This is a genomic window from Streptomyces sp. NPDC057854 (assembly GCF_042797055.1).
GTDB lineage: Bacteria > Actinomycetota > Actinomycetes > Streptomycetales > Streptomycetaceae > Streptomyces.
Map to the genome: position 1 here is coordinate 108511 of NZ_JBHVMF010000001.1, position 115343 is coordinate 223853.

Annotated in this window: 92 protein-coding genes (2 of these 92 only partly in view); 40 read left to right on the forward strand and 52 right to left on the reverse strand. The window is 74.7% G+C overall.

Translation table 11 applies throughout. The features are described 5' to 3' along the window. The 9 genes from ACFVQZ_RS00550 to ACFVQZ_RS00590 form a co-directional block, all read left to right on the forward strand. Positions 1-198: the end of a cytochrome P450 gene (locus tag ACFVQZ_RS00550; RefSeq protein ID WP_383618512.1), read on the forward strand. The gene continues 1128 nt to the left of window position 1, outside the view; only the last 198 of its 1326 coding nucleotides appear in the window; its start codon lies off the left edge, out of view; the stop codon is at positions 196-198. A 41-nt stretch (positions 199-239) separates the two neighbouring features. Then, complete coding sequence (locus tag ACFVQZ_RS00555; RefSeq protein ID WP_383618513.1) at positions 240-800, forward strand: NUDIX domain-containing protein; 561 nt, start codon at positions 240-242, stop codon at positions 798-800. Further along, the gene (locus tag ACFVQZ_RS00560) at positions 797-2449 is read left to right on the forward strand and encodes a prenyltransferase/squalene oxidase repeat-containing protein (protein ID WP_383618515.1); all 1653 of its coding nucleotides are present in this window, start codon (positions 797-799) and stop codon (positions 2447-2449) included. The genes ACFVQZ_RS00555 and ACFVQZ_RS00560 overlap by 4 nt, the downstream gene beginning before the upstream one ends. Next, positions 2446-2676, forward strand: coding sequence for a phosphopantetheine-binding protein (locus tag ACFVQZ_RS00565; RefSeq protein ID WP_030495403.1), 231 nt, complete (start codon positions 2446-2448; stop codon positions 2674-2676). Before ACFVQZ_RS00560 ends, ACFVQZ_RS00565 begins: the two co-directional genes overlap by 4 nt. Continuing rightward, positions 2673-3923 carry a beta-ketoacyl-[acyl-carrier-protein] synthase family protein gene (locus ACFVQZ_RS00570; protein ID WP_383618516.1) on the forward strand — a complete coding sequence of 417 codons (1251 nt, stop codon included), beginning with the start codon at positions 2673-2675 and terminating at the stop codon, positions 3921-3923. Before ACFVQZ_RS00565 ends, ACFVQZ_RS00570 begins: the two co-directional genes overlap by 4 nt. A 126-nt stretch (positions 3924-4049) precedes the next feature. Beyond that, complete coding sequence (locus ACFVQZ_RS00575) at positions 4050-4589, forward strand: SMI1/KNR4 family protein (RefSeq protein WP_383618517.1); 540 nt, start codon at positions 4050-4052, stop codon at positions 4587-4589. A 97-nt stretch (positions 4590-4686) separates the two neighbouring features. Beyond that, a complete protein-coding gene (locus tag ACFVQZ_RS00580; protein ID WP_383618518.1) occupies positions 4687-5904 on the forward strand; it encodes a T4 RnlA family RNA ligase in 1218 nt (405 codons plus the stop codon). Positions 5905-5906: 2 nt separating this feature from the next. Beyond that, complete coding sequence (locus ACFVQZ_RS00585; protein WP_383618519.1) at positions 5907-6821, forward strand: AAA family ATPase; 915 nt, start codon at positions 5907-5909, stop codon at positions 6819-6821. 80 nt (positions 6822-6901) lie between these two features. Beyond that, positions 6902-7639 (forward strand): VOC family protein, encoded by a 738-nt coding sequence (locus ACFVQZ_RS00590; protein WP_383618520.1) that lies wholly within the window; start codon positions 6902-6904, stop codon positions 7637-7639. 101 nt (positions 7640-7740) lie between these two features. Here ACFVQZ_RS00590 and ACFVQZ_RS00595 read toward each other — a convergent pair whose 3' ends face one another. Continuing rightward, positions 7741-8580, reverse strand: coding sequence for a hypothetical protein (locus ACFVQZ_RS00595; protein ID WP_383618521.1), 840 nt, complete (start codon positions 8578-8580; stop codon positions 7741-7743). Positions 8581-8705: 125 nt separating this feature from the next. Continuing rightward, the gene (locus ACFVQZ_RS00600) at positions 8706-9284 is read right to left on the reverse strand and encodes a TetR/AcrR family transcriptional regulator (RefSeq protein WP_383618522.1); all 579 of its coding nucleotides are present in this window, start codon (positions 9282-9284) and stop codon (positions 8706-8708) included. Positions 9285-9426: 142 nt separating this feature from the next. On the opposite strand from ACFVQZ_RS00600, the gene ACFVQZ_RS00605 reads away from it, so the two are divergent. From ACFVQZ_RS00605 to ACFVQZ_RS00615, 3 genes are all read left to right on the forward strand, one after another. Next, positions 9427-10236, forward strand: a complete 810-nt coding sequence (locus tag ACFVQZ_RS00605) for an SDR family NAD(P)-dependent oxidoreductase (RefSeq protein ID WP_383618523.1) — start codon at positions 9427-9429, stop codon at positions 10234-10236. A 50-nt stretch (positions 10237-10286) separates the two neighbouring features. Next, positions 10287-12476 (forward strand): hypothetical protein, encoded by a 2190-nt coding sequence (locus tag ACFVQZ_RS00610; protein WP_383618524.1) that lies wholly within the window; start codon positions 10287-10289, stop codon positions 12474-12476. A gap of 248 nt (positions 12477-12724) precedes the next feature. After that, on the forward strand, positions 12725-13387 hold the full coding sequence (locus tag ACFVQZ_RS00615; RefSeq protein WP_383618526.1) for a deoxynucleoside kinase: 663 nt from the start codon (positions 12725-12727) through the stop codon (positions 13385-13387). Between the two features lie 72 nt (positions 13388-13459). On the opposite strand, the gene ACFVQZ_RS00620 is transcribed toward ACFVQZ_RS00615, so the two are convergent. Next, positions 13460-13945 carry an SRPBCC family protein gene (locus ACFVQZ_RS00620; protein ID WP_107645450.1) on the reverse strand — a complete coding sequence of 162 codons (486 nt, stop codon included), beginning with the start codon at positions 13943-13945 and terminating at the stop codon, positions 13460-13462. 247 nt (positions 13946-14192) lie between these two features. Here ACFVQZ_RS00620 and ACFVQZ_RS00625 point away from each other — a divergent pair, with 247 nt between their 5' ends. Both ACFVQZ_RS00625 and ACFVQZ_RS00630 read left to right on the forward strand, forming a co-directional pair. Beyond that, entirely contained in the window at positions 14193-15434 is a 1242-nt protein-coding gene (locus ACFVQZ_RS00625) for a GAF domain-containing protein (protein ID WP_383618527.1), read from the forward strand. 103 nt (positions 15435-15537) lie between these two features. After that, a complete protein-coding gene (locus tag ACFVQZ_RS00630; RefSeq protein ID WP_030495390.1) occupies positions 15538-17061 on the forward strand; it encodes an aldehyde dehydrogenase family protein in 1524 nt (507 codons plus the stop codon). Positions 17062-17110: 49 nt separating this feature from the next. Here ACFVQZ_RS00630 and ACFVQZ_RS00635 read toward each other — a convergent pair whose 3' ends face one another. From ACFVQZ_RS00635 to ACFVQZ_RS00655, 5 genes are read right to left on the reverse strand one after another with little or no spacing between them, the layout of a single operon-like run. After that, positions 17111-18475, reverse strand: a complete 1365-nt coding sequence (locus ACFVQZ_RS00635; protein ID WP_383618529.1) for a M20/M25/M40 family metallo-hydrolase — start codon at positions 18473-18475, stop codon at positions 17111-17113. Continuing rightward, complete coding sequence (locus ACFVQZ_RS00640) at positions 18472-20088, reverse strand: phytoene desaturase family protein (RefSeq protein WP_383618530.1); 1617 nt, start codon at positions 20086-20088, stop codon at positions 18472-18474. The genes ACFVQZ_RS00635 and ACFVQZ_RS00640 overlap by 4 nt, the downstream gene beginning before the upstream one ends. Before the next feature lie 20 nt (positions 20089-20108). Next, a complete protein-coding gene (locus ACFVQZ_RS00645; RefSeq protein WP_383618532.1) occupies positions 20109-20567 on the reverse strand; it encodes an SRPBCC family protein in 459 nt (152 codons plus the stop codon). A gap of 2 nt (positions 20568-20569) precedes the next feature. Next, positions 20570-21502 carry an SDR family oxidoreductase gene (locus tag ACFVQZ_RS00650; RefSeq protein ID WP_383618533.1) on the reverse strand — a complete coding sequence of 311 codons (933 nt, stop codon included), beginning with the start codon at positions 21500-21502 and terminating at the stop codon, positions 20570-20572. Between the two features lie 53 nt (positions 21503-21555). Beyond that, on the reverse strand, positions 21556-21960 hold the full coding sequence (locus ACFVQZ_RS00655) for a hypothetical protein (RefSeq protein WP_383618534.1): 405 nt from the start codon (positions 21958-21960) through the stop codon (positions 21556-21558). 99 nt (positions 21961-22059) lie between these two features. Here ACFVQZ_RS00655 and ACFVQZ_RS00660 point away from each other — a divergent pair, with 99 nt between their 5' ends. Continuing rightward, positions 22060-23031, forward strand: a complete 972-nt coding sequence (locus ACFVQZ_RS00660; protein ID WP_383618535.1) for a GlxA family transcriptional regulator — start codon at positions 22060-22062, stop codon at positions 23029-23031. 17 nt (positions 23032-23048) lie between these two features. Here ACFVQZ_RS00660 and ACFVQZ_RS00665 read toward each other — a convergent pair whose 3' ends face one another. The 3 genes from ACFVQZ_RS00665 to ACFVQZ_RS00675 form a co-directional block, all read right to left on the reverse strand. Further along, complete coding sequence (locus ACFVQZ_RS00665) at positions 23049-23498, reverse strand: DUF523 domain-containing protein (RefSeq protein ID WP_383618537.1); 450 nt, start codon at positions 23496-23498, stop codon at positions 23049-23051. A 26-nt stretch (positions 23499-23524) separates the two neighbouring features. Next, positions 23525-24100 (reverse strand): DUF2165 domain-containing protein, encoded by a 576-nt coding sequence (locus tag ACFVQZ_RS00670; RefSeq protein ID WP_383618539.1) that lies wholly within the window; start codon positions 24098-24100, stop codon positions 23525-23527. 133 nt (positions 24101-24233) lie between these two features. Next, positions 24234-25754 (reverse strand): catalase, encoded by a 1521-nt coding sequence (locus ACFVQZ_RS00675; RefSeq protein ID WP_383618540.1) that lies wholly within the window; start codon positions 25752-25754, stop codon positions 24234-24236. Positions 25755-26034: 280 nt separating this feature from the next. On the opposite strand from ACFVQZ_RS00675, the gene ACFVQZ_RS00680 reads away from it, so the two are divergent. The 3 genes from ACFVQZ_RS00680 (at position 26035) to ACFVQZ_RS00690 (ending at position 28994) form a co-directional block, all read left to right on the forward strand. Next, positions 26035-27135, forward strand: a complete 1101-nt coding sequence (locus ACFVQZ_RS00680; protein WP_030495380.1) for a glutamate--cysteine ligase — start codon at positions 26035-26037, stop codon at positions 27133-27135. Between the two features lie 111 nt (positions 27136-27246). Next, positions 27247-27465 (forward strand): hypothetical protein, encoded by a 219-nt coding sequence (locus ACFVQZ_RS00685; RefSeq protein WP_383618541.1) that lies wholly within the window; start codon positions 27247-27249, stop codon positions 27463-27465. A gap of 59 nt (positions 27466-27524) precedes the next feature. Next, on the forward strand, positions 27525-28994 hold the full coding sequence (locus tag ACFVQZ_RS00690; RefSeq protein WP_383618542.1) for an aminotransferase class I/II-fold pyridoxal phosphate-dependent enzyme: 1470 nt from the start codon (positions 27525-27527) through the stop codon (positions 28992-28994). A gap of 69 nt (positions 28995-29063) precedes the next feature. Here the strand turns inward: ACFVQZ_RS00690 and ACFVQZ_RS00695 are convergent, their stop codons facing one another. From ACFVQZ_RS00695 to ACFVQZ_RS00715, 5 genes are all read right to left on the reverse strand, one after another. Continuing rightward, complete coding sequence (locus ACFVQZ_RS00695) at positions 29064-30542, reverse strand: SulP family inorganic anion transporter (RefSeq protein ID WP_383618543.1); 1479 nt, start codon at positions 30540-30542, stop codon at positions 29064-29066. Continuing rightward, complete coding sequence (locus ACFVQZ_RS00700; RefSeq protein ID WP_383618544.1) at positions 30539-31120, reverse strand: carbonic anhydrase; 582 nt, start codon at positions 31118-31120, stop codon at positions 30539-30541. The genes ACFVQZ_RS00695 and ACFVQZ_RS00700 overlap by 4 nt, the downstream gene beginning before the upstream one ends. 79 nt (positions 31121-31199) lie before the next feature. Next, complete coding sequence (locus tag ACFVQZ_RS00705) at positions 31200-31607, reverse strand: hypothetical protein (RefSeq protein ID WP_321192847.1); 408 nt, start codon at positions 31605-31607, stop codon at positions 31200-31202. 260 nt (positions 31608-31867) lie between these two features. Further along, a complete protein-coding gene (locus ACFVQZ_RS00710) occupies positions 31868-32518 on the reverse strand; it encodes a fasciclin domain-containing protein (RefSeq protein WP_030495374.1) in 651 nt (216 codons plus the stop codon). Positions 32519-32621: 103 nt separating this feature from the next. Continuing rightward, positions 32622-34316: a molybdopterin-dependent oxidoreductase gene (locus ACFVQZ_RS00715; protein ID WP_383618545.1), complete on the reverse strand. Its 1695-nt coding sequence runs from the start codon at positions 34314-34316 to the stop codon at positions 32622-32624. A 293-nt stretch (positions 34317-34609) separates the two neighbouring features. Between ACFVQZ_RS00715 and sigK the strand changes: the two genes are divergently transcribed. Together sigK and ACFVQZ_RS00725 are read left to right on the forward strand one after the other, a co-directional pair. Then, a complete protein-coding gene (gene sigK, locus ACFVQZ_RS00720; RefSeq protein WP_383619513.1) occupies positions 34610-35203 on the forward strand; it encodes an ECF RNA polymerase sigma factor SigK in 594 nt (197 codons plus the stop codon). Next, positions 35200-35949, forward strand: a complete 750-nt coding sequence (locus ACFVQZ_RS00725) for an anti-sigma factor (protein ID WP_030493255.1) — start codon at positions 35200-35202, stop codon at positions 35947-35949. The genes sigK and ACFVQZ_RS00725 overlap by 4 nt, the downstream gene beginning before the upstream one ends. A 34-nt stretch (positions 35950-35983) precedes the next feature. On the opposite strand, the gene ACFVQZ_RS00730 is transcribed toward ACFVQZ_RS00725, so the two are convergent. From ACFVQZ_RS00730 to ACFVQZ_RS00745, 4 genes are all read right to left on the reverse strand, one after another. Next, complete coding sequence (locus tag ACFVQZ_RS00730; protein WP_383618546.1) at positions 35984-40819, reverse strand: DNA repair ATPase; 4836 nt, start codon at positions 40817-40819, stop codon at positions 35984-35986. Positions 40820-40908: 89 nt separating this feature from the next. Beyond that, a complete protein-coding gene (locus tag ACFVQZ_RS00735; RefSeq protein WP_383618547.1) occupies positions 40909-42921 on the reverse strand; it encodes a flotillin family protein in 2013 nt (670 codons plus the stop codon). A gap of 45 nt (positions 42922-42966) precedes the next feature. Beyond that, entirely contained in the window at positions 42967-43389 is a 423-nt protein-coding gene (locus ACFVQZ_RS00740; RefSeq protein ID WP_051787524.1) for a hypothetical protein, read from the reverse strand. Positions 43390-43559: 170 nt separating this feature from the next. Next, positions 43560-44612, reverse strand: coding sequence for a helix-turn-helix domain-containing protein (locus tag ACFVQZ_RS00745; protein ID WP_030493251.1), 1053 nt, complete (start codon positions 44610-44612; stop codon positions 43560-43562). Positions 44613-44896: 284 nt separating this feature from the next. On the opposite strand from ACFVQZ_RS00745, the gene ACFVQZ_RS00750 reads away from it, so the two are divergent. The 3 genes from ACFVQZ_RS00750 (at position 44897) to ACFVQZ_RS00760 (ending at position 52106) form a co-directional block, all read left to right on the forward strand. Next, positions 44897-46801 carry a potassium channel family protein gene (locus tag ACFVQZ_RS00750; RefSeq protein WP_383618548.1) on the forward strand — a complete coding sequence of 635 codons (1905 nt, stop codon included), beginning with the start codon at positions 44897-44899 and terminating at the stop codon, positions 46799-46801. Between the two features lie 716 nt (positions 46802-47517). After that, positions 47518-49170: a phospholipase A2 gene (locus ACFVQZ_RS00755; protein ID WP_051787521.1), complete on the forward strand. Its 1653-nt coding sequence runs from the start codon at positions 47518-47520 to the stop codon at positions 49168-49170. A 137-nt stretch (positions 49171-49307) separates the two neighbouring features. Next, a complete protein-coding gene (locus tag ACFVQZ_RS00760) occupies positions 49308-52106 on the forward strand; it encodes a S8 family serine peptidase (protein WP_383618549.1) in 2799 nt (932 codons plus the stop codon). Positions 52107-52193: 87 nt separating this feature from the next. On the opposite strand, the gene ACFVQZ_RS00765 is transcribed toward ACFVQZ_RS00760, so the two are convergent. Next, positions 52194-52817: a LysE/ArgO family amino acid transporter gene (locus ACFVQZ_RS00765; protein ID WP_030493247.1), complete on the reverse strand. Its 624-nt coding sequence runs from the start codon at positions 52815-52817 to the stop codon at positions 52194-52196. Between the two features lie 92 nt (positions 52818-52909). Here ACFVQZ_RS00765 and ACFVQZ_RS00770 point away from each other — a divergent pair, with 92 nt between their 5' ends. The 4 genes from ACFVQZ_RS00770 (at position 52910) to ACFVQZ_RS00785 (ending at position 56653) form a co-directional block, all read left to right on the forward strand. Next, a complete protein-coding gene (locus tag ACFVQZ_RS00770) occupies positions 52910-53833 on the forward strand; it encodes a LysR family transcriptional regulator ArgP (RefSeq protein WP_030493246.1) in 924 nt (307 codons plus the stop codon). A 103-nt stretch (positions 53834-53936) separates the two neighbouring features. Then, a complete protein-coding gene (locus ACFVQZ_RS00775; protein WP_030493245.1) occupies positions 53937-55127 on the forward strand; it encodes a hypothetical protein in 1191 nt (396 codons plus the stop codon). Positions 55128-55247: 120 nt separating this feature from the next. Then, the gene (locus ACFVQZ_RS00780) at positions 55248-56057 is read left to right on the forward strand and encodes an SDR family oxidoreductase (protein WP_383618550.1); all 810 of its coding nucleotides are present in this window, start codon (positions 55248-55250) and stop codon (positions 56055-56057) included. A 98-nt stretch (positions 56058-56155) separates the two neighbouring features. Continuing rightward, the gene (locus ACFVQZ_RS00785; RefSeq protein ID WP_383618551.1) at positions 56156-56653 is read left to right on the forward strand and encodes an SgcJ/EcaC family oxidoreductase; all 498 of its coding nucleotides are present in this window, start codon (positions 56156-56158) and stop codon (positions 56651-56653) included. A 20-nt stretch (positions 56654-56673) separates the two neighbouring features. Here ACFVQZ_RS00785 and xdhC read toward each other — a convergent pair whose 3' ends face one another. Genes xdhC through ACFVQZ_RS00800 form a run of 3 tightly spaced genes read right to left on the reverse strand, consistent with a single transcriptional unit; the run spans position 56674 to position 61434 of the window. Beyond that, positions 56674-57558, reverse strand: a complete 885-nt coding sequence (gene xdhC, locus ACFVQZ_RS00790) for a xanthine dehydrogenase accessory protein XdhC (protein ID WP_081958920.1) — start codon at positions 57556-57558, stop codon at positions 56674-56676. Between the two features lies 1 nt (position 57559). After that, positions 57560-59932, reverse strand: coding sequence for a xanthine dehydrogenase molybdopterin binding subunit (gene xdhB / locus ACFVQZ_RS00795; protein WP_036413840.1), 2373 nt, complete (start codon positions 59930-59932; stop codon positions 57560-57562). After that, on the reverse strand, positions 59929-61434 hold the full coding sequence (locus ACFVQZ_RS00800) for a xanthine dehydrogenase small subunit (protein WP_383618552.1): 1506 nt from the start codon (positions 61432-61434) through the stop codon (positions 59929-59931). Before ACFVQZ_RS00800 ends, xdhB begins: the two co-directional genes overlap by 4 nt. 443 nt (positions 61435-61877) lie before the next feature. Here ACFVQZ_RS00800 and ACFVQZ_RS00805 point away from each other — a divergent pair, with 443 nt between their 5' ends. Further along, positions 61878-62948, forward strand: coding sequence for a MerR family transcriptional regulator (locus tag ACFVQZ_RS00805; RefSeq protein ID WP_383618553.1), 1071 nt, complete (start codon positions 61878-61880; stop codon positions 62946-62948). A 24-nt stretch (positions 62949-62972) separates the two neighbouring features. Here the strand turns inward: ACFVQZ_RS00805 and ACFVQZ_RS00810 are convergent, their stop codons facing one another. The 7 genes from ACFVQZ_RS00810 to ACFVQZ_RS00840 all read right to left on the reverse strand — a co-directional run bounded on the left by ACFVQZ_RS00810 (position 62973) and on the right by ACFVQZ_RS00840 (position 71616). Beyond that, entirely contained in the window at positions 62973-63587 is a 615-nt protein-coding gene (locus ACFVQZ_RS00810; protein WP_030493238.1) for a sigma-70 family RNA polymerase sigma factor, read from the reverse strand. A gap of 105 nt (positions 63588-63692) precedes the next feature. After that, positions 63693-65066 carry a cryptochrome/photolyase family protein gene (locus ACFVQZ_RS00815; RefSeq protein ID WP_383618554.1) on the reverse strand — a complete coding sequence of 458 codons (1374 nt, stop codon included), beginning with the start codon at positions 65064-65066 and terminating at the stop codon, positions 63693-63695. A 159-nt stretch (positions 65067-65225) separates the two neighbouring features. Continuing rightward, entirely contained in the window at positions 65226-66755 is a 1530-nt protein-coding gene (locus ACFVQZ_RS00820) for an SDR family oxidoreductase (RefSeq protein WP_383618555.1), read from the reverse strand. Between the two features lie 161 nt (positions 66756-66916). Further along, positions 66917-67219 (reverse strand): hypothetical protein, encoded by a 303-nt coding sequence (locus tag ACFVQZ_RS00825; protein ID WP_383618556.1) that lies wholly within the window; start codon positions 67217-67219, stop codon positions 66917-66919. Between the two features lie 44 nt (positions 67220-67263). Next, entirely contained in the window at positions 67264-67887 is a 624-nt protein-coding gene (locus ACFVQZ_RS00830) for a hypothetical protein (RefSeq protein WP_383618557.1), read from the reverse strand. Between the two features lie 515 nt (positions 67888-68402). After that, positions 68403-69455: a zinc-binding dehydrogenase gene (locus tag ACFVQZ_RS00835; RefSeq protein ID WP_383618558.1), complete on the reverse strand. Its 1053-nt coding sequence runs from the start codon at positions 69453-69455 to the stop codon at positions 68403-68405. Between the two features lie 415 nt (positions 69456-69870). After that, a complete protein-coding gene (locus ACFVQZ_RS00840; protein ID WP_030493233.1) occupies positions 69871-71616 on the reverse strand; it encodes a lysyl oxidase family protein in 1746 nt (581 codons plus the stop codon). Positions 71617-72202: 586 nt separating this feature from the next. Here ACFVQZ_RS00840 and ACFVQZ_RS00845 point away from each other — a divergent pair. Continuing rightward, entirely contained in the window at positions 72203-74095 is a 1893-nt protein-coding gene (locus ACFVQZ_RS00845; protein ID WP_383618559.1) for an ATP-binding cassette domain-containing protein, read from the forward strand. An 88-nt stretch (positions 74096-74183) separates the two neighbouring features. Here ACFVQZ_RS00845 and ACFVQZ_RS00850 read toward each other — a convergent pair whose 3' ends face one another. Next, the gene (locus tag ACFVQZ_RS00850) at positions 74184-75350 is read right to left on the reverse strand and encodes an esterase-like activity of phytase family protein (RefSeq protein WP_383618560.1); all 1167 of its coding nucleotides are present in this window, start codon (positions 75348-75350) and stop codon (positions 74184-74186) included. 222 nt (positions 75351-75572) lie between these two features. Between ACFVQZ_RS00850 and ACFVQZ_RS00855 the strand changes: the two genes are divergently transcribed. The 6 genes from ACFVQZ_RS00855 to ACFVQZ_RS00880 all read left to right on the forward strand — a co-directional run bounded on the left by ACFVQZ_RS00855 (position 75573) and on the right by ACFVQZ_RS00880 (position 87503). Next, entirely contained in the window at positions 75573-82952 is a 7380-nt protein-coding gene (locus ACFVQZ_RS00855) for a DNRLRE domain-containing protein (protein ID WP_383618561.1), read from the forward strand. 87 nt (positions 82953-83039) lie between these two features. Next, positions 83040-83891: a hypothetical protein gene (locus ACFVQZ_RS00860; protein ID WP_383618562.1), complete on the forward strand. Its 852-nt coding sequence runs from the start codon at positions 83040-83042 to the stop codon at positions 83889-83891. A gap of 70 nt (positions 83892-83961) precedes the next feature. Then, positions 83962-85479, forward strand: a complete 1518-nt coding sequence (locus ACFVQZ_RS00865) for a DUF4246 domain-containing protein (protein WP_383618563.1) — start codon at positions 83962-83964, stop codon at positions 85477-85479. Positions 85480-85643: 164 nt separating this feature from the next. Next, on the forward strand, positions 85644-86117 hold the full coding sequence (locus tag ACFVQZ_RS00870) for a MarR family transcriptional regulator (protein WP_030493226.1): 474 nt from the start codon (positions 85644-85646) through the stop codon (positions 86115-86117). Positions 86118-86197: 80 nt separating this feature from the next. Next, positions 86198-87124, forward strand: coding sequence for a pirin family protein (locus ACFVQZ_RS00875; protein WP_383618564.1), 927 nt, complete (start codon positions 86198-86200; stop codon positions 87122-87124). A 34-nt stretch (positions 87125-87158) separates the two neighbouring features. After that, entirely contained in the window at positions 87159-87503 is a 345-nt protein-coding gene (locus ACFVQZ_RS00880; protein WP_030493224.1) for a GNAT family N-acetyltransferase, read from the forward strand. 39 nt (positions 87504-87542) lie between these two features. Here ACFVQZ_RS00880 and ACFVQZ_RS00885 read toward each other — a convergent pair whose 3' ends face one another. After that, complete coding sequence (locus ACFVQZ_RS00885; protein ID WP_383619515.1) at positions 87543-88751, reverse strand: glycosyltransferase; 1209 nt, start codon at positions 88749-88751, stop codon at positions 87543-87545. Positions 88752-88908: 157 nt separating this feature from the next. Between ACFVQZ_RS00885 and ACFVQZ_RS00890 the strand changes: the two genes are divergently transcribed. Then, positions 88909-89793: a potassium channel family protein gene (locus tag ACFVQZ_RS00890; protein WP_383618565.1), complete on the forward strand. Its 885-nt coding sequence runs from the start codon at positions 88909-88911 to the stop codon at positions 89791-89793. Positions 89794-89820: 27 nt separating this feature from the next. On the opposite strand, the gene ACFVQZ_RS00895 is transcribed toward ACFVQZ_RS00890, so the two are convergent. Beyond that, entirely contained in the window at positions 89821-91167 is a 1347-nt protein-coding gene (locus ACFVQZ_RS00895; protein WP_383618566.1) for a DUF5685 family protein, read from the reverse strand. 114 nt (positions 91168-91281) lie between these two features. Next, entirely contained in the window at positions 91282-92304 is a 1023-nt protein-coding gene (locus ACFVQZ_RS00900; RefSeq protein WP_383618567.1) for a LacI family DNA-binding transcriptional regulator, read from the reverse strand. A gap of 150 nt (positions 92305-92454) precedes the next feature. On the opposite strand from ACFVQZ_RS00900, the gene ACFVQZ_RS00905 reads away from it, so the two are divergent. The 4 genes from ACFVQZ_RS00905 to ACFVQZ_RS00920 are packed head-to-tail and all read left to right on the forward strand — an operon-like array spanning position 92455 to position 97929. Beyond that, positions 92455-93762: an extracellular solute-binding protein gene (locus tag ACFVQZ_RS00905; RefSeq protein WP_030493219.1), complete on the forward strand. Its 1308-nt coding sequence runs from the start codon at positions 92455-92457 to the stop codon at positions 93760-93762. 29 nt (positions 93763-93791) lie between these two features. Further along, positions 93792-94739: a carbohydrate ABC transporter permease gene (locus tag ACFVQZ_RS00910; protein WP_383618568.1), complete on the forward strand. Its 948-nt coding sequence runs from the start codon at positions 93792-93794 to the stop codon at positions 94737-94739. Beyond that, entirely contained in the window at positions 94739-95557 is an 819-nt protein-coding gene (locus ACFVQZ_RS00915) for a carbohydrate ABC transporter permease (RefSeq protein WP_383618569.1), read from the forward strand. Before ACFVQZ_RS00910 ends, ACFVQZ_RS00915 begins: the two co-directional genes overlap by 1 nt. 8 nt (positions 95558-95565) lie before the next feature. Beyond that, entirely contained in the window at positions 95566-97929 is a 2364-nt protein-coding gene (locus ACFVQZ_RS00920) for a beta-glucosidase (RefSeq protein WP_383618570.1), read from the forward strand. On the opposite strand, the gene ACFVQZ_RS00925 is transcribed toward ACFVQZ_RS00920, so the two are convergent. The 17 genes from ACFVQZ_RS00925 to ACFVQZ_RS01005 all read right to left on the reverse strand — a co-directional run. Continuing rightward, complete coding sequence (locus tag ACFVQZ_RS00925) at positions 97905-98669, reverse strand: ABC transporter permease (protein WP_383618571.1); 765 nt, start codon at positions 98667-98669, stop codon at positions 97905-97907. The genes ACFVQZ_RS00920 and ACFVQZ_RS00925 overlap by 25 nt on opposite strands. Positions 98670-98789: 120 nt before the next feature. Beyond that, positions 98790-100136, reverse strand: coding sequence for a sialidase family protein (locus ACFVQZ_RS00930; protein ID WP_383618572.1), 1347 nt, complete (start codon positions 100134-100136; stop codon positions 98790-98792). A 113-nt stretch (positions 100137-100249) separates the two neighbouring features. Continuing rightward, on the reverse strand, positions 100250-100789 hold the full coding sequence (locus tag ACFVQZ_RS00935) for an MOSC domain-containing protein (RefSeq protein WP_383618573.1): 540 nt from the start codon (positions 100787-100789) through the stop codon (positions 100250-100252). Between the two features lie 7 nt (positions 100790-100796). Beyond that, positions 100797-101030 carry an acyl carrier protein gene (locus ACFVQZ_RS00940; protein ID WP_383618574.1) on the reverse strand — a complete coding sequence of 78 codons (234 nt, stop codon included), beginning with the start codon at positions 101028-101030 and terminating at the stop codon, positions 100797-100799. 1 nt (position 101031) lies between these two features. Next, positions 101032-102063, reverse strand: a complete 1032-nt coding sequence (locus ACFVQZ_RS00945) for an NAD(P)H-dependent flavin oxidoreductase (protein WP_383618575.1) — start codon at positions 102061-102063, stop codon at positions 101032-101034. Continuing rightward, complete coding sequence (locus ACFVQZ_RS00950; protein WP_383618576.1) at positions 102060-102959, reverse strand: hypothetical protein; 900 nt, start codon at positions 102957-102959, stop codon at positions 102060-102062. Before ACFVQZ_RS00950 ends, ACFVQZ_RS00945 begins: the two co-directional genes overlap by 4 nt. Beyond that, a complete protein-coding gene (locus ACFVQZ_RS00955) occupies positions 102952-103854 on the reverse strand; it encodes a diiron oxygenase (protein ID WP_383618577.1) in 903 nt (300 codons plus the stop codon). The genes ACFVQZ_RS00950 and ACFVQZ_RS00955 overlap by 8 nt, the downstream gene beginning before the upstream one ends. Before the next feature lie 5 nt (positions 103855-103859). Next, positions 103860-104816, reverse strand: coding sequence for an inositol monophosphatase family protein (locus tag ACFVQZ_RS00960; RefSeq protein WP_383618578.1), 957 nt, complete (start codon positions 104814-104816; stop codon positions 103860-103862). Beyond that, positions 104813-106186, reverse strand: coding sequence for an aspartate aminotransferase family protein (locus ACFVQZ_RS00965; RefSeq protein ID WP_383618579.1), 1374 nt, complete (start codon positions 106184-106186; stop codon positions 104813-104815). Before ACFVQZ_RS00965 ends, ACFVQZ_RS00960 begins: the two co-directional genes overlap by 4 nt. 105 nt (positions 106187-106291) lie before the next feature. Further along, positions 106292-106819, reverse strand: coding sequence for a hypothetical protein (locus ACFVQZ_RS00970; RefSeq protein WP_383618580.1), 528 nt, complete (start codon positions 106817-106819; stop codon positions 106292-106294). 208 nt (positions 106820-107027) lie between these two features. Next, positions 107028-108029: a phosphotransferase gene (locus ACFVQZ_RS00975; protein WP_383618581.1), complete on the reverse strand. Its 1002-nt coding sequence runs from the start codon at positions 108027-108029 to the stop codon at positions 107028-107030. Positions 108030-108081: 52 nt separating this feature from the next. Next, entirely contained in the window at positions 108082-109026 is a 945-nt protein-coding gene (locus ACFVQZ_RS00980) for an ROK family protein (protein WP_383618582.1), read from the reverse strand. Next, positions 109023-110153 carry a zinc-binding dehydrogenase gene (locus tag ACFVQZ_RS00985; RefSeq protein ID WP_383618583.1) on the reverse strand — a complete coding sequence of 377 codons (1131 nt, stop codon included), beginning with the start codon at positions 110151-110153 and terminating at the stop codon, positions 109023-109025. The genes ACFVQZ_RS00980 and ACFVQZ_RS00985 overlap by 4 nt, the downstream gene beginning before the upstream one ends. A gap of 287 nt (positions 110154-110440) precedes the next feature. Then, entirely contained in the window at positions 110441-111064 is a 624-nt protein-coding gene (locus ACFVQZ_RS00990) for a DUF998 domain-containing protein (RefSeq protein ID WP_383618584.1), read from the reverse strand. Positions 111065-111185: 121 nt separating this feature from the next. Continuing rightward, positions 111186-113318, reverse strand: coding sequence for a PQQ-dependent sugar dehydrogenase (locus tag ACFVQZ_RS00995; protein WP_383618585.1), 2133 nt, complete (start codon positions 113316-113318; stop codon positions 111186-111188). Positions 113319-113361: 43 nt separating this feature from the next. Then, positions 113362-114525: a sugar phosphate isomerase/epimerase family protein gene (locus tag ACFVQZ_RS01000; protein ID WP_030493212.1), complete on the reverse strand. Its 1164-nt coding sequence runs from the start codon at positions 114523-114525 to the stop codon at positions 113362-113364. A 158-nt stretch (positions 114526-114683) separates the two neighbouring features. Further along, on the reverse strand, positions 114684-115343 hold the 3' portion of the coding sequence (locus tag ACFVQZ_RS01005) for a nucleotide pyrophosphatase/phosphodiesterase family protein (RefSeq protein WP_030493211.1). The gene runs 744 nt beyond the window's last position; 660 of the gene's 1404 nt are visible here — the last part of the coding sequence; the start codon falls outside the window, past its right edge; the stop codon is at positions 114684-114686.

The following is a 115343-nucleotide window of genomic DNA, read 5'->3' on the forward strand; positions in this document are numbered from 1 at the left end:
GGCGCGTACCTGCCGTTCGGCATCGGTCCGCGGGCCTGCCTCGGCACCCGCTTCGCGCTGCGGGAGATGGAGGTGCTGCTCGGCGCGCTCCTGCCCCGCTTCGCGATCGAGGCCGCCGCGCCGGCGGGCGAGCCCGTGTTCGGGCTGAACCTGCGGCCGGACGGCCCGTTCCTCGCCCGCGTCCGCGCCCGCCGGTGAGCCCCCGCACCGCACCGCGCGGACCCGGCGGCGGGGAGCGCGTGGACTTCGTCGACTCCGGCGACCGGGTGGTGGCCCTCGGGGGCCGGGAGGCGCCGGCCCCGGACGGACTGCTGCGCCGGTACGCGGCGACCGTCTGCACCGACGACGCCGGCCGGGTCCTGCTCTACCGGCGCTCCGCCCGGGCCCGCGCCTATCCCGCGCACTACGACGTCCTGATCGGCGGCGCGGTGCGCACCGGCGAGACGTACCGGGCGGCCGCGCTGCGCGAGCTGCGCGAAGAGCTCGGCTACGCGACGGTGCCGGGCCTCACCGAGGCGTACCGGCACCAGGTGGACGACCCGCACGGCGCCGCCTTCCTGGCGGTCCACCGCTGGCGGACGGACCGCGCGCCCCGGCCGGATCCGGACGAGATCGCCTGGTGCGGGTTCGTCCTGCCCGGCGCCGTGCTCGCCGACCGCCACACCCCCCTGGTGCCGGCGGGCGCGGACGCGCTCCGCCGGCTCTTCCCGCACGCGCCGCACCCGCTCCAACCCGCCGAACCGACCCCTGCCTCCGATCCCCCTCCCCCTCCGACCCCCTTCGAGGACTCACCGACATGACCTTCTGCGCGCCGCCCTTAAGCGGTGCTTCCCTCGCCGTCCCCGGTGTCCGCGGCAACTCCCCCGGACCGGACGGCCGGGCTCTCGACCGGGCCCGGGCGCGGCTGGCCGCCCGGCTGACCACGGCGGCCGCCCCCGACGGGCTGCTCCACGCCCCCTGCGGCAGCCGCCTCCTGGAGTCGGCCCTGGCGCTGCGCCTGCTCACGGCGACCGGCGTGGACCCCTCCACCCGGGACCGGCTGGTCCGGCGGCTGAAGACGGGCCTGGACCAGGGCGCGCCCGATCCGTTCCAGGAGGCCGCGGCCCGCGCGGCGCTGGGCGAGTACGCGGACGGGGCCGCCGCCCTGGAGCGGCTGCTCGGCGGATTCGCCCATTTCACCGCCGGTCGCAAGCTGCTGATGTTCCGGACCGTCCTGACCGAGCTCGGCGCCCACCCCCACACGCCCCTCGACGACCCAGCCACGGCCTTCGACGCCCGGGGCCAACAGCGTTGGCTGGTCACGGAGATGGCCGCCCTGAAGGTCCTGCACTGCCGCCGGGCCGGCGTCCCCGGCCTGGTGACGGAGGAGGACTGGCGGACGCTCGCCCCCAGCCTGCGGCCCGGTCCGCCGCCGTACGGCAACCACCTCGCCCGGCTGCTGGCCCTGCTCGCGCTGCGGCACAGCCCCCGGTACGCGGAGGAGGTCCGCGAACGGGCCGGCGAGGTGCGGAGCTGGCTGCGCCCGGACGGCGGGATGCCGTACATCACCGGCCTGGACGTCTTCGCGACGGCCACCGGCGGTCTCGCGCTGACCGGGGCCGGCGCCCCGGCGCACACCCTGATGGTGCTCGCCGAGGCCCTGACGGGCCGGCAGAATCCGGACGGCGGCTGGGGGTTCGACCGGGCCGTCGCGCAGAGCGACGTCGACGACACCGCGTACTGCGTGGAGTTCCTGCGCACGGTGGCGCACCGGACGCGGACCGAACGGCCCGTCCTCGGACGGGCGGTGGCGGCCGGCGAGCGGTATCTGCTCGCCCGCCGCGGCGCGGACGGCGGCCTGCCGACCTTCGAGAAGGGGACGGACTCCGAGGCGGCGATGACCGCTGCCGCCGTGCACGCGCTCGCGCCGCGGCCCGGTCTGGGGCCGGTGGTCGCGGAGGCCGTGCGGTTCCTGCTGGACCGGGAGGCCGCCGGCGGCCCGTACGAGCGGAGCTGGAGCCTCAACGAGAGCAACGTCCTGTTCCGCACCGTCCTCGCCCACGACTCCTTCCGCGCCTCGGCCCCTCGCGGCCATCCCGCGCTCGCGGGTTCCGACCGGGCGCGGGCGCGGGCCGTCGCCCGGCTCGTCTCCACCCAGGGGCCGGACGGCGGCTGGGGCCATGTGCCCGGCGAGCCGGCCGACCCGATCAGCACGGCGTACGCGCTGATCGCGCTGGCACGCACCCCCTCGGCCGCGGCTCCCGCGCGCCGTGCCGTCCGGTACCTGCTGGAGCGCCAGCGGCCGGACGGCGGCTTCGACTCCCGGCCCGACCAGGCGGGCCCGCGCCCGCTGGCGTACCACGTGCCGCTCCTGACGGACGTGTGCGTGCTGCTCGGCCTCAATCACGCGGCTGCCGCCGGGCACCGCTCCGTACGTCCCACCGAACGTCCCACCGAGGAGACCCGATGACCTTCGAGGAACTCACCCTGCTGCTCGCCGAACTCGGCCTGGACATCGAAGGGTTGACCCTGGAGACCGGTCGCGAGGAAGCGGGGCTCGACTCCCTCCTGCTGACCGAGCTGGCGCTGGTGCTCCGCAAGGAGCGGGGCGTCCCCGTGGACGAGGAGGAGCTGTACGCGGCCGTGACGGTCGGCGACATCGAGCGGCTGGTCGCCCGCGCCACGGAGACGGTGTGACGGCGCCGGGCGTCCGGCCCGCGGGCCGGGACACGGGTGCGGGTGCGGGTGCGGGGATCGCCGTCACCGGGATCGGGCTGTTCACCCCGGCGGGCGCGGACACGGCCACGACCTGGGAGGCCGTGTGCGCCGGGAAGCCGGCCGCGGTGCTCGACGAGGCGGGCGGGGTGCCGTTCGTGGCCTGCCGGGCGCCCGAGCCGCCGGTGCCGAGGGGCGCGGTGTCCCGGCGTCCGGACCGTGCCGCGCTGTTCGCGCTGTGCGCGGCGGGTGAGGCGCTCGCCGACGCGGGCCTGACGGAGGCGGCCCGGGACGGCGCCCGGACCGGCGTGGTCGTCGGGACGGGCGCGGGCGGCGCGGAGACGTACGAGCGGGAGCTGGCCGTGCTGCGGGCGGACGGGCCGCGGGACCTGTCGCCGTTCGCGGTGCCCGGCGCGCTGCCGAACGGGGTGGCGGGGCAGCTCGCCGTCGCGTTCGGCCTGCGCGGCCCCTCACTCGCGGTGGCCACCGCCTGCGCGGCCGGCGCGAGCGCGCTCGGGGTCGCCGTGGACCTGCTGGCGGCGGGGCGGTGCGACGTCGTCCTCGCGGGCGGGGCGGAGGCGAGCCTGACCCCCTTCTACGTGGCGGGGTTCGACCGGCTCCGGGCGCTGTCGCACCGCTTCGACGACCCGGCCGGCGCGTCGCGTCCCTTCGACGCGGCCCGGGACGGCTTCGTCATGGGCGAGGGGGCCGGCTTCCTGGTCCTGGAGCGGGCGGCGGACGCGGCGGCGCGGGGGGCGCGGGTGCGGGCGCTGGTCGCCGGGTACGGGGCCGCCTCGGACGCGCACCACGTGGTGGCGCCCCGGCCGGACGGGGCGGGTCTGCGGGCGGCGGTGCGGGAGGCGCTGGCGGAGGCGGGCCGCGTGCCCGCCGACGTCGACCTGGTGAACGCGCACGCCACCGGCACGCCGCTGGGCGACCGGGTGGAGGCGGCCGCCCTGGCCGCGCTGTTCCCGCACCGTCCGCCCGTCACGTCCACCAAGGGGGTGACCGGCCATCTCCTGGGCGCCGCCGGGGCGGTGGAGGCCGCGCTGACGGTGCTGTCAGTGGCGCACGGGACCGTGCCGCCGACCGCGAACCTCGCGGAGGCCGACGAGCACATCACGCTGGACCTCCCGACCACGGAGCGCGCGGCCCGGATCCGTACCGCCGTGTCGACGTCGGTGGGCTTCGGCGGACACAACACCGCCTTGGTCGTCACCGCTCCGTAGCTGCCTCGGTCGCGGGGCGGACCTGCCGTCCGTCCCGCCGGACCCCGTCCGCGGGCCCCGCGCTTGGAGATCGCCGGGGCCTCTGACAGGGTGGCGGTCACGCCGGTCGGGACGAGGGGGTCGCTCATGGAGAAGTCGGTGGTCGCGGAGGTGGCAGAGCTGCTGGGCGAACCGCGCTTCCACTGGACGGACCCGGGTCCGTGGGAGGAGATGGAGCGGGAGTTCGGGATGCGGTTCCCCGACGACTTCCGGGCGGTCGTCGACGCCTACGGCTCGATCCTGGTGAACGACCAGATCCACCTCACCCACCCGGCCCGGCACCTCCTGCACAGCCTCGACTCCCACGTCCGCGACGACCTGGAGATGTGGCGCGAGGAGGACATGGCGGAGTACCTGCCCGACCCGGTGGGCGGAGGGCCCGGCGAGCTCATCCCGGTGGCGTCCTGCGTGACCGGCGAGTCCGTCTTCCTGCGCGTTCCGGACGCGCCGCAGGACCAATGGCGCGTCGTGGTGCAGGAGTTCGACAGCCCGGCGTGGACGCGGTACGAACTGACCTTCCGCGAATGGTTCCTGGCCTATCTCCGGGGCCGCGACGTCACGGTGTGCGTCCGCGACCGCGCGCCCGACGGCCCGTTCTACGCGTTCCTGCCCGGGAGCGAGCGGTGAGCCCGGGCGGGCCGTCCGGCCCCCGGGCGCGCTAATTCGCTGGTCGGGGCCGCCTTCCGCGCTGAAGAATGAGCCTCCTCGCACACGGGAGGGAACCATGAGCCAGGCGTACCTGACGCTCGACGCGCTGCTGCCGCCCCAGGAGCTGGCCGACGCGATCGAAGCCGGGCATGTGACGCGCAAGTCGCACCCCGAGCTGCCGCTGTCGATCTACACGTACACGCGCAGCTGTCAGTACGAGGCCAACTGGACCCGCGTCACGACCCGTTGCCGCGGTCTCGTCGCCGACGACCGCACCGGCCGGATCGTCGCGCTGCCGCTGCCGAAGTTCTTCAACGTCTCCGAGCACGAGACCGGCCGCCCCTACGCGCCCGCCCTGCCGGACGAGCCGTTCGAGGTGTACGAGAAGGTCGACGGCAGCCTCGGCCTGCTCTTCCACTACGAGGGGCGCTGGCGGGTCGCGTCCAAGGGCTCCTTCGTCAGCGTTCAGGCGACGTGGGCGCAGCGCCGGATCGACGCCGCCGACACCGGACGGCTGGTGCCCGGGGTGACGTACCTGATGGAGATCGTCCACCCGCGGAACCGGATCGTCGTGGACTACGGCGAGCGGCGGGACCTCGTGCTGCTGGCCGCGTTCGCGGCCGACGGCGCGGAGATCGGCCTGGCCGAGGCCGCGCCCGCGTGGGAGGGCATCGGGTCGGTCGTGACCGTGCACCCGCCCATGCCGCTCGACACGCTCGTCAAGCTGACCGAGACGAACACGCTGCCGGACGGCGCCCCGGCCACCGGCACCGACGCCGAGGGTTTCGTGCTGCGCTTCGCGTCCGGGGTGCGCGCCAAGGCCAAGCTCGCGGAGTACGTACGCCTCCACAAGGTCCTCACCGGGGTCACCGAGCGCGACATCTGGCGCGGGCACGGCATCCAGCGGTTCGCCGGCACCTCCGCCCAGCGGCTCGCCCAGGGCCTCGGCCTGTCCGTCGCCGAACTCGGGGCCGTACGGTCCCGGGGCGGGCGTCCGCTGGACGCGCTGCTGGAGCAGGTGCCGGACGAGTTCGACGCCTGGGTGCGGTCCGTGATCGCGGGGCTGGAGGAGGCGTTCGCCGCGCGGGAGCGCGCCATCGACGAGGCGTACGCGCGGCTGGCGCCGCTGGCCGCCGACCGGGGCGCGTTCGCCCGCGCCGTCAAGGAGCTGCCCGACCCGGCGCTGCGCGCGGCCCTGTTCCTGCGCCTCGACGACCGCCCCACCGACCTGCACGTCTGGCGGAGCCTCCGTCCGGAGACCGCCGGCCCCTTCACCACCGACGAGGAGAACTGACCGTGCCCGTGGTCCATGTGATGACCGGACTGCCGGCCTCCGGCAAGACGACCGCCGCCCGCGCCCTCCAGGAGCGTGCGGAGGGCCGGATGCGCCGGGTCAACCTCGACGACCTGCGCGGCATGCTCGACCTGCCGGGCGGCGACCGGCGCTCGCGCGCCCACGAGCGGACCGTGCTCGACGTCCAGGACGTCGTCCTGCGCACCGCCGTGGACGACGGCTTCGACGTCGTCGTCGACAACACCCACCTCACGCCGCACATACCGCGCCGGCTGAAGGCGGCGCTGACCGGCCGCGACGCCACCTTCGTCGTGCACGACTTCACCGCCGTGCCGGTCGAGGAGTGCGTCCGCCGCGACGCGGCCCGCGAGCGGCCCGTCGGCGAGGAGATCATCCGCATCCTCGCCGAGAAGCACGCCAAGGCCACCCGCGGCGGGTGGCGGCTCACCGACGACTGGCTCAACGACCGGCCCGCCGTCACCCCGTACGTGCCCGACCCCGCGCTGCCGTCGGCCGTCCTCTGCGACATCGACGGCACGCTCGCCCTGCGCGGCGACCGCGGCCCGTACGACTTCACCCGCTGCGACCTCGACCTGCTCAACGCCCCGGTCCGCGACGCCCTGCGAGCCTTCCGCGGGTCCCACCGGGACCGGATCGTGCTGCTGTCCGGCCGGAGCGAGGACCACCGGGCGCTGACCGAGGCGTGGCTGGAGCGGTACGAGGTGCCGTACGACGAGCTGTGGATGCGGGCGTCCGGCGACGGCCGCTCCGACGACCTGGTCAAGGCGGAGCTCTTCGACGCCCACGTCCGCCACCGCTACGCGGTCCGCGTGTCGCTGGACGACCGGGACCGGGTGGTCGCGGTGTGGCGCCGCATGGGCCTGCCCACCTGGCAGGTCAACTACGGCAACTTCTGAGTCCGCACCCGCCGCCGGCCGGCTCGACGGAAGGATCCCGGGCCGGTCGCGCGGCGGTGCGACCTCGTAGCATCCTGGCCATGGCCACTCGACTCGTGCAGATCACCATGAAGGCCCGGGACGACGCCGCGCTCGGCCGCTTCTGGGCGGCGGCGCTCGGCTGGGGCGTCGACAGCGAAGGCCCGGGCGTGACCAACCTCGAACCCGTCGGCTTCACCTACCCCGATCCCACGGCCGTCTGCGTCGACATCGTCGCCGACCCCGAACCCAAGACGGTCAGGAACCGCGTCCACCTCGACCTGGCCACCACGTCGCCCGCCCACCAGGCGGAGCTGGTCGGCCGCCTGCGGGACCTCGGGGCCACGCTCGCCGACATCGGTCAGGGCGACGTGCCCTGGACGGTCATGGCGGACCCGGAGGGCAACGAGTTCTGCGTGCTGGAACCGCGGCCGGTCTACCGGGACACCGGACCGATCGCCGCCGTGGTCGTCGACGCCGCCGACCCCCGGCGGATGGCCGGTTTCTGGGGCGCGGCGACGGACTGGACGGTGCACGAGGCCACCGACGCCCTCGCGACCCTGCGCTCGGCCCGGGGCGTGGGCCCGTACCTGGAGTTCGTCCGCTCCCCCGCCCCCAAGCGCGTCTGGAACCGCGTCCACCTGGACGTCCGCCCCTACCCCGGCGACGACATGGCCGCGGAGGAGGCCCGCCTGCGCGCCCTCGGGGCCGGCGTCGCCGCCTTCGACCAGTCGGCGCTCCCGTGGACGGTGCTGACGGACCCGGAGGGCAACGAGTTCTGCCTCCTCACTCCCCGCTGAGGACACGCGCGTCCCCAGGTCCGGAGCGGTGCGGGCGCCGGTCCTGGTCCTGGTCCTGGCCGGATCCTCCGACGGCGTGATCGGCACCTCCCCGGCCCGGCCTACCGGCAGGTCACCGTCGGGCCCGGGAGCATGCCGCCCGTGTAGAGGGTCTGGCCGTCCGGGAGCCAGTAGCCGAGTTTCGAGACGACGGTGGAGCACGTGGAGGGGGTGGTGACGCGGACCGTCACCTGCTGGGGGTTGCCGGGCTGGAGGGTGGTGAGGGCGCAGTCCAGGGCGTGCCGGAGGCGGGTGGTGCCGGGGAAGCTGCCGACGAGGGGGTTGACGCAGCGGGGGTCGGCGGTGGAGATGCGGACGCCGGAGTCCTCCTCCTCGCCGATCAGGCCGAAGCGCGCGCTGCCGTCGCCCTCTTCGCTGTCGCGGCGGATCGTGTACGTCAGGGTGGTCGTGGTGCCGCGCTGGAGCGCCGGGCGGTCGACGGTGACGGTGTGGGTGGGGCGCGGCTTCGGGGTGGTCAGGGTCAGGGTGGCGCGGACGGTGCCCTGGAGGTCGACGCCGCCGCTTGGCTCCGAGCGCACGCGGACCGTGGCCGTGAGGTCGTACGTGCCCGGGCCGGGGTACTCGACGGCGCCGGGCAGCGTACCGGCGAGCGTCCCGCCGGCGTGCCGGGCCGTCCAGGTGCCGGTGGTGCGGCAGGTGAGGCCGCTCCCGCAGACGGCCGGGGCCGAGACGGTCATGCGGGGGTGGCCGCCGTCCGCGCACAGGCTGACGGTGACGCTCTCGCCGTCCGCGCCCCGCAGGGTTCCGGCGACCGCGCAGAGGGTTCCGGGTCCCTCGGGCTGCGGGGCCGCCGGCGGACGGCTCCACGCCGGGGCGATCAGTCCCAGGGCCGTCAGCGCCACCGCCGCCGTGGCGCTCCAGACCGTCCGACGTACCGACACCGCTTCCTCCGTGGCGCTCTCCGACCGGGCGGGCCCCGGTCGCCTGCGCCGATGGTGGACCGCCGGACGGGCGGCTTCCGGGACCCACGCCGGGCGGTCACCTCATGGCGTCAACCGGCGGGAGGTCAGGCGCGCGGGCCGGCGCCGTGGAGGAGGGTGTCGACGACGCGGGCGGCCAGGACGTCCGGGTCGGCGCCTTCGGCCGCTTCGGTGAGGGATTCGCCGAGGAGCGCGTAGTAGAAGCGGCGGACCCAGTCGAGATCGGCCGCCGCGTCGACGAGTCCGTCCTGCTGGGCCCGGCGCAGCAGCGCGACGCAGCGTTCGGCGATGTCGCGGTGGAGGGCGGCGGCCTCGCCGTCCTCGTCGCCCTCCGGGAGCCCCAGGGCGAACGCCCAGGCGCTCTTGACCCGGAGGACGTTGGCGGTGATCCGGTGGATGGCCACGAGCGGCGGCGCCGTGTCGGGCCGGCCGTCGTCCACGGCCTGGGCGAGCCGGCGGGCCGCGGAAGCGGCCAGCGCGTCGGTCAGCGCCTGCCGGCTGGCGAAGCGCCGGTGGATCGTCGTCCGGGCCACGCCGGCGACCGCGGCGATCTGCTCCATGGAGGCGTTCGGATCCTCGGCGAGCACCCGCTCGGCCGCTTCCAGGATCGCGCGCACGCTGCGCTCCGCGTCCGCGCGCAACGACCGCGCCCCTGCCTCACCCATCGTGCTCTCCTCCTGGCCGATCCGTCGCGGAAATCTTACATCGGTGATGCGAGAGGGGTTTTAGTTGCATCATTGCTGTTGCATTTCATTCGTTTACTGGTACGGTCCTGCATCATTTGACAACTCATCAAGGAGGCAGCCCGTGCCCAGCACCGCCCTCATCACCGGCGCGTCGTCCGGTCTCGGCGCCGAGTTCGCCGCCCAGCTCGCCGCCCGGGGACACGACGTGGTCCTGGTGGCGCGTTCGGGCGACCGGCTCGCCGCCCTGGCCGAGCGTCTGGTCGCCGAGCACGGCGTCCGCGCCCACGTACTGGTCCAGGACCTCGCCGCACCGGACGCCGCCCGCCGCGTCGCCGACGAGCTCACCGCCCGCGCCCTCCACGTCGACCTGCTCGTCAACAACGCCGGCTTCGGCACCTGCGGCCGCTTCGAGGAGATCCCCGCGGACCGGGACCACGACCAGCTGATGGTCAACGTCGTCGCGCTCGTCGACCTCACCCACGCCCTGCTCCCCGGCATGCTGGAGCGCGGCCGCGGCGCGGTCGTGAACGTCGCCTCCAACGCCGGCTTCCAGCCCTCCCCGTACTTCGCCGTCTACGGCGCCGGCAAGGCGTTCGTCCTGAACTTCGGCCTCGCCCTGCGCCAGGAGTACCGGCGGCGCGGCATCCGGGTCCTCACGCTGTGCCCGGGTCCGGTCGAGACCGCCTTCTTCGACACCATCGGCACCCGCCGGGCGGCCGTCACGGGCTCGATGACCACCCCGGAGCCGCTCGTCCGCGCCGCGCTCCGCGCCCTGGACCGCGACCGGGCCTACGTCGCGCCCGGCCTCGGCAACACCCTCGGCGCCCACCTGACACCGCGTCGCCCCCGCGCCCTGGTCGCGGCCCTCGCCGAGCGCGTCACCCGCAAGGTCCTGGACGGCGCCGCTCCGGCGCCGCAGCCCGTCGCCTGAGCGCCGGGCGGGGTCGGTGTCGGGGGGCCGGGCGGCGGTGTCAGTGCCCCGTGGCAGGGTGGTCCGTGGACGCGCGCGGCGTCCCCGAGAAGCCCCGGAGCAGGGAGACGTACGTGAACGACCCCGGCAGCAGCCAGGCCGGCCGCGGTGTGCGGCGGACGGCGTCGGACCTCGCGCGGATCTCCGCGTGGTGGCGGGGGCTCGGCGGTGACGGGTTCGTCGTGCTGCCGCCGCCGGGGAGGGGGCGGTACACGCAGGGGGACGGGCACGCGGACGCCGCCGAGCTGGTCGCGGAGCGGGGCCTCGCGGGACCGGTCTCGTTCGCGTACTGGCACTGGCAGTCGCACGGGCGGGCGTTCGACCGCTCCGGCGCGCTGACCGGCGAACTGCTGCTGCACTGGGGCGGGGACCACGCGGTCGTGGGCGCCGGGCTCGGGGCGGGGCCGGACGGGTTCCGGGTCGTCGACGGCGGGCCGCGGGGCGCGTTCCGGCTGGACCGGATCACCCTGCGGGACGGCGAGGGGCTGCCGGACCCGGCGGACCCGGACGGCGTGCGCCAGTTCCTCGCCGCGCTCGACGAGCCGGTGCACCACGGCCCCGGCCCGGTCCGGTACCGGCCCTTGTCCCCGGCGGAGGACGCGTGGCTGCGTCAACGGCTCGGCGCCGCGCGGGACCTCACCGCCGCGACCCGGTTCGCGGTGGCGCTGGAGCGGCGCGACGGGCTGACGGCAGACGAGACGGACGGGCTGCTGCGCGCGTGGCGGGAGGAGTACGCGGGGCGCCTCGACCGGTGGACCGGGTGGCGGGAGCTGCTGCGGGCCCTGCTGCGCCACGGCCGCGCGGAGGCGTGGGAGGCCGTCGCGGCCCTCGGCCCCCTCGCGGCGGGCGTCGTGGCGCGGGTGCCGTCCGAGCGGGGGCTCGACGTCGTACGGGCGCAGGCGCTCGCGGGCGCCCCGGCCGCTGTGCCGGCCTGGCTGGAGCTGTACCGGTCGCTGCGCGAGCCGGGCGCCGTGCGGGCGGCGGTCGCCGTCGCGGCGGACCTCGACGCGCACGGGGCGCCGGAGGCCCTGCTGCGCGGGCTGTACGCGGCGCTGACCCGGGAGGCCACGGCCGACTGGCGCCGGGAGACGGGCGCGGACGGCCTGACGGGCGGGTCGTACGCCGGGCTGCTAGCCGTCCGGTTCGCCACCGACGAGCGGCTGCCCCGCGCCCTGCGGGTGCTGGCCGCCCGGACCGCGCTCGACCACGTGGAGCGGGTACGCGAGGCGGCCCTCGACGCCCGCGACGGCGCGCGCTCCGGCGCTCCGGGCCGCACGGACGGCGACGCTCCCGCCACCGTCTCCTTCGTCACCGGCCCGGAGGCCGCCCGCACCGCCCTCGCCGATGTCGAGCGCTACGAGGCGTCCCGGGACGGCCTGCTGTCCGGCACCGGTCCCGACCTGACCGCCTCCGAGGGCGTGCTGAGCCGGACGTGGCACCGGTACCGCACCCTCACCGACGGCGACGCGCGCTGGCTGCGGGAGCGGATCGCGGACCCGGACACCGGCCTGCAAGGGCTCGGGTTCTGCCTCGAACTGCTCCACTCCCACGGGCTCGCCGGTCCCGCCGAGGTCGAGGCGCTGCTGCCGCGCCGCATGAAGGACCTCACGAAGAGGTACCGGACCACGTACACCGAATGGCGCCACCCGCTCGTCACCCTCACCTGCCTCGCCCTCGACCTGGGGCACCCCGCCGCCGGGAAGCTGCTCGCGTGGTGGGACGGCGCCCGACCGGTCTGGAAGGCCGAGCTGCGGCTCCTCACCCACCTCGGCGCGCCCGACGAGGCGAAGGCCGCCGAGCTGTGGGAGTTCGTGACCTCGCCCGCCCACGACGTGGGCCAGCTGATGACCTGGGTGCTGGTCCGGGCCCGGCTCGACGGCGTGCACCCGCTGCTGGTGGCCGACCGGCTGCACGGCGTGCCGGGCATCGCCGAGCACAGGCTCCGCCAGGTCCTCGTCGGCGTCGCCGACCCCCGGCAGCCCCTGTGGCACTACGCCGTCGACACCCACAGCCGCGGGTGGTGGCAGCGCGCCCAGGAGGTCGCCGGACACCCGGACCTCTCCCCCGCCTCCCGCGCGCTCGGCGTGCGCGTGGCGCGGCAGCACGGTCTCGTCCGCCACCCGGACCGGCTCGACCCCGGGCCGACCCGGGCCGAGCGGGCCGCGGCCCTGGAGTGGATACGCCGTCACGACGCCGACTGACCGGCCGCCGGCGCCGGACAGGCGCCAGGGAGGACCGACCCGGCCGGGAGACGTCCGATCGTCATCTAGGATTCATGGCGGCTGTGGGGCTGCGACCCGTCGCTCGCAGCGGCGACCGCGGTACGGCAGGCCCACCGGCCGACAGAAGCGGTCCGGTCCGCGACGGCGTGACCACCGGCGCGCGTCTCCGTGGTACGGGAGGCCGGCTCCCCGTCCACGAAGAAGAAGACCCCAGGGAGAAGTGAGGTATGCCGGTGATCTGCGTCGGTGGCATGATCGGGATCGGCAAGACGAGCGTGGCCGAACTGCTCGCCAGGGAGCTGGGCACCGAGGTCTTCTACGAGAGCGTCGACGACAACCCGATCCTCCCGCTGTTCTACTCGGCGAGCCCCGAGGAGATCCAGGCCAAGCGCTACCCCTTCCTGCTCCAGCTGTACTTCCTCCAGACCCGGTTCGCCGCGATCAAGGAGGCGTACAAGCAGGACGACAGCGTGCTCGACCGGTCCATCTACGAGGACTGGTACTTCGCGAAGGTCAACCACGACCTCGGGCGGATCAGCTCCCTGGAGATGCAGGTCTACGAGGGCCTGCTCGACGAGATGATGAAGGAGATCGAGGGCCTGCCGTACCGCAAGGCCCCTGACCTCATGGTCTACCTGAAGGCCGACTTCGCGACGGTGCTGCACCGCATCGGGCTGCGGGGCCGCGACTTCGAGCAGGACGAGAGCCTGGTCGAGTACTACCGCACGCTGTGGTCCGGCTACGACGACTGGGTGCACCGGCACTACTCGGCCAGCGACGTCCTCGTCGTGGACATGAACCAGACGGACGTGGTGAACAACCCGGACGACGCGGCGCGCGTGGCCCTGGAGGTCAAGAACGCCCTGACGGAGATCGCGGCCCGGCGCTGAGTCCGCCCGCTCCTCCCGCGCGTTCCGGCCGGCCGCCGGGGCCGCGGGAGCCGTTCTCCTCGTGGGGGGCGGTCACTCCTGGGCGGCGGCGGCTCCGGCCTGCCGGAGGGGTGCGGCGCCGGTGCGCTGCTCGCGGACGGCGATGCGGGCGAGCTTCGTGAGCATCATGCCGTTGCGGATCGAGACCAGGTAGTCGACGGGGAGGCCGTGCATGCGCGTGCCCGGGCCGCGGAGGGGGTGCCACTCCAGGAGGAAGAGGGTGTGCTCGCCCCAGGGGATCAGGTTCATGGCGATCCGGGCGGCGCCGAAGGGCTCGGCCTTCGCCTCCAGTTCCAGGCGGCGCTCGGGTTCGCAGACGCGGACCACGCAGGTGTCGTCGAGGGTGACCGGTCCGACGCCGACGCGGACGCGCAGGCGGGCGCCGACGTCGGGCCAGTGCGGATCGGCGGCGAGGATCCGCTGCGTACCGGAGACCCATTCGCCGTAGCGATGGCCGTCGGAGAGCAGGCCCCACACGCGGGACGGCGGGCTGAGGATCAAGCGGCGGTTCCGTGACACGGTGGCTGCCTTCCTTCGTCCGGGGCGGGAGCGCGCGGCGCCGGGCGCCTCGGCCGACGCTAACCGCTGCGGGTCCCGCGGACGCGGACGGCGGGCCGTGTGTCGCCCGGAGTCCGGTGCGGCGGGCACGGGGGCGGCGGCTCCCGGACGGGCGGCATATGCCCTCGCTCCCGGGTTCTTGTCGGCGGCGGGCGGGGCCACGACGATGTGCGCCGGGAAGCCGTACGTCCGCGAGGGGGAGGCCGGGTTGAGCGAGGCGACGACGCGGAGGAACGGGAGGCCCGGGCCGGGCCCGCGGGCCGGGGTGCGGACGCTGGTCGCGGAGTCGTGGCGGCGGTCGGAGCGCGCCCGGGTGGACCGGGACGGGGCGGCGCCGCTGGAGCTGGCTGAGGAGGAGGTGGCGGCGTACCGGGAGGGGCATCCGCTGGCCCCGGCGATGCCGGTGATCCGGGAACTGCTGGGCGCGGACGCCCGGGACGGCGGGCACCTGCTCGCGGTGTGCGACGCGGGCGGGCGGCTGCTGTGGGTGGAGGGCGACCCGGCGACACTGCGGCACGCGCGGCGGATGAACTTCGTGGCCGGCGCGGGCTGGGCCGAGGCCGCGGCGGGGACGAACGCCCCGGGGACGGCGCTCGCCGTCGGGCGGCCGGTGCAGGTGGTGTCGGCGGAGCACTTCCGGCCGCCGGTGCGGGCCTGGACGTGCGTGGCGGCGCCGGTGCGCGACCCGCGCAGCGGACGGCTGCTCGGCGCGGTCGACCTCACCGGCGGCGCTCCCCTCGCCCATCCGCACAGCCTCGGTCTGGTACGGGCGGTGGCGCGGGCCGCGGAGGCGCAGCTGGCGCTGCTGGCCCCGCCCCCGCCGGCCGGGCGGCTCCGGCTGACGGCGCTGGGCCGGGACGAGGCGCTGCTGACGGTGGACGGGCGGCGGCTGGCGCTGAGCCGGCGGCACAGCGAGATCCTGGTGGTGCTCGCCCACCGGCCGGAGGGGATGTCGGGCGGCGAGCTGCTGACGCTGCTGTACGAGGACGGGTCCGTGACGCCGGTGACGTTGCGCGCGGAGTTGTCGCGGCTGCGGGCGGTGCTCGGTCCCGAGGTGCTGTGCTCGCGGCCGTACCGGCTCGCCGTGCCGGTGGACGCGGACTTCGCGGCGGTGGACCGGCGCCTGGCGTCGGGGGCGGTGGCCGCGGCGGCCGGGCAGTACGCGGGCCCGCTGCTGCCGGGGTCGGTCGCGCCGGGGGTGGTCCGGCTGCGGGAGCGGCTGGCGGGGCGGCTGCGGGCCGCGCTGGTGGCGCGGGCGGATCCGCGGCTGCTCGCGGACTGGGCGTACAGCGCGTGGGGCGAGGACGACGTGGAGGTGTGGCGGGCGCTGTGCGCCGCGGTCCCGGCGTCCCAGGTGGCGCCGGTCCGCGCGCGGCTCGACGCGCTGGAGGCGGAACTGTCCTGCGACGCAACGGGGTTGCAACGCCCGGCGGCGCACACTCGGCGGTGAGGGCGCGCCGGCCGGGACGCCGGCCGCCCGCCGTCCGGCCGCCCGTGCACCCCGGCCCGGGGCCCGGCGGTCCGGTTCCGCCTGACCCGCAGGAGGTCTGCCCATGACCCGCTACGCCGCACCCGGTACCGAGGGCGCGCTCATGGCGTACCAGCCGCGCTACGACCACTGGATCGGCGGCGCGTACGTCGCCCCGGCCGGCGGCCGGTACTTCGAGAACCCGAGCCCCGTGGACGGCAGGCCGTTCACCGAGATCGCCCGGGGGTCGGCGGAGGACGTCGAGCGCGCCCTGGACGCGGCGCACGCGGCGGCCCCGGCCTGGGGGCGCACGGCGCCGGCCGAGCGGGCGGGGGTGCTGCTGCGGATCGCCGACCGGATGGAGGCGAACCTGGAGGCGCTGGCGGTCGCGGAGACGTGGGACAACGGCAAGCCGGTCCGGGAGACGCTGGCCGCCGACATCCCGCTCGCCATCGACCACTTCCGGTACTTCGCGGGGGCGCTGCGGGCGCAGGAGGGCGCCCTCAGCCAGATCGACGAGGACACGGTGGCGTACCACTTCCACGAGCCGCTGGGCGTGGTCGCGCAGATCATTCCGTGGAACTTCCCGATCCTGATGGCGGTGTGGAAGCTGGCGCCGGCGCTGGCGGCGGGCAACGCGGTGGTGCTGAAGCCGGCGGAGCAGACGCCGGCGTCCGTGCACTACTGGCTGAGCCTGGTCGCGGACCTGCTGCCGCCGGGGGTGCTGAACGTCGTCAACGGCTTCGGCGAGGAGGCCGGCAAGCCGCTCGCGTCGTCGCCGCGGGTGGCGAAGATCGCCTTCACCGGCGAGACGTCAACGGGCCGTCTGATCATGGAGTACGCCGCCGCGAACCTGAAGCCGGTGACGCTGGAGCTGGGCGGCAAGTCGCCGAACATCTTCTTCGACGACGTGTGGGCGGCGGACGACGACTTCCGGGACAAGGCGCTGGAGGGCTTCACGATGTTCGCCCTCAACCAGGGCGAGGTCTGCACCTGTCCGTCACGGGCGCTGGTGCAGCGGGGCGTCTACGGGGCGTTCATGGAGGCGGCGGTCGCCCGTACGGAGGCGATCGTGGCGGGCCATCCGCTGGACACGGAGACGATGATCGGCGCGCAGGCGTCGGCGGAGCAGCTGAAGAAGATCCTCTCGTACCTGGAGATCGGCCGGCAGGAGGGCGCCAAGATCCTGACGGGTGGTCAGGAAGTGGGCCTCGGCGGCGATCTGGAGGGCGGCTACTACATCCAGCCGACGATCTTCGAGGGCGACAACCGCATGCGGATCTTCCAGGAGGAGATCTTCGGCCCGGTCGTGGCGGTGACGTCCTTCACGGACTTCGACGACGCGATCCGCACCGCGAACGACACCCTGTACGGGCTGGGCGCCGGCGTGTGGACCCGGGACACGAACACCGCCTACCGGGCGGGCCGCGCGATCCAGGCGGGCCGCGTCTGGACCAACTGCTACCACGCGTACCCGGCGCACTCCGCCTTCGGCGGCTACAAGCAGTCGGGCATCGGGCGGGAGACCCACAAGATGATGCTGGAGCACTACCAGCAGACGAAGAACGTCCTCCAGAGCTACAGCCCGAAGAAGCTCGGCTTCTTCTAGGGGCGCGGCTTCCTTTGAGGTGCGCGGACGCGGGCGTCCGACCGGGCTCTCAGCCCGGCGGGCGTCCGCGTGCCGGGAGTTCGTCGAGGAACCGGGCCAGCGTCGCGACGCCGAGGCGGAGCGCGCGGAGCTCGGCCCGTTCGTCGGGGCCGTGCCAGCGGTCTGCGGGGAGTCCCGTGCCGAAGAACAGCACCGGTGCGTCGCAGGCCCGGGCGAGCTGGGCGCCGGGGGCCGCGCCGCCGTTGCCGATGTGGCGGGGCTGGGCGCCGTAGGCGTGGCCGACGGCCCGGGTGAGGGCGGCGAGGGCGGGGGCGTCGGGGGGCGTCCGGTAGGGGTCGGAGTTGGTGGAGGCGATCTCGAGGTCGTAGGTGAAGCCGGGGCGCCGGTGGCGGTCCAGCCACGCGCGGAGCTGGTCGGCGACCTGGTCGGCCCGCTGCTCGGGTACGAGCCGGAACAGCAGGTCGGCGCCGGCCTCGGCGGGGATGAGGCCGAGCGCGGGGGCGTCGGTGCGGCCGGCCGTGAGGCGCGCGACCTCGGCGGAGGGCCGGGTCCACAGGCGCTCGGGGACCGTGCGCCCCGCCTCGCCGGGGGTGCCGAACGTGCCGGTCTCCGCCTGCCAGCCGGCCGGGTCGAACGGGAGGGAGCCGACGCCGTCGCGCAGGTCGCCGGCCGGCGGGACCACGGGGTCGTAGAAGCCGGGCAGGGTGACGCGGCCCGAGGCGTCGATGAGGTGGTCCACGAGGCGGCACAGTTCGACGGCGGCGTTGGCGGCGGCGCCGGAGACGGCACCGCTGTGGAGGTCGCGTTCGGCTCCGCGGACGGTGAGGGTCGCGGTGACGGATCCGCGTACGGCGGCGCACACGGTGGGCTCGTCGAGGGACCAGAGCATCGAGTCGGACACCATGACGACGTCGGCGCCCAGGTCGCCGGCGTGCTCCGCGAGCACGTCGGCCAGGTGGACGGAGCCGATCTCCTCCTCGCCCTCGATGAGGTACTTCACCGTGACGGCGGGGGCGGTGCGCCGCGCGAGGTGGGCGCGCAGGGCCCACAGGTGGGTCATGATCTGGCCCTTGGCGTCCGACGCGCCGCGGCCGTGCAGCCGGCCGTCCCGCAGGAGCGGCGCGAACGGGTCGGTGGCGTGCCACTCGGACGGGTCGACGGCGTGCACGTCGTGGTGGCTGTAGACGAGCAGGACCGGGGCCCCGGGGTCGGCCGCCGGCCAGGACGCGTGGACGGCCGGCAGGCCTTCCGTCTCCCAGACCTCGGCGCGCGGGAAGCCGGTGCGGCGCAGCGCCTCCACCAGCCACCGCGCGGAGCGGCGTACGTCCTGGGCCCGGTCCGGGTCGGAGGAGACGGAGGGGACGCGTACCCACTCCGCCAGTTCGGCCAGGGCGTCGCTTGTCGGGCCGGTCATGGGCGGGCCCCGGGCAGGGAGCGCGGGAGCCGGCGGCGGCGGACGGTCAGCACCGTCGGCAGGTGGCGGCGCAGGGCGGCCCGGGCCGCGTTGGCGCCGGGCGCGCCGTGCACGCCGCCGCCGGGGTGCGCGGACGCCGACGCGAGGAAGAGGCCCTTCACGGGCGTCTCGGGGCGCCCGTTGCCGGGGACGGGCCGGAAGACGAGCTGCTGGTGGAGGGCGGCCGTGCCGCCGTTGAGGGCGCCGCCGCGCAGGTTGGCGTCCAGCGCCTCCATGGCCGGCGGGGCCAGGACCCTCCGCCGCAGGACGCGCGCCCGGAAGCCGGGGGCGTACCGTTCGACGACCTCCTCCATGCGGTCGGCCATCGCTTCGCTCTCGCCGCGGTCCCAGCGGCCCGTGAGCCCCTGTCCGCCCGCGTCGCCCTTGATCCTCTGCGGCAGGTGCGTGTACGCCCAGGCGGACTCGGTGCCCGCCGGGGAGCGGGTCGGGTCGGCCACGGTCATCTGCCCGAGGACGAGGAACGGGTCCTCGGGGACGAGCCCGGTGGCGAGCCGGGCGGCGTAGGCGGTCAGGCCGTCCATGCCGTCGGCCAGGTGCACGGTGCCGGCGGTCGCCGCCTGCCGGGCCGTCCAGGGCACCGGGCCGTCGAGGGCCCAGTCCACCTTGAAGGTGGCGAAGTCCCACTGGAAGCGCCGCAGGTCCTTCAGGAGGCTGCCGGGCAGGTGTTCCTCGCCGACCAGGGAGCCGTACAGGGCGGGTGCCGAGACGTCGGCCAGGACGGCGCGCCGGGCCGGGACGCGTTCGCCGGCGCCGGTGCGGACGCCGACGGCGCGGCCGGCCCGTACGACGACCTCGGCGACCGGCGTGCCGCAGCGGACGACGCCGCCCCCGCGTTCCAGCCGCCGCACCAGCGCGGCCGTCAGCGCGCCGGCGCCGCCGGCGGGGACGGGGAAGCCGTGGTGCTGGGCGAGCATCGACATCAGCCATCCGTAGCCGCCGCTGCCCGCCGCCTCGGGCGGCAGGTCGGCGTGCAGGGCGTTGCCCGCGAGGAGGAGGCCCCCCGGTTCGGCGCGGAACTGCTCCTCGGCCAGGCGGCGTACCGGCAGCAGGAGCCGTCGTACGGTCGCCAGGCCGCCGGCGCGGCGGACGCCGTCCAGCAGCCGGGCGGCGGGGACCACCGGCGGGAAGGGCGTGAACAGGCAGCGGACGACGTCGGGGCCGATCCGGTCCCAGAGCCCGCACAGGTCCCGCCACGCGTCCCCGTCGCCGGGCGCGGACGCGTCCAGGGCCGCGGCGGTGTCGTGCGGCAACCGGTCCAGCACCGCGCACCGGCCGTCGGCCGCCGGGTGCGCGAGCACGCGCGGGGCGTGGCTCCAGGCGAGGCCTTCGCGGTCGAGGCCGAGGGAGGCGATGACGGGCGAGGCGGCGGCGAGGGGGTAGAAGGCGCTGAACAGGTCGCTGACGTAGTCGGGGTGCACGCCGCGGTCGCTGCGGACGGCTCCTCCCGGTTCGGGCTGTGCCTCGAACACCTCTACGCTCCAGCCGGCGTCGAGCAGCAGGTTGGCGGCGACCAGTCCGTTGGGGCCGGCACCGATGACGATCGCGTCGGGCATCGCGTCTCCCTCGTCGGGCCTCAGGTGTGGGCGGGCGCGGCGTCCGCGGCGTACTCCTCGACGACGCCGGCGAGCCGGGTGAGCATGTCGCGGTGGCGCAGCTGGATCAGCGCCTCGATGACCGCGTTGTGCAGGGTGCCGCCGAGGCCCCGCAGCGGGTGCTCGTCCACGATGACCAGGGACTCCTCGCCCCAGGGGCGGACCTCGACGGCCACCCGGGCGGTGCCGACGGGGCCGCTGTCGACCTCCAGTTCCAGTTCGCGCGGGGGTTCCACGCGCCGGACGACCGTCGTGCCGGACGCCGTCCACGGGCCGAGCCGGACGGTGTACGCGAGGGCGGAGCCGAGTGCGGGCCACTGCCCGTGCGCGGGGCGCGACTCGCTCGTGCCGACCACCCAGTCGGCGTAGCGCGAGGGGTCGGCGAGGACGTCCCACACGTGCTGCGGGGCGGCATGGATGAGCCGGTGTCGTACGGCCATGGTCACTCCCTGGGGTGGAGGTGCGAAGGGGGTCGGGCGGACGGGGTGGGGTCCGCGGCGGCTCCGCCGGGGCCGAGGAGGCCCGTGGGCGGCAGGGGCGCCTCGCCCCGGGCCGCGAGGACCCGCCGGGACCGGCGGGTGACGACGGCCGGCAGGACGGCGCGCGCCGCGTGCGCGCCGCGCAGCCACGGCGGGTCGTAGACGTGCGCGGAGCGGTGTTCGATGCCGCGGACCATGGTCCGGACGTAGCGGGCGGGGTCGTGGACGACGGAGACGGGCCAGGGCAGGTGCGACCGCAGCAGGCGGAAGACGGCCGTCTCGTCGGCGGCGCGGATCATGGCGGTGTCGGCCCAGTTCAGATAGGCGACGCCCACGGCGACGCCGCGGTGCGCCACTTCGGCGCGCAGGGCGTGCGCGAACGCCTCCGCGCCGGCCTTGGAGGCGCAGTACGCCGTGAGGAGGGGCGCCGGTACGAGGGCCGCCGTGGACGCGACCTGGAGGTAGTAGCCGCGGGTGCGCAGCAGGTCCGGCAGGAAGCAGCGGGCCGTGAGGGCGCTCCCGACGAGGTTGACGTCGATCGCCCGGCGCCAGACGTCGGGGTCGCAGTCCAGCAGGGGCCCGCCGAGGGCCACGCCCGCGTTGGCCACGACGACGGAGGGGCTGCCGAGGGTGCGCCGGACGGCCCCGGCGGTCCGGGCGAGCGCGTCGGCGTCGGTCACGTCGACCGCCCAGGACCGGGCCTCGCCGGGCAGGTCCGCCGCGACGCGGGCGAGCCGCCGGTCCTCCAGCCCGAGCAGCGCCACCCGGGCGCCCCGCCGGGACAGGGCGCGGGCCAGGCCCTCGCCGAGTCCGCGTGCCGGGCCCGTGACCACGGCGACGCGGCCCGCCAGCGGGCCCGGGTCGTCCGCGTGGTCGCTCCGGCCGTGGCGCGTCATGGCGGGCGTCTGCCCGCCCCGGTCGGCTCGTACACGGCGGAGGTGCGGGGCGGTCAGGCGAGAAGGACGATCGCCAGCGCGCCCGACGCGTCGACGACGCCGCACCACTCCGACCAGGCGCGGGGGACGATCCGGCCGGTGCGGTGGTGGACGAGGTCCCAGAGGGCGTGGGCGAACCAGCCGGCCGCGACGACGTACAGCGCGGTCCTGCCGTCCGTGAGGAGGACGGTCGCCGCCCACGCGCAGAAGACGACGAGGCCGGCGGTCTGGACGGTGAGCGCGCGCCGGTCGCGAAGTTCGCCGCGTACGGCCCCGAAGGCCAGGTAGCACAGCGGCATGACCACGAGGAGGGCGGCGAGGAAGGACGTCGGCGGGAGGCCGTCGGCGAAGGTCGCCACGGCGAGGGCGAGCGCCAGCCAGGCGGGCCAGCGGTGGGCGAGGAGGCGTAGCGTCGTCATGCGGACCAATGTCGGGCACGGGGGCCGCCGCGGTCACCGGTCCGTCCCTGGGATGTCCGCCGCCTTGGGGTGGAGGTCCGTGCGGACTAGGGTCGTGCCATGGGGGATCGCGCGGAACGGGTGGTGGCCATCGTCGGTTTCGAGTCGGCCGAACTCCTCGACATCGCCTGCGTCACGACGGGCCTGGCCCTCGCCAACGCGCTCGGGGACCCCGGGACGCCGTACCGGGTGCGGGTGCTCTCCCCGGGCGGGGCCCCGGTCCGGTGCGGCACCGGGCTCACCCTGGCGGGCGTCGAGTCCCTGGAGCGGGCGCGGGGGCCGCTGGACACGCTCGTCGTCTCGGGCGGTCTCGGCGTCGAGCGGTTCGCCGCCGATCCCCGTCTCGTCGGGCACGTCCGGCGCCTGAGCCGGGAGAGCCGCCGGGTCGCCTCCGTCTGCACGGGCGCGGCCGTGCTCGCCGCGGCGGGGCTGCTGGACGGCCGGCGGGCCACCACCCACTGGCAGTTCGCCCCGTGCCTGGCCGACGGCTATCCGGAGGTACGGGTGGACGCGGCGCCGCTGTGGATCCGGGACGGCAACGTGTACACGTCGGCCGGCATCACCAGCGCGCTGGACCTGACGCTGGCCCTGATCGAGGAGGACCACGGGCCCGAACCGGCGCGCCGGGTGGCCCGGCACCTCGTCGTCCACATGCAACGCCCGGGCGACCAGAGTCAGATGAGCGCGTTCACGGCGGCGGCGCCGCCCCGCGAGGACACCGTGCGCGTCCTCGCCGCCCACATCGCCGCGCACCCGAACGAGGACCTGAGCACGCCGGTCCTCGCCGCCCGCGCCGGGCTGACGTCCCGTCATATCACCCGGCTGTTCACCCGCTGCCTCGGCGAGCCGCCGGGCCGCTACGTGCGGCGGGTGCGCACGGAGACGGCCGCGCAGCTCCTGCTGTCGAGCGCGCTGCCGGTGGCGTCGGTGGCCGTCCGCTGCGGCTTCGGCACCCCGGAGGCGCTGCGCAAGGCGTTCCTGGACCACTACGGGGTCTCCCCGACGGGCTACCGCGAGGGCGCGCGGCGCTGACCGGTCAACCGGCCTGCTCAGGCTCCGGGCGCGGGTCGGACGGTGATGCCGTTCCGTTCGAGCAGGGCCGCCGTGACGCCGTCGCCGTCGGTGAGCCGCCCGCTGAACGAGCCGTCGTACACCGTGCCGCGTCCGCACGAGGGGCTGCGCGGCATCAGCAGGGCCTCCCGGGCTCCGGTGCGCCGGGCCGCGGCGAGCGCCCGCCGGGCGCCGGCGACGAACTCCGCCGTCACGTCGCGGCCGGTGTCCTCGACCACCCGTGCCGTGCCGTCGAGCACGGCGCCCCCGTCGCCGCCGACCAGTTCGGCGGGGCGCCGCGGGGTCGCGAGTCCGCCGGCGGTCTCCGGGCAGAAGGGGACCGCCTCGCGGCCCGCGAGCGCGGCCTCGACCTCCGGGGACGCCTTGTCGCGTCCGTCGAACCGGCAGGGCACTCCGCGCAGACACGCGCTCACCAGTACGGTCTCCATGCCCCAGGCTATCGGCGCCCCGGGCGTCAGCTCCGTCCGGCCCCGTCCCCGCGCAGGCCGGGCAGGTGCGCCACGAGGAGCGCGAAGCCGGCCAGCGCGACGTTGCGGGCCGCGGCGTCCAGGCCGTTCCAGTCGGACGACTGCCACATGGCGAACCACTCGCCGCCGATGGCGACGAAGCCCATCCCGAAGAGCAGCAGCACCATCACCAGTCCCACCGTGCTCGCCGCGCGGGCCCGGTCGTACGCGCCGCGCCGCAGTCCCGCGATCCAGAACCAGGTGGCCGCGAGGAGGACCAGCGCGGCCAGCGTCTCCCAGACGATGATGGCGACGTACGCGGCGTTCTGGAGCGCGGTCGACTCGACCGCCCGCCACATCAGGTCGGGGTCCTTGAAGGTGGTGTCCATGCTCAGGACGTGCTGGACGAACTGCTGGTTGGTGCCGAAGTCGGTGATGTTCCCGAAGGCCACCAGCGTCATGTAGAGCGCGACGGTCGCCGTCAGGGCGGTCGCCGCGACGGCCGGCGCGCCCAGCCGGCGGAGCGTGCCGGCCGGGGCAGGGGCGGCGGGGCCGGTGCCGGCCGGCCCGAGGGACTGTGCCATGGGTGGGTCCTCCTTCGTCGTCGTACGGCCCGCGCCGTGTGTCACGGGCCGTACGACTCCTCCCCACGGACGCGGCGTTCCAGCCGTCGCGCCGCGCACGGGTCCCTCCGGGTCGGCCGCCGCCGGCGGACCGTCAGGCCTTCTCCTGCATCGAGCGGCGGGCGGGGTTCCCCTGCTCGGCGGCCTTCGGGTCCCTCTCGTCGGCCTTGGCCCGCACGCCCTGTTCGATGCGCTCGCCGGTGGCCTTGTCGATGTTCTTCCAGTAGGCGAAGGCACGCTCCAGGACGGGTTCGGTGACGCCGTTGAGGAGGTGGCCGACCACGTTGTCGACGAGGCGGTCGCGGGCGGCGTCGTCCATGACCTCGCGCACGAGGGTGCCGGGCTGGCCCCAGTCGTCGTCCTCCGGGTGCGAGACGTACGCCGCCCGGGTGATCTCGCCGTCCGCCGTCCAGCTGGGCGGCGACCCGTAGCGGGCGGTGTCGGCGGCGGGTCCGCCCTTGGAGTTGGGGGCGTAGACCGGGTCGGTCGTCTTCCGGTAGGCCATCGCCCCGTCCTTGGAGTACGTGTGGACGTCGACGACGGGCGCGTTCACGGGAAGCTGCTGGTAGTTGCCGCCGATGCGGTACCGGTGGGAGTCCGCGTACGAGAACAGGCGGGCCAGCAGCATCCTGTCGGGGCTCGGTCCGATGCCGGGGACGAGGTTGTTCGGCTGGAAGGCGGCCTGCTCGATCTCGGCGTGGTTGTCGGTGGGGTTGCGGTCGAGCGTCATCCGGCCGACGGGGATGAGCGGGTAGTCGCCGTGCGGCCACACCTTGGTGAGGTCGAACGGGTTGAACCGGTACGTCGCCGCTTCCTCGTACGGCATGATCTGCACCTGCAGCGTCCAGGAGGGGAAGTCGCCGTCGCGGATGTGCTCGAAGAGGTCCCGCGTGTGGTAGTCGGTGTCGACGGCGGCCATCTGGTCGGCCTCGTGCTGGGTGAAGAACTCGATGCCCTGGTCGGTCTTGAAGTGGTACTTCACCCAGAACCGCTCGCCGGAGGCGTTGATCCACATGTACGTGTGCGACGTGTAGCCGTTCATGTGGCGCCAGGTGCGCGGGATGCCCCGGTCCCCCATCAGCCAGGTGACCTGGTGGGCGGACTCCGGGGAGAGGGTCCAGAAGTCCCACTGCATGTCGTGGTCGCGCAGGTTGTTGTCCGCGCGGCGCTTCTGGGACCGGATGAAGTGCTGGAACTTCATCGGGTCCTTCACGAAGAAGACCGGCGTGTTGTTGCCGACCATGTCGTAGTTGCCCTCGGACGTGTAGAACTTCAGCGCGAAGCCGCGCGGGTCGCGCCAGGTGTCCGGGCTGCCCCGCTCGCCGGCCACGGTGGAGAACCGCGCGACCAGGTCGGTGCGGGCGCCCGGCTGGAAGAGCGCGGCCCGGGTGTAGCGGCTGACGTCGTGGGTGACCTCGAAGTGGCCGAACGCGCCGCTGCCCTTCGCGTGCGGCTGGCGTTCCGGGATCCGTTCCCGGTTGAACTGCGCCATCTGCTCGATCAGGTAGGCGTCCTGCATCAGGATCGGCCCGCCGGGGCCGAGGGTGAGGGAGTGTTCGTCGCTCTCCGCCGGTGCGCCGGAGTCGGTCGTGGTGGCGGGTCGGGCTTCGGTCATCGGTCGTGTCTGCCTTTCCTCGTGTCGGACGGTGGCGCGTCGCTCGACGGGCACGGGCGGGCGGCACGCGGCGGCACCCCGCCGCTGCGTCCCCGTCCCAGCCTGGACCCGGTCGGCCGACGCCACCACCGGAGAACCGGAACTCACAGCTCCGTTTTCTGGGTCCCGGTCCGTGACCGCGACCGTCCGGGACCGCGGAGAGGGGGGCGTCGGGTGCGGTTCGCGGGGCATACGTGTGGTCGGCGGGCCCGGAGGCGGCCCGTGAGGAACAGGAGCCACCATGCGCACCGTAGGAGTGGAAGAGGAGCTGCTGCTCGTCAGTGAGCGCACCGGGGAGCCGCTCGCGGTGTCCTCGGCGGTCCTGGCGTCCGCGGCGGTCCGCGCGGAGGAAGGGGAGGAGGACGTCTTCGAGAAGGAGCTCCACCAGGAGCAGGTGGAGTTCGCGACCCGGCCGGTGAGCGACATGGGCGAGCTGGCGGAGGAGATCGTCCGGTGCCGGGCGGAGGCGGGGCGGCACGCCGAACGGGCCGGTGCCCGGGTGGCGGCCCTGGCCACCTCTCCCCTGCCGGTGGAGCCGTCCCGGAACCTGGGGGTCCGGTACCACTGGCTGGCGGAGCAGTACGGGCTCACCGTGCAGGAGCAGCTGACCTGCGGCTGTCACGTCCACGTGTCGGTGGAGTCCGACGAGGAGGGCGTCGCCGTCCTGGACCGGATCCGGCCGTGGCTGTACCCGCTCAACGCGATCAGCGGGAACTCGCCGTTCTGGCAGGGCCGGGACAGCGGCTACAGCAGCTACCGCAGCCGGGTCTGGTACCGGTGGCCGTCGGCCGGGCCGGTCGAGCTGTTCGGCAGCGCCGACCGGTACCACGAGGTGGTGGAGCAGATGCTCGGCACCGGGGTGCTGCGCGACCCGGGGATGATCTACTTCGACGCCCGGCTGTCCCACAACTGGCCGACGGTGGAGATCCGGGTCGCCGACGTCTGCCTGGAGCCCGGCACGACCGTGCTGCTGGCCGCGCTCGTCCGCGGCCTGGTCGAGACGGCGGCGCGGGCCTGGCGGGCGGGCGAGCCGCCGGCGCAGGTCCCGGCCGGTCTGCTGCGGCTCGCGTCCTGGCGGTCCGCGCGGTCGGGCCTCGACGGGCCGCTCGTCGACCCCGTCACGCTGCGGGAGCGGCCCGCGGAGGCGGTGCTGGACGCGCTCGTCGCCCACACGGCGGACGCGCTGCGGGACCACGGCGACCTGGACCTCGTACGCGAGGGGCTGGCGGAGCTGCGCGCCCGCGGCGGCGGGGCCCGGCGCCAGCGGCAGCTGCACGCGGACGGCCTCGACCTGGCGGGCGTGGTGCGGGAGTGCGCCCACATCACGACCGGGAAGGCGTGACGGTGCCGGCCGCCGCCGCGCGGCCGTTTCGGCCGGGCGGCCGGGGGCAGGCGCGCCACGTGGGCGTCCGGAGCCGGGCGCCGCTCGCACGGAGAGTGGGAGGAGTACGTCATGGGTGGTGAAGGCCGCGAGAAGGACGCGCCGCGCACGACCCCGTCCGAGGCGGTGGGCGAGAGCGGTGACGCGCAGGCCCGCCGGGAGGCGGAGGAGGCGATGCTCGGCCCGCGCCGAGCGTCGCACACCGACAAGGACCACGACCAGGACCAGGACCACGACGAGGAGTCCGGCGTCCAGGGAACGGCGGGGCCGCGGCGCGAGGTCCCGGACTGAGGGCCGCGGAGCGGACCGGAGGGAACCGGAGGAGCGAGGCCGAGAAACGCGGAGGAACCATGGACCACTCGCGCGCACCCGTGCTGGAGGCGCTGGAGGACTTCCGGCGCCGTGGCGACGTCGTCTTCGGACCGCCCGGGCACAAGCAGGGCAGAGGCACCGATCCCCGGGTGGCCGACGTCGTCGGTCACGACGTCTTCCGGTCGGACGTGCTGATGCTCAACGGTCTGGACGACCGGCGGGAGTCGCAGGGCGTGCTGGAGCGGGCGCAGGAGCTGATGGCCGACGCGGTGGGCGCGGAGCGGGCGTTCTTCTCGACGTGCGGCAGCTCGCTGTCGGTCAAGACGGCGATGCTGGCCGCCGCCGGGCCCGGTGAGAAGCTGCTGCTGTCGCGGAACGCGCACAAGTCGGTGATCGCCGGGGTGGTGGTGAACGGGGTCGAGCCGATCTGGGTGCACCCGAAGTTCGACTCCGAGCGGCACCTGGCGCATCCGCCGGAGCCGGAGGACGTACGCCGGAAGCTGGAGGAGCACCCCGACGCCAAGGGGATGCTGCTGATCACGCCCACCGACTGGGGCACCTGCGCCGACGTCGCGGGCGTGGCGGAGGTGTGCCACGCGTACGACGTGCCGCTGATCGTCGACGAGGCGTGGGGCGCGCATCTGCCGTTCCACCCGGAGCTGCCGGTGTGGGGCATCGACGCGGGCGCCGACCTGGTGGTCACGAGCGTGCACAAGATGGGCGGGGCGATCGAGCAGAGTTCGGTGTTCCACCTCCAGCACGACCGGATCTCCCCCGAGGTGCTGAAGCAGCGCGAGGACCTGCTGGGGACGACGAGCGCGTCCTCGCTGGTGTACGCGACGCTGGACGGCTGGCGGCGGCAGATGGTGGAGCGGGGGCGGGAGCTGCTGGACGCGGCGCTGCACCGGGCGCTCCGGGTGCGGAAGGCCGTCGCCGAGCTGCCCGGGCTGAAGGTGATGGGCCGTGAGGAGGTCACCGGGGCGGGGCTCGCGGCCGACCTGGATCCGCTGAAGCTGGTGGTGGACGTCCGGGGGCTCGGCATCAGCGGCATGCAGGCGGCGGAGTGGCTGCGGGACGAGTGCCGGGTCGACGTGGGCGGCTCCGACACCTGCCGGATCAGCGCGTCGCTCACGTACGCCGACGACGACGCGACGGAGCGGGCCCTGGTCGACGCTCTGCGGGCGCTCGTCGAGGGGGCCGGGTCGATGGGCCGGCGGCCCCAGGTGCGGTTGCCCGAGCCGTCGGCGCTGGAGCTGGAGCAGGCGCGGCTGCCGCGCGACGCGTTCTTCGGGGAGGCCGAGCACGTGCCGGCGAAGGACGCGGTGGGCCGGATCGCGGCGGAGACGATCAGCCCGTATCCGCCGGGGGTGCCGGCGGTGGCGCCGGGCGAGGTCATCACCGAGGAGGTGGTGGCGTACCTGCGCAGCGGCGTGGAGCACGGGCTGCTGATCCCGGACGCGGCCGACCCGTCGCTGGAGACGTTCCGGGTGCTGGCCCGGGGCCGCTGACGCGGCCGCGCGGTGACACCGGGTGCCCGCCCGGGGCGGTGTGGACCGCCCCGGGCGGGCTTCGCCGGCTCAGGCGGCGACGGTGAGTCGCACCGGCTCGGTGCCGGTGGCGCTGTGCCGTTCGGCCCAGTTCTCCAGGGCCGTGCGGCAGGCGTGGTCGAGGTGGTGGACGCGTGACAGGTCCAGTTCGACCGGCCGGTCCTGCGGCAGGGCCTCCAGGCTGTCGAGGATCTTCGGCAGGCGGAGGAAGGTGGCGTTGCCCGCCAGGGTGACCTGGACGGGGCCGGCGCCCTTGTCGACGACCTCCAGCTTCACGTGCGACGCCTCCCACGCGGTCTTGGCGACGGCGAGGGCCAGTCCGATGAGGACACCTTCGAACATGTTGACCACGACGATCGACACGGCCGTGACCACCAGGATCACCGCCTCGCCGCGGTGCCCCCGCCACAGACCGGCGAGCTGGCGGAACGGGATCAGCTTCCAGCCCGCGTGCACGAGGATGCCGGCCAGCGCGGGCAGCGGGATCAGGGCGAGGACGGACGGCAGCACGGCGGCGAACAGCAGCAGCCAGACGCCGTGCATCACCCGGGACGCCTTGGTCCTGGCGCCGGCCTCGACGTTGGCGGAGCTGCGGACGATCACCGCGGTCATGGGCAGCGCGCCGAGCAGGCCGCACACCGTGTTGCCGGTGCCCTGGGCGACCATCTCCTTGTCGTACTGGGTGCGCGGCCCGTCGTGCAGCCGGTCCACGGCCGCGGCGCTGAACAGGCTCTCCGCGGACGCGATCAGCGCGAACGCGATGATCGTGCCCCAGATCGCCGGCTCGGCGAGGGTGCCGAGCGCCTCGGCGCCGGGCGGCTGGACGACGCCGAGCAGGCCCTCCACCTCGACCGTGGCGACGGGCAGGCCGAAGCCGAGCGAGGCGGCCGTCGCCAGGACCACGGCGGCGAGCGCGCCGGGCACGGACCGGACCCGTCGCGGCAGCTTCTTCCACAGCACGATGACGGCGACGGTGCCGGCGCCGATCGCGAGGGAGGCCAGGGCCCCGGTGTTCCCGAGCACGTCGGCGAAAGCCCGGGGCAGTCCCGCGATCTTGCCGAGGCCGGTGTCCGGGGCCGTGAGGCCCGCCGCCGCGTACAGCTGGCCGGCGATGATCACCAGGCCGATGCCGCAGAGCATGCCCTCGACGACGGAGACGGAGATGGCCCGGAACCAGCGGCCGATCCGGAGGAAGCCCATGGCGAGCTGGAGCAGGCCGGCGGCGAGCACGATCACGCCGAGCGTGCCGACGCCGAACTCGCTGACCGCCTCGAAGACGATCACGGTCAGGCCGGCAGCGGGCCCGGACACCTGGAGGCTGCTGCCGGCCATGGAGCCGGTGACGAGGCCGCCCACGATGCCGGTGACGAGGCCGAGTTCGGCCGGGACGCCGGAGGCGACCGCCACGCCGACGCAGAGCGGGACGGCGACGAGGAAGACGACGACGGACGCGAGGAAGTCCTGGCGCAGGTGCGGGAAGCGGCGCGGGCCGCCCGTCGCGGCCTTCACAGCGCCTCGAACGCGTCGGTGTCCGGCCGGTGGGCACGGACGGCGCCGGTGCCCACCTCGTAGTACCAGCCGTGCAGCCGGAGCCGGCCCTCGGACAGCCGCCGCGCGACGCAGGGGTACGAGCGCAGCCGCAGCATCTGGGCCAGGACGTGGTTCTGGACGGCTTCGGCGACGGCCGGGTCGGCCGGGTCGGAGCAGCGGGGTTCGCCGGCCGCGTGCGCGAGCCAGTCGCGGACGGCCGGCACGGCGGTCAGGTCGTCGCCGCGGACCAGGGCGCCGACGGCGCCGCAGTGGGAGTGCCCGCAGACGACGACGTCGCGGACGCCGAGGACCTGGACGGCGTACTCGATGGTGGCGGCCTCGCCGGTGGGGGTGCCGGAGGCGTACGGGGGGACGATGTTGCCCGCGGTGCGCAGCTCGAAGAGGTCGCCGGGGCGGGCGCCGGTGATCAGGGCCGGGACGACCCGGGAGTCGGAGCAGGTGATGAACAGGACGGCCGGGGACTGGCCCGCGGCCAGTCCGGTGAACTCCTCGGGGCGCCGGCCGAACGCGCGGGCGTGGTCGATGAGGGGCTGCATGGCGTGGTGATTCCTCCTGGCGCGCGTGGACGCGCGTCGGGTGTGTGACAGGGGTGTGGGGGGATCTGCTCCGCCCCTGTCAGCAGCGGAACACCTGGAGGGCGGCGCGGGAGGGCGTTCTGGGGTCTCTCGGCGCGGAGGTCCGTGCGGTGCCGGCGGCCGGTTCGCCGGCTCCGGCCTGCGGGGCGTGCTGCGGGACCGCCGCCACGGGCCGGTCGGCGCGCGCGGCGGCGCGGGGGGCGACCGTGCGCGCTCGCTCCCGCGCCTGGGGCGGTCCGGCCGGGTCCTGCCAGGCGGGGTGGACCCGGAGGAGGGAGGTCCCGCAGACCGGCTCGGCGCCGGGCGGGGTGAGCGCCATCTGGCCGCGGGGGGCGGGGCGCTCGGTGTACGCGTGTGCGAAGGGTTCGGTGGCGGAGAGGAACGGCGACGCGAGCAGCACGACGGCGAGGAGTGTCAGCACACACCGTGTCGCCGCTGCTCGCAACATGCGCCTTTCGCTTCCTTTTGTGCGGTTCTGCGCGTATAGCGAGAACCAACAGATGGTCAAGAGGAGGTCAAGAAGGATGCTAAGCCAGCGAGGTTGCCCACGGGGTTAACGCGAGGTTTCCACGCGAGGAGAGCCCTAAAAGCGCGGAGGATTGGCCGGATCGGATCGATCGCAAAAGCGATTCTGCAGGGTTCGCGGGCGGCAGCGGGGCGCGGGGAGGAGGTGTGCCGCCTCCCCGCGGTGGGAGGCGGCACGCGCGACTACTCGGGCATGAGGACGGTGTCGACGATGTAGACGTTGGCGTTGGCGGTCTTGACGTTGCCGCAGACGACCTTGGAGGTGTCGTTGACGGTGTACTCCTCGCCGGAGCCCTTGGTGGTGAGCGTGCCCTTCTGCAGGGTCTCGAAGCTGCCGTTCTCCAGCTGCGCCGGGGCCAGCTTCTGGCCGACGACGTGGTACGTGAGGATCTTGGTGAGGGTCGCCTTGTCGGCGAGGACCTTGTCGAGGTCCGCCTTCGGGATCTTCGCGAACGCGTCGTTCGTCGGCGCGAACACCGTGATGTTCTCGGCGTTGTTGAGGGTGTCGACGAGGCCGGCCTGCTTCACGGCGGTGACCAGGGTCGACAGCGCCGGGTTGTTCGACGCGGCGGTCGCGACCGGGTCCTGGGCCATGCCCTCGAAGGAGCCGGCCCCGTCCTCCGGCACGCCCGCGCAGGCCGGTCCGAAGGGCTGGTCGTCGGTCATCGGCGCCTCGGACGGCGTGCTCGCCGCCGTCGTCGCCTGGTCTCCGGCGGCGGCGCTGGGGGCCGTCTCGGTGTCGCCGCCGGAGTCGGTGCACGCCGCGAGGGTGAAGGGCAGCGCGGCGGCTGCGACGACGGCGATCGCGGTACGGCGGATCTTCAGGCTGTTCATGGGGGACGGCTCCTTCGGAGTGTCGGTCTTCATCGGGTTCTCTTGAGGTGTCGGGAGACGGGTGGTGCTGTCCCGGGGCGGCCCGACGACCGCCGCGGGTGGTCTAGGTGACGGTGACGAAGACGCTGTGCCGGCCGCTCGCTCCGTCGGGGACGGTCGGCGCGCGCCGTTCGGTCTGGACCTCGCCGGTGCCGTCGGTGGCGCGGACGGTGAGGGTGTGGCCGCCGGGGGTGGCGTTCCAGCGGTAGGACCACTGGCGCCAGGTGTCGACGGTGTCCTGTGCCGCGAGTTCGGCGTCCCGCCAGGGGCCGTCGTCGACGCGGATCTCGACGCGGGTGATGCCGCGGCGCTGGGCCCAGGCCACCCCGGCGACCGTGACCGGGCCGGCGGCGGCGCGGGCGAACGGCTTGGGGATGTCGATGCGGGACTGGGTCTTGATTGGTGCCCGGCGGGCCCACTTGCGCTTCACCCAGTACGGGTCGTAGGCGTCGAAGGTGGTGAGTTCGAGGGACTCGATCCACTTGCAGGCGGACACGTAGCCGTACAGACCGGGCACGAGCATCCGGACGGGGAAGCCGTGGTCGAAGGGCAGGGGCTCCCCGTTCATGCCGACGGCGAGCATCGCGTCCCGGCCGTCCATGACGTCCTCGACCGGCGACCCGAGCGTCATGCCGTCCACCGAGCGGGCCACGAGCTGGTCGGCCGCGCCGCCTCGCGACGGCGGCCTGACCCCGCACTCCTCCAGCAGGCCGGCCAGCGGGACGCCCAGCCAGCGGGCGTTGCCGAGGTAGGGGCCGCCGACCTCGTTCGAGACGCAGGTCAGCGTGATGTCCCGTTCGACGAGCGGGCGGGCCAGCAGCTGGCCGAGGGAGTACGTGCGCGGCCGGGTGACCCCGGTGCCGTGGACGCGCAGGCGCCAGGTGCCGGCGTCGACCCTGGGGACGACCAGCGCGGTGTCGACGCGGTAGAAGGCGCGGTTCGGCGTGACGAACGGGCTGACGCCGGGCACCCGGAGCTCGGCGCCGGGCGGGACCGGCGGGGCGGGCGAGGCCGGGGCGGGCAGGACCAGGCCCGCGCGGGAGGCGACGGCCCCCTGGCCGCGCCGGCCGGCCAGGAACCGGCCCAGGGCCCCCGCCGACGTCGCGGCCACGGCCGTCGCCCCGGCAGCGAGGAGGAACCGGCGCCGTGCCCGCGTACCGGCTCCGGCCTGGTCCCCGGCCGGTGCGGAAGCCGGTTCGGGCGCTGCAGCAAGTTCCGGTGCGGAAGCCGGTTCCGGCGCGGAAGCCGGTCCCGGGGCCGAAGCCGGTCCCGGGGCCGAAGCCGTTGTCGCCGCGGACACCGCTTCCGCCGCGGTCGCGAGCACGTACAGCACGGCACCCCCCGCGAGGGCCCCGGCGACGGAGGGGAGGACGTCGACGGCGCCGGCGGCGTCGGGACGGCTGAGCGCGGCGGCCGCTCCGACGGCCCCGAACAGCAGGACGCCCGCGACGGCCGCCCGCCGGTGCGACAGGGCGAGGAGGCCCAGGACGGCGGACGCCAGCGCGAGGACCGCCAGGATCCCGAGCCGCAGGACGTCCTTGTCGTCCTCGCCGAAGGCGCGGATCGCGAAGTCCTTCACCGCGGCCGGAGTACGGTCGACGACCGCGCCGCCCACGACGGTCACCGGCCCCGCCGCCGGACGCACCGGCGCGGCCACCAGCTCGGCCACGGCCAGCGCCGCGAAGGCGGCCAGGAGCCCGGCGAGCGTGCCGCGTACGGCACGGACAAGTCTGCTGCGGAAGCTGCTCACACCCGGCATTCGGCGGCCCCCGCCAAACGGATGGGTCCGTCCCCCGAACGAGTGACACGAGCCCCCCGGGCCGTACCCGACGGCAGCCGGGGACGGCGAGAGGAATCCGGCACATCCGCCGAGCCGTCCGCTCCGAAGTACGGGAGGACACACTTCGGACTCCCCTGCCGAACCGACCCCCCCGGGACGGCTCGGCAGGGCACGGACCACGACACAAGGAGCGGCATGCGATGGACGCCCCGCCCCCCGACGGCCGGCCCAGGCCGCCCCTCCGCCTCCTGCCCACGGCCGGAGCCGCGCACGTGAACCGAGCCATCCCCGTCGGCGCCGGCCGCTCCCCCGAGGCCGGCCGCGACGACCTCACCGACGTCGTGCGGCAGGTCGCCCAGGGCGACAAGGAGGCCTTCTCCACGCTCTACGACGCCCTCGCGCCCCTCGTCTTCGGCATCGTGCTCAAGGTCGTGCGCGACCGGGCGCAGTCCGAGGAGGTCGCCCAGGAGGTCATGATCGAGCTGTGGCGCCAGGCCCCCCGCTACCGGCACGAAGCCGGTTCGCTCCGGACGTGGGCGGCGACCATCGCGCACCGTCGGGCCGTGGACCGGGTCCGCTCCGCGCAGGCCGCGACCGACCGCGAGCAGGCACAGGCCGCCCGCGAGCACACCACCGCCTTCGACGAGGTCGCCGAACAGGTCGAGACCCGCCTGGAGTCCGAACAGGTACGCCGCTGCCTGCGCGGCCTGACCGAACTCCAGCGCCAGGCCGTGACCCTCGCCTACTACCAGGGGCTGACCTACCGTGAAGTCGCCGAAGCCCTGCGCACGCCCCTGCCCACCGTCAAGACACGCATGCGCGACGGGCTCATCCGGCTCCGCGACTGCATGGGGGTGACCACATGAACCACCACTCCACCGACGCCCACACCCTCGTCGCCGCGTACGCCCTCGGCGCCCTCGACGACACCGAGCGCGGGGACTTCGACGCGCACCTGCGGTCCTGCGAGGCGTGCCGGCGGGAGGCCGCCGAGTTCCGGGCCACGACGGCGCGTCTCGCCGCCGCCGTCTCCCAGCCGCCGCCCGCCGCGGTCAAGACGCGGGTCATGGCGGCCGTCGACGGCGTGCGCCAACTGCCGCCGCGGGGCCGGGCGACCGGTACGGCGCCCGCGCTCGGAGGCGCCCTCCGCCGGCGCGCGGTGCCCCTGGCGCTGGCCGCGAGCGTGGCCGCCGCCACGCTCGGCGGAGTGGCGGTGTGGCAGACGCGGGCCGGGGACGACCTCGCCGAGCAGGCCCGGCAGGCCCAGCGCCAGCTCGACGAGGTGGGCGCAGTGCTGGCGGCCCCCGACGCGCGCACCGTGCACGGCCGGGCGGCGAACGGGGCCCTGACCACCGTCGTCTCCTCCGAGGCGCGGAACAAGGCGGTCTTCAGCGCCGCGAACCTGCCCGCTCCCGGTGCCGGGCGGACGTACCAGGTGTGGCTCGACCACGACGGCACGATGCTGCCGGCCGGTCTGCTGGACCGCGACGGCACCGTGGTGCTGACCGGAGACCCGGCGGACGCGGGCGCCGTCGGCCTCACGCTCGAACCCGCCGGAGGCTCCCCCCGGCCCACCACCGCTCCCCTGCTGGTGATGGCCCTGCCCGCCTGACCCCGCCGCCGGCCCGTCCCCGTCCCTCCTCGTGTCAGTCCCGGGCGTGCCGTCCGGCGGGGAGCCGGCGGGGGTCGGCGGCGCGGGTGATGGCGGCCTCCACGGCGGTGATCCGGTCCGCGAGGAGGCCGAGGGCGGCGACGGCGCGGGCGGCCGGGTCGTCGCCCGCGCCGGCGAGGGTCCGCGCGCGGGTGTAGGCGGTGGTGATCTCGGTCCAGCGGCGGGCCTGTTCCGGGGTGAGGGTGCCGCGCAGGGCGGCGAGCTTGAGGAGGTTGGCCTCGGCGTCGGTGGTGAGGGTCTGGGCCTCCGCCGTGTAGTGGTCGTCGATCAGGGCGGCGAGTTCGGCGTCGTCCATGGCGGCCGAGATGCGGGCCGCCAGCTTGTTCATGTCGCGGTACGAGCCCTGGAGGCGGAACGGCGGCTCGGTGCGGGCGTCGTCGGCCTGCGCGGCGGAGGCGATGTACGCCTCGTTGACGGCGAGCACGGTGGTGCGGGCGGTCAGCAGGTGCCGCAGGACGGCGAGGATCCGGTCGACTTCGGCCGGGGCGTACGGGTGGGTGAGGCGGTCGCGGAGCGCGGTGGGGTCGCCGGCGGCGAGTCTGGCCAGCAGGTCGACGTCCGCGCGGTCGCGGCCGGCGAGGGGGGCGAGGTCCGGGTGGGAGGTGAGGGCGTTCTCCACGAAGCTGAAGGCGAAGGCGTCCTCCTTGCCGGTGAGGACGTCGCCGAGGTTCCACACGTCGGCGCGGTTGGCGAGCATGTCGGGGACGCGGAAGCGCCGCCCCGACTCGGTGTAGGGGTTGCCGGCCATGCAGACGGCGAAGCGCTTGCCGCGCAGGTCGTGCCCGGCGAGGCCGCGGGTGGCGTCGCAGAGGGGGATGAACTTCTGCAGGAACTCGGGCGAGCAGTGCTGGATGTCGTCCAGGTACAGCAGGACGTTGTTGCCGGCCGCGAGCGCGAAAGCGATCTTCTCCAGTTCGCGGCGGGCACCGGTGTCCGGTGCCTCCGCCGGATCGAGGGTGACGGTGTCCGGGCCGAGCGAGGGGCCGTCGACCTTGACGAGGAGCAGGCCGAGGCGTTCGGCGACGTACTCCACGAGGGTCGTCTTGCCGTAGCCGGGCGGGGACAGCAGCAGGAGCAGGCCGTGGTGGTCGGCGCGGCCGTCGCCGGCCGCGCCGAGCTGCTTGGCGAGGTTGTCGCCGACGAGCGGCAGATAGACCTCGTCGACGAGCCGGTTGCGGACGAACGAGGCCATGACGCGCGGACGGTACGCCTCCAGCCGCAGCCGGGCGCGTTCGGCCGCGACCAGTTCCGCCCTGCGCTCCTGGTAGGCCCGGAAGGCGGGGACGTCACGGGCGGCGAACTCGGCGGTGCGGTGCAGGAATTCGTCGACGCGCAGCTCCAGGGAGCCGTCGGTCAGGCGCGGATGACGGCCGAGCAGGCCGGTGACCGTGGTGCGGGTGGGGCCGTCGGCGTCGTACCGGTCGAGCGCGGGGCACAGTTCGACGGCGACGGCCTCCGCCAGGACGCCCGTCCCGGCCTGCTCTCCGGAGGCGGCGGCGTAGGCGTGCAGCCACCCCTCGACGAGCCGGCGGCGGGCCGTGACGTCCGGGAGGGCGGCGAGGTCGTCGTCGTACGCGTGACTCCCCACGGTCCTGCGGAACTTCTCCAGCAGCGTGCGGGCCTCCGCGGACACCGCGAACCCGGCCGGGGCGGAGGTCAGTTCGTCCACGAGGTACGCGGCGGCGGCCGGGTCGCCCGTCTCCTCGGCCAGTTCGCGGCGGAGCGCGTCGAGGCCGGGTGCGGCGCCGAAGAGGTCGCGGGCCCGGGCGAGGGAGGCGGCGCGGCGGTGCCAGGCGGTGCGGGCCTCGGCGGTCGCCGTGTGCGCCCAGAACAGCTGGGCGCGCGCCCGGGCCTCGGCGGGGTGGCGCAGCGGTCCGGCGCCGTCGCGCAGCCGGAGCACGGCGGTGAGGACGGTCGTCGCGTCGTGGTCGTGGACCCCGCGCTCGTACCCCTCGTCGTACGCGGCTTCCGCGGCGTGCCGGACGAGCGCGGGCAGGTCGGCGGCGGCCAGGGCGTCGGCGCCGTGCTCGGCGAGCAGGCGGGCGGCCAGGTATTCGGCGCGGTAGACGTCCGGGGACTCGGAGGGGAGGGTCCGGGTCCAGTACGGGCGGGTGGCCTGAAAGGCGGGATCGGTGACGGGGCGGCGGTAGTCGGTGCCGGTGACGACGAAGGCGAGGGCGTCGCCGTCCGGGACCAGGGTGAGCTCGGGGCGCTGCCGCTGGACGGCGAACCGGTGCCGGCCGAGGCGGAGGGTGTCGCCGCCGTCGGCGTACAGCTCGGTGCGGTCGCGCAGGGCCCGGCCGGCCTCCTGGCGGGCGGCGGCGAGCCGGCCCTCCAGTTCCCCGGCCCGCACCCGGTCGCCGAGGTCGCGCAGTTCGCCGGCGGTGCGGCGGAGCGCGGCGACCATGGGGTCGGAGGCGAAGTACGCGTGGACGTCGTCGGCGCCGTCGAGCCGGGCGGCCCGCCGTGCGACGGCGTCGAGGGTCCGGGCTGCGGACTCGGCGAGGCGTTCGGCCCGGCGGGCGCGGGCGTCGGCGAGGGTCTGGCGGCGTGCGGTGAAGGCGTCGTGGACCTCGGTCCGCTTGTCGGCGAGGTCGCGGAGGAAGCCGTCGTGGTCGGCGAACCGGGCTTCCAGGTTCTCCAGCTGGAGCAGGAGCCCGCCGAGCCGGGCGTCGCAGTCCTCGGGGGTGGCGGCGGCGGCGAGCGCGCCGGTGACCGCCTCGGCGAGCAGGGCGAACCGCGCCGTGAACTCGGCCCGTCCCTCGCGGTCGAGGAGTTCGGCGCGGCGGGCGGTCAGGACGGCCCGGGCCCGGTTGAGGCCGGCGAGGACGTCGGCGACGCGCGCGAGGACGGAGGTGCGGACGGTGGCGTCGGCGATGTCCAGGCCGGCGACGACCTCGCTGAGCGTGCGCAGCCCGAGGCCCTGCTCGTCGAGGCGTGCGGCGAGGTCGTCGGTGGCGGTGACGCTGTCGGCGCCGGCCGCGGCGGCGGCGAGCCGTTCGGCTTCCGCGGCGTGGGCGGTGAAGGCGTCCGGGCGGTGGAGGAAGGCGACCGCCCGCTGGGCGGCGGAGGCGATGTCGTCCTCGGTCCGGCGGGCCAGGGCGTCGACGGCGTCGGTGTCGGCGTACCGCAGCTCCTTGACGGTGAGGAGGCGGCCCTGGGCCCGGCGGAGGTCGGTGAGGCGGGAGATCCACTCGTCGGCGGTGGCGGGGGACTCGCCGCGGACCTGGCGGACGAGCCGGGTGAGGGTCCGCTCGGCGTCCGCGAGGGCGTCGGCGGCGCGGCCGGTGAGGGCGGCGACGGTCTCGAACTCGGCGAGGACCTGCTCGGCGGTCGTGCGCAGCGCGGCGAGCGGGGTGCCGAGGTCGCCGGTGTCCGGGTCGTGGAGCCAGTGGTGGGTGTCGGTGGCGCGGTCGCAGGCGGCGAGCAGGGCCGCGTACACGGGGCCGGTCGGGGTGGTCTCGGTGGCCTGGCGGGCGACGGCGAGGCAGTCGGAGATGCCGCGGACGAGGTCGGCGTCGCCGATCCGAGCCAGGGGTCCGGTGCCGGCCGGCGGGAGGTGGGTGTCGGCGGTGAAGGGGGTGCGCCAGAGCTGCACGGGGTGGACGCGGCCCGGCTCGGAGCCGGTCCCGCGCAGCACGGCGAGGGTCCCGTCGTCGAGCAGCGCGTGCGCGCGGCCGGTGACGGGGCGGGTGATCTCCTCGCGGACCCGGTGGTACGGGAGGAGGACGGTCCGTCCGTCGTGGGGGGCGCGGAAGACGTACAGGACGTCCTCGCCATGCGGGGAGGTGACGGAGCCGTCGTGGGCGAGGCCGGTGGTGTCGGTGTCGAAGGTCCGGACGGTGCCGTCGGCGAGGCAGTATCCGCCGGGGAAGACGACGCCGCGGTCGTCGGGGAGCCGCAGGCATGCCTGGCCGAGGGCGTCGAGGCGGACGACGGTGCCGGTGAGGGTGTGGAAGACCAGGTGGCGGACGGTCGTCTCGCGGTAGGGCAGGACGCGGACGAGGACGAGCGGGCCGACGACGGCGTGGGCGACCTCGGCGTCGGCGAGGGACTGCAGGGGGTCGTCGACGGGCTCGGTGTGGACGCCGACGGCGGTCTCGGTGTCGTTCTCGGTCTTGACGGTGAGGGTGCCGCCGACCGTGGAGACGTACAGCCGTCCGCCGAGGTCGAGGTGGGGGTGGCGGCCGGGCACGTGGTCGTCGCGGCCGGCGGCGGTCCAGGTGACGTCCTGGCCGGCCGGCGCGGGGAGGTCGCGGTCGCCGCGGGCGTCCAGGAACCGGCACTCCCCCGACGGTGTGACCGTCCAGCGCAGGACGCGCAGGTCGTCGGCCTTGTCGCCGGTGCGGAAGACGGCGAGGAGGCGTCCTTCGGCGCGGCGGAGGCGGACGAGGCGCGCGCCGCGGAAATAGCGGTGGAGGGCGGTGAACTCGCGGACGAAGTCCGGGTCGTCGAGCAGGCCGGGGAGCGCGTCCTCGGGCTGGGCGGTGAACTCGCGGTCGTACAGGGCGAAGACGTCGGCGACGCGGGGTTCCCCGGTGTCGGCGCCGGGCGGGCGGGTGCGGCCGAAGAGCAGGAGGCCGCCGACGGCCACCGCGTCGGTGAGGACGCAGGGCGTCTCGGTCCGCAGCTGCGCGGTGCCGGTGAGTTCCAGCTCGCCGGAGCCGAAGACGCGGGTCCGCTCGTCGTTCAACGCCTGGGCGCGGGCGGCCAGTTCGGCTGCCTGCTGTGTGAGCCGGTCGCGCAGGACCGCGTACGCGTCCTCGTCGACGCCGCCGTGCGTCCCGGTGGGCGCCTGCTTCGTGTCCATCGTGTGGTGCCTCTCCCCGTGTCTCCTGCGGAGGAGGGCCGGTGCCGGAACCCCCGTGTCCGGCAGCGGCCCTCCTGGTCCCGTGTGTGTCAGTGCGCCGTCGTGCCGTTGAGCGCCTGGCCGGCCGGGCCGGGCGCCGGGGCCGCCGGGTCGAGGGCGCCGGACTTCATGACCTTGGCGAGCAGCGCGGAGACGCTGAGGTTCTGGACGTCGGCCGTGGAGAGGGAGCCGAGCACCTTGGTCAGGTCCTCGGTGAAGGAGCCGTCGCCGTTCAGCCACGGTCCGGCGAGGGCCCGGGCGGTCTGCGAGTGGTCCATGAAGCCGTCGACGGACTTGCCGAGCGCGATCGACTGGACGAGCCGGTCGAGGAAGACGGACTCCCCGCCGACGATGTTGATGTCGGCGTTCTCCAGCCCGGTGGCCAGCACCGTGGCCTGGGCTTCGGCGACCTGCCGCTGGACGTCGAGGCCGGCGAGCCGGATGTCCTTCTCAGCCTCCAGGCGGAGCCGGTACTCCTCGTGGGTGCGGGACGCCTCGTCGAAGGCGGCGAAGGCGACGGCCTTCTGGTTGAGGCCCTCGGCCTCGGCCTTCAGCTTCTCGCCGATCGCGGCGGCCTCCGCGAGCGCCTTCGCCCGCAGGCCCTCGGCCTCCGCCCGGAGGCGGGCCTCGGTGGCCCCGGCCTCGGCGCGGCCGGCCTTCTCGATGGCGTCGGCCTCCTTCTCCCGGACCTGGACGGCGGCCAGTCCCTCGGCGGCGGCCTCGGCCTGGGCGCCCTCGGCGAGCCGGAGCCTGGCGCGGGCGTCGAGGTCGGCGGCCTTGTGGCGGGCCTCGGCGAGGGTCAGTTCCTCCGCGGCCCGGTGGACCGCGGCCTGTTCGGCGGCCTCGGCGGCCTTGATGTCCTTGACCAGTTTCTCCTGGGCCTCCGCCTCGGCGGCGATGACCAGGGCCTGCCGCTCGCGCTCGGCCTCCTCCACGGCGCGGAGCCGCTTGATGGACTCCTCCTGCTCGGCGACGGTCCGGTCGACGGCGACCCGCTCGCGGATGACCTCGGCGATCTCGCGGCGCTCGGCCTCGACCTCCTTCTCGGCGGCGATCCGGGTGAGTTCGGTCTCGCGGTCGCGGGCGATGACCTCCAGGAGCCGGTCCTTCTCGATCCGCTCGTTCTCGACGGCGATGACCCGCTCGCGGTTCTTCTGCGCGACGGCCACCTCGCGGGCCTGGTTCTCCCGCTGGACGCCGAGCTGTTCCTCGGTGCGGAGGAAGGCGCTCTGGGCCCGCAGCCGCTCCTCCTCGACGACCTTCGCCGTCTCGGCCTCCTCCTTGGCGCGTACGGTCTCGATCTCGCGCCGCTGCTTGATCTCGGCGTCGGCCTGGCGCCGTTCCAGCTCCAGGATGGCCTCGCGGGCGTCGACGTTCTGGCGGGTGATCTCCTTCTGCTCGTTCTGGCGGAGCTCGTTGGTGCGGACGTTCTCGGCGGCGGTGAGTTCGGTGATCTTGCGGATGCCCTGGGCGTCGAGGATGTTGCCGGCGTCGAGCTGGGTGAGCGGGGTCTGCTCCAGGTAGTCGATGGCCGCGTCCTCCAGGCTGTAGCCGTTGAGGTCGATGCCGATCAGCTCGATGATGCGGAAGCGGAGTTCCTCGCGCTTGGTGTAGAGGTCGGTGAAGTCCATCTGCTTGCCGACGGACTTGAGCGCCTCGGAGAACTTCGCGTTGAACAGCTCCTGGAGGGTGGCCTGGTCGCTCGCCCGGGCGGTGCCGATGGCCTGGGCGACCTTGATGACGTCCTCGACCGTCTTGTTGACGCGGACGAAGAACGAGATGCGGATGTCGGCGCGGATGTTGTCCCGGCAGATCAGTCCGTCGCGGCCGGTCCGGGAGATCTCGATGGTCTTCACCGAGATGTCCATGATCTCGGCCTTGTGCAGCACGGGCAGGACGACCTGGCCGGTGAAGGTGACGTCGACCTTGCGCATCTTGGAGACGATCAGCGCCTTGCCCTGCTCGACCTTGCGGAAGAGCCGGCTGAGCGTGAGGGCGACGGCGACGGCGAGGAGCAGGGCGACAGCGACGAGCGCGCCGATGCCCGCGGTGATGGCATCCATGAGAGAAGTACCCCGTGTCGGTAGGGAGTCGATGGGCGCGGCGGCTCAGGCCGGGGGCCGCGCGGGGTGCGGGCCGGGGGCGGCGCCGGGGCGCCGGGTCCGGCGGGCGGCGGCCGGACGTTTCCTCACCCGGCCGGCCAGCCACCGCGTCAGCCGCCACGAGGCGGCGAGCGCCCCGGCGAGCAGTGCGACGGAGAGCGGGAGGGACCACGGCGCGGGCAGGCCCGACCGGCCCAGCAGCAGCATGCCGGCGAGGTCGAGCAGCCATCCGGCGGCGACGAAGACCGAACCGGCCACGGCGACGGGGACGGCACCGAGGCCCAGCGCCTCCCTGTCCACGTCCGCGTCGAAGGCGTCGAGCGGCACCATCCGGCAGAGCACGAGCAGCCAGAAACCGGCCACCACGGCGAGCGCGGACGTCAGGATCAAACCGGGGAAGCCGAAGGCCGCGCCGAAGAGCTCCGCCATGCCCGCCCTCCCCCGTGCTCGCCGCTTCCGGTGCCCGGCAGCGACCCTCGCGGTGCGCCGCCGGCAGGGCCATTCTGACGCTCCGGCGCCGGCACGCGCATTGCCGGTGTCCGGCAGTCTTGACGCGTTCTTGATGCCGACGCCGCGCTCTTCGGCGCGGTGACGGGCCGTCAGAGGGGCTTTCCGGGCCAGCCGAGGAGACGGGCGCCGATGACGGCGGTCTGGAGGGTGTAGCGGCTGACCGGATCGGCGGGGTCCGCTCCGGTGAGGCGGTGGATCCGGTCGAGGCGGTAGGTGACGGCGCGCACCGAGAGGTTGAGCAGTCGTGCGGCCTGGGTGGTGACGCAGCCGCTGTCGAAGAACGCGGTCAGGGTGTCCAGGAGGGGTTCCGCGCCGCCGCGGGCGGTCTGGAGCGGGCCGAGGACGCTGCCGACGAGGTCTTCCATGGCCTGCCGGTCCCGGGTGAGGACCGGGTAGACGAGCAGGTCGGCGGCGTGCAGGACGGGGGCGTCGAGGTCGAGGCGGTCGGCGAGGTCGAGGGCGCCGAGCGCTTCCTCGTACGAGTGGACGACACCGCGCGGGCCGGGCTGGGGCCGGCCGATCGCCGCCTGCCCGCCGCCGGTGGCCGCGAACGCCTGCTTCGCGAAGTAGGTGAGGACGTCGGCCTGGTCGCCGGGGGCGACGCACACGATCCGGCCGCCCTTGGTGGTGAGCAGGATGTGCCGGTCGCCGAACCTGCCGATGAGGGCCCGTTCGACCTGCTGCGGGACCGCGTCGGCCTCGCTGTACGCACGGGGGCCCCGGGCGACGGCGACCGCGTGCGCCTGCGAGAGGCGGAGCCCGAAGCGTTCCGCGCGCTCGGCGATGCGCCCGACGTCGCTGCGGCCGTACAGCAGGTCGTCGACGAACTCGCGGCGCTCGGCCTCTTCCTGACGTACCGCCAGGCGCTGGGCACGCTCGTACCCCCCGGCGAAGGCGTCGACGGACTGCTCGACGACGGCGAGCAGGTCGAGGGTCGTCCGCCGGGACAGCGGGCGCTCGGGCCAGGCGTCGCGGACGGCCGCGAGGTGCCGGCCGATGAGGGCGCGCAGGGCCAGGCCCTCGCCGGCGGCGCGCTCCCCCGCCTCCCGGCGGCGTTCCAGCTCGTCCCGGTTCAGCCGCCGGCCGGTGGCCGCGACGTCCGCGAGCAGCCGCTCGTACTCCTCCACGTCCCCGTCCTTCATCTCCCCGCCCCTGGTGCTCGCCGCGGACGGCCGCGAACGCATGATCCTACTGGTCAGGGCGGTGGCGCGCCGACCCCGGCGGTGCCCGGACCCGGCGGGCCGCGGCCGACCACCCGCACCGGCGCGCACCCCGGCGCTCGCTCCCGCGGCATCAAGAACGCGTCAAGACTGCCGTCCTCCGGCAGTGAACGCCTCCGCCCCGGCCTGCCACCATGGCGGGGGCGGCGGGAACGGGACGGTGGCCGGACGGGCGGTCACGGCGCGCGCGCCACGGGGGTGGGGACATGGTCGCGGTACCGGGTCAGGGGCGGACTCCGCAGGAGGCCGACGGGCACATGGTGGTGTGCGGGGACGACGGGCTGTCGCGGCGGCTCGCGGTGGAGCTGCGGGAGGTGTACCGCCGGCGGGTGGTGCTCGTCGTCCCCGCCGACGAGGCGGAGGAGCAGGCGGCCGGTCCGCCCGCCGCCGACCGGCCCGACTCCTCCGGCGGGGTGCTGCCCTTGCGTGTGGAGACGGCGGAGAGGCCGACGGCGTCGGTGCTGCTCCGGGCCGGAGTGGACCGGGCCGCCGCGCTCGCGCTGCTGTACGAGGACGACGAGACGAACCTGCGGGCCGCGCTCGCCGCGCGCCGGCTCAACCCGGGGCTGCGGCTCGTCGTCCGCATGTACAACCGGAAGCTCGGCCACCATCTGGAGGAGCTGCTCGACCAGGCCGCCCTGGTGGCCGCGCCGGGCGGCGACCGCGCCGTCCTCGACGCGTCCACCACCGTGCTCTCCGACGCGGACACCGCCGCGCCGGCGCTGGTGGCGACCGCCGTCGCCGACACCAACAAGGTCCTCCAGGCCGACGGTCTGCTGCTGCGCGCGGCCGAACGCCCGCCGTCCGCCCGGGGCGAGGTGCCCGACCCGGGCCTGTGCACCCTGGCCCTGCTGTCGTCCACGCCGGCCGACCCGTCCGGCAGCGAGGGCTCGGAGGCGAGCGGCGCGCAGGGGCCGGAGCTGCTGCCGGACGACCGGGCCGTGCGGGGCTCGGCCGGGCGCGGCACCGTCGTCCTCGAAACGGTCCGGCGTACGGGCCCGGTGCCGCCGCCGCGGCGGCTCGCCCGGCGCGGCGCCCCGCTCGGCGAGGTGTTCTCCGCGCGGCTGCGCTGGTCGCTCGCCGGCATCATCGCGGCGGTGGTGGGCCTCACCGCCACCACCGCGGCGCTGACCGACGCCGACCCCGTCCACGCGGCGTACCTGACCCTGCTGGACCTGTTCTCGATCAACGACCCGGCGCTGGACGAGTCGCGGACCCGGCAGGTCCTCCAGCTCCTGTCCGGTCTGCTGGGTCTCGCCCTGCTGCCGCTGCTCGTCGCGGGCGCCCTGGAGGCGCTCGGCGTGTTCCGTACGACCGGAGCGCTGCGCCGCCCGCCGCGCGTCCTGTCCGGGCACGTCGTGCTGCTGGGTCTCGGCAAGATCGGCGCCCGGGTCCTGGCCCGGCTGCGGGAGCTGGACGTCCCGGTGGTGTGCGTGGAGCAGGACCCGGACGCGCGCGGCATCGCGCTGGCCCGCGACCTGGGCGTGCCGGTGGTCCTGGGGGACGTCACCGAGGACGGCGTCCTCGACGCGGCCCGGATCCGGCGGGCCGACGCGCTGCTGGCCCTGACCAGCTCGGACACCACCAATCTGGAGGCGACGCTCGCGGCCCGGGCGCTCCGCGGCGACCTGCGGGTGGCGCTGCGCCTGTACGACGACGACTTCGCCGCTGCCGTCTACCGCACGCTGCGGGCCGCGCACCCGGACGCGGTCACCCGCAGCCGCAGCGTCACGCACCTCGCCGCCCCGGCGTTCGCGGGGGCCATGATGGGCCGTCAGATCCTGGGTGCGGTCTCCGTCGAGCGGAAGGTGCTGCTGGTCGCGGCGCTCGTCGTCGCGGGGCATCCGCAGCTGGAGGGCCGGACCGTCGCGGAGGCGTTCCGGCCGGGTGCGTGGCGGGTCATCGCGCTGGACATCACCCGCCCGGAGCTCCGCTCGCCGGACCTCGCGCACACCGGTCACGACACCCGCCACCCTTCCCTCCTCTGGGACCTGCACCCGGGCCACGTCCTCCACCCCACGGACCGCGTCGTGATCGCGACCACCCGGCGCGGCCTGGCGGAACTCCTCGGCGACGCGCCGGAGGGCAGTCCACCGGTCCGGCCCAGGTGAGATCCAGCCACGAGCGAACACATGGCCGATTGCTGACGCAATCGATCTGACACACCCTGCGAACAACTGCCCTCAATGGCCCGACGGCCCCCAACTCGCCTCTACAGCACCGATTTAGGACACTATCTCCCATTCATCGTCACGTGATGTTGTTGAATCATCACCGAGAATGAGATCGAACGTGTGACCTCGTTCACACGGGATCGACTTCCGGCGAGGGTGATTTGCCTGCGCGAAGGGACTGCCGGTGAGTGCGCCGCACCGGCCGGCCCCCACCCGCTCCCGTCGGCCGCGCGGACCGCGCCCAGGCGCCGCGAGAGCGGCATCATTGCCGGTCACGGCGGCATCACTGCCGGTAGTGGCGGCATCGGCGGACACGCTCCCGCACCTCCGCGCCACCGGCCGCCCGCCGTCGCTCGCGGCAAGACCCGGAGCGGCGAGGACCGTCAGCGCCGGGACGCCGCGGAAGCGGCGCGCCGCGCGGTCAACTTGCCTGGTCCGGGGCCTTGTTCGCGTCATGCGCCCAGTGTTGGGCCGGGGCCGGTTCCGCCACATGAGTACGCGTACTCAAACCCCGTCCCCCGCACGGCACTTCTTCACTGCTGCAAGGAACCAGAACCAAGTTCGGTTCCCTACAGACCACTTGTCGCCATGATCAGCGCGGGTCTACGTTCCGCAGCGATCAAGCAACACACCTACGACACGAGGGGGGACTCGTGCGCAAGACAGCCCTGCCTGTCATGGCCGCGCTCTCCATGGCGCTCATGCTTCCGCAGCCGAGCGCCGGAGCCGCCGTCTTCCAGCAGCCGCAGGCCGCGGCCACCACCGTCGACCCGCCGCTGGCCGACGGGGAGATCCAGCAGGTCGGTCCCGGCCTGTACTCCACCGCGGAGAAGTCCTTCGAGCTGTACGAGACCGATGTGGCCGAGGGCCTCATGGGCCGTACCCACACGGTGACCGAGGGCGCGGACGGCGTCGCCCGGCCCGAGTCGGCGCCCGCCACCCGCCCGGACCAGGGCGTCTTCGGCCCCGGCTGGGAGGCCGGCTTCCTCGGCGGCCAGATCAACCGCAAGCTGGAGCAGAAGGCCGACTCCGTCGTCGTCACCGACCTCGACGCCAAGGTCTCCGTCTCGTACGCGCTGAAGAGCAGCGTCGACTACCCGAGCGGCGGCGGCGTCAAGAAGTACGAGACGGCCGGCGGCGACAAGCTGACCGAGACCACGACGTACAACGAGGCCACCGGCACCCTGGTGACCACCGCGGTCGAGACCCTCGCCGCGGCCACCGGCACTCCGGACACCGACGTGACCGGCGACGCGGACGCCGGTTCGCCCGTCGGGGTCGCCGGCCTCACCGCCACGTACAACTGGAAGCAGGTGGCGCCCGGCACCGACAAGTGGCGGGTCACCAGCCTCGGCAACCTCGCCGACGGCGCCACCGCCACCATCACGTACGACACCAAGGGCCGGGTCTCCACGGTCAGCGAGCCCGCCACCGCCGACGCCCCCGCGCAGTCGGTGACGGTCCGCTACTCGACCGCGACCACGGCCACCTCCACCGCGCTCGGCGAGTACACGGGCCGCGCCAAGGAGATCGTCCTCACGTCCGGCGCCACCACCCAGACCCTGGCGCGCTACGCGTACGACGCCTCGGGCCTGCTGCGCAACGTGACCAACCCGGTCGAGGGCACCGACCCGGTCGCCTCGTACGCCTACGACACCACGGGCCGTGTCTCCGACATCGCCTCGCCGTCCGGCGGTGAATGGGACCTGACCTTCCCGGCCGACTCGGCCGCCCCGAACGCCGCGCCCGTCGGCACCGACCTGCCGTCCTCCACCGAGCCGCTGCAGGGCCCGGCCGGCGACGGCACCGCGACCGCGCCCCCGGCCGGCGACTTCACCACCGGTGAGATCACCGACCCGCAGGCGTACCCGCGCTACTGCAACCGCGCCACCGAGTGGATGTGGTACCTCAACCGCGGCTGCGTCGCCTGGGCCGCGCACTACGGCTGGCACTGGCCGGTCTTCCGGTACACGCCGACCAACTTCCGCGTGGCGGGCATCCGCAACGACGGCTGCAGCACCCCCGGCCCGAACATCAGCCGCCCGGGCGGCTTCAACTTCCGCGCCGCGTGTGACACCCACGACTACGGCTACGGCCTGATCGGCAACACGTACAAGGGCTACAAGTACTACCTCGACCGCAGCAAGAAGTCGAACGTCGACAACGCCTTCTACACCACGATGAAGACGCACAGCTGCAAGGCGTACAACATCTTCGTGCGCTGGCGCTGCAACTCCTACGCCTACGTCTACCTGAAGGCCGTGGCGTGGAAGGGCAACCCGAAGAACGGCGCCAACGCGACCTGATCGCACTCGCCCTAACGGGCCGGGCGGCGGACCCCTTCCGCCGCCCGGCCCGCTCCACCAGGGGCCCTCGCCGCCCCCGCAATCCTCCCGCTCCCCGGGCTGCGCCCTGACGCGCCCCCTGCGCTCACCGAGGCACGATGAAGAGAACGATCTGGGCGACGGTCGTCACCGCGATGACGGCCGTGACCCTCGGCGTCGCCGCGATACCGGCCCACGCCACGACCCCGCAGACCGCCGCCGCGGCGGCCGGCGCCACGACCGACCCGGTCGACCCGCCGCTCTACGACCGGACGGCGACCGGCGGCACGGTCCGCGTCAACGTCGTCACGGAGAGCCTGGCGGACGTCGCCGACGCGGCCACCGCCGGCGAGAAGAAGCAGGAGTTCGAGACCGTCCCCGTGGTCACCCTCACGGTGGACCGGGCCGGACTCGACTCGCTCGCCGCCAAGCCGGGCGTCGTCAGCGTCACCGAGGACAAGGTCGAGCCGCCGACCCTCGACCAGAGCGTCCCGCTGATCGGCGGCGACGACGCCATCGCGGCGGGCAAGACCGGCACCGGCCAGGCGATCGCCGTCCTGGACACCGGAGTCGAGACCGGCCACCCGTTCCTGAAGGGCCGGGTCGTGGCCGAGGCGTGCTTCTCGCCGAGCGACCCCGAGAGCGGCATCGCGAGCCTCTGCCCCAACGGCACCGACGCCCAGGTGGGCACCGGCGCCGCCGACACCTCGGCCGGGCCCTGCGCGACCATGGCCGCCTGCGACCACGGCACCCACGTGGCCGGCATCGCCGCGGGCAACGGCACCGGCCTCGCCGGCGCGCCCAAGACCGGCGTGGCGCCCGCCGCCCAGATCGTCGCCGTCCAGGTCTTCAGCCAGTTCACCACCGAGGAGTTCTGCGGTGGTGCCGCCCCCTGCGTGGGCAGCTTCCAGAGCGCCCAGCTGAAGGGCCTGGAGCACGTGCTGAAGCTCAAGCAGGCCGGCACGCCGATCGTGGCCGCCAACCTCAGCCTCGGCAACGGGCGTTACACCACCCCCTGCGACACCGAGCTGCGCAAGCAGCTCGTGGACAACCTGCTGACCGCCGGCGTGGCCACCGTGATCGCGGCCGGCAACAACGGGCACACCGACGCGGTGAGCATGCCCGGCTGCATCTCCTCCGCCGTCACGGTCGGCTCGACCACCGACGACGACGAGCTGTCCGCGTTCACCAACCGGGGCCCGCTGCTCGACGTGTTCGCGCCCGGCACCGGCATCGTCTCGTCCGTCCCCGGCGGCGCGTACGCCGCCAAGAACGGCACCTCCATGGCCACGCCGCACGTCGCCGGCGCGTACGCGGTGCTGAAGCAGGCCTTCCCGACCAAGAGCGTCGCCGACCTGACGGCCCTGCTGAAGAGCAGCGGCCGGGGCATCGTCTACACCGGCGCCACCACCCCGCGGCTCGACCTCGGCACCGCCGTCACCGGCGGCGGCACTCCCCCGAAGCCGGCCGGGATGACCGACTTCAACGGCGACGGCGCGGAGGACATCGCGATCTCCGACCCGCAGGCCACCGTCGGCACCGACGCCAAGGCCGGCCTGATCCGGGTCGTGTACGGCGCCGGCAAGGGCACCGCGGAGATCAGCCAGGACCTGGACTGGGTGCCCGGCGGCTCCGAGGCGGAGGACTACTTCGGCGAGACGCTCGCCACCGTCGACTGGAACAAGGACGGCTTCACCGACCTGGTCGCCGGCACCCCGAGCGAGACCGTCGGCACCGCCGACAACGCGGGCTTCGTCGACATCCTGTACGGCGCGGCCGGCGGCCTCGGCGCGGGCACGCTGAAGGCCACGCACCTGGAGCAGGGCCTCGGGACCAGCGGTCTCCTGGCCTCGACGTCCGAGGCGGGCGACCGCATGGGCCACCGGATCGCCGCCGCGGTGAACGACGCCGGCCGGCCGTACCTGATCATCGGCGTACCCGGCGAGACCATCGGCACCGCCACCCAGGCGGGCGCGGTGTTCTACGTGCACGGCACCACCAGCCTCGCCGTGAACCAGGGGTCGCCGGCCGTGCCGGGCGAGCCCGAGACCGGCGACCTGTTCGGCTGGTCCGTGGCCGCCGACCAGAACTACATCGCCATCGGCTCCCCGAACGAGGCCCTGGGCACCACGGCGAAGGCCGGCGGCGTCGCCATCCTCGACGCCAACCGCTTCGACTCCGGCGGCCGGCCGCTGCCGCTCGCCGGGCTCGACCAGGACAACGCCGCGATCTCCGGCGGCTCCGAGGCCGGCGACCAGTTCGGCTACGCGGTGGCCATGGCCCCCTTCCGGGCCAGCGGCACCACGTCCGCCGCCGAGTCGATCCTGGCGATCGGCTCGCCCGGCGAGAGCGTGACGGTCGGCACCGAGGACCGCGCCAACGCGGGCCGCGTGGTGCAGATCCGCATCAAGCCCGACGGCACCTGGAGCTACCTGCGCGAGCTCAAGCAGGGCACCGCGGAGGACGACGTGTCGGGCACCTCGGAGGTCGGCGACCGGATGGGCGAGGCCCTCACCGCCGTCAACACCGCGCCCGGCTCGGTGAGCACCGTGGCGTCCATGCGGCTCGCCGTCGGCACGCCCGGCGAGGACCTGGGCACCGCCGCGAACGCGGGTGCGGTCCACACGTTCTCGCTCGCCGGATCGGCCGGCCCGAACGACCGCTGGATCGAGGCCGGTGACGGCGACGGCATCCCCGGCCCGCCGGGCGCCAACCAGTACGTGGGCCGGTCGATCCACTTCACGGCGACCAAGCTGTACGTGGGCATGCCCTCCGGACCGCTGGCCACCGGCGCGCTCTACGCGCTGCCGATGTCCAACGTGACGCAGGGCGGCACGGTCGCCCCGACCACCGCGTACAAGCCCGGTTCCGGCGGCCTCCCGGCCAACGGCGTGGCGTTCGGCTACTCGGCGCGCTAGCCGGCGCACGCACGGCGCGGCCCCGGAGGCACCTGCCTCCGGGGCCGTCCCGTTCCGTCCGCACCATGGCCGGACGGCACGGGTCCGCTAGGCGCCGGCCACCAGCATCCCGCCCATGGTCAGCATGGTCGCCGCGACCAGGCCGTCCAGGACCCGCCACGCCTTCGGGCGGGACAGGATGCCGCTGAGCAGCCGGGCGCCGAAGCCGAGCGCGAAGAACCAGGTGAGGCTGGCGAGCGCGGCGCCGACGCCGAACGCCCAGCGCAGGTCGCCGCGGTCGGAGGCGAGGGTGCCGAGCAGCAGCACGGTGTCCAGGTAGACGTGCGGATTGAGCCAGGTCATCGCGAGGCAGGTCAGCACGGCCCGGCGGGCCGAGCCGGCGTCAGGGCCGGCGGCGGTCAGGGCGGCGGCCGGGTCGGGGCGCAGGACGCGCCGGGCGGCGAGGAGTCCGTAGCCGAGCAGGAACGCGCCACCCGCCAGGCCCACGGCGGTCAGCGCCGCCGGCCACGCCGTGACGACCGCCCCGACCCCGGCCACGCCCAGCGCGATCAGCACCGCGTCCGACACCGCGCAGATGGCGACCACCGCGAGCACCGCGTGCCGGCGCGCGCCCTGGCGCAGGACGAAGGCGTTCTGGGCGCCGATGGCGACGATGAGGGAGAGGCCGGTGCCGAATCCGGCGACGACGGCGGCGAGGAGGCTGCTGGTCATGGCCTCGACCGTAGGAAAATCAGCGGGATGAGTACAGCTAAAGATTCTTAGGTAGCCTTAGCTGTGCTTATGCGGGTAGCGTGGCCGGACTTATGGACGAGCTTCCCCTGGACCAGGTCCGGACGCTGCTGGCGGTGGTCGACGAGGGCACCTTCGAGGCCGCCGCGGCGACCCTGCACGTGACGCCCTCCGCCGTCAGCCAGCGCGTCAAGGCGCTGGAGCAGCGCACCGGCCGGGTGCTGCTGATGCGCACCAAGCCGGTGCGACCCACCGAGTCGGGCGAGGTGGTGGTGCGGTTCGCCCGGCAGCTGGCGCGGCTGGAGCGGGACGCCCGCACCGAACTGGGCATGGCGGCCGAGCCGGGTCCGGTCCGGGTCCCCGTCGCGGTCAACGCGGACTCCCTCGCCACCTGGTTCCTGCCGGCGCTCACCCGGATCCCGCAGGACCCGCCGATCTGCTTCGAGCTGTACCGCGAGGACGAGTCCCACACGACGGCCCTGCTGCGCGAGGGCCAGGTCATGGCGGCCGTCACGTCCTCGCCCGACCCGGTGGCCGGCTGTACGGTGCGCCGCCTCGGCCTGGCCCGCTACCGCGCGGTGGCCGCGCCCGCCTTCGCCGCCGCGCACTTCTCCGGACCGCTGGCGGACGGGCTCCGCGAGGCACCGACGGTGGTCTTCGACCGGCGCGACGGACTCCAGGACGCCTTCGTCCGCTCGCTCACCCGGGGCCGGTCGGGCGCGGGGCCGGTCCGTCACCTGGTGCCGACGTCCGACGGCTTCCGCGACGCGGTGGCCTACGGCCTCGGCTGGGGGATGGTGCCCGAACCCCAGGCGCTGCCGCTGCTGCACGCGGGCCGCCTGGTGGAACTGGCCCCGGGCCACCCCATGGACGTGCCCCTGTACTGGCAGCAGTGGAAGCTCGACTCGCCGGCCCTGTCCACCGTGGCGGAGATCGTGGCGCGGGCCGCCGCCGAGGCGCTGCTGCCCGGCCGGGGCGGCGCGCCGTCCCCCCGGTGACCGGTTCCGCCGCGCCCGGCGCCGCGTTTCCCCGGGTCACTCCTCCCTCCGCCGGGGCGGCGGACCATACTGGTCTCGCCCTGATCGCCCACCGAACGGTTCCATGGCCAAGAACACGATTCCATCGACCACCGTCCCCGACACCGCCTGGTTCGGACGCGGGCGTCATCTCGGGCCCGAGCCCGAGCGGGACGTCCGGCGCAATCTGATCGCCCTCAAGGCGGCCCGGGTGATCGACGACTTCCTGGACCTCGACCCCGTCGAGGCGGCGCGCTCCAGCGACCTGTACCCGCGGGACGAGTCCGCCGATCCGGGGCCGTCGGCCCGCCGGCTCTTCGAGGCCCGCTGGAGCGCGGCCGACGGGGTCACGGTGCGGGCCCAACTGACCACGTACGAGCCGGAGTCCCGGTCCGCGAAGCGCGGGGGCGTGCGCTGGGTCCTCGCCGCCGAGGCGGAGCGGGCGTGGGAGGCGGGCTGGCTCTCGCCGGCCACCGTCTTCTGGCCCGACACCGACCAGGTCGCCTGGGACCACGACGTGGTGGACGGGGTGCGCCTGCGGACGGCCAACCACCTGCCGAAGGACGACGACGAGCTGCGCCGGCTGCTGCGCGCGTGCGCCCGTGAGAGCTGGTTCGTCCACGTGGTGGTGCACGAGGCGATGACGCCGGACGCGCTGGGGCGCCGGCCGGTCACGGCGTTCCTGCCGCCGGGGCTGCGCCACCGCGTGGTCGAGCACCGGGCGACGCCCGAACAGGCTCTGATCGCCGACTTCGTGATGAAGCGTGAGCTGGGTGTGGGACTGCCGCGCGGCGGCGCCGCCGTGCTGCCGCCGAACCCGCCGCCCGCCGGGTACGACGCCGAGCGCTTCACGGTCCGCAACGTGTTCCTGGACGGTACGGAGCCGACCGAACTCCTCGGCAGGATCATGGAGTTCGCCGCGCTCCCGCAGCCCCTGCCGGCCGACGCCGAACAGGCGCTGACCCGGCTGCGCCAGGGCTGGCACCTCCTCACCCCGGACGAGGAGCTGGCGCACGCGCGGGCCATGGTCACCCACTACGCCAAGGCCCTCGAAGCCATGACGACCTCCTGCGACCTGTACCGGGAGGCCGCGGAGGCGGCGCTGGAGGCGCTCGCGGAGGCGACCGGCGGCGAGGCCCCGCCCCGGACGGCACCGGCGGCGCCCCGGACGGACGCGTCGCCGTGGAAGTCCCTGGGGAAGGCGCTCGGCCGCTTCCGGGGGCCGGGCCCGCAGGCGGCGGACCCCGAGGCCGGGCCGGGGGCGGCCGGGCGGTAGCGCTTCCGGGCCCCCGGGACGGATGGGCGGCGGGGCGGCGGGTACGCGCGGGGTGGGCGCGGACGCCCGCGCGCGGCCCCGCCCACGTCCCGTACCGTCCCCTCGCCTCGGGAGGCCCCCATGAACAGCCCGGCGGACGTCCGCCCCCGCACCGCCGTCGTCACCGGCGCCGACTCCGGGATCGGCCGCGCGACGGCCGTCCGGCTCGCCGCGGCCGGCCTGGACGTCGGCATCACCTGGCACACGGACCGGAGCGGCGCCGAGGAGACCGCGGAGGAGGTGCGGGCCCAGGGGCGGCGCGCGTTCGTCGAGCGCCTGGACCTGACCGTGCTCCCGGACGCCGCCGACGTCGTCGACGTACTGGCGGACCGGCTCGGCGGGATCGACGTCCTGGTCAACAACGCCGGCACGGGCACGAAGACGCCGTTCGTGGACCTCGACCTCGCCACCGTGCGCCAGGTCCTGGACGTCGACCTCGTCGGCCCGCTGCTCTGCGGCCAGCGCGCCGCGCGCCGCATGATCCGTCAGGGGCGCGGCGGCCGGATCGTCAACGTCACCTCCGTCCACGAGCACCAGCCCCGGGTGGGCGCCGCGCCCTACTGCGCGGCCAAGGGCGGGCTCGGCCTCCTCACCCAGGTGATGGCCCTGGAGCTGGCGGCCCACGGCATCACGGTGAACGCGGTCGCGCCCGGCGAGATCGCCACCCCGATGACGGGCCAGGAGGACACCGACGTCACCACGGAGCACCGCGCGGGCGTCCCGCTGGGCCGTCCGGGGGACGCGCGCGAGGTGGCTGCGGTGATCGCCTTCCTCGCCGGACCGGACGCGTCGTACGTGACCGGGGCGTCCTGGTCGGTGGACGGCGGGATGCTGCGGATGGGCCCGATGGCCGGATCGCATCTGCGCGAGGACGCCTGGCGGGAGGGCTGAGGCGCCCGGCGCCACCTCCCCTCCCCCTTGACGGTCCCGTACGCCCTCCATATATTTCGTTCGGCCGAACGAAATATATGGAGGGAAGGGGCAGGGGCATGGACACCCATGAGCGGGAGGTCCGCGACCTCTTCGCGGAGTTCTGCAGGACCTGGACCGAGGGCGACGCCGACGGCTTCGGCCGGCTCTTCACCGAGGACGCCGACTACGTCTCGTACGACGGCAGCTGGGCCGCCGGCGTCACACGCCTCCGGGACAACCACGACAAGCTGTTCCGCGGCGTGATCGCCGGCTCCGCGATGGTCGGCGGGATCGAGTCGCTGCGCTTCGTCACCGACTCCGTCGCCGTCCTGGTGGCCGACGGCTCGGTCCTCATGCCCTGGCGCAGCACGCTCCCGAAGCGCCGCCTGTCGCGGCAGACCGTCGTCTGCGTGCGCACCCCGGCGGGCTGGCGGATCGCGGCGATCCAGAACGGGCGGCAGCGGCCGGTGACCGTTCCGGAGCCGGACGCGATGCCGTCGCGGATGTCGCACGCCCTGACCCGGCTGGCCCGCCGCGCCGGCGCCGGCCGCGCCCGCGCGGTCACCCTGCCCTGAGGCACGGGGACCACCCCGCGTCAGGCGACGGTCCCGTTCCCTGGCCCGTTCCCGACCTCGACCCCGACCCCGTTCCCGTTCGCCGTCTCGTTCTCGTTCTCGGTCTCGGTCTCGAAGGTGCGCAGCAGGTCGGCGGCGACGCTGACCGCGATGGTCGCCGGGTCCTTGCCGGTGATGTCGGGCAGGCCGATCGGGGTCTTGATCCGGTCGATCACGGCCTCGTCGTGACCGCCCTCCGTGCGCAGCCGGGCCCGGAACCGCGCCCATTTGGCCGCCGAGCCGATCAGACCGACGGAGCCGAGGTGCGGGAGGCGCAGGGCCGCGTCGCACAGCGCGGCGTCCTCCGCGTGGTCGTGCGTCATGATCAGGACGTGGGTGCCGGGCGGCAGTTGCTCCAGAACCTCCTCCGGCAGCAGGGGCGTGTGGTGCACCCGGATCCGCGCGACCGCGTCCGCCAGGACGGCGAGCCGGTCCTCGGCGAGGAGGTCGGCGCGGCTGTCGATCAGATGGAGGTCCAGGTCCTGCCGCGCGAGGATCCGCGCCAGCTCCATCCCGACGTGCCCGACACCGAAGACGGCCACCGCCCGTACCACCGGGAGCGGTTCGAGCAGCACCGAGACCGTGCCGCCGCAGCACTGGACGCCGTGCCGGTTGGTCACCTTGTCGTTCAGCGCGAAGTCGATCATCTCCGGCTCGGTGGCGGACGCGGCGATCAGCTCCCGCGCCCGGTCGACGGCGACGGCCTCGACGTTGCCGCCGCCGATCGAGCCCCACGTCGCGGCCGGCCCGACGACGAGCTTCGCGCCGGCGTTGCGGGGGGCGTGGCCGCGCACGGTCGCGACGGTCACGAGCACGCCGGGTTCCCGGCGTGCCCGCAGCCGCGCGACCGCGGTGACCCAGGTCATGTCAGGCACGGTACGACACTTCTGGCGCGGCGTCCGGGGCGGTGGCGCGGCGGGCCTCCTGGAGCGCCCAGTACACCGCTTCGGGCGTGGCGGGCGAGGCGAGTTCGACGCTCACCCCGGCGGGCCCGAACGCCGCCGCGGCCTGCCGGAGCGCCTCGCGCACCGAGAACGCCAGCATCAGCGGCGGCTCGCCCACGGCCTTGGAGCCGTACACCGCGCCCTCCTCCGTGGCGTTCTCCAGGAGCCGGACGTGGAACTCCTCCGGCATCTCCGAGAAGCTGGGCAGCTTGTACGTGCTCGCCGCCTGCGTGAGGAGCCGGCCGCGGTGCGGCCCGTCCCCGGTGTCCCAGCGCAGGTCCTCCAGGGTCAGCCAGCCCGCGCCCTGCACGAAGCCGCCCTCGACCTGGCCGATGTCGATCAGCGGGGAGAGGCTGTCGCCGACGTCGTGCACGATGTCCACGCGCCGGACGCGGTACGCGCCGGTGAAGCCGTCGACCTCGACCTCGGTGGCCGCGGCGCCGTACGAGAAGTACTTGAACGGCGAGCCCCGGAAGGCCGCCGCGTCCCAGTGCAGCCCCTCGGTGCGGTAGAAGCCGGCCGCCGACAGCTGCACCCGCTGGAGGTACGCGGTGCGCACCAGGTCGTCCCAGGCCAGCTCCTCGTCCCGGCCGAGGACGCGCGCGACGCCCTCCACGATGCGCACGTCGGAGGCGTTCGCCCCGAGGCGGGTGGCGGCCACCCGGGTGAGCCGGTCGCGCAGCTGCTCGCAGGCGTTCTTCACCGCCGCGCCGTTGAGGTCCGCGCCGGCGCTGGCGGCGGTGGCGGAGGTGTTGGGCACCTTGTCGGTGCGGGTGGGGGCGAGGCGCACCTTGCGGAGCGGGATGCCGAGGGTGGTCGCGGCCACCTGGAGCATCTTGGTGTGCAGGCCCTGGCCCATCTCGGTGCCGCCGTGGTTGATCAGGACGGAGCCGTCCTTGTAGACGAGGACGAGGGCGCCGCCCTGGTTGAAGGCGGTGAGGTTGAACGAGATGCCGAACTTGATGCCGGTGACGGCGAGTCCGCGCTTGGTGTGCGGGTGGGCGGCGTTGAACGCGGCGATCTCGCGCCGGCGGTGTTCGACGTCGCCGTCCTCCTGGACCTGCCGCCAGACGGCGGTGATCCGCTCGGGGTGGGTGACGGGCTGCCCGTACGGGGTCGTCTGGCCCTGCCCGGGCCGGTAGAAGTTGCGTTCCCGCAGCTCCATCGGGTCGAGGCCGAGCAGCGGGGCGCACCGGCCCATGATGTCCTCGATGACCAGCATGCCCTGGGGGCCGCCGAAGCCGCGGAAGGCGGTGTTGGAGACCTTGTGGGTCCGGGCGACGCGGCCGGCGACGCGGGCGTGCGGGATCCAGTAGGTGTTGTCGATGTGGCAGAGGGCGCGGGCGACCACCGGCTCGGAGAGGTCCAGGCTCCAGCCGCCGTCGGCGGTGAGGGTGGCGTCGAGGGCCTGGAGGCGCCCCTCGGCGTCGAAGCCGACCTTCCACGCGGCGTGGAAGCCGTGGCGCTTGCCGGACATGGTCAGGTCCTGGGTCCGGGTGAGGCGGACCCGGACCGGTCGTCCGGTGAGCCGGGCGCCGAGGGCCGCGACGGCCGCGAAGCCGTGCGGCTGCATCTCCTTGCCGCCGAAGCCGCCGCCCATCCGCAGGCACTGCACGGTCACCTCGTGGCTGGCCACGCCGAGGACGTGCGCGACGATCTCCTGCGTCTCCGACGGGTGCTGGGTGCTGCTCTGGACGAAGATCTGCCCGTTCTCGTCGACGAGCGCCAGCGCGGCGTGCGTCTCCAGGTAGAAGTGCTCCTGGTCGGAGAAGTGGAGTTCGCCCGTGAACACGTGCGCGGACTCGGCGAAGCCGGCGTCGACGTCGCCGGTGGTCATCACCGGGCGGGCGCCGTGGAAGCTGCCGGCTTCGATCGCGTCCCGCAGGGAGATCAGGGAGGGCAGTTCGTCGAGTTCCACCTCGACGGCCTCCGCGCCGAGCCGCGCCGCCTCCAGGGTCTCGCCGAGCACCCAGGCGACCGCGTGACCGTGGAACATGACCTCGTCGGGGAAGAGCGGTTCGTCGTGCTTCATGCCGGCGTCGTTGACGCCGGGCACGTCGGCACCGGTCAGCACGCGGACCACGCCGGGCACGGCGAGCGCGGGCTCGGTGCGCAGCGCGGTGATCCTGCCGTGGGCCTTCATGACCTGCACGGGATACGCGTGCAGCACGTCCTTGGTGCGGTGCACCAGGTCGTCGGTGTAGAGGGCGGCACCCGTGACGTGCAGGTGGGCGCTCTCGTGCGGCATCGAGACGCCGACGACGGGCTTCTCGGGACGCTCGGACAACTGGCTCATGCCGACACCGCCTCGGTGGTTCGCGCGTACAGCTTCCTCAGGCTCTGGCCGAGCATCTCGGCCCGGTAGGCGGCGCTGGCCCGGTGGTCGTCCAGCGGAGTGCCCTCGGTCCGCAGCACCCCGGCCGCCGCTTCGGCGGTCTCCGCCGTCCACGGCCGGTCCTCCAGGGCCGCCTCGGTCGCGAGGGCGCGGATCGGGGTGGCGGCCACGCCGCCGAGGCCGATGCGGGCCTTGCGCACGGTGCCGTCCTCGATGTCGAGCGCGAAGGCGACGGCGACGCTGGAGATGTCGTCGAAGCGCCGCTTGGCGATCTTGTGGAAGGCGGTGACGGGTGACAGCGGCAGCGGGACGCGCACCGCGCGGATCAGCTCGCCGGGCCGGCGCACGCTCTGCCGGTAGCCGGTGAAGTACTCCGCGAGCGGCACCTCGCGCTCGCCGTCGGCGTCGGCGAGGATCACCGACGCCTCCAGCGCGAGCAGCGCCGGCGGGCTGTCGCCGATGGGCGACCCGGTGCCCAGGTTGCCGCCGAGGGTGGCGCCGTTGCGGATGAGCCGGGACGCGAACTGCGGGAAGAGCGCGGCGAGCAGGGGCACGGAGCCGTCGAGGCGGCGCTCGATCTCGGTGAGCGTCAGCGCCGCCCCGATCTCGATGTGATCGGACGCGGTCCGCAGTTCGCGGAGTTCGGGCAGGCGGTCGACGGCGACGACGCAACCGGCGCGCCGGGCACGGATGTTGACCTCGACGCCCCAGTCGGTGGATCCGGCGACGACCACCGCGTCGGGGCGCTCGCGCAGCAGCCGCAGGGTCTCGTCCAGGGTGTTCTTCCGCAGGAACGCGCTGCCGTCGCGCGTGTACGCGGTGGCCACCGGCTCCGGCGCGGGCCGGGCGCGCCGCCGGGCCAGCGGGTCGTCCTCGGCGGGCGTCCCGACGGCGAACGCCGCGTCGCGGATGGGCCGGTAGCCGGTACAGCGGCAGAGGTTGCCGCTGAGCGCGTGGAGGTCGAAGCCGTTCGGGCCGTGCTCGGGGTCGGCGCCCGCGCCCGGCTCCGCGGCGGGCCGGCGGTCGGGCCGGTAGTACTCGGCGGCCATGCTGCAGACGAACCCCGGGGTGCAGTATCCGCACTGGGAGCCGCCACGGACGGCCATCTCCTCCTGCACGGGGTGCAGGGCGGCCGGGGCTCCGTCGCCGCACGAGGCGGTGGCGCAGGGGGTGGTGGAGCGGGGGGCGGTGGAGCAGGGGGCCAGTCCCTCGGCGGTGACGACCTCCTGTCCGTCGAGCGAGGCGGCCGGGAGCAGGCAGGCGTTGACCGCCACCCAGTCGGTCGCCTCGTGCGTCCCCGGCCGGGCGACGAGGACCGCGCAGGCCCCGCACTCGCCTTCGGCGCAGCCCTCCTTGGTGCCGGTGAGGCCGCGGTCGCGCAGGAGGTCCAGCAGGGTGGTGTGCGGGGCTGCCGGTGCCACCGGCGTGTCCTGCCCGTTGACCGTGATCCGTGCCGTTGTCACGTCAGGCCCTCGTTTCGGTGCTCGGTCGACACGTACGTCATATGCATCATCTTGGGGCGGCTTTCTGTACTCGGACGCGCCACGCGGGAGGAACGGACGCGGGACGGCACACGGCGGCGCAGTGCCGGGGCAACGGAAAGGGGGAGAGAAAGAGGGGAGGGCGCGGAGGGACCGCGCGGTGCCCGCGGGAGGGCACCTGAGGGGTACGGCGCTCAGCAGCCGTGGGCGATGCGGCCCGGAACCCAGGCGGTGCACGCGGCGAGGCGACCGAGGTCAGAGTGGGTGAGCATCTGCGGATCGCCTCCTTCCGGGCGCAGCGGGGTGATGTCGACGCAAGGTAGTGGCCGGTACGGGCGGGGGTCAAGGGTCGCCGGACCGGTCAAGGGCCCCGCACGGAAGAGGTCCCCGGTCTCGCATCGATTGCGCATCGTAGACTCGGGGGCATGGACGACACGGAGCACGGCATCACCACCGGGGCCGTGGCCCGGCGCCTCGGGGTCTCCCCCACCACCGTGCGCTCCTGGGACCGCCGGTACGGGATCGGCCCGGCGGCCCGCGCGGACGGGCGGCACCGGCGCTGGGGCCGCGCGGACGTCGCGATGCTGGAGGAGATGTGCCGGCTCACCGCTTCCGGTGTGCCGCCCGCCGAGGCCGCTCGGGCCGCCCGGGAGGTGCGGTCCTCCGCGGCACCGGACGGCCGGCGCGCGCCCGTGGCCCCCGCGCCCGGCGCCACCGCCGCGCCTCCGCCCCGCCCCGTACCGCCGGCCGCCCCTGACCGGCCCGAGCCGGGCCGGACCAGGACGGCCGGCAGCGGGCTGCCGCTCGGTGACGTGCGCCAGGAGTGCCGGGGGCTCGCCCGCGCGGCCGTGCGCCTCGACGGGCCCGCCATGGAGGCGGTGCTGCGGGATGCGCTGGCCACGTACGGCCTGGTCGCCGCCTGGGAGGAGATCATGGCCCCGACGCTGCACGCGGTGGGCCGGAAGTGGGAGACGTCCGGCGACCGGTACGTCGAGGTCGAGCACCTGCTCTCGTGGCACATCTCCACCGCGCTGCGGCGGGCCGCCGTCACCGGGCCGCCGGCCGCCGCCCCGGCGCCGCCGACCGTCCTGGCCTGCGTGCCCTCCGAGCAGCACACGCTCCCGCTGGAGGCGCTGGCCGCCGGTCTCGCCGAACGGGCCCTGCCGACCCGGGTGTTCGGCGCGGCCGTCCCCGCCGAAGCGCTCGACGCCGCGGTCCGGCGGACCGGTCCTGCCGCCGTCGTCCTCTGGTCGCAGGCGCGCTCCACCGCCCACCACGCGCTGGCCCGGCACATCGCCGGAACGGCCTTCGGCGTCCGGGGCGCGCGCACCGCCCCCCTGGTGCTGCTGGCGGGCCCCGGATGGCTCGGCCGCGTCCCCGCCCCCGGCACGGCCCGGCCCACCGGCCTGCGGGAGGCGATCGACCTGATCGCCCGGCTGTACGAGGAACCGGCCGGACCCCGGCGGGAGGCCCGGGCCGGGGGCGACGGGGCCTGAGGCGGGGCGCGCGAGGCGGCGCGGTCAGCGGCCGGCGCGGACGCCGGCGTCTTCGAGGCCGTGCCGCATGCGCAGCAGGCCGCGGCGGGCGTGGCTCTTGACGGTGCCGAGCGGCATGCCGGTGCGGTCGGCGATCTGGGTCTGGGTCAGGTCGGCGAAGTACGCGAGTTCCAGGACGTCCCGCTGGACGCGGGGCAGCCGCGACAACTGCTCAGTGACGACGAGCCGTTCGAGGACCCGCTCGGGTTCGACGTCCCCGCGGTCCTGGTGTTCGAGGGCGGCGCCGAGCGACGCGACGAGGTCGGTGCGCCGGGTGCGGGCGTTCAGGGCGTCGGCGATCTTGCGGCGGGTGATGCCCGTGAGCCAGGCCGGCAGCGCGCCGCGCTCGGGGCGGAAGTTCGCCCGGCCGCGCCAGGCGGCGGCGAAGACCTGCTGGGTGACGTCCTCCGCCTCCCGGGCGTCGCCCAGGGCCCGGGCCGCCAGAGTGTGCACCAGGCGGCCCCAGAGCCGGTACGCGTCGGCCAGGCACCGTTCGTCGCCCAGGACCAGGCCCCGGGCGATCCGGTCCTCGTCGGCGGCGTCGCGCGCGGCGGCGGCCTCGGCGGGCGTGAAGGGCCGGGTCGTCGTTTCTGCGGTCATGGCGCTCCTCCTCGGCGTGACCCCCTCACGGTCCGCCGGGAACACCTGCCGCCACAACACGCATCGTTTGCGCATCGGATCCGCGCTGAGGGCGGGCGCGCCCGTTCAGGCGGCGCCCCGGAGCCTCCGGAACCGCTCCAGCCCCTCCGAGAGCCCGATCAGCGGGTCCGGATACTCGACGGCCGCCCGGTCGAGCCCGGTGAGCCGCCAGGGCTCGTGGACGTACCGGCCGTCGACGCCCGCCAGTTCCGGCAGCCAGCGGCGGACGTAGGCGCCGTCGGGGTCGTACCGCTTGGCCTGGGCGACGGGGTTGAGGACGCGGTTCGGCCGGGTGTCCGTGCCGGTGCCGGCCACCCACTGCCAGTTGAGCTGGTTGTTCGCGACGTCGCCGTCGACCAGCAGGCCGAGGAAGTGCCGGGCCCCCTCGCGCCAGTCGACGCAGAGCGTCTTCGCCAGGAAGGACGCCGTGACCAGCCGCCCGCGGTTGTGCATCCACCCCTCATGGGCGAGCTGCCGCATCGCCGCGTCGACGAGCGGATAGCCGGTGCGTCCCTCGCGCCAGGCCGCGAGGTCGGCCTCCGCGTCCGGTCCCGCGCGCCAGCCGCCGGGCCGGGAGCGGTAGTCGGCGTGCGCGGCCGCGGGGCGCGCCGCCAGCACCTGGTGGTGGAAGTCCCGCCAGCAGAGCTGCCGCACGAACGCGTCGGCGCCCGCCCCGCCGCGCCCGGCCGCCCGGTGCAGCGCCTCCGTGGCGGACAGCGCGCCGAAGTGGAGGTAGGGCGAGAGCCGGGAGGTGGCGTCGCCCGCCAGGTCGTCGTGGCGCTCCTCGTACGCGTCGAGCCGGCGGCCCACCCAGGAGGCGAGCCTTCTGCGGCCCTCGCTCTCCCCGCCCACGGGGAGCCCCGGCGACACGTCCGGGACGTCGGAGCGGCGCGGAACGGGCTCGGAGCGCAGGTCGGACGGCACCCGCAGCCGCCGCGGGGCGGCGAAGGGGGTGCGCTGCGGCTCGGCGGCCCAGCGGCGGTGGTAGGGCGTGAAGACGGCGAAGTGGTCCGAGCCCTGCGGGACGACGTCGCCGGGCGGTACGACGGTGACGACGCCGTCGTGCACGTACAGCCGGCAGCCGTCCTCCTCCAGGGCCTCGCGGAGCCGGGTCTCCCGCCGCCGGGCGAAGGCCGTCACACCGGCCGCGACGTGGACCTCGTCGGCGCCGGTGCGCCGCGCCACGGCCCGCACCTCGGCGACCGTGTCGCCCTCCCGCACCACGAGCCGGCCGCCCCGCTCCCGCAGGTTCCGGTCGAGGTCCTCCAGGCAGTCCGCGAGGAACGCCAGCCGGTTGGGCGCGGCGAAGCCCGCGCGGTCCACCGCCGGGTCGCGGACGAACAGCGGCACCACCTCGTCGGCGCCCTGGGCCGCCGCCCGCAGCGGCGGATGGTCGTGGACCCTCAGGTCGGAGGTGTACAGCACGACGGAGACGGTCATCACGCTCTCCCTGCTCGGGCCGCCGGTCACGGGCGCGCGGCGCCGCGCCGGGGTACTGGTGGGGCACTCCTGCGTCCGCGTTTCGGCCGGGGCCGCCGCCCCGGATGCACCCGGACGCGGCCGTACCGGTGTGCGACGGGGGCCTCGGGGCGGGCGGGTTCACGTCCGGCCGGGGGGCGGTGCCGCCGTCCGGCCGCCGCCCCGCTCGGCGGTCCGGGCGATGTTCCTGGCCATGCCGCCGAAGACCACGGCGTGGAAGGGGGACACGCCCCACCAGTACGCCTGGCCCGCGAGGCCCCGGGGGTGGAACAGCGCCCGCTGCCGGTACACCGTCCTCCCCCGCTCGTCCCGGTCCACGGCCATCTCCAGCCAGGCCAGTCCGGGCAGGCGCATCTCGGCGCGGAGGCGCAGCAGGCGGCCCCGGTCGATGGCCTCGACGCGCCAGAAGTCCAGGGCGTCGCCGACCCGGAGCCGGTCCGCGTCCCGGCGGCCCCGGCGCAGCCCCACCCCGCCGGCGAGCCGGTCGGCCCAGCCCCGGACGGCCCAGGCGAGCGGGAAGGAGTACCAGCCGTTCTCGCCGCCCACGCCCTCGACGACCCGCCACAGCGCCTCGGGGGTCGCGCCGACGACGCGGGAGCGCTCGTCCGTGTAGAGGCTGCCGCCCGCCCAGTCCGGGTCGGTAGGCAGCGGATCGCTGGGGGCGCCGGGCGGTGAGGCGGAGGACCAGCGGGTGGTGACGCGCGCCTCGCGCACCCGGCGCAGGGCCAGCCGGAGCGCTTCGGTGAAGGGCAGGGGCCGGCCGGGGAGGTCGGGGACGTGGCGCGCGATGTCGTGCTCGGTGCAGACGACCTCGTGCCGCAGCGATTCGGTGAGGGGCCGGGCGAGCGCGGCCGGTACGGGGGTGACGAGGCCGATCCACTGGCTGGAGAGCCGGGGGGTGAGCACCGGCACGGGGATGATGAGGCGCCGGCGGAGCCCCGCGACCTGCGCGTACCGCTCCATCATCCGCCGGTAGGTGAGCACGTCGGGCCCTCCGATGTCGAAGGTCCGGTTCACGTCGGCGGGCAGTGCGGCGCTCTCCGCCAGGTAGCGGAGCACGTCGCGGACCGCGATGGGCTGGACGCGGGTGTCGACCCAGGTGGGGGTGACCATGGCGGGCAGGCGTTCGGTGAGGTAGCGGAGCATCTCGAACGAGGCCGATCCGGAGCCGATGACGACGGCGGCGCGCAGCACCGCGGTGGGGACGCCCGAGTCGAGCAGGATGCGGCCCACCTCGGTGCGCGAGCGCAGGTGCGGCGAGAGCTCGCCCTCGGGCACGCCGTCCGGGACCAGACCGCCCAGGTAGACGATCCGGCGCACCCCGGCGGTGCGGGCCTCGGCGGCGAACGTCCGGGCGGCGCGCCGGTCGGCGTCCTCGAAGCGGGCCGTCGAGCTCATGGAGTGGACGAGGTAGTAGGCGATGTCGACGCCCGCGAACGCGTCGCGGAGGCTCCGCGCGTCGGTGACGTCGCCGCGTACCGTCTCCACCCGGCCGGCCCAGGGGAAGTCGCCCAGCTTCTCGGGATGCCGGGCGAGGCAGCGCACCCGGTACCCCCGGTCGAGCAGTTCCGGCACGAGGCGGCCACCGATGTAGCCGCTGGCGCCGGTGACCAGGCAGCGGGCTCCGTCGGGCGGGGTGGGAAGGTCCATGCGCTGATCCGTTTCACCGACTCCGGAGGCGTACACGCTCCACGGGGTTCTTTCGCCGTCACGGGGCAGCCGGATGCGGCGCCGGGGACACAGGCGGGGATGCGGGGGGCCGCGGGCCGGTGACGCGGGGGCTCCCGGCCGGTTACGCGGGGGCTCCCGGGTTACGCGGGAGGTTCCGGGCGGGCCGGGATCACCGGGTCCGTGAGGCGGAGCAGCAGGGCCGCGGCGATGTACCGCATCTTCCCGAGGGTGCCGCGCGGGTCGTAGCCGAGAGTCTGGGTCAGCGCTTCGTGGCGGGCCTGCACGGTGGAGTGGTGCATGCCCAGTTCGGCGGCGGCCGACCGGATGCTGTCGGCCTCCACCAGGGTGCGGAGGATGTCCGCGGAGCGCGCATCGAGCCCGGCGAGGGCGCGGACGTCCTCGTGCGGGTGCTGCGGGTCGTACGCCTGCGCGAGCAGGAGCATCGCTCCGAGTTCTGCGGCGTCGACGGTCGGCGTGGCGGCGTCCGTCAGCCGGAGCGCGACGACCGCCGCCTCCCAGGACTCGGGGGCGCGGTCGGCGCGTGTCCAGGTGCCGAGTCCGGCCGGTTCCGAGGGCTGAGCCGGCCGGACACGTCGAGGGTGGCGCGCAGCAGCCCGTACCGCGTCGGCACGATCGCCGAGGGGGCGCCGGTGTCGGCGGCGTCGGCGGGCGTCGCCAGGACGCGGACCGGCGTGGCCGGGGCGATGCGGCGCTTCGCGAGGAGGGTGACGCGCTCGGCGACCGGACGGGACGGGTCGAGGAGCGCGTCGAGACCGGCCTCGGGCCGGCGGCGCGCCTCCAGGAGTTCGACGCCGAGCGCGAGGCGCTCCACGATGATCTCGTCGAGGGGTTCCGGTTCCCCGTCCCGCTCCAGCCACACCGCCCACGCGCCGTGCGCCCTGCGGGAGGAGCGCCGGCGGGCGCCGTCCGCGTCCGGGGACCGCCCGTCCGGGTCGCGCCGGCTGGTCCGCCCCCGGATCTCGGCCCCGGCGACGGTCCCGGACAGGACCGCCGCACCGCGCAGCAGGCCGTCGAGCCCGGCTCCGCGGGCGATGAGGACGTCGAAGTACAGGACCTGGGACAGGCCGGAGAACCGGTCGCCGGAGACCATGCCCGCCGCCGTGCGTGTGGTAGATGCCGGGGCCGAGGCCCTGGTGGTCGCCGGGTGATCACCGAGACGGTGATCTCGTCGCCCAGGTACCCGGGGATCGCGACGTCGCGCCGGGTCAGGCCGGCGGCCGCGATCATCTCGTCGGTGACCTCCGACGGGGACGACCGGCGCATGTCCGGGATCATCTCCGCGGTGAGGGTCGGCGGGATCTGGTCGGCGAGCGCCGCGAGGACGGCTTCGAGCTCGGGGTAGAACGGCGGTCGGGGCAGGGGGGTGGACATGGGTCTCCTCGGGTCTGTGGGGGATGCGGTGCGGACTCAGGGTCGCGGAGGGGGCTCGCGCCCTGGAATCGATCCTTCCGCGAGGGGTGCCGGCGGCGGAACCGCCGGACGTCGCGGTCTCGGGCGGACTCCCCCGCCGTTCGCGCGCTCGGCGGGTACGGCGGGTACGGGGCACGGGCGGCGGTACGGAGGCCGCGGCGGGGCCGTACCGCCGCCCGTGACCGCTCGCAGAGGTCAGCTCAGGCGCAGCAGGATCTTCCCGCCGACGCCGCCGCGCAGGGCGTGGAGCGCGTCGACGATGTCGTCCAGGGACCGCTCCTGCACCCAGCCGGTGAAGTCGTACACGCCGTCGGCCATCGCCGCGATCACGGCGTCGAACTCCTCGGGCCGGTACCCCACCGCTCCGGCGATCTCGGTCTCGCCCATCATGAGCCCCGTCGGCTGGAACTGCGTCGCGTGCTCGTGGAGCGCGGCGACCACGAGCCGGCCGCCGGGGGCCAGACCGGCCACGGCGGAGGCGAACGCCGCGCCCGCGCCGGCCGCGTCCACCGCGACGTCCACGCCGTCGCCGTCGGTGAGCGCGGCGACGGCCTCCGCGAGGTCGTCGTGCACGGGGTCCACGACGCGCGCGCCCAGTCGGGCCATGAGGGCGCGGCGGTCCGCGCTCGGCTCGGACACCAGGACCCGCTCCACACCGCGGGCCTTGAGCGCGAACCAGGCGCCGATGCCGATCGGCCCGGCGCCGGCGACGAGCGCGCTGCCGCCCGGGGCGACGCCGCTGCGCGCCACGGCGTGCCAGCCGACCGCCATCGGCTCGACGAGCGCGCCCATCCGCAGGTCCACGCCGTCCGGCAGCACGTGCGCCTTCAACGCGTCGCACACCGTGTACTCGGCGAGGCCGCCGCCCCCCACGTTCGACCCGAGGGAGCCCATCTGCGGGCAGGAGAACGGCAGTCGACGCCGGCAGGCCGCGCACCGGCCGCAGGAGACGGCCAGCGGGTAGACGGCGGCGAGGTCGCCGACCTTCACGTCGGTGACGCCCTCGCCCACCTCGACGACGGTGCCGGAGAACTCGTGGCCGAGGATCTGCGGCAGGGTGTCGCCGGTCAGCGGAGGCGGCTGGTCCAGGTCGAAGGGCAGCGACTCCGGGTAGAAGTAGAAGTGCAGGTCGGAGCCGCAGATGCCGGCGAAGGCGTTGCGCAGCTTCACCTGGCCGGGGCCGGGGCTCGGCTCCGGCACCTCCTCGATCCGCAGGTCCTCCTTGCCGTGGAACCGTACCGCCCTCATCGCTCCTCCTCCGCGGTGTTCCGGCCGCACGGACCGCGGCCACGGATCATCCTCGGCGGGGGGCGTTCGCGCGGACCACCGCCGAACGCGGCGGTTTCGGAGGACCTGATCCGCCAGACGCGCGCCCCCGTGCCCCGTGCGGCGCGGGAACCGCCCGGAACCGGAATCCCCCGCTCGTCTGTCGGCGCCCGCGCGATCCCGGTACAACCGTCGGACGAGCATCGGTGCACCACTCCGCAGAGGAGAGACGCGCATGTCCGAGTCCGCGACCCTTCCCCCGCTGCCCGGCCGCTCGTTACCGGCGCCGGGTGCCGCCGCGGCCCCGCGCGCGGTGAGCGGCCGGCGTGGCCCGACATGACGACCGAGCCGGCCCGTGCGGGCCGGCTCGGTGGCTGCTATCGGCTCTCGGCAGGGGTCAGTTGGCGTTCACGAGGTCGTGGGCGGGGACGGTGACGGTCCGCCGGCCGGGCGTGCCGCCCAGGACGACCTTGCGCAGCGCGCTGTTGTTGTCGAGGTTGGTCTCCTTGAGCCGCTTCGCCGGGTTGGCGAGGACCTGGATGTAGTAGGTGCCGTTCGGCAGGTCCGTGATGTCGAAGGACTGGCCGGGCAGGTCCTGGGTGTAGGTGTCGCCGGAGCCGACGTCCAGCACCTCGCGGACGGAGATGGAGTTCTCCTGGCCGCAGGCGGTGGCCAGGTCGGTGTTGTTCGGGTGCCAGTTGGCGTTCTTCACCGTGTAGTCGACGGCGTCGGTGTTGGCGAGGCAGAACGCCTCCTTGCCGCTGCGGACCGCCTCCTTCTTGTCGGCCTTCAGCAGCCGGTAGCTGGCGAAGTCGGTGAAGTGCCAGTGGACGTGGCCGGGGCGCGGGTCCCACTCCATGGTGCCGGTCGGGGTGTAGCCGACCTGCTTGCCCTTGGCGTCGTAGAAGTACTGGTAGGCGTCCATCTTGGCCTTGCCGGGCGTGCGGAAGCCGTCCACTACGAGCTGGGCGGGGCCGGCGTTCCAGACGTTGGCGCTGAAGGCGAGGTAGTCCTTGCCGGGCGCGCCCTGGCCGGCGCCGTCGCTGATGGTGATGCCGTACGCCGGCAGGGACCGCAGGTCCGGCTTGGGGACGTTCGGGACGGACGGGGTGCCGGTCGGGCGCGCGGCCCGGGGCGCCAGGGCGGGCGCCTTGCGGGAGCCGTCGGTCTGCCCGGTGGCGTCGCCGGCGGACTGGACGCCGGCGCGTCCGGCCTGCTGCACCTTCACCGCCCACGGCAGCGCCGGGGGCGCCGCCTTCAGCGGCCCGTGGCCCACGTTGTACGAGGGGGTGGCGCCGCTCGTCTGCGGCGCGCCGGCCTCGGCGGGGCTCGGGGCGGCGTGCCCCGGTCCGTGCCCGGCGTGGGCGGAGGGCGCCTGGTGCGCGGCGCCGTGCCCGGCGTGCTCGCCGGCGGCGGCCGCGCGGCCGTTCTCCCAGCTGCGCTCCTCGACGGTGAGCTTCACCGTGGCGGGCTTGTCGGCGATGCCGAAGAGGTCCCGGTACTTCTTGGTGACCGCGACCTTGGCGGTGTACGTGCCCGCGGGAAGCTTCACGGAGTCGGTGTAGGAACCGGCGTAGGTGTTCGCGGCCCACCCCTTCTCGATGCCCCACACGGAGCCGAGGGTGAACGGGTTGGTGGGGCAGCTCTCCGGATACTTGGAGGTGGCGGGCGCGTCGGGCCGGATCCGTCCGCTGGCGTTGTTCGGGCAGAAGCTTTCCGTGCGCTTGACGACGACCTTGCCCTTCTTGTCCGTGACGGTGATCTCGGCGAAGCCCGGCAGTCCGGAGAAGTCCTTCACGGTGCCCTGCGGCAGCGTCTTGGCCTTGGTCTTGCCGCCCTCGACCACGGTCTGGGTGATGACCACCGGGTCCTTGTAGGACTTCCGGGTCACCTTCAGCTCCAGGGGGCGGCCCTCCGCGGTGAGGTACGTGCCCAGGTCCAGGTAGACGCCGGGGTCCTCCTTCCACGAGGTGAGGGTGACCGCGTTCGTCGCCGCGACGAGGCTCAGCTTCGGAGCCGTCGCGGCGGCGGTCGCCCGCTCGGGGGCGGCGGTCATGAAACCGACCGTCACGGCCATGGCGGCGACAGCCGTCGTCCCCGCGAGCAACGGCCGTCGAAGCCGGTGGGTGCGTGTCGTGCTCATCGTTCTCTCGTCCTCCGGATGCTGAGGGGAAGCACTTCGGACCGCGGCCGCGCGGGGTGGTCGGGCCCCGGGGCTCACGCGGTGCGGGGTGCGCGGTGCACCCGTGCTAGGAGAGGAGGGCGCCGGGCGGTCGGTTGTCCGGAGAGCGGAAACATCCCAATGTTGGCCGGAAGACGCCGCCGCGGCGCCGGTGGGCCACACTCGCCGAAACGGCTTCCCACCAAGGAAAACGAGGGCCGACAGAGGGACGTCCGGGCCTCCGCCCAATGGCCATATAGCGCCGGTGGCCGCTCCATTGAAAGCCCGTCGCACCACCGCACACCCGTGCGCCACGTACGCCGCGCGAGCCCCGCACGCCTCCGAAACCCCACCCGCCACCCACGCCTCAAGGCCGGCGAGTCGGCCAACCGACGAACGGGCCGACCCCCAGGCCGAACAAGGGTCCGTGTGCCCTGCATCCGCCGACGGGCGCTTCGTCCCGGGGTTCGGGCTTCGGCTCAAACACGCGTGTTCGATATCGGGACCGCTGTCGTTGACCCCCGTGACGTCGTCACCGCACCCGGAACACCCAGGTCGAGGAGCAGAGTTGAACGCAACAGATGTCCACGTCACCGATCCGGACGAGACGGTTCCACCCCCGCCGCCCGCGGAGATCCGGTACACCGGCGAGTACTCCGTGAACCCCCTCGGCGCCGCCTCCTTCCCCCGGCTCTGCGGCCGGATCCCGAGGGTGCTCCACCACATCCTCCGCATGTCCTGGCGGATCGACCGCCGGGCGGTGCTGCTGCTCCTGGTGTGTCCGGCGGTCACCGGTGCCGCCGCCGCGGTGCTGCTGGCGGCGACGGCCGCCGCGATGCGTCCGCTGCTCGGCACGGGGAGCGTCGCCGAGCGGCTGCACGCGGCGCTGCCGGCGCTGGTCGTGGCCTGCGCCGCCGCGGGGCTCACCCGCGGAGCGGGCGCCGTGGCCACGTACGCCGAGCGGATCCTCACCCCGCGGCTCACCACCGAGGCGGACGCCGCCCTGGTCGCGGCGGTCTGCCGCGTCGAGGCGTCGGCGTACGCCGTGGACGGTTTCGCCGACCGGCAGGAAGCCGCCGAGATGGGGGTGATCCGCACCCAGGTGATGGTCGGTGACGCTCAGCGGTTCCTGTCGGCGCTGGTCAGGATGGTGACGGCGGCGGGCGCGGTCAGCCTGCTCGACCCGCTGCTCCTGCCGCTGCTGCTGCTCGCCGTGCTCCCGGCGGGCGTCGGCGCCGTCCTCACCGCGCGCGTCGACTACGAGATCCACTACGCGAACATCGCCGACCGCAACGTGCGCGGCATGATGCGCTGGTGGTCCACGAACCCCAAGTACGGCGACGAGGTCCGGGCCAACTCGATGACCGATTACCTGCTGTTCTGGCACCGCTCCCTGTCCGACCGCTGCGACCGGCGGACCCTGGCCGCCGCGCCCCGCACGCTGGCCATCTCCGTGCTGTCGTCCCTGGTCGCGGGCGCCTTCCTGCTCGTCACCTGGGGCGCGCTGGCCTGGCTCGCCGGCACCGGCCGGATCGCCGTCGCGCTCGCCGCGACGGCGGTGGTCGCCGTGCAGACCACGCTGGCCGCGCTCTCCCAGGTGATCCTCAACGGCGCCGCCCTCTTCCACACCAGCCTCTACCTGACCGACCTGCGGACCTTCCTCGACGACGCCGGGGCGCGCGCCCCGCGCCGCGGGCCGGGCACGGTCGACGGCGAGGTGCGGGAGCTGTGCCTGGAGGAGGTGTCCTACCGCTACCCGGGCAAGGACACCCCGGCCGTCGACGGGGTGTCGCTCCGGCTGCGGCGCGGCGAGATCCTGGCGATCGTCGGCGCCAACGGCTCGGGCAAGTCGACCCTGACCCGCCTCCTCACCGGCATCCACCTCGCCGACAAGGGCCGCGTCACCTGGAACGGCGCCGACCTCGCCGAGACCGACCCCGACTCGGTGTGGCGGCACACCGGGCTCGTCCCGCAGATCTTCGCCCAGTGGCCGCTGCGCGTCCGCGAGAACGTGACGCTCGGCCAGCCCCGCACCCGCGACGACGCCGCCGTCTGGGAGGCGGTCGACGCCGTCGGCATGCGCGAGGCCGTCGACGCCCTGCCCGCCGGTCTCGACACCCTGCTCGCCCGGGAGATCTTCGGCGGCGCGGAGCTCTCGGGCGGGCAGTGGCAGCGCCTCGCCTGCTCCCGGGCGCTGTACCGCCGGCCGGGCCTGCTGATCCTGGACGAGCCGACCTCCCAGATGGACCCGCGGGGCGAGCACCGGATCTTCGAGGGGATCAAGGCCGTCGCCGCCGACCGCATCACCATCGTCATCACCCACCGCCTGGAGAACACGCGGATCGCCGACCACATCGTGGTCATGGAGCACGGCCGCATCACCGAACAGGGCCGCTACGACGACCTGGTGCACGCCGGCGGCACCTTCGCCGAACTCCTCGCCCTGTCCCAGGACCGCTGACCGGCGCTCCCCCGCCATGAGGAAGGGGCGCCCGGCCGGAGGCTTCGTCCGGGCGGGCGCCCCTTGCGTGGCCGGAGGGCCGGGTGGGTCAGCGGATGCCGAGGGCGACGAGTTGAGTGATCGCCTCCTCGGCGAAGTTGTCGTCGCTGACGAGGATCAGCAGCCGCTCACCGGAGGGCAGGTCCGGGCCCCACGTCATGCCCTCGGTGTTGTCGACCGCGGACAGGCCCAGCGTGTCGAAGTCCGCGACGAGCCGCTTGCGCATCGGCGTGACGGGCTGTCCGGCCAGCGACTCCATTGCCTGCACGTCGGTCGCCCCGCGCGTGGTGGCGTCGAAGAGGCGGATCTTGTAGCCGGCGCCGGCGACCCAGGTGCGCTCCAGGACCAGGTAGCGGTTCGGCTGGTCGGGGAAGGCGAGGATGGACGGGACGCCGGTGTCCGGGCCCCAGGGGCTGTCGGGGTCGTTCTCCGCGAAGATCTTCTCCAGCGGGTACGCGAACTGCCCGATGACCTTCCCGTCGCGGTTCTGCTGCGTGACGCGGACCAGGGCGCCGTTCTTCGTGGTGGGCTCCGGGCCGTCCTGGAGGAGGGGGCCCTCGATCGCACTCGTCACCACCTTGCCCTTGGAGCCGAAGGTGAACGCCTCGATCGCCTGGTTCCGGCGCGGGCCGCGCTCGTCCATCGTGATCGTGTAGTTCGCCGGCAGCCGCAGCTGCCCCTGGTAGGCGCCGGTGGGCGAGGCGTACTGGATCGACGGCTGGACGACGGGCGGTCCGACGGTCTTGGGCCGGTCGCCCTCCTGCCCCCACCAGTAAGAGCAGCTGCGCGGGTCGACGCGGATCTCCTCCGGGTCGACCGCCCTGCCGTCGCCGAGGGTCGGGGCCGGGTAGAAGGTGCCGTCGGGCTGGCGGAAGGGGTGGGTGCCGGTGAAGTCGACCGCGTGGACGCCGCCGGCGTCCACGTCCAGCTTCGCGGTGTAGAAGCGGGCGGGCTGGAGGTACGAGCGGTCGTCGCTGATGAAGACGTACTCGCCGGTGCACGGGTTGCGGTCGATGCCGGAGAGGCCGCCGACGGTGGTGTCCTGGAAGGGCAGCTTGTGCGGAACGGTCTTTTCGCCGAGCAGGCGGGCCTGGACGGCGCGCCCCAACCCCTTGCCGGGGTCGCCCGGTTGGGCGGCGGCGGCCACGGCGGGGGCCAGGGCGGTGGTCAGGAGCAGGGCTACGGCGCACGCGCGGCGCGTCAGAGAAGAACTCACCCGATGATCTTGCCCGGCGGCGGGCCGGAGCACAGTCGCCCGATCGGGTAGGGCTGCCACCCGCCCAACTCTTGGCCGATTAGCCCTAAATGACACACTATAAGCTTGAGGTAAATTCCTCCCTCGTCACCAACAGGTGATCATTCAAAGGGAGAACAGATGAGACGACGGACGTCCGCTCCGCGTGAGCGTGAGCGGCATCCGCTGCCGTCGCCCGGCCGGATGAGGCGCATAGCCCTGGCCACGGCGCTGGTGATGACCTTCGGGTTGATGGAGGGCATGGCGTCCGCGGCGGCACCCGACCGGGTCGCCGCCGAGGAGCCGCGGGACGTCAAGGGGCCGGCGGAGGCGCAGGACGCCGCCTCGGCACTGCTGATGGCCCGCTTGCAGGACCGGCGGATCGAGGTCACTGGGGAGCGCACCGAGTCCACGACGAGCTGGGCCAACCCGGACGGCTCGATGTCGCTGGAGTCGTACACGGGTCCGGTCCGGTTCAAGGACGACTCCGGCACCTGGCGGCCGGTCGACCCGAGTCTGGTCGAGGCGCCCGGCGGTGGGGTCCGGGCGGCGGGCCACCCGCTGGACCTGTCCCTGGCGGGCGAGTCGACGCCCGAGCAGGTCGCGCGCGTCGAGGCGTCGGGCGGCGAGCCGGGCGAGAAGCGGACGCCGGCCGTCCCGCTGGTGTCGCTCGACAGCGGCGAGGGCCACGAGATGACCCTGTCGTGGCGCGGCGCCCTGCCCGATCCGACGGTGCACGGCACCGAGGCCCGGTACGCGGGGGTGACGACCGGCACCGACATGGTGATCGAGTCGACCCGGACCGGCTTCGAGCAGTTCCTGGAGCTGAAGGACCGCAGCGCCGTCGACGCCACCGGTTCGGTGACGCTGTCGCTGAAGGCCAAGGGCCTGACGGTCCGGGCGAACGCCGACCGCTCGGTCACCTTCCTGGACAAGGAGACCGGCAAGCAGGCGGGCGTGCTGCCCGCGCCGGTGATGTGGGACGCCGCCGTCGACCCGCGTACCGGCGAGCACGAGAACCGGGCCGACGTCGGCCTGAAGGTCACGCAGAACGGCGACGCCGTCGACCTCACGCTCACCCCGGACGCGGCGTTCCTCGCCGACCCGGCGACGACGTTCCCGGTGACGGTCGACCCGGCCGTGAACATCGGCGCGAGCTTCGACGCCTTCGTGCAGCAGGGGTTCACCTCCGACCAGTCGGCCTCGACCGAGCTCAAGCTCGGCAACAACGGCGCAGGCCAGATCGCCCGCTCGTTCCTGGCCTTCCCGATGGCGAAGATCTCCGGCAAGGTGATCAAGTCGTCGAGCCTGAACCTGTGGAACTTCCACTCCTGGTCGTGCACCGCGCGCAGCTGGGAGATCTGGGACACCAGCTCCGCCTCCACGGCCACGCGCTGGACGGCGCAGCCCAACTGGAACCGGAAGTGGGCCACCACCACCGCCACCAAGGGCTACTCGTCCTCGTGCGCCGACGGCTGGGTGAGCACGGACATCACCAGTCTGGCCGCCGCGTGGGCGGGGAACGGCAACGGCACGAACACGCTCGGCATCCGGGCCACGGACGAGACCGACGAGTTCGCCTGGAAGAAGTTCAACTCCGGCAACGCGGCCTCCAACACCCCGTACATCTCCGTCACGTACAACACCAAGCCGGGCGCGGCGACGCCGCTGTCCCCGCTGACCGGCGCGGCGACGAACGACACGACGCCGACCCTGTCGGCGAAGGCCGTGGACGCCGACGGCAACACCGTCCGGCTGACGTTCGAGGTCTGGTCGTCGTCCGGCACGGCCGCCCTGCAGTCCGGCACCTCGGCGTACGTCGCCTCCGGCGCGACCGCGACCTGGACGCCGGGCACGGCCCTGGCACCGGGCTCGTACAAGTGGCGGGCGGCGGTCTACGACGGGCAGGACTGGAACGGCACCTGGTCCGCCTGGCAGACCTTCACGGTCGACACCGCCAAGCCCGGCGCGCCGTTCGTCTCCTCGGCGGACTACCCGCAGGACGGGCAGTGGCACGGCGGCGGCGGGGTGCCGGGCACCTTCGCCTTCACCCCGGCGTCCGGCTCGACGGACCTGGCCGGGTACGTGTACGCGCTGGACGGCGCCGCGGCGGTGACCGTCGCGGCGACCGGGACGGCGTCGGTGACGGTGACGCCGGCCGCCGACGGCCACCGCACGCTGCGGGTCCAGGCGAAGGACCGGGCCGGCAACCTGTCGATGGCGGTCGTCTACGACTTCCTGGTCGGGCAGGGCGCGATGCTGCGGCCCGCGGAGGGCGCGGTGACCGCGCGGCGCGTGCAGATCGCGGTCGACGCCCAGCCGAAGTACACGCGCGTCACGTACCAGTGGCGGCGCGGACCCGGTGCGTCCGTCTACGACGTGCCGCTCGCGCACCTGACGAAGCAGGACAACACCCCGGTCACCGCGGCGAAGACGCCGCTCGCGGAGATCGGCGCGTACGCGAACTGGTCGGTGCTGGAGACCCTCGGCCAGGTCGGCGGTGTCGTCCAGGTCCGCGCGACGCTGTACACCAGCAGCGACGCGGACCCCGCGTACATCAGCGAGTGGCGCGGCTTCACCGTCGACCCGAACGCCGACGGCGCCGCCACCGACGAGGTCGGCCCGGGTTCGGTGAACCTGCTGACCGGTGACTACTCGGTCAACGTGACGGACGCCGACGAGTTCGGCCTCGCCTCGACCCGTACCGCCTCCTCCCGGGGCACGGACCGCGGCTGGATGCCGCAGGGCCAGCGGCTGACCGCCAACCAGCAGGACGTGTCCACCGACCTGACGGGCTTCTCGGCGACCACGGCGACCCTCACCCGGGACACCACGCTGGGCCAGGACGGCTCCACCGACTCGCTGAAGGTCGTCCCCACGACCAACGCGAACGGCGACGCGTTCGCCATGGTCGGCGGCGACCAGAACGCCCTGCAGCTGGGCATGAAGCCCGGCCGGACCTACCGGTTCTCCGCCTGGGCGTACGTGCCCTCGGCGACCGGGCTCGCCCCGCAGCACGCGCGCGGCCTGCGCCTGTACGCGGGCTTCGCCACGCCGGGCGGCTACGTCGAGCCGACCTCCCGGAAGGTGCCGTACACCGACGCGTGGGCCGAGCTGACGCTCGACTTCACGGTGCCGAAGGACGCCACGACGGCCTTCCTGCGGCTGTACAACGGCTTCCCGGCGGGTTCGGGCAAGGCCGTGTACTTCGACCACCTGTCGCTGCGCGAGCTGGTCGCCCCGTTCGGTCCGGAGTGGGCCGGCGGCGCGGCGGGCGGTGTCACCGACAACGAGCTGCACGCGCTGACCTTCCCCGGCAAGGACGTCGCGGTCATCACCGGCTACGACGACTCCACGATCACCTTCGCCAAGAGCTCGGACGGCACGTTCAGCCCCGAGCCCGGCTCGGAGGGGCTGGTCCTGGCCGCGTCCGGCGCCGACTACGTCCTCACCGACGACGACGGCACGATCACCCGGTTCCGGAAGCAGCCCGGCTCGGACGTCCACGTGGTGGACTCCGTGTCGGGTACGGACGAGGCGTCGACCAGCCGGTACACGTACGACACGACCGACGGCCGGACCCTCGTCAAGCGGGTCATCGGCGAGGCCGAGCCGGGCGTGGACGACACCGGCCAGTGCACGGGCGCCGTTCCCGCGCGCGGCTGCGAGGTGCTGGAGTACGTCTACGCCGGCGCCACCACGGCCACGGCCACGGCGCCGGGTGACGTCGTCGACCGCGTGAAGGCCGTGCGGATCTGGTCGTGGGACCCGGCCGCGAACGCCGTGAACTCCGTGGACGTCGCCGCGTACCGCTACGACGTCCAGGGTCGGCTCGTCGAGGCGTGGGACCCGCGCAAGGCGTCGGCCGAGGACACGACGGTCTTCAAGACGGTCTACTCGTACGACTCCGGCAACCGCCTGTCGAAGATCGACACGGCGGGCGAGCTGCCCTGGATGTTCGACTACGGCAAGGCGGGGGCCGACCAGGACCCGGGCCGGCTGCTCAAGGTCCGCCGCCCGGCGCTGAAGCCGGGCAGCAAGGACGTGGTCGAGGGCGAGACCGCCTCGGCGGTCGTCTACGAGGTCCCGCTGACCAAGGCGGCGGGCGGTCCGTACGACCTCGACGGGGCGAGCGCCGCGACGTGGGGCCAGGCGGACGTGCCGACGGACGCGACGGCCGTCTTCGACGTCGAGTCCACCCCCGCCGTGCACACGGCCACCGCGACCGCCCCCGGCACGGACGGCTACCAGCAGGCCACGGTCCACTACCTGAACGCCTCGGCGCAGGAGGTGAACACCGCGACCTGGTCGCCGACCGGGGCGGGTGACATCGACACCACCGAGTACGACCGCTTCGGCAACACCGTCCGCACCCTCGACGCCACCGGCCGCCTGCTGGCGCTCGGCCTCGGCGACCAGGTGGACGAGAAGGTCGTCGAGCTCCAGCTGCCCGACGGGTCCGCGGCCCGCGCCGCGCTGCTCGACTCCCGCAACGTCTACAGCCGGGACGGGCAGGACCTGCTGGAGGAGACCGGACCGGTCTTCCGCGCGCTGCTGGACGAGGCGGTGCCGGCCCAGGCCGACCCGCCGATGCCGGCGATCGCGGCCGGTGCCTCGGTGGTGGCGCGCGAGCACACCGTGCACCGGTACGACGAGGGCAAGCCGGACGGCGCCGCGTACCACCTGGAGACCACCACCCTCGACGGCGCCCGCATCGAGGGCTACACGAACGACGTCGAGGTCCGGGTCACCAAGACCGGCTACGGCACCCCGATCGGCGGCACCTCCGGCTGGGCGCTGCGCGCCGAGACGTCGGTGACGACGGACGCCGTGCCCGGGGGCGCGAACTTGACCGCGACGATCCGGTACGACGCGGCGGGCCGCGCGGTCGAGTCCCGCAGGCCCGGCTCGAACGGCGCCGACACCGGCACCGTGCGGACCGTGTTCTACACGGCCGGCGCCAACCCGGACGACGCCGCCTGCGGCAACCGCCCGGAGTGGGCCGGCGAGCCGTGCGTCACGCTGCCCGGCGGCAAGGTCACCGGCGCGGACACCACCCGCATGCCGGACACCCTGCCGGTGAAGCGGATCACCCGCTACTCCCGGTTCGGCGACGTCGAGGAGACCACCGAGACCAACGCGGGCCGCACCCGCGTGTCGACCACCGTGTACGACGCGGCCGACCGGATCGTCTCCACGAAGATCACCGGCGACCTCGGCCAGGACCTCCCGGAGGTCACCACCGCGTACGACCCGGTGACGGGCAACGCGGTGACGACCACGGCCGGCGGCAAGACCATCACCCGGGTCTTCGACGCGCTGGACCGCCTGCTGTCCTACACCGACGCCGACGGCGGCACGACCACCACCGAGTTCGACCGCTTCGGCAAGCCGGTCAAGGTCACCGACGACACCGGCTCCACCACCTACACCTACGACCGCGCCCGGGAACCGCGCGGCATGGTCACCTCGGTGACCGACAGCGTCGCGGGCACCTTCACCGCGAAGTACGGCCCCGACGGGCAGCTGGTCGAGCAGACCTACCCCGGCGGGTACGTCCGCAAGGACACCTTCAACGCGAGCGGCGCCGCCACCGGCCGCACGTACACCCGCGCCTCGGACGGCGAGGTCGTCTACGGCCAGCACCTGGACATGACGACCCAGGGCGCCGTCGCGGCCGACACCAACTCCACCGACAGCAAGGAGTACACCTACGACCGTCTCGGCCGCCTGACGAGGACCGCCCAGACCACCGTCGCCGGCTGCACCACCCGCGCCTACGCCTTCGACGAGGCCGGCCGGAGCGTCACCGGCCGCATGAACCGCACCTCGAAGACGGTGTACGCGCCGGCCGAGGACGGCTCCTGCACGACGGCGGACGGCACGGTCACCACCAGCGCGTACGACAGCGCCGACCGGCTGCTGACCGACGGGTACACGTACGACGCCTTCGGCCGCACCACGGCCACCGGCACCGGCTCGGTGAACACCTACTGGGACAACGACCTGGTCGCCTCCCAGACGAAGGGCGACACGCGCCAGTCCTGGACCCTCGACCCGGCCCACCGGTTCACGGCCTTCACCACGGAGGCCCGGCAGCCGGACGGCACCTGGGCCAACGCGACCAGCAAGCTCAACCACTACGGCGACGACTCCGACGAGCCGCGCTGGATCGTCGAGGACACCACCCAGGGCACCCTCACCCGCAACGTCTCCGGGCCGGACGGCGACCTGACCGCCACCACGTCCGCGACCGGCGACGTGGAGCTGCAGTTCGCCAACCTCCACGGCGACGTGGCCGTCACTCTCGACACCGCGACGACGGCGCCGAAGGTCCTCGTCTTCGACGAGTTCGGCGTCCCCGCCGAGGGCCAGGCCACGCAGCGGTACGGCTGGCTCGGCGCCGAACAGCGGTCCTCCGAGGCGCTGGACGACGTCATCCTCATGGGGGCCCGCCTCTACGCGCCCGCGCTCGGCCGCTTCCTCCAGGTCGACCCGGAGCCCGGCGGCAACGCCAACCCGTACGACTACTGCAGCGGCGACCCCGTCAACTGCACGGACCTCGACGGGAAGTGGGGCTTCAGCTTCAAGAAGATGTTCAAGCGCGTGGCCCGCGTCGCGGAGATCGCCTCGTACATCCCCGGCCCCATCGGCAACATCGCCTCCGCCGTCGGCGCCCTCTCCTACGCCGCCACCGGCAACTGGCGCAAGGCGGCCGAGATGAGCGTGGGCGTCGCCTTCGGCTCGGCGGGCCGCCTCGCCGTCAGGGGCTTCAAGGCGGCGCGGGCGCTCCGCAAGGCCGGCCGCGTCAAGCGCGCGGCGTCCCGGGCGAAGCGGACCTTCCGGCGCTCCCGGTGCAACTCGTTCGCCCCGGACACGCCCGTGCTGATGGCCGACGGCCGCTACCTGCCGATCGGCGACGTCCGTCCCGGTGACCTGGTGGCGGCGACGGACCCGGCGACGGGCCTCACCACCGCGCAGCCGGTCCTGGAGGTCTACAGCGGCGCCGGCACCAAGCACATGGTGGCGATCGACACGGACCTCGACCCGGCGACCCCGCCGCTCACGGCGACCGCGGACCACCCGCTGTGGGTCGAGGACAAGGGCTGGACGAAGGCCGTCGACGTCAGGGCCGGCGACGCGCTGCGGTCGGCGGACGGCTCGGCGCACCCGGTGCGGGCCGTCCGGAACCTCGGCGAGCTCGCCGACCGGATCGTCTTCAACCTGAACGTCGGCGGCGTCCACACGTACCTCGTCTTCGACGGGACCGCGGACGCCCTTGTCCACAACGCCAGCTGCAACCTCAACCGGCACGCCCGGAAGGCTCCCCGCAAGCGGGGCGTCTACGTCATCAAGTACAAGAACGGCTCGTACTACGTCGGCAAGTCGAAGAACATGCACCGGCGCATGCACCAGCACGACAAGAAGGGGAAGCTGAACAACGTCCAGTCCATCCGCTACCACGAGCGGAGCAAGGGCAGCCTCCGCAAGCTCGAACAGGGCTTGTACAATCGCTACAAGTGCTACGGCGGCGCGCGGCTGACCAACAAGATCCGCCCGTCCAGGAAGTACGCTCACTGCTGACGGAGCGGGGGGTGGGGACGGTCCGTCCCCACCCCCCGTCCCGCTTTCCGCCCCCGTCCTTCCCCGAGCAGTCCGCGAGGAGCCCGCATGAAGATCGCCCGACGGCGCGACGGGTGGTCCGAGATGTTCGTGACCGACGAGCCGTGGGATCCCGCGTACGCCGAACGGTTCGCGGACGGCACGTGCGACGGGCTCGTCGTCGGGGCGCCCGCGGCCCGGAAGAAGGGTCCCGCGGCCGACCTCGGGTTCCTGCCCGGCGTCCCCGGACTGCGCAGCCTGCGCGTCCTGGACGGCATCCCGGACCTCTCCCCCGTGGCGCGCTGCACCGCGCTCGTACGGCTCCGGCTGCCGGCGTCGGCCGGTCAGGAGCTGGACGTGTCGGCGCTGACGGAACTCCGCGAGCTGGAGGCCCCGTGGCCGGTCGTCGCCCGGTCCCTTCCGCTGCTCGCCTCCCCCGACGACCTGGTGCTGCCGGAGTGGACGGGCGCGTCCCTCGCCGCGCTCGGACCCAAGCCGGCACTGCGCAAGCTCCGCCTGGAGACGCGCCGCAGGCACGTCACCGACATCGACGGCGCCGCCCTCCTCGCGGACCTGCGCGAACTCCGCCTCTACGACGGGCGGATCGCCCGCCCCGAACTGCTGGCGGGTGCCTCGGCGCTGGAGGACGTGTCGTTGCTCGGCGCGAAGACCGACACGATCGGCTTCGCCGCCGCGCTCCCCCGGCTGCGGCGCCTGGAGCTGGAGAACTGCGGCGACATCGCCTCCCTCGCCCCGCTCGCCGGCCATCCTTCGCTGCGCGAGGTGATGCTCTCCGGTTCGACGCGGGTGGCCGACGGTGACCTGTCCCCGCTTCTCTCCGGCCCGGAACTGGCCTTCGTCGCGGTCGAACGCGGCCACGCCCACTACAGCCACGCGCCGCGCGAGGTGCGCAGGGGCTGACGGGCCGCCGGTGTCGGTGTCCTGAACTAGTCTTCACGCGATCAGACACCGACCGTGAGGACCACGAGAGTTGACCCGCCCGTCCGCGTTCCCGCTGCCCTTCCGCGCCGCCCGCACCCTGTCCCTGGCCAGTCCGCGGACGCTCCGCGAACTGGAGATGATGCGGTGCAGCGCCCATCTCCGGTCGAAGCCGGGGTGGTTCGAGAAGATGAACGACCCCGAGATCGCCGCCCGGTGGGCGAGGGAGGCGGTCGAGCAGGGCCTCACCGAGGCCCAGGTCCGCTACGTCCTCGCCGAACTCGCCCATTACGCCGCGCTGCGGGACGGGGCGAACGGTGTGGAGGTGTCGGCGGTCGACGGCGTGTGGCAGTCGGACGCGCTCGTCGACGACGCCCTCCGGTCCCGGCTGCGCGAGGCGGTGCGGGTCCTGGAGGAGATACCGGAGGCGGAGAAGGACTGGCACCCGGGGTCCGGCGGGCAGGTGCTGGACCTGGTGCACCCGTCGCTGTTCTGCCTGGTGCGGGAGGTGAGCGGCGGGCCCGAGGAGGCGTGGCACAACCCGACGGACCGCTACTCGAAGCACGAGTTCTCGGAGCGGTTCCAGTGGCTGCCGTCCGAGGTGGACGTGGACGAGGACGGGACCGTCGCCTTCCGGTCGTACGTCAACAACGTCCATCCGGAGCGGCACCGGGAGCTGGCGTCCGTCCTGCCGGAGCTGTTCGGGCGGATGCTCCCGCTGCTGGAGAACGTGCTCACGGACCTGCGCCATCCGCGCCCGCTGCGGATCCAGGCGGACCCGTACGGCTGGTACGCGCACGAGCCGGAGTACCCGGCCTACCCGAACGCCTCCGACTACGCCGACGACGAGGCCTACGAGAAGGCGTACGACGCGTGGGAGGAGGCGCAGGACTCCTGGTACGACAACCGCACGCCCGCCGTTCCCGACGCCCCGGAGTTCACCGCGCCGGAGGTGCCGGACGCGTCCGCCCGGGTCGGTCTGCGCGGCCGGCGCCTCCAGGTCATCGTGAAGCTGGCCACGATCCACCTCACGCCGGAGCGGCCCGGGTACGCCGGCGGCTCCTGGCACGTGGAGGGGATGCTGAACGAGCGGATCGTGTCGACGGCCCTCTTCTACTGGGACAGCGAGAACATCACCGAGAGCCGGCTGGCCTTCCGGGCGGGGATCGACGACCCGGAGTACGAGCAGAACGACGAGGCCGGCATGCGCGAGGTGTACGGCCTGGAGGACGAGAACGCGCTGAACCAGGTCCTGGGGTCGGCGTCGACGCCGGAGGGCCGCTGCCTGGCCTTCCCGAACGTCCTCCAGCACCGCGTCGAGCCGTTCCGCCTCGCGGACCCCACCCGCCCGGGCCACCGCAAGATCCTGGCGTTCTTCCTGGTCGACCCGGAGCGGCGGATCGTGTCGACGGCCGACGTGCCGCCGCAGCAGCCGTGGGCGGAGACCTCGACGATGACGCGCGAGCAGGCCGAGGCGTACCGCGAGGAGCTGATGCGGGAGCGCAAGTTCTTCGTCGACGAGCACAACGAGCAGCTGTACGAGCGGGAGTTCTCGCTCTGCGAGCACTGACGCACGGGGGGTGACGGGCCGCGCGCCGGCTCCGGGGCGCGCCTCGGGGCCGGCGCGATCCCGCCCCCGTTTTAATTGCACCCGCCGCCTATCGGCCTTAGCTGATATTTTCCCTCATGCCGTATCCTGGAGGCAGTCGCCGCACGGAAGGAGACACGGACCCCATGACCGCCACGGATCCCGCGCTCACGGCCCTCGCCAGCGGATGGGGCGCCCTGTCCCTCCTGCACGGCAGGATCGAGGCGCACATCGAACGGGCCCTCCAATCCCGGCACGACCTGAGCGTGCGGGAGTACTCGCTGCTCGACGTGCTGAGCCGGCAGCACGACGGCGAGGGCGGCCACCTCCAGATGAAGCAGGTCGCCGACGCGGTGGTGCTCAGCCAGAGCGCGACCACCCGCCTGGTCAGCCGGCTGGAGGACCGCGGACTGCTGTCCCGCTACCTCTGCCCGACCGACCGCCGCGGCATCTACACCGACGTCACCGAGAGCGGCCTGAAGCTCCTGGAGGAGGCCCGGCCGACGAACGACGCCGCGCTGCGGGAGGCACTGGACCAGGCCGCCGCGCATCCGGAGCTGGCGTCGCTGGTCGAGGCGGTGGAGGCGGTGAAGCCCCCGCGCCGCGCCACGGACGCGTAGCCGCTCACCGCTTGCCTTCCCGTTCATGATCCTCCATGATTGTTGAACGTAGAACTAACTCTTCGGGGAAGGGATCGGCGATGAGCGGCGACACGGAGATCGAGGTCCTGACCGCGCGGGACGTCCCGCTGGGCGGGCCGCGGGCGATGACCGTACGGCGCACGCTGCCGCAGCGGGCCCGCACCTTCATCGGCGCCTGGTGCTTCGCCGACCACTACGGCCCCGACCCGGTCGCCGAGTCCGGCGGCATGGACGTCGCCCCGCACCCGCACACCGGGCTCCAGACCGTCAGCTGGCTGTTCAGCGGCGAGATCGAGCACCGCGACAGCCTCGGCACCCACGCCTACGTCCGCCCCGGCGAAATCAACCTCATGACCGGCGGCCACGGCATCAGCCACAGCGAGGTCTCCACGCCCGGCACCACCGTCCTGCACGGCGTGCAGCTGTGGGTCGCGCTGCCCGACGCGCACCGCCACGCCCCGCGCGCCTTCCAGCACCACGCCCCGCGGGCGTTCCGGGTGGACGGGGCGGAGCTGCGGGTCTTCCTCGGCACCCTCGCCGGCGCCACCTCGCCCGTCACCACCTTCACCCCGCTGCTCGGCGCCGAGATCCTGATCGACGCGGGGGCGACCGTCACCCTGGACGTCGACCCCGCCTACGAGCACGGGCTGCTCGTCGACGAGGGCGACGTCAGCCTCGACGGCACCGTCCTCAAGCCCGCCGAGCTCGGGTACGCCGCGCCCGGCCGCACTGCGCTCACCCTCGCCAACGCCTCCGACCGCCCCGCCCGCACGGTCCTCCTGGGCGGCCCCCCGTTCGAGGAGGAGATCGTCATGTGGTGGAACTTCATCGGCCGCAGCCACCAGGACATCGTGGAGGCGCGGGAGGAGTGGGAGCGTGCCTCCGAGCGCTTCGGCGCGGTGACCGGCTACCCCGGCGACCGCCTCCCCGCGCCCGCCCTGCCGAACGCCGTCATCATGCCCCGCCGGAACCCCGCCCCCCGCTGAGCCCCGCACGACCCCGACCCCCGGAAGGACCCCCATGAGCGAGCAGAACGCCCCCGCCCCCGTCGTCCGCCGCGTCGACGCCCGCCACCGCTACGAGATCCTCGTCGGCGACCAGCGCGCGGGCCTCACCGCGTACCGCGACCGCGACGACCGGCGGGTCTTCTTCCACACCGAGGTCGACGACGCCTTCGCCGGCCAGGGGCTGGCGGGGATCCTGGTCGAGCAGGCGCTGAACGACGTGCGGGCCGCGGGCCTGCGGATCGTGCCGGTGTGCCCGTACGTCGCCAAGTTCCTGAAGAAGCACGAGGAGTTCGCGGACATCACCGACCCCGTCACCCCCGACGTCCTCACCTGGCTCGACGGACAGCTCGGGCGCTGACGCCCGCACCGCCGCCACCGGGAGCCGGCCGGCCCGCGGTCAGCGGGCCAGCCGGTCGATCGCCGCGAGGACCGGGGCGACGCCGTCCTCCGCCGCCAGCCGGCCGGCGAGCGCGCGGGCGCGCGCCCGGTGGGAACCGTCCCCCGTCGCCCTGCGCAGGCCCTCGGCCAGGGCCGGGGCGGTGAGACGGCGCAGCGGCACCGCCCCCGGGGCGATGCCGAGGGCGGTCAGCCGGGACGCCCAGAACGCCGCGTCGAACTGGACCGGCACCGGTACCGACGGCACGCCGGCCCGCAGGGCGGCGCCGGTCGTGCCCGCCCCCGCGTGGTGGACGACCGCCGCCGTACGGGGGAACAGCAGGGAGTGCGGCACCTCGCCGACCGTCAGCACGTCGTCGCCGTCGCGGACGCCGAGCCCCGCCCAGCCGCGCTGGACGACGCCGCGCACCTTCGCCGCCCGCAGCGCGGCGACGATCTCGCCGCTGACCCGCTCCGGATCGGGGACGGTGGCGCTCCCCAGGCCCACGAAGACCGGCGGGGGCCCGGCGTCCAGGAAGTCCTCCAGCTCCGGGGAGAGCCGCCCGGTCTCGTGCGGCCACCAGTACCCGGCCACCTCCAGCTCGCCCGGCCAGTCCGAAGGCCGGGGCACGACGAGCTCGCTGAAGCCGTGCAGCACCGGCCTCGGGCGCCGGGACCGGCGCGCCGCAACGAGACCGTGCCGCCGCCGCAGCGACCGGACGGTGTCGAAGAACATCAGGTCGACCGACGCCATGACCGCCCGCCCGCTGAGCCGGTTCCCCAGGGGGCCGAGCGGACGGGTGCCGAGGACCGGCGCGGGGAACGCGCGCGTCGGGTGCAGCGGCTGGAGGTGCAGCCCCAGCGCCGGCACCGCCAGCCCCTCGGCGAGGGCGTATCCGAGCGGCCCCAGCGACCCGCCGACCAGCAGGACGTCGGCGTCCCGCGCCGCGGCCACGACGGCCGCCGTCATCTCGTCGGCCGCGCCCCGCGCCATCGCGGCCAGCCGTACGAGCTTCCCGGCGCCGGTGCGCGCGTCGTGCAGGCGCCGTCCGCGCGCCGAGTGCAGTTCGGCGCGCGGGTCCACCGGCAGGGGCCGGAACCGTACCCCCGACCCCGCGACCAGCGGCGCGAACACGCCGTGCGTCGCCAGCGTCACCTCGTGCCCGGCCCGCACCAGCCCGGCCCCCAGACCCGTGTACGGCGCCACGTCGCCCCGCGACCCCGCCGTCATCATCACGATGCGCACACCGTCAGTGTCCCACCGCGACCGGGGCGCCGGACACCGGCGCGGCGGGCCGTCCCCGTGCGGGCCGGCCTCCGGCCGCGCATGCTCGAGACATGCCGGAACCGCCGGGGAGCGGGTCCGCAGGGACGGGAGGGGTGCCGGAATGGCCTGGATCGTGACGCCGCTCGGGGCGCTGCTGGTGCTGTTCGTCCTCCGGGACGTGTTCCACACGCTGTGGCACCCGACCCGGCACGGCGGGCTGAGCCGGCTGGTGATGCGGGCGGTGTGGCGCCTGTCGGCCCACCGGGGCGCACGGTGGCGGCCCGCCGGTCTGGCAGGGCCGCTCGGGATGATCGCGGTGCTGGCCGCGTGGGCGCTGACGGTCGCGGTCGGGTGGGCGCTCGTCTACTGGCCCCATATGCCGGACGCCTTCTCGTACGCGACCGGGCTCAGGCCGCCGGACCACGCCGGACCGGTGGACGCCCTGTACGTCTCCCTGGTCAATCTGGCGACCCTGGGTCTCGGGGACATCGCGCCGAAGGCCGGGTGGCTGCGGGTGTTCGCCCCGCTGGAGGCGGTGGTGGGTTTCGTGCTGCTGTCGGCCACCGTCGCGTGGCTGCTCGGCGTGTACCCGGCGCTGGCCCGACGCCGGGCGCTGGCGCTGCGGCTGTCGCACGTGCGCGGCAGCCGGATCGGCGAGGGGGCGCTGGACTCCGCCGGCGGGGCGGCGCTCCTCGACGGGCTCGCCGCCGCCCTGGCCACGACGACGGTGGACTTCATGCAGTACGCCGAGTCGTACTACTTCCACGACGCCGACGAGGACACGTCGCTCGCCCGTCAGCTCGGCTACGTCCTCGGCCTCGCCGACCGCGCCGGCGAGGCCGGCCACCCGGACGTCCGGCTCTCCGCCTCCGTGCTGCGCCGGGCCCTGGACGACCTGGCGGCCGTCCTGGACGCACGCTTCCTGCGCACCGGCGGGGGCACGGAGCGGGTGTTCGCCGCGTACGCCGAGGACCACGGGCACCCGGCGGACGGCGGGCGGGGCTAGACGGGGCCGGGCTGGGTCTGGCGGGAGTCAGTCGCAGCAGTCGCAGCACTTGCAGGGGTTGCAGCAGCCGTCGCCCGAGCCGCATCCGTCGGAGCCTCCCGAACCGCCGGAGCCTCCCGACCTGCCGGATCCTCCCGAACCGCCGAAGCCGCCGCCACCGGAACCGCCCGAGCCCCCGGAGCCGTTTCCGCCGCCGAACCAGCCGTCGCCGCCCGACCCGCCCTCGCCGCTGCCGGTGTCGAGGGGCTCGTCCTCGCCCAGGTCGTCGTCGCAGCGGCAGCAGTCGTGGCACAGCCGGCAGTCGGGGCAGAGCCGGCGCCAGTGGCGACAGCGCCGGCACTCCTCCTCCGGCGGCCGGCCGGACCGGTCCGCGCCCTCCGGCGCCGCGCCCGTGAGCGCGCCGACGCCGCAGGCCGCGTCGGCGCCGGCCCCCGTGGGTGCCGGTGCCGCCGGCCGGCGTCCCAGCCAGGGCAGCATGCGCGGGCCGGGGGCGGGGCGGCGGTGCTGGTGGTGGCGGTGCCGGTGGTCGAAAGCGCGGTCGACGGCGCGCTCCAGTTCGACGCCGAGCAGGGCCCGGACGAGCCGGTCGTCGACGAAGTCGGCGTCCGCCAGGGCGAGCCGGATGCCGTGGACGGCGTCGTCGCACAGCCGGCGCACCTCGGCCCGGCTCGCGCCGGTCACCGTGATCGGGTTCCACGCGCCGGCCGCCCGGTCGGCGTCCAGGTCCTCGACGGCGTCGAGGAGATGGGCGAGGCGGCCGAAGAGGCGGCCGGCCTCCGCGAGCGGTTCGGCGTTGCCGGGGCGGGCGGTGAGGACGGCGGTGTGGGCGAAGGCCGCCGCCGTCGCGGTCTCCGTGGGTTCGGTGACCGCGAGCAGCGAGCCGCCCGGGCCGGTCGCCCGCTCGATCTCCGGCTGGCGGCCGACCGCGTCCAGGAGCACCGCGGTGTCGAAGCCGAGCCGTTCGCCGCCGGCCGCGCCCGCGCGGTCCCAGCCGCGGGCGATGCGGCGGGCGGCCAGCGCCACCGGGCGGCGCGCCACCAGGCCGTCGCCGTCGGCGACGTGGTCGCGTATCTTCGCGGCGGCCAGCACGAGCGACACCGTCGCGGCGAGCCGCGCGCCCTCGCCCTGCGCCACGTCGGCGGACCGCATCCCGCGCAGCGGGCACGGCCCGGCGCCGCGGCGCCAGTCGCCGGTCCGCTCGGACTGGGCCTCGGTCAGCACGGACACGATGAGGCCGTCATAGTTGGTGGCCACCCGGGCGAACTGCCCGTACTCGCCGCGCAGGGCGAGGCAGAGTCCGCAGAGGTGCGCCATCCACTCGGTCCGCAGCCCCTCGCCGAGCCGATGACGGCACGGCCTGATGATTCCGAACACCGAAGTTCCCCCCGTGGGACGTGAGTCGCGACCGCGCGTGGCGTCGACCCGATGTGACGTCCCCCGCGCGGCCGACATCCTAGACGCGGGGACGGGCCGCGACGGTTGCCCGGGTCAGGGCCCGTCCGGCGGCGGGGCGGTGCTCTTGCGGACGACGAGGCTGGTCGCGAGTTCCAGGCGGGTGACGGCGGGTTCGCCGGCGCGCAGCCGGAGCAGCATCTGCACGGCCTCCTCGCCCATCGCGCGCAGCGGCTGGTGGATCGTGGTGAGGGGCGGGCTGGACCAGCGGGCGATCATCACGTCGTCGTAGCCGACGACGGACAGGTCCTCGGGCACGCGCAGTCCGCAGACGCGGGCGGCCTCCATGACGCCGAGGGCCTGGAGGTCGCTGCCGGCGAAGACGGCGGTGGGGCGGTCGGGCAGCCGCAGCAGCTCCATGGCCCGCTCGTAGCCGCCCTCGACGTGGAAGTCGCCGAAGCGGACGAGGGCGTCGTCGTGGGCGAGGCCGGCCATGTTGAGGGCGGAGCGGTAGCCGTCGAGGCGCGCGAGGGAGCAGAGCATGTCCTCGGGGCCGGTGACGATGCCGATGCGGCGGTGTCCGAGGTCGATGAGGTGGCGGGTGGCGGCGACGCCGCCGGACCAGTTCGCGGAGCCGACGGACGGCACGTCCGGTTCGGGGTCGCCCGCCGGGTCGACGATGACGAAGGGGATGGACCGGGCGTCGAGCTGGCGTTTGACGGCGTCGGGGAGGGAGGAGAAGACGAGGACGACGCCGATGGGGCGGCGCTGGAGGACGCCTTCGATCCAGTCCGGGGCGGGGGCGTGCCGGGTGCCGCTCTCGGTGAGGACGACGCTCGCCTGGTGGACCTTGGCGAGGTTCTCCACGCCGCGGATCAGCTCCATCGCCCACACGCTGTCGAGCTCGTGGAAGACGAGTTCGATGAGGGGCGCCTCGCGGGCGGCGCGGGTGGTCCGCCGGTAGGAGTGCGCTTCGAGGAGCCGTTCGACCCTGCCGCGGGTGGTCGCGGAGACGTCCTGCCGGCCGTTGAGGACTTTCGAAACTGTCGAAAGGGACACGCCGGCCTGCTCCGCCACCTCCGCCAGCGTGATGCGCCGGTTCTCCTCGTCGTTTCGCATCCCCGCAGCATAAGGCACCTCTCCAGGCCTCCGGATGGTCACGCTTCGATAACGGGCGACCGGAGGGTTGACCCGTACGCCGGGCCCACCTAGCGTCCCGCCACATGAAGTTTCGGAAACAGTCCCGAAACTCTTTCGAAAGGTGGAGCGATGAAGCGGCCCGTACGGCTCCTCAGAACCGCCGTCGTCGGCGGGGCCTCGCTGGCGATGACCGTCTCCCTGGCGGCCTGCGGCGGATCCGGCGACTCCGCCGGCGGCGGCGAGGGCACGATCCGCGTCCTGGTGTACGGCGACGCCACCAACAAGGTGGAGAAGCAGCTCGTCGACACCTTCAACAAGACCTCGAAGGTCAAGGCGGTCCTGGACACCATCCCCGGCGCCGACTACCAGTCCAAGCTCCAGACGATCATCAGCGGCGACCGGGCCCCGGACGTCTTCTTCAACTGGGGCGGCGGCAGCATCAAGCCGTTCGTCGACGCCGGCCTCCTCATGCCGCTCGACGACTTCATCGCCAAGGACCCCGGCCTGAAGGCGAACTTCCTGCCGTCGGTCTTCAACACCGCGGTCGTCGACGGCAAGCCGTACGGCGTCCCCATGCGCGGCACCCAGCCCGTCCTGCTGTTCAGCAACAAGAAGGTCCTGGCCGACGCGGGCGTGACCGCGCCGCGCACCTGGGACGAGCTCCTGGCCGCCGTCAAGACCCTCAAGGCCAAGGGCGTCACGCCGATCGCGCTGGGCGGCGGCGACCGGTGGCCGACCCAGATGTGGTTCCAGTACCTCTACGACCGGGTCGCCGGACCCGAGCACTTCCAGAAGGCGGTGAGCGGCGACACGAGCGTCTGGGCGAGCGAGGACAGCCGGAAGGCCCTCGGCATGCTGCGCGAGCTGATCGACGCCGGCGCCTTCGGCACCAACTACGACTCGGTGAAGTTCACCGACGGCGGTTCGCCCGCCCTCCTCGCCACCGGCAAGGCCGCCTTCGAACTCATGGGCTCCTGGGAGTACTCGACCCTCCAGGACGCCTACCCGGACTTCGTGAAGAGCGACCTCGGCTACGGCACCTTCCCGACCGTCGAAGGCGGCAAGGGCGACCCGGCCAACCTCGCCGGCAACACCAACAACTACTACTCGGTCCTGAAGAAGACCGCACACCCCGAGGCCGTGGCGGAGTTCCTGAAGCTCATGTACTCGGACGAGTTCGTGAAGGGCCAGCTGGGCATCGGCAACCTGCCCACGACCACCAACACCCCGAAGTTCCTGGACACGTCGGCGAACCCGGCCTACTCGGCGTACCAGTACGACCTGGTGAAGAAGGCACCCGCCTTCCAGCTCTCCTGGGACCAGGCGTACCCCCCGGCCGCCACCACCACCATCCACCAGGCCGTCCAGCAGTTCTTCAACGGCCGGACCGACGCCGACGCCTTCATCGCCGCCATGCAGAGCCTGCCCGCGGCGTGACCCGCGGCCCGACCTCCGGAACGCCTGCCATGACCACTGCCACCGCCTCCGCGGCGGAGCCGGCCGCGACGACCGCCCGGCGCGGCCGGCGCGACCGCCCCGCGACCGGCGCGGGCCGCCCGGGCTTCGCCTGGGCGGCGCCCGCCGCCGTCTTCTTCGGCCTGTTCGCCCTCGTCCCGCTCGCCCTGGTCGTCGTCCTCTCCTTCACCCGCTGGAACGGCCTCGGCTCCCCCGCCTTCGCCGGCCTGGACAACTGGAGCGCGCTGCTCGACGACCCCGTCCTGGTGCAGAGCCTCTGGCTGAGCCTGCTCCTCACCGTCCTCGGCGTCGTCGTCCAGACGCCGCTCAGCATCCTGCTCGGCGTCTGGGCCGCCGGACGGCAGCGCAACCGGGCCGTCCTCTCCGCCGTCTACTTCGTCCCTCTGCTGCTCTCCGTCACCGCCGTCTCCGTCCTGTGGCGCGCCGTCCTCGACCCCAACTTCGGCGTCCCGTCGCAGGCGGCCTGGCTCTTCGGCGACGGCAACCTGCTCGGCAGCCGGACCGGCGCCCTCGGCGTCCTCGTCCTCGTCAGCACCTGGCAGTTCACCCCCCTGCACACGCTGATCTACCAGGGCGCCGCGCGCACCATCCCCCCGGTGCTCTACCAGGCGGCGGAGATCGACGGCGCCGGCCGGGTCCGCCAGTTCTTCCACATCACCCTGCCGCAGCTGCGCAACACCACCGTCACCTCGATGATCCTCATGGTCGTCGGCGGGCTCACCACCTTCGACACCATCCTGATCCTCACCCAGGGCGGCCCCGGCACCGACACCACGAACAGCGCCTACTACATGTACCAGAAGGCGTTCAAGAGCTTCGACTTCGGCGCCGCGTCCGCGATCGCACTGCTCCTGGTCCTCGTCGCCACCCTGGTGTCCCTCGTCATGGTGCGCCTGAGCGGCTACGACAAGATGCGCAGCACCATGGAGGGCGTGTGATGCGCAAGCGCCCCAACTACCTCGCCGGATTCGGCTCGCTGGTCTGGCTGTTCGTCGTCGGCCTGCCGCTGTACGTGATGCTGGTCGCCACCTTCCAGACCCGCGCCGACTACGCGCGCAACGGACCGCTCGCCTTCCCGGACCACTTCACCCTCGACAACTACGCCGACGACCTCGGCGACGGCTTCGGGCAGTACTTCCTCAACACGGTGGTCGTCACCGGGTGCGTGGTCGGCCTCGTGCTGCTGCTCGTCCCGCCCCTCGCTTACGCCATCGTGCGCGCCGACGGCAAGGCCACCGGGCGGGTGTTCCGGCTCTTCCTCCTCGGTCTGGCCATCCCGTCCCAGGCCGTGATCGTCCCGATGTTCTACCTGATCGACGCGGCCGGGCTCTACGACAACCTGCTCGGCGTCATCCTGCCGACGGCCGCCTTCGCGATGCCCGTCAGCGCGCTGATCCTCACCGGCGTCATGCGGGACATCACGCCCGAGCTGTACGAGGCCATGACCGTCGACGGGGCCTCGCCCCGGCGGATCTTCCTGCGGCTGGTGCTGCCCCTGTCGAAGGGCGGCATCTCGACCGTCGTGGTGTTCTCCGCCCTCCAGGCGTGGAACGGCTTCCTGTTCCCGCTCGTGCTCACCCAGTCGTCGGAGAACAAGGTCATCACCATGGGCCTCTACGACTTCCAGACGGAGCACGGCGTCGACATCCCCGGCCTCCTCGCCGCCGTCGTCCTCTCCATGCTCCCCATCCTGATCGTCTATCTGTTCGCCCGTCGCGCCCTGGTCCAGGGTCTGATGGGAGTCGGAGGAAAGTGACCGGAACCGTGGCCACCCAGCCCCCCGCCCCGCTCCCCGCCTGGCGCGACCCCGCGCTGAGCGCGGAGGACCGCGTCGACGCGCTGCTCCGCGCGATGACCCTGAAGGAGAAGACGGCCCAGCTCTACGGGGTGTGGGTCGGCGCCTCCGACGAGGGCGCCGAGGTCGCGCCGCACCAGCACGACATGGAGGAGCCGGCCGACCTCGACGCCCTGCTCCCCGACGGACTCGGGCAGCTCACCCGGCCGTTCGGCACCGTCCCCGTCGACCCCGCGCTCGGCGCCCTCTCGCTGATGCGGACCCAGGCGCGGATCGCCGCCGCGAACCGCTTCGGCATCCCGGCCGTCGCCCACGAGGAGTGCCTGGCCGGCTTCGCCGCCTGGGGCGCGACCGCGTATCCCGTGCCGCTGTCGTGGGGGGCCGCCTTCGACCCCGCGCTGGTACGGGAGATGGCCGCCGCCATCGGCCGCGACCTGCGCGCGGTCGGCGTCCACCAGGGCCTCGCGCCGGTCCTCGACGTCGTCCGGGACGCCCGCTGGGGCCGGGTCGAGGAGACCATCGGCGAGGACCCGTACCTCGTCGGGACGATCGCCACCGCGTACGTCCAGGGCCTGGAGTCGGCCGGGGTCGTCGCCACCCTCAAGCACTTCGCCGGCTACTCGGCCTCCCGCGCGGGCCGCAACCTCGCGCCGGTCGGCATGGGCCCCCGGGAACGCGCGGACGTGATCCTGCCGCCGTTCGAGATGGCGGTGCGGGAGAGCGGCGTCCGGTCGGTGATGCACGCCTACACCGACACCGACGGGGTGCCGTCGGCCGCCGACGACCGGCTGCTCACGGGGCTGCTCCGGGACACCTGGGGCTTCACCGGCACCGTCGTCGCCGACTACTTCGGCATCGCGTTCCTGAAGACGCTGCACGGCGTTGCCGGCACGTTCGGGGAGGCCGCGGGCGCGGCGCTCGCCGCCGGCGTCGACGTCGAGCTCCCCACGGTCAAGACGTTCGGCGCGCCCCTCACCGAGGCGGTCCGGCAGGGGAAGGTCGCCGAGGAGCTCGTCGACCGGGCGGTGCGGCGGGTCCTCCTGCAGAAGGTGCGGCTCGGGCTGCTCGACCCCGACTGGAGTCCCGTCCCCCCGGTGCTCCGCGACGCGGACACCACGGCGGACCCGGAGAGGCTGCGCGGCACGGTGGAGCTGGACCCGCCGGCCAACCGCGCGCTGGCCCGCCGGATCGCCGAGCGGGCCGTCGTCCTGCTCCGCAACGACGGCGTCCTGCCCCTCGACCCGGCCGTCCCCCGCCGGATCGCCCTCGTCGGCCCCAACGCCGAGGCACCCACGGCGGTGCTCGGCTGCTACTCCTTCCCCGTGCACGTCGGCGGTCAGCACCCCGGCACCCCGCCCGGGATCGAGCTGCCGACGCTGCGCGAGGCGCTGGCGGCCGAGTTCCCCGCCGCCGAGATCGTCGTGGCGCGCGGGACGGGCGTCGACGACGGCGACACGAGCGGGTTCGCCACCGCCGTCGCGCTCGCCCGGGGCGCCGACCTCGTCGTGGCGGCGCTCGGCGACCGCGCCGGCCTCTTCGGGCGCGGGACCAGCGGCGAGGGCTGCGACGCCGGGTCGCTCGCCCTCCCCGGGGCACAGCAGGCGCTGCTCGACGCGCTGCTGGACAGCGGCACCCCGGTCGTGACGGCCCTGCTGGCGGGGCGGCCGTACGCGCTCGGCCGGGCGGCGGACGAGTCCGCGGCGGTCCTCCAGGCGTTCTTCCCCGGCGAGTCCGGGACGGCGGCGCTCGCGTCGATCCTCAGCGGGCGGACCGAGCCGAGCGGCCGGCTGCCGGTGAGCGTGCCGCGGCACCCGGACGCCCAGCCGTCGACGTACCTCGCGGCCCGGCTGGGGCACCGCAGCGAGGTGTCCAGCATCGACCCGGCCCCGGCGTTCGGCTTCGGGCACGGGCTCACCTACACCGCCTTCCGGTGGAGCGACCTGGCGGTCGCGGAGGACGAGGTCCCCACGGACGGCGTCGTCCGGCTCGCCCTCACCGTGACGAACACGGGCGCGCGCCCGGGCACCGAGCTGGTCCAGCTGTACCTCCACGACCCGGTGGCGTCCGTGGTGCAGCCGGTGCAGCGGCTCGCCGGGTACGTACGGGTGGACCTGGCGCCCGGCGAGGCCCGGCGGATCGCGGTGGAGGTCCCGGCGGACCTGGCGGCGTTCACGGGGCGGGCGGGGACGCGGATCGTGGAGCCGGGCGAACTGGAGCTGCGGTTCGCGGCCTCCAGCACGGATCCCCGGCTGACCGCCCGGGTGACGCTGACCGGTCCGGTGCGGCAGCTGGACCACCGGCGGCGCCTTCACGCGGACTTCGACGTCCGCTGACGGTCCGTGCCGGGCTCGGGGCGGCGGTGCAGCCTGCCGCGGGCGGCGAGTTCGAGGGTGAGGGCGACGGCGACCGCCTCGACCGCGAGGAGCGCGATCAGGACGAAGACCTGGACCGCGCCGGCGGTGAGCGGCGACGCCCCGCCGAGGAGCATGCCGACGAAGGCGCCCGGCAGGGTCACCAGGCCGACGGTCCGGGTCTGGTCCAGGGCCGGCAGCAGCGCGTCCGAGGCCGCCGCGCGGGCCACTTCGAGGCGGGCGTCGCGCTCGGGCAGTCCGAGCGCGAGGCCCGCCTCGACCTCGCCGTGCCGCTGGTCCAGCTCGTCGAGGGCCCGCCGTCCGGCCAGGGCCGTCGCGGTCATGGCGCCGCCGATGAGGATGCCGCTCACCGGGACGACGGCGATCCCGGGCACGGTCAGCAGCCCGGCCGCGACGAGCGCGGCCACGGTGGGCACGACCGGGACGGCGATCGGCAGCGCCGCCCACCACCAGGTGCGGTTGCCGGTGACGCGGCGGCCCGCGGTCCGGGCCGCGACGGCGAGCATGAGCAGCAGGAACCCGAGCAGGGCCGCGGTGTGGTGGACGGCCCAGCCGATCAGCGCCGAGACCGCGGCCAGCTGGACGACGGCCCGCAGCCCGGCGGTGACGATCTGCCGGGCACGCCCCGCCGACCCGTCCGGCGACAGCCGGAAGCCGGCGGTGACGCCGGCGGCGACCAGCAGCAGCACCACGAGGGCCACGGCGAGCGGGGGTGTCGACGGGCAGCAGGGTCTCGGCGGCGAAGTACATGGGACATCGCTACCGCGCGGGGCGGGCCCTCCGCCAGGAGCGACCCGCACCGGCGGCCGGATGACGGGGCGTCAGCCGGAGGCGGTGTCCGGGTCGTCGAGTTCGTGCAGGCCCGCCGGGTCCTCGTCGGTCAGGACCTCGCCGGTCCCGGTGACGAAACGCTGGGCGTGGCCCCGGTGGACGCACAGGAGCTGGTCGCGGGTGCCGGTCCGGTCGCGATGGACGGCGAGGGCGGCACCGTACTTGCTGCTGTGGCCGGGGACGACGGCGTCGGCGCTCCACGCGGTGCCGTCGTAGGAGGACCACCACAGGCGCTGGGTCGCGGGGTCGCGGTGCACGAGGACCAGCCGGCCGTCGAAGACGGCCGCGCCGGGGGTGCTGCGGGTGCGGCGTCCGGGCAGCGCGCCTTCGGTGGTCCACGTGCCGCCGCGCAGCCGGCTCCAGTGGATCGCGCCGTCCTTGGGGTCGCCGTGCAGCAGGTGCAGGGCCCCGTCGTACACGGCGAGCGCCGGCGTCCGCGTGGTGACGCAGCCGGGCACCGGCGCCGGGGCGGTCCAGGTGCGCCCGTCCCGGCTGGTGGTGACCATGATCTGCTGGCCGGCCTCGGCGTACGCGAGGTGGAGGGCGCCCTCGAAGGCGGCGAGCGCCGGACCGTACACGCTCTGGGCGTGCGGGACCGGCACGTCCGGGGTCCAGGTGTCGCCGTCGTACGAGGTGAGCGCCATGCCCCAGGCGCCCGAGCCGCCGCGGTGCGCGCAGTACAGGCGGTCGTCGTGGACGGCGAGGGCGGGGCTGCCGAGGGTGTGGTGGGCGGGCAGGGGCCGGTCCTGGGGCGGGCCGCCGTCGGCCGGGTGGACGGTCCACCACAGTTCGGGGTCCTCGCCGCGGCCCTGGTAGAGGCAGTGGAGGTCGCCGCGGAAGACGGCGAGGGCGGGGGTCTCGGAGGCGTAGCTCGCCGTGAACTGCCGTTCGGGGCCCCAGCCGGTGCCGGGGTCGTAGGCGCCGAACCAGAGGCCGGCCGGGTGCGGCGGCGCGTCGAGGGGCAGGGGCGCGAGGAGCGTGGGCGCGGACCACGGCGAGGACAGTTCGCAGCCGGCGCCCCGGGCGGTGGCCCGGATCCGGTGGGCGCGGCCGGGGAGCCGGGCGGCGACGGCGGCGGCCGTGCCGGCGGGCAGGGTGCCCGCGAGGACGTCGCGGACGAGGTCGGTGAACCCGTCGGCGGGGCCGCTGCCGTCGGGGGGCGCGAGGCGGTCGACGGACCGCTGGTCGAGCCGGAGGGCGAAGCCCCAGTCCAGCGGGCGGACGGTGACGGCCGCTCCGGCCTCGGCGAGGGCCTGGGCCGCCCGGTCCGCGCGGGCGCGGTCGCCGGGGCCGGGTGTGCCGTTCTCCCGCCCGGGGGCGGTGTCTTCGATCGCCATGCTGTCTTCCTGCCTGCAGGGCCGCGGGCCGGGCGGCCGGCCTCCGCGCGGTGCGGGGCGGACCGTCAAGGGCCCCCGGACGTGGACGTGGGACGGGTCCGGTCGCGGCGCGGTCACACCGGTCCGCGGGCGGTCCCGTGACGTGCGGGGGCCGGCGCCGGCTCGATCCGGTCGCCCTCCCGGAGGGTCCCGCCGCGGAGCACCTCGGCCCGCAGCCCGCCGCGGTGCAGCAGGCCGCGGATCAGGCCCGGGCGGACCAGTTCCTCCAGGCGGGCGCAGGGTTCGCTGAGCTTCAGCCCGCGCAGGAGGACCGTGCCGATCCGGAACTCCCGGCCGACCAGGGGGGCGAGCCGGACGCCGTGGCAGACCAGGTTGCGGCGGCATTCGGCGGGGCTGAGGGGGATGCCGTGTTCGCGGGCGAGGGCGTCGAGCGCCTCGGCCTCGATGAGCGTGACGTCGCAGACGCCGGACGCCCGGCCGGTGCCCCGGCGGCGGGGCCGGGGGCCTTCGCCCGCCCAGTAGTTGCGGTCCCCGGCGAGGCCGCGGCCGGTCACGGCCAGGGCCTCCGCGACCCGGACGGTGGGGGCGCCGGGGTGCGGGGCGAGGTGCAGGGAGGTGATCCGGCCGGGGCCGGGCGGCGCGGTCGGCGGCACGGGCGGGTCACCCCTTCAGGTAGTGGTCCGTGAGGGACCGGAGGGTGCGGAAGTGGTTCACGTCGATCTGGTCGAGCTGGAGTTCCCGGCCGATCAGGTCCTCCAGGAGGAGGACGAACTCCATGAAGCCGAGCGAGTCGATGAGCCGGCTCTCGATCAGGTCGAGGTCGGCCGGGACGGACTCGATCGTGGGGTTGCGTTCGCGGATCCAGTCCACGATCGGCTTGGTGACGTCCTCCATGTCATGCCTCCGGGTTCCGGTGCGGCGCTGGGGGTGTGCGGGGCGGGGCCGCGCCCGCACGGGGGGCTCGGGCCCGGGCGTACTCCTGGCGGATCCGGGCGACGGTGACGGCGGCCGGGTGCGACGCGGTGACGCGGGCGCAGGACCGGCCGCAGTACATGGCCATCTCGTCGACGCGTCCGGTGGTGGCGGCGCCGGGGGCGGCGGCGCTGTAGCGCGGGACGGGGTAACCCCGGCCGTCCACGCGGGTGGTGGCGATGAAGGCGGCCGGGCGGGGCGTCGTGGCGGTGGTGAGGGCGTTGCGCAGGACGCGGTGCGGGCGGCGCGGCCAGCCGATCTCGAAGAGGGAGGTGACGACGGTGTCGTCGGCCGCCGCCTCGACCACGCGCCGTTTGAACGCGGGGTGGGCGGTGGACTCCTCGGCGGGGACGAACGCGGTGCCGGCCATGGCGCCGTCGGCGCCGCGGGCCACGGCGTCGGCGAGGTCGCCGCCGGTGGCGGTCCCGCCGGCGACGGCGAGCACGGCGTGCGGGTGCCGGGCCCGCACCGCGGCCAGCAGGGCGCCGGCGGGGAGACCGCCGAGCAGGTGGCCGCCGGCCTCGGTGCCCTGGAGGACGAGGACGGCGGCGCCTCTGGCGAGCGCGGTGTCGGCGTCGGCGGGGGTGCCGACCTGGACGACCAGCGGGAGTCCGGCGGCCCGTACGGCGCCGGCGGCGTCGGCGTCGGGGAGCCCGAAGGTGGTGACGAAGGCGTTGCGCGGCAGGTCGGGGAGGACGGCGCGGAGCTGGGCGAGGCAGCCGGCCGGGCCGGTGACCTCGGGGACCACGTTGACCCCGAAGGGCCGGCCGCCGGCGGCGGCGGCCGTCTCCCGGACGAGGCGGGCGGCGCGCGCGGGCGGTTCCTTGTACAGGGCGAGGGTGCCGCCGGCGCCGGCCCGGGACACGGCGGCGCACAGGGCGGGCCCGGCGACGGCGCCCATCCCGGCCTGGAGCAGCGGGAGTTCGAGGCCGAGGAGGGCGGCAAGCCGGGTCACGACCGCTCCCCCGCCCGCCGGACGGCGCGGTGTGCGGCGGCGAGGTCGCCCTCGTACCGCTGTGCCAGCGCGTGCACCCAGCGTTCCAGGCCGAAGGCGACGCAGCCGGAGTGGGCGGGGCCGCCCGCGTGGCGGATCGCGCGGCGTTCGCCGAAGAAGTTGCGGTGGTTGTTGGTGGAGGCGATCGCGGTGCCGTCGGTGTGCAGGTACTCCTCCTTGACGGGCGCGAGCAGCTGGAGGACGGCGCGGGAGCCGTCCGGCTGGAAGAAGGGGTCGGTGGCGGGCCGGCGGTCCAGGGTGAGGCCGAGGGCGGTGCCGAAGGCGAGGACGCGGTCCCGGTGCCGGTCGAGGTGGGCGCGGACGGCCGCGGCGGAGCCGACGCACACCAGCTCCCGCATGGTGAACCCCCAGAGCCTGCGCAGTCCGTCGTGGTGGTCCTCGTGGCGGAAGCACTGCGCGACGGTGCTGACGAGCACGGGGGTGTCGGCGGTGGTGCCGGTGAGGTGGACGAAGCAGGCGTAGCAGGCGGCGGAGGGCAGCAGGTGGGTGGCGTCGGCGAGGTCGGAGGCGGGCAGGGCGGCGGGGCCCCGCGGCTCGCCTCGCGGCCCGGCCGGGGCGGCGGCGACGGCGGCCAGGCGGTCGGGGCGGATCCGGGTGACGGGGCTGCCGAGGTGGGGGAAGTTGCGGAAGTAGTCGAAGGTCGCCAGGTCGTCGGCGCGCAGCAGCGGCGGGTAGCCGTGCCGACGGGCTCCGGCTTCGGCGCCCCAGCGGGTGAAGACCGCGTCCAGCGCCTCCTTGAGCAGGACGGCGGGTTCGTCGAGGGTGGCGAGGCCGTCGCGGACCGACCAGCCGTCGGTGCCGGCGGCGGCGGCGGTGGCGTGCCGGGTGTCAGGCATCGAACACCCCGGTCCTGCGGAGGAATCCGGTGGTCTTGGCGAGGATCCGCTCGTGGGCGGCGTGCCGGGCGGGGTGGGCGAGCAGGCGCCGGCGCAGGGCGAAGGCGTCGGGGAGGCCGGCGTCGCGGTAGACGGCGGGGTTGTAGAAGGAGGCGAGGGAGGCGGCGAGGTAGCGGTCGAGGTACGTCCGCAGCACCTGCCGGCCGGTCTCGTCGAGGCCGCGCCGGAGCAGGCGTTCCCACAGCAGGCGGACGAGCCGGGTGCCGAAGGCGATGTGCCGGGACTCGTCCTGGTGGTGCAGCCGGTTGATGTGCCGGATGGTGGGGTGCAGGCGGTCGTCGGCGGCCAGGTGGACGTTGTAGTGGTCGACGATCTGCTCGAAGACGAGGATCCGGGCGAAGACGAGGAAGTTCTCGACGTCCGGGTCGCGCGGCGCCTCGGGCAGCCTGACCGTCCGGTCGGGGTAGATCTTGGCGTACTTGAGGCAGAAGGTGGCGAAGAACCACATGTGGTCGTTCTCCTCGCCGACGAAGTGGTGGAAGAACTCGGAGGGCACCTCGAAGCCGGGGGTGTGGAGGCGCCGGGTGACCTCGATGAGCAGTTCCCGGATGCCGTGCACGTTGAGGCTGTAGAAGTTGGCGCTCTCCCACCGGCTCAGGGCGCGGATCCGGTCGGGGCCGAGTTCGTCCATGAGTTCCGTGCCGTGGACGGAGAGGAGTTCGGGCGACATCCAGAGTCCGTCGGCGGGGATCTCGGGCGGCCAGTCGAAGGTGGTGAAGGGGTTGTAGTAGTCCGCGGTGGCCTTCTCGGAGAGCCGGTCGAGGAGGGCCCGGAACTCGGTGTCGTCGCCGGCGCCGGCGGGCGACGCGTCGGCGGCGGTGCTCGCGGGGCGCATCGGCGTCACTTCCTCCATCGGATCGACGTGAGCAGGGCCTGGTGGAGTTCGGGCGTGGACGCGGCCACGCAGGAGCGCTGGTTGGCGACGCTCAGGTCGGTGAGGACCGTGTCGCCGAGCGGCCGGCCGTAGCCGTCGGTGATGACGGCGCCGGCCCGTTCGGCGAGGAAGACGGCCGCCGCGATGTCGTACGGGAAGAGGTGCAGGACCCGGCCGTTGCCGGCGCGCTCGAACTCGGGGAGCAGCGCGGGGTCGTCGCGCAGCAGCCGGTTGCCGATGTCGACGTAGGCGTCGAGCTGGCCGGTGAGCAGCCGGGAGATGGACCAGGTGGCGCTGTTGAAGACGAAGACGCCGCCGGTGTTGGCGGAGCGGTCGACGAGGTGGCCGTACGCCTCCGTCATGAGCCGGGCGGGGTGGCCGTTGAACTCCAGGGACCAGAACATCCGGGCGGGGTCGGTGGTGCGGGTGAGGGCCGGCACGGGGTGGTCGTAGCCGTGCGCGGTGATGCCGGGCGTCGTGAGGTCGCCGTAGAGGTGAGCGCCGGAGCTCAGCTCCATGAGCAGCGCGTGCTCGACGTCGGCGATGCGCGGCTGGTCGGTCATGCGGGCGACCGCGACGGAGACGGTGGCCGACTCCAGGCCGGCGACGGCGGGCCGGGTGCCGTCGATCGGGTCGACGACGAGGAGGTGGGCGGGGTCGGTGCCGTGGTACTGGAGTCCGCGGTCCTCGGAGTAGACGGCGACGGACAGGTCGTGGCCGGCGATGTACTTCCAGACGGCGGCCTCGGCGACCTCGTCGAGGCCGAACTGGGCGTCGCCGCCGGGCGAGTGGCCGCGGACGAGCCGGCTGCCGTGCTGGTGCCGGGCGTCCAGGACGGCGTCGCGGACGGCGCCGGCCAGGCCCGTGACGTACGCGCGCATGGCGTCGGCGGTGGGCGGCCCGCCGTGGCCGGGGGCGCTCACGCGTCGGCCTCGGCGGCGAAGAGGGCGTCGAGGCGGTCGCAGAGCAGGTCGGCCTCCTCGTGGGTGAGGATCAGCGGCGGGCGGATCTTGATGACGTTGCCCCGGCCGTAGCGGGAGGTGCGGAGGATCAGGCCGTGGTCCATGCCGCGCCGGGCGAGGTGCTGGGCGCGTTCGCTGTGCGGGTTCCCCCGGTCGTCGCCGATCTCGATGCCGATCATCAGGCCGAGGCCGCGGACGTCGACGACGCAGCGGTGCCGGGCGGCGAGCGCGGCGAGCCGTTCCATGAGGTGGGCGCCGACCTGCCGGACGTTCTCCAGGAAGCCGGGGCGGCCGATGACGTCGAGGGTGGCGACGGCCGCGGCGGCGGCGAGGACGTTGCCGCCGTAGGTGAAGGAGTGGTGGTCGCTGCTGAGGCCGGAGAACCGCTCGTCGGCGACGATGGCCGCGATCTGGGCGCCCGAGCCGCCGAGTCCCTTGGCGGTGGTGAGGATGTCGGGGCGGACGCCGTAGTGCTCGGCGGCGAACATCCGGCCGATCCGGCCGATGCCGGTCTGGATCTCGTCGAAGACGAGGGCGATGCCCCGTTCGTCGCACAGGGCGCGCAGCGCGGCGAGATAGCCGTCGGGGGGCACGATGTTGCCGCCGCTGCCGGAGACGGGTTCCACGACGACGCAGGCGACGCTGCCGGAGCTGGCATGGTCGAGGAAGTCGTTGATGCGTTCCACGCACAGCATGCCGCAGCTGTCGGGGCCCGCCTGGCGGTAGAAGCAGCGCAGGCAGTACGGGTCGGGCACCTGGAGGACGCCCGGCATCAGGTGCGGGAAGGGCGCCTTGCGGAACGACTCGCCGGACATGGTGGTCGTCATCATGGTCTGGCCGTGGTGGCTGCGGAACAGGGTGACCACGTCGCGCCGGCCGGTGGCGATCTGTGCCATCTTGACCGCGCCCTCGTTGGCGGTGGAGCCGCCGGACACCTTGAGGTGCACTTTGGTGAGGTTGGGCGGGGTGATCTCGACCAGGCGGCGGACCAGCGCGTTGACGGGGGCGGTCTGGAAGGTGGAGGTGCTGTGGACCAGCCGTTCCGTCTGGTCGCGCATGGCCTTGACCACTTCGGGGTGGCCGTAGCCGAGGCTGAGGTTGAAGGTCCCGGAGGCGCAGTCGAGGTACTCGTTGCCGTCGGTGTCGTAGAGGTGGACGCCTTCGCCGTGGTCCATCTCGTACGCGGTGACCGGGTAGTACAGGTGGGTCCTGGCGTAGTCGAGGGCGTCGGCGCGGACGTCGCCGCGGGCCGCGCCGCCGCGGGGCGTGCCGCCGCCGGGGCCGGGCGGCTCGCTGTGGGTCTCGCGCTGGTCACGTACCAGGTCGGCCATGGGTCTCCTGTCGGCGTCCGTCCCGCGGACCGGCGGACCGCGGGTCTCGGTTTTTCCGGGCAGCGGAGAAACGGGTTCCGCGCCCGCCGGTGGAATGCGTCCCGTTCACACGTCGAGGACGAAGGTGAAGGCCGCTTCCCACCCCTCGGAGGTCTCCCGCACGTCCATCAGGCATTCCGGCCGGAAATACTTGTCGAGGTGGTTCCGGCGCTCGCCCGGGAAATACAGCATCGTGGTCAGGACGGTGCCGCCGGGCGGCTGCACCTTCACGTGCACGTGCCGGGTCCGGCCCGGGTACACGGCCGGCAGGACGGTCTCCAGGCGCCACCGTCCGTCGGCGTCGGCGAACTGGTGGCCGCGCAGCCGGAATCCGTCGTCGTCGTAGACCCCCTCGTCCCCGACCTGCCAGAAGTCGAGGAGGGTGCCGCCGATCGGCTTGCCCTCGGGGGTGACGACGGCGCCGTGCAGCAGCAGTGGGGTCCCGCCCGCCGCGTCGTCGCGGAAGCTGGTGCGCAGGGGGGTGTCGGGCTTGTAGTACGGGCCTTCGCGGAGCGCGGGCGTGGGCGGGGTGCCGTTGCAGCGGACGGTCGGCGTCATCGTCTTCAGGGCGTCTTCCGGAGTTCCGTTCACCACGGTGGAATTCTCCCTCGAAAAAGGGTCTTCTTCCGGTTCGCTCCCGGCAGACTAACCCGCCCCTTCCGGGGGTGAGAAGAAGGCCCCACGTCACTTCTCCGCCATTTCCGCGTTGCTTGTCCGACGCGAATCGGCCGCATTTCTTGATCCATTCACGGGAAATGGGGATTCCGTGAGAGGACTCCTGTGAACGGTGGGGAACGGGGGGTCAGTGCCGGTCGGCCGCGGCCCGGTGGAGCACCGTCCGGGCGCGGGCGAAGTAGGCGGGGTCGGGCGGTGCGGTGAGGATGTCGGCGAGCGCGAAGAGGTCCAGCGTGCGGCTGATCAGCGGCCAGTCCGCCGGGAGCCGGCCGTGCCCGGCCCGGAAGCCCTCGACGAAGCCGGTGGCGAAGGCGGGCGGGTACTCGTGGGCGAAGCGCAGCATGTTCCCGACGTCGAAGAGCGGGGAGCCGCTGAAGGCGAGCTCCCAGTCGAGCACCGCGGCCACCTCCCAGCGCCCGGCGCGCCGGGCGACCAGGACGTTCTTCGGGTTGAAGTCGCAGTGGACCAGACCGCGTTCGCCGGCGACGGCGGCGAGCACCCGGCGTCCTTCCCGGGCGAGGGCGCGCAGCACGTCCGCGTCGGCGGCGCTGAGCGGGCCGTCCGGGTGGGCGGTGGCCAGGCAGTGGTCGACGAAGCCCGGGAGGTCGCCGAGCGGGTGCGGGGCGGCCGGGTCCGGCTCGAGCGACGGGTCGCCGAAGCCGCCGGGGCCGCGCAGGGTGATCCAGCCGATCCGCGCCAGCACCTCGCCGACGGCCTGGCCGAGCGCGCGGGCGTCGCCGGGCGCCGGGTCGTCCGCGAGAACGTGGCTGAGCGGGAGGCCGTCCACGTACCGGTAGAGCAGGGTGGGGCGGCCGGTGGCCCGGCCGTGCGGGTCGGCCGCGACCACCGCGGTGACGGGCACGGCCCGGGCCGCCGCCCGGGCCAGGACGGCGGCCTCGACGGCGCAGCTGTTGCGCGGGACGCGTCCGCCGTGCGGCCGGTGGCGGCGCAGCACGTACCGTTCGGTGCCGCGCGCACCGGTGGTCGCGGCGGTGAGCAGCGCCATGTCGTTGGTGAACCCGCCGGGCAGCGGGTCCACGGCGTGCAGCCGGGCGCCCGGCAGGGCGTGCCGGGTGAGCCAGGTGTGCGTGGCCGGATCGAGGAGGTCCGGCGGGCCGGGGCGGGTCACACCGGCCAGCCTGCCCGGCACGGGGGCCGTACCGGTCGGCGGTGTCCCTCCGTCATGCGCGGATTCCCTCCGACGGGTCAGCGCCGGGGCGGGCCCGGCGGGCGGCGGCGGCCGCGTCGGCCGCGAGGACCAGTCCGCCGGCGGGCCCGGCGAGCCGGCCGAGCCGGGCCGGGACCACGAAGTCCTCGGCCGTGTGCTCGGGCAGTCCGGGGTAGCCGGCGAGCGCGGTGGCCAGTTCGGCGCGGATCAGCGGGAACAGGCCGGGGAGTGCGGCGACGCCGCCGCCGATGACGATCCGCTGCGGCGCGGTGGTGTAGACGATGGTGCGGAGTCCGGCGGCCAGGTAGGCGGCCTCCAGGCGGAGGGCCGCGCGGAGCGTGTCGCCGGTCAGTTCCTCGGCGGGGGCGCCCCAGCGGGCGGCCATGGCCTCGCCGCCGGCGAGCCCTTCCCAGCAGTCGCCGTGGAAGGGGCAGGAGCCGGGGAAGGCGTCGCCGGCGATCCGGGGCACGGCGAGGTGGCCCGTCTCGGTGTGGACCAGGCCGCTGACGACCCGGCCGCCGATGACCGTGCCGGCGCCGATGCCGGTGCCCACGGTGACGTAGGCGTACGTGTCGAGGCCGCGTGCCGCGCCCCAGCGGCCCTCGCCGAGGGCGGCGCCGTTCACGTCGGTGTCGATGCCCACCGGGACGCCGAGCGCGGCGGCGACGGGGCCGGCGACGTCCACGCCGGACCAGCCGGGTTTGGGGGTGGCGGCGAGGTGGCCGAACCGGGGGTGTCCCGGGCGGAGTTCGAGGGGCCCGAAGGAGGCGATGCCGACCGCGTCGAGCGGTCCGGCGGCGGCCCGCTCCTGGAAGAAGGCGATGGCCCGGGCGAGGGTGGGGGCGGGTTCGCCGGTCGGGAAGCGGACTTCCGCCTCGATCCGGTCGGGGGCCGAGCCGACCAGGCAGACGACCTTGGTCCCGCCGGATTCGAGGGACCCGAAGCGGGGGGCGCTCACGCGCCCACCGGCCAGCCGTCGGCGCCGACCGGGCCGGTGTGCGACCGGATGACGACCTTGAGCGCGTCGTACCGGTGGGACGGCCCGGCCGTCGGGCCGCCGGCGCCGGGAGGGCCGTGGGGGTCGAGTCCGCCGAGCGCGGCGAAGGCGTCCTCGTACCGTTCGAGCGGGAACTCGTGGGTGACCAGGCGTTCCAGGAAGGACGCGCCGCCGCCGGCCCGCCCGGCGAGTTCGGCGGCGAGGTCGACGGCGACGGGGAAGGTGTCGGCGCGGAAGTCGCCGGCGCCGATGAGCCGGATGCCGCGGTTGGTGAGCGGGAGGGGCCGCAGCGGCACGGTGTACGCATCGTCGAACCCCATCAGCACGATCCGGCCGCCGTCGTCGATCAGCCGCAGCGCCGCGTCCAGGCCGACTCCGGTGGTGTCGAGGACGACGGAGGGGCGCTCGCCGTCGGACGCCTTGAGCACGGCCTCGGCGGGGTCCGCCCCGGCCACGTCGACCACGTGCGGGAACTGCTCGCGGGCCCGTTCCAGGCGGTAGGGGTCGGGCTCGGCGACGGTGACCCGGCGCGCCTGGCGGGCGGCGACGAGCGCGGTGAGCATGCCGATGGGGCCCGCGCCGAGCACGACGGCGGTGTCGTCGACGGTGAGGGCGGCGGCCTCGACGTTGTTCAGGACGCACGCCAGCGGTTCGACGAGGACCGCGGCGCGGAAGGACAGCCCGGCCGGCAGCGGTACGACGAATCGTTCCGGCAGGGTCACGGTCTCGGCGTACGTGCCGTCGCGGTCGACCCCGACCTCGGTCCCGGCCTTGTGGCGGCAGAAGTTGGTCGCCCCCCGCCGGCACGGGACGCACCAGCCGCAGTACAGCGTGGGGTTGACCACGACCCGGTCGCCCTCGGCGAGGGCGCGCACGGCGGGCCCGGTGGCCCGGACCACGCCCACCGACTCGTGGCCGAGGACCACGCCCGGCCGGGCCGGGAAGCGGCCGAGCAGGATCTTGCGGTCGGTCCCGCAGATCCCCGTTCCGACGACCTCGACGACGACATCGTCACCGTTCACGGGCTGTGCGGCGGGCCGGTCCCGCAGGGCGGCGGAGCCCGGGCCGAGATAGACGAGAGCGCGCACGTGACCTCCCCATCGGAGTACGGAAGGGCGAAGGTAGCCCAGCCGTCCGCGCCCCGACACGCCGCCTCTGAGCCACTTTCCGGACCGGGCGCGCCCGGCCGTGGCGCCGCCGGCGGCGGCGTTCCGGGAGAGCGGACTGGTCAGGGGCCCCGTGTGCGGCCCGGGGTGATCGGCCCGCCCTCGCATGACGCCCCGTCACACGCGTCCGAAAGTCGGCGCCCCGCCGGCCGGTGCGGGGCGCTCGGTCCGCGGCCGTGGTGACGGACTTCGCCCTCCGCCCCTGGCCTTCAGCCCCCCTCGGCCGCGCGCTCGCCCCGTTCGTCCGTCGCGGGCGCCGGGTGGCGGAGGCAGGAGGCGACGACCACGAGCGGCCAGCCCGACTGGACGCAGGTCACCAGGCGTTCCGCGAGGCCCGCCGGGCCCTGCCGGGTGGTCTCGACGAGGAACCAGAGCGCGCCCGCGCCCATCAGCGCGGTGGCGGTGAGCGCGGGGGCGAGGCGCAGCCCCCAGGGGGCGGTGCGGTCCCTGCGGGCGGCGAGGACCGGCCACAGGGCGAGGAGGGTGAAGCCGACGGCGGCGAGCGAGCCGTGGCGGAGCGAGCCGCCGCTGGCGGGGGTGGGGACGAGGGAGACGAGCACCGCCGCCACGCCTCCGCCGGCCAGCGCGAGCCGGCCGGCGCGGACGGCGGCGCGCAGCCCGCACGCGGTCACCAGGTGGCAGACGCCGAGGCCGAAGAGGGCCGAGGTCATCACCCAGAAGCCGGGGGCGCCGTAGGCGGCGAGGACGCTGATGCTCTGGGTGACGGGGTCGTAGGCGGAACCTTCGAGGTGCCCGGCGACGGCCCAGCCGGCGATGAGCAGGACGGGGGCGCACCCCGACGAGACCAGGGCCCAGAGCGGTACGGATCGCATCGCCCCACCGTAGGACCGGTGCCGGGCGCCCGGCGGCAGCGGCGCGGCGTGGCCGCGCGGCGCCGTCGGGCCCCCGGGGCGGCGCTGCCGTCCCGGGGGCCCGTGGCGCGCGCGGCGGAGGTCAGTCGGCCGGGGTCAGGGCCACCTCCGCACTGCCCGAGAGGGACGGGAGTCCCGCCGGGGGCGTGTCCTTGTACGAGGCGTTGAAGACGGCCTTCAGGTTGTCGGCGCCGGCGTGGCCGCCGTCCACGAAGGTCCGGAAGGAGCCCGAGCAGCCGGTGCTCGTGGAGAGCGGGTGGCCGTGGGAGTCGTGGCCGAGGATGAAGGAGACGGTGACCTTGGCGCAGTCGACCGGCTGGTCGTCGGTGACGTCGACCCGCCAGGTGACCGTGTCGCCCCAGTGGAAGGCGGTGCCTCCGTGCGGGGCGGGGTCGGTGGTGAGGGAGACGACCGGTGCCTTGTTGCCGACGACCACCTGGACGGCGGTGGCGGCGGAGCGGCCGGTGCTGTCGGTGACGTTGAGGGTGGCCTCGAAGACGCCGTTCGTGGTGTAGGTGTGGGTGGGGTCGGCCTGGGTGGAGTCCACGGTGCCGTCGGCGTCGAAGTCCCAGGCGTAGCGGAGGGCGTCCCCGTCGGCGTCCTTGGTGCCGGCGGCGGAGAAGCGGACCGTCAGCGGGTTGACGCCGTTGACGACGTCGGCGGCGGCCTTGGGCTCGGGGGTGCTGTTGCCCCGGAGGTAGTCGATGCGGGAGAGCTGGGCCTCGGGCAGTTCGGCGAAGTAGCCGGTGCCGTACTCCAGGACGTAGAGCGCGCCGTCGGGGCCGAACTCGGCGTCGATGGGTCCGTCGGTGCGGATGCCGGGCACGGCGTCGTCGATGGCCAGCACCTCGTTGCGCTTGCCGAGGGTGAGGGCCTTCATCTGGTCGCGGGTCCACTCGTAGAAGAGCGGCTTGCCGGCGAGGGAGGCGGGCCAGCGGTTCTCGGCGGTGTTGTGCTTGTCGTAGCGGTAGGCGGGGCCGCCCATGGGGCCGATGCCGCCGGTGCCGAGCTGCGGGAACTGCGCGGAGGCGCCGTAGCCGTAGATGATCTCGGCGTCCTCGACGGGCGGCAGCCGGTCGAGGCCGGTGTTGTGGCGCGAGTCGTTGACGGGGGCGGCGCAGTCGAAGGCGCCGCTCGACTTCTTGGTGGCGAAGTCGTAGTCCTGGTACGGCATGTCCTGGCTCACGCAGAACGGCCAGCCGTAGTTGGCGGGGCGGTCGATGACCATCCAGCGGCCGTGGCCGGCGGGGCCGCGGTCCGGGCTGGCCTTCTGGGCGTCGGGCGAGTAGTCGCCGACGTAGACCTCGCCGGTCCGCTTGTCGACGCCGAAGCGGAAGGGGTTGCGCAGGCCCATGGCGTAGATCTCGGGGCGGGTCTTCGGGGTGCCGGGGGCGAAGAGGTTGCCGTCGGGGATCACATAGCCGCCGTCGCGCTTGACCTTGATGCGGAGCACCTTGCCGCGCAGGTCGTTCGTGTTGCCGGAGGTGCGGCGGGCGTCGTAGGCGGGGTTGCGGTCGGGGCGGTCGTCGATCGGGGCGTAGCCGTCCGAGGAGAACGGGTTGGAGTCGTCGCCGGTCGACAGGAAGAGATTGCCCCGGTGGTCGAAGTCGATCTTGCCGCCGACGTGGCAGCAGAGGCCGCGGTCGGCGGGGATGTCGATGATCTTCTGCTCGGAGGCGTAGTCCAGCTTGTTCCCCGTGAGCTTGAAGCGGGAGAGGCGGGTGTAGCCCTCGTACGGGGCGAAGTCGGCCGGCGTGCCGGTCTGCGGGGCGTCGCCCTCGTTGACGCCGGGGGTGGCCGGGTCGTCCACGGGGGTGGAGAGGCGGGGCGAGTAGTAGAGGTAGACCCAGTGGTTCCGGGCGAAGTCGGGGTCGACGGCGATGCCCTGGACGCCCTCCTCGTCGTGCTGGTAGAGCCCGGCGGGGCTCTTCTTCATGTCGGCGGCGAGGAAGTTCACGCCGCTCTCCGGGTCGTGGATGCGGATCTCGCCGGTGCGGGCGGTGTGCAGGACGCGCCGGTCGGGCAGGACGGCGAGGGCCATGGGCTCGCCCGGCCGGTCGTTGAGGGTGACCTTCTGGAAGGCGGGGGCGGCGGACGAGGCTGCCGGGGCCGCCTCCGTCGGGGTGGTGGCCTGGACGGGGGGCAGCGGCAGCACCCCGAGGGCGGCGGCCAGGGCCGCCGTGCCCAGGAGGGTGACGATCCGTCGGTTGCGCACGCGGTACTCCTTCACTGCGGGTGCGGGGGTCGGTGCGTCGCGGTCAGCGGTGGGCACGGAGCGCGGCGAGGTTGTCGTAGCCGATGCGGGCGTACTCCAGCGACTGGCCGGGGACGGTGGCGCTCGGCGCGGTGTCCTGCTCGACCATCGGGTGGTGCCGGTTCTTCGCCCCGACGCGGGTGAAGAACCGCCGGTAGTCGATGTCGCCGGTACCGAAGGGCACCATGTCGTAGCCCATGCCGCTCTGCGGGTTGATCACGCCGTCCTTGGCGTGGAAGAGGGGGAAGCGGGGCGTGTGGCGGACCACGAGCCCGGCGGGGTCGAAGACGTTCTCCTGCCGGGAGCCGTCGTGGGCGGTGTAGGTGTGGAACTTGTACTGGGCGACGTGGGCCCAGAAGACGTCCAGCTCCAGGTAGACGCTTCTGGGGTCGCTGACCTCCAGGAAGTACTCCAGCTTGCGGATGCCGGAGCTGCGGGTCGGCCGGCCCTGGGCGTCGAGCGGCCCGCCGTCGAGGAGGAAGTCGTAGGCGCTGTCGTGGTTGTGGGTGTAGAGCTTGATCCCCTCGCGGGCGGCGAGGGCGCCCAGGGTGTTCCACTTCTCGGCGGCGACGTCCCAGTCGGCGCGGTAGGGGCTGTTGGTGGGGTCGCCGCCGGTGCCCATGTGCTCCATGCCGAGGATGTTGGCGATCTCCAGGGCGCGCCGGAAGGCGTCCAGGTCGGCGGGGGTGAGCGGCCAGGAGCCCGGGATGAAGCCGTGGCTGCCCTGGGCGCGGAGCCCGTACTCGTCGAGCCAGGAGCGCATCAGCCGCGCGCCCTCGACGGTGCCGAGGTCCGCGCCGCCGGGGGCGTTGGCGTGCTGGCGGTAGCCGGCGAACTCGACCTGCCGGTAGCCGTACCGGGCGAGCTGCCGGAACACCTCGCGGAAGCCGGACGGCAGGTCGGAGGCGAGCGGGTCGCGTGCCACCGCGTCCCGGACGGTGTAGAGGATCAGACCGCGCTTGTCCGGCGGGACGAGCGCCGAGCGGCCCCGGTCGCCGGCCGGCGCGGGCGGGGTCTGCGCCAGGGCGGGCGAGGCGCCGAAGACGGGGGCGGCGATCGCGACGGCCGCGGTGGCCGTGCAGGTGCTGAGGAAGCGGCGGCGGCTGACACCGAGGGTGCGGCGCAGCGCGTCGCCGGGGGTGGTGGTCTCGTCGGGGGACGCGGTCACGGCGTTCTCGCTTTCGTGGTGACGGGGGTACGGCATGCGGGTTTCCCGGATACGGGCGGGACGGGGGTGGCGGTACGGGGCCCGGGCGGCTCGACGCACGGGCGGTACGGGGCCCGGGCGGTTCGGCGCTCGGGCGGTGCGGGGCGCGGCGCGCCGGTTCAGGAGAGGCCGGCGAGCCGCAGCAGGAGCGGCTTCACCTCGGTGGCCTCGGTGCGGCCGGGCAGGGCGCCGGGGGCGGAGCAGAGGATGACCGGCCCGTCGTCGTCGCTCGCGGGCAGCCGGCCGTGGCTGCCGCGCACGGGTGACGGGTCCAGTGGCACGACGGCCATGCGGTAGCGCAGGCCGGCCTTCTTGCGGGCGACGGCCGCCGCGGCCCTGAGCCGTACGTAGGGGTCCTCGGGGTCCAGGAAGAGCTCGGCGGGGTCGTAGCCGGGCTTCCGGTGGATCTCCACGAGCCGCGCGAAGTCGGGGGCCCGCGCGTCGTCCAGCCAGTAGTAGTACGTGAACCAGGCGTCGGGTGCGGCGACGGCGACGAGTTCGCCGGAGCGGGGGTGGTCGAGGCCATGCGCCTTCTTTCCCTCGTCGTCGAGGAGGCGTTCGACGCCGGGCAGGTCCTGGAGGACGGCGCGGGTGGCCGCGAGGTCCTCGGGGCGGCGGACGTAGACGTGGGCGAGCTGGTGGTCGGCGACGGCGAACGCGCGGGAGACCGTCGGGTCGAGGTACTCCATGCCGTCCTGGGTGTGGACGTCGAGGAGTCCGGCGCGGCGCAGGGCCCGGTTGATGTCGACGGGCCGGCTGACGCGGGTGATCCCGTACTC

What these genes read in the sequence shown, in the direction of transcription:
- ACFVQZ_RS00670 (WP_383618539.1), bottom strand. Translation starts at nt 24,100, where the DNA reads ATGGCACAGTCCCTCGGGCCGGCCGGCACCGGCCCCGCCGCCCCTGCC.
- ACFVQZ_RS00880 (WP_030493224.1), top strand. Translation starts at nt 87,159, where the DNA reads ATGAGCGAGCAGAACGCCCCCGCCCCCGTCGTCCGCCGCGTCGACGCC.
- ACFVQZ_RS00815 (WP_383618554.1), bottom strand. Translation starts at nt 65,066, where the DNA reads ATGACCGTCTCCGTCGTGCTGTACACCTCCGACCTGAGGGTCCACGAC.
- ACFVQZ_RS00685 (WP_383618541.1), top strand. Translation starts at nt 27,247, where the DNA reads ATGGGTGGTGAAGGCCGCGAGAAGGACGCGCCGCGCACGACCCCGTCC.
- ACFVQZ_RS00870 (WP_030493226.1), top strand. Translation starts at nt 85,644, where the DNA reads ATGACCGCCACGGATCCCGCGCTCACGGCCCTCGCCAGCGGATGGGGC.
- ACFVQZ_RS00955 (WP_383618577.1), bottom strand. Translation starts at nt 103,854, where the DNA reads ATGCGCCCCGCGAGCACCGCCGCCGACGCGTCGCCCGCCGGCGCCGGC.
- ACFVQZ_RS00715 (WP_383618545.1), bottom strand. Translation starts at nt 34,316, where the DNA reads ATGCCGGGTGTGAGCAGCTTCCGCAGCAGACTTGTCCGTGCCGTACGC.
- ACFVQZ_RS00725 (WP_030493255.1), top strand. Translation starts at nt 35,200, where the DNA reads ATGAACCACCACTCCACCGACGCCCACACCCTCGTCGCCGCGTACGCC.
- ACFVQZ_RS00950 (WP_383618576.1), bottom strand. Translation starts at nt 102,959, where the DNA reads ATGCCTGACACCCGGCACGCCACCGCCGCCGCCGCCGGCACCGACGGC.
- ACFVQZ_RS00785 (WP_383618551.1), top strand. Translation starts at nt 56,156, where the DNA reads ATGGACACCCATGAGCGGGAGGTCCGCGACCTCTTCGCGGAGTTCTGC.
- ACFVQZ_RS00765 (WP_030493247.1), bottom strand. Translation starts at nt 52,817, where the DNA reads ATGACCAGCAGCCTCCTCGCCGCCGTCGTCGCCGGATTCGGCACCGGC.
- ACFVQZ_RS00910 (WP_383618568.1), top strand. Translation starts at nt 93,792, where the DNA reads ATGACCACTGCCACCGCCTCCGCGGCGGAGCCGGCCGCGACGACCGCC.
- ACFVQZ_RS00745 (WP_030493251.1), bottom strand. Translation starts at nt 44,612, where the DNA reads ATGAAGGACGGGGACGTGGAGGAGTACGAGCGGCTGCTCGCGGACGTC.
- ACFVQZ_RS00690 (WP_383618542.1), top strand. Translation starts at nt 27,525, where the DNA reads ATGGACCACTCGCGCGCACCCGTGCTGGAGGCGCTGGAGGACTTCCGG.
- ACFVQZ_RS00770 (WP_030493246.1), top strand. Translation starts at nt 52,910, where the DNA reads ATGGACGAGCTTCCCCTGGACCAGGTCCGGACGCTGCTGGCGGTGGTC.
- ACFVQZ_RS00665 (WP_383618537.1), bottom strand. Translation starts at nt 23,498, where the DNA reads ATGGAGACCGTACTGGTGAGCGCGTGTCTGCGCGGAGTGCCCTGCCGG.
- ACFVQZ_RS00750 (WP_383618548.1), top strand. Translation starts at nt 44,897, where the DNA reads ATGGTCGCGGTACCGGGTCAGGGGCGGACTCCGCAGGAGGCCGACGGG.
- ACFVQZ_RS00655 (WP_383618534.1), bottom strand. Translation starts at nt 21,960, where the DNA reads ATGACGACGCTACGCCTCCTCGCCCACCGCTGGCCCGCCTGGCTGGCG.
- ACFVQZ_RS00710 (WP_030495374.1), bottom strand. Translation starts at nt 32,518, where the DNA reads ATGAACAGCCTGAAGATCCGCCGTACCGCGATCGCCGTCGTCGCAGCC.
- ACFVQZ_RS00580 (WP_383618518.1), top strand. Translation starts at nt 4,687, where the DNA reads ATGAGCCAGGCGTACCTGACGCTCGACGCGCTGCTGCCGCCCCAGGAG.
- ACFVQZ_RS00675 (WP_383618540.1), bottom strand. Translation starts at nt 25,754, where the DNA reads ATGACCGAAGCCCGACCCGCCACCACGACCGACTCCGGCGCACCGGCG.
- ACFVQZ_RS00810 (WP_030493238.1), bottom strand. Translation starts at nt 63,587, where the DNA reads ATGACCGCAGAAACGACGACCCGGCCCTTCACGCCCGCCGAGGCCGCC.
- ACFVQZ_RS00890 (WP_383618565.1), top strand. Translation starts at nt 88,909, where the DNA reads ATGGCCTGGATCGTGACGCCGCTCGGGGCGCTGCTGGTGCTGTTCGTC.
- ACFVQZ_RS00855 (WP_383618561.1), top strand. Translation starts at nt 75,573, where the DNA reads ATGAGGCGCATAGCCCTGGCCACGGCGCTGGTGATGACCTTCGGGTTG.
- ACFVQZ_RS00630 (WP_030495390.1), top strand. Translation starts at nt 15,538, where the DNA reads ATGACCCGCTACGCCGCACCCGGTACCGAGGGCGCGCTCATGGCGTAC.
- ACFVQZ_RS00830 (WP_383618557.1), bottom strand. Translation starts at nt 67,887, where the DNA reads ATGGTCTCCGGCGACCGGTTCTCCGGCCTGTCCCAGGTCCTGTACTTC.
- ACFVQZ_RS00760 (WP_383618549.1), top strand. Translation starts at nt 49,308, where the DNA reads ATGAAGAGAACGATCTGGGCGACGGTCGTCACCGCGATGACGGCCGTG.
- ACFVQZ_RS00775 (WP_030493245.1), top strand. Translation starts at nt 53,937, where the DNA reads ATGGCCAAGAACACGATTCCATCGACCACCGTCCCCGACACCGCCTGG.
- ACFVQZ_RS00840 (WP_030493233.1), bottom strand. Translation starts at nt 71,616, where the DNA reads ATGAGCACGACACGCACCCACCGGCTTCGACGGCCGTTGCTCGCGGGG.
- ACFVQZ_RS00680 (WP_030495380.1), top strand. Translation starts at nt 26,035, where the DNA reads ATGCGCACCGTAGGAGTGGAAGAGGAGCTGCTGCTCGTCAGTGAGCGC.
- ACFVQZ_RS00700 (WP_383618544.1), bottom strand. Translation starts at nt 31,120, where the DNA reads ATGCAGCCCCTCATCGACCACGCCCGCGCGTTCGGCCGGCGCCCCGAG.
- ACFVQZ_RS00740 (WP_051787524.1), bottom strand. Translation starts at nt 43,389, where the DNA reads ATGGCGGAGCTCTTCGGCGCGGCCTTCGGCTTCCCCGGTTTGATCCTG.
- ACFVQZ_RS00965 (WP_383618579.1), bottom strand. Translation starts at nt 106,186, where the DNA reads ATGGCCGACCTGGTACGTGACCAGCGCGAGACCCACAGCGAGCCGCCC.
- ACFVQZ_RS00930 (WP_383618572.1), bottom strand. Translation starts at nt 100,136, where the DNA reads ATGGCGATCGAAGACACCGCCCCCGGGCGGGAGAACGGCACACCCGGC.
- ACFVQZ_RS00875 (WP_383618564.1), top strand. Translation starts at nt 86,198, where the DNA reads ATGAGCGGCGACACGGAGATCGAGGTCCTGACCGCGCGGGACGTCCCG.
- ACFVQZ_RS00735 (WP_383618547.1), bottom strand. Translation starts at nt 42,921, where the DNA reads ATGGATGCCATCACCGCGGGCATCGGCGCGCTCGTCGCTGTCGCCCTG.
- ACFVQZ_RS00615 (WP_383618526.1), top strand. Translation starts at nt 12,725, where the DNA reads ATGCCGGTGATCTGCGTCGGTGGCATGATCGGGATCGGCAAGACGAGC.
- ACFVQZ_RS00705 (WP_321192847.1), bottom strand. Translation starts at nt 31,607, where the DNA reads ATGTTGCGAGCAGCGGCGACACGGTGTGTGCTGACACTCCTCGCCGTC.
- ACFVQZ_RS00885 (WP_383619515.1), bottom strand. Translation starts at nt 88,751, where the DNA reads ATGACGGCGGGGTCGCGGGGCGACGTGGCGCCGTACACGGGTCTGGGG.
- ACFVQZ_RS00565 (WP_030495403.1), top strand. Translation starts at nt 2,446, where the DNA reads ATGACCTTCGAGGAACTCACCCTGCTGCTCGCCGAACTCGGCCTGGAC.
- ACFVQZ_RS00820 (WP_383618555.1), bottom strand. Translation starts at nt 66,755, where the DNA reads ATGGACCTTCCCACCCCGCCCGACGGAGCCCGCTGCCTGGTCACCGGC.
- ACFVQZ_RS00860 (WP_383618562.1), top strand. Translation starts at nt 83,040, where the DNA reads ATGAAGATCGCCCGACGGCGCGACGGGTGGTCCGAGATGTTCGTGACC.
- ACFVQZ_RS00805 (WP_383618553.1), top strand. Translation starts at nt 61,878, where the DNA reads ATGGACGACACGGAGCACGGCATCACCACCGGGGCCGTGGCCCGGCGC.
- ACFVQZ_RS00915 (WP_383618569.1), top strand. Translation starts at nt 94,739, where the DNA reads ATGCGCAAGCGCCCCAACTACCTCGCCGGATTCGGCTCGCTGGTCTGG.
- ACFVQZ_RS00575 (WP_383618517.1), top strand. Translation starts at nt 4,050, where the DNA reads ATGGAGAAGTCGGTGGTCGCGGAGGTGGCAGAGCTGCTGGGCGAACCG.
- ACFVQZ_RS00990 (WP_383618584.1), bottom strand. Translation starts at nt 111,064, where the DNA reads ATGCGATCCGTACCGCTCTGGGCCCTGGTCTCGTCGGGGTGCGCCCCC.
- ACFVQZ_RS00780 (WP_383618550.1), top strand. Translation starts at nt 55,248, where the DNA reads ATGAACAGCCCGGCGGACGTCCGCCCCCGCACCGCCGTCGTCACCGGC.
- ACFVQZ_RS00660 (WP_383618535.1), top strand. Translation starts at nt 22,060, where the DNA reads ATGGGGGATCGCGCGGAACGGGTGGTGGCCATCGTCGGTTTCGAGTCG.
- ACFVQZ_RS00640 (WP_383618530.1), bottom strand. Translation starts at nt 20,088, where the DNA reads ATGCCCGACGCGATCGTCATCGGTGCCGGCCCCAACGGACTGGTCGCC.
- ACFVQZ_RS00650 (WP_383618533.1), bottom strand. Translation starts at nt 21,502, where the DNA reads ATGACGCGCCACGGCCGGAGCGACCACGCGGACGACCCGGGCCCGCTG.
- ACFVQZ_RS00590 (WP_383618520.1), top strand. Translation starts at nt 6,902, where the DNA reads ATGGCCACTCGACTCGTGCAGATCACCATGAAGGCCCGGGACGACGCC.
- ACFVQZ_RS00730 (WP_383618546.1), bottom strand. Translation starts at nt 40,819, where the DNA reads ATGGACACGAAGCAGGCGCCCACCGGGACGCACGGCGGCGTCGACGAG.
- xdhB (WP_036413840.1), bottom strand. Translation starts at nt 59,932, where the DNA reads ATGAGCCAGTTGTCCGAGCGTCCCGAGAAGCCCGTCGTCGGCGTCTCG.
- ACFVQZ_RS00560 (WP_383618515.1), top strand. Translation starts at nt 797, where the DNA reads ATGACCTTCTGCGCGCCGCCCTTAAGCGGTGCTTCCCTCGCCGTCCCC.
- ACFVQZ_RS00645 (WP_383618532.1), bottom strand. Translation starts at nt 20,567, where the DNA reads ATGGCCGTACGACACCGGCTCATCCATGCCGCCCCGCAGCACGTGTGG.
- ACFVQZ_RS00600 (WP_383618522.1), bottom strand. Translation starts at nt 9,284, where the DNA reads ATGGGTGAGGCAGGGGCGCGGTCGTTGCGCGCGGACGCGGAGCGCAGC.
- ACFVQZ_RS00900 (WP_383618567.1), bottom strand. Translation starts at nt 92,304, where the DNA reads ATGCGAAACGACGAGGAGAACCGGCGCATCACGCTGGCGGAGGTGGCG.
- ACFVQZ_RS00940 (WP_383618574.1), bottom strand. Translation starts at nt 101,030, where the DNA reads ATGGAGGACGTCACCAAGCCGATCGTGGACTGGATCCGCGAACGCAAC.
- xdhC (WP_081958920.1), bottom strand. Translation starts at nt 57,558, where the DNA reads ATGACCTGGGTCACCGCGGTCGCGCGGCTGCGGGCACGCCGGGAACCC.
- ACFVQZ_RS00635 (WP_383618529.1), bottom strand. Translation starts at nt 18,475, where the DNA reads ATGACCGGCCCGACAAGCGACGCCCTGGCCGAACTGGCGGAGTGGGTA.
- ACFVQZ_RS00825 (WP_383618556.1), bottom strand. Translation starts at nt 67,219, where the DNA reads ATGCTCCTGCTCGCGCAGGCGTACGACCCGCAGCACCCGCACGAGGAC.
- ACFVQZ_RS00905 (WP_030493219.1), top strand. Translation starts at nt 92,455, where the DNA reads ATGAAGCGGCCCGTACGGCTCCTCAGAACCGCCGTCGTCGGCGGGGCC.
- ACFVQZ_RS00835 (WP_383618558.1), bottom strand. Translation starts at nt 69,455, where the DNA reads ATGAGGGCGGTACGGTTCCACGGCAAGGAGGACCTGCGGATCGAGGAG.